This window comes from Algivirga pacifica, assembly GCF_039543525.1.
Taxonomy (GTDB): domain Bacteria; phylum Bacteroidota; class Bacteroidia; order Cytophagales; family Flammeovirgaceae; genus Algivirga; species Algivirga pacifica.
Genome location: NZ_BAABJX010000020.1, coordinates 173014 through 288356, shown reverse-complemented (window position 1 = coordinate 288356; position 115343 = coordinate 173014). Strand labels below are relative to the sequence as shown.

At 41.0% G+C, this 115343-nt stretch carries 87 protein-coding genes (2 of these 87 only partly in view); 45 read left to right on the top strand and 42 right to left on the bottom strand.

Annotated features, from left to right (window positions below; genetic code table 11):
* A protein-coding gene (locus ABD985_RS06345) for a hypothetical protein (protein ID WP_345370167.1) crosses the window boundary here: on the bottom strand, positions 1-967 show its 5' portion. 698 nt of this gene lie to the left of the window's left edge; 967 of the gene's 1665 nt are visible here — the first part of the coding sequence; the start codon lies at positions 965-967; its stop codon lies beyond the left edge, outside the window.
* Positions 968-1305: 338 nt separating this feature from the next.
* Here ABD985_RS06345 and ABD985_RS06340 point away from each other — a divergent pair, with 338 nt between their 5' ends.
* Positions 1306-4593, top strand: a complete 3288-nt coding sequence (locus ABD985_RS06340; RefSeq protein ID WP_345370165.1) for an amidohydrolase family protein — start codon at positions 1306-1308, stop codon at positions 4591-4593.
* A 74-nt stretch (positions 4594-4667) separates the two neighbouring features.
* Here the strand turns inward: ABD985_RS06340 and ABD985_RS06335 are convergent, their stop codons facing one another.
* The 3 genes from ABD985_RS06335 to cobA all read right to left on the bottom strand — a co-directional run bounded on the left by ABD985_RS06335 (position 4668) and on the right by cobA (position 8600).
* Positions 4668-6059: an alginate export family protein gene (locus ABD985_RS06335; protein ID WP_345370163.1), complete on the bottom strand. Its 1392-nt coding sequence runs from the start codon at positions 6057-6059 to the stop codon at positions 4668-4670.
* 92 nt (positions 6060-6151) lie between these two features.
* On the bottom strand, positions 6152-7516 hold the full coding sequence (locus ABD985_RS06330; RefSeq protein WP_345370162.1) for an MFS transporter: 1365 nt from the start codon (positions 7514-7516) through the stop codon (positions 6152-6154).
* Between the two features lie 310 nt (positions 7517-7826).
* Positions 7827-8600, bottom strand: a complete 774-nt coding sequence (cobA, locus tag ABD985_RS06325) for a uroporphyrinogen-III C-methyltransferase (RefSeq protein ID WP_345370161.1) — start codon at positions 8598-8600, stop codon at positions 7827-7829.
* 115 nt (positions 8601-8715) lie between these two features.
* Between cobA and nirB the strand changes: the two genes are divergently transcribed.
* The 8 genes from nirB (at position 8716) to ABD985_RS06285 (ending at position 22536) form a co-directional block, all read left to right on the top strand.
* A complete protein-coding gene (gene nirB / locus ABD985_RS06320) occupies positions 8716-11208 on the top strand; it encodes a nitrite reductase large subunit NirB (protein ID WP_345370159.1) in 2493 nt (830 codons plus the stop codon).
* A 343-nt stretch (positions 11209-11551) separates the two neighbouring features.
* Positions 11552-11920, top strand: coding sequence for a nitrite reductase small subunit NirD (gene nirD, locus ABD985_RS06315; protein ID WP_345370157.1), 369 nt, complete (start codon positions 11552-11554; stop codon positions 11918-11920).
* A 429-nt stretch (positions 11921-12349) separates the two neighbouring features.
* Positions 12350-14161 carry an ATP-binding protein gene (locus tag ABD985_RS06310; protein ID WP_345370155.1) on the top strand — a complete coding sequence of 604 codons (1812 nt, stop codon included), beginning with the start codon at positions 12350-12352 and terminating at the stop codon, positions 14159-14161.
* A 188-nt stretch (positions 14162-14349) separates the two neighbouring features.
* A complete protein-coding gene (locus ABD985_RS06305) occupies positions 14350-15039 on the top strand; it encodes a response regulator transcription factor (protein WP_345370153.1) in 690 nt (229 codons plus the stop codon).
* A gap of 42 nt (positions 15040-15081) precedes the next feature.
* Positions 15082-16134 carry a hypothetical protein gene (locus tag ABD985_RS06300; RefSeq protein ID WP_345370151.1) on the top strand — a complete coding sequence of 351 codons (1053 nt, stop codon included), beginning with the start codon at positions 15082-15084 and terminating at the stop codon, positions 16132-16134.
* 46 nt (positions 16135-16180) lie between these two features.
* On the top strand, positions 16181-17257 hold the full coding sequence (locus ABD985_RS06295; protein ID WP_345370149.1) for an AAA family ATPase: 1077 nt from the start codon (positions 16181-16183) through the stop codon (positions 17255-17257).
* Between the two features lie 127 nt (positions 17258-17384).
* On the top strand, positions 17385-20894 hold the full coding sequence (locus ABD985_RS06290) for a molybdopterin-dependent oxidoreductase (RefSeq protein WP_345370147.1): 3510 nt from the start codon (positions 17385-17387) through the stop codon (positions 20892-20894).
* A 208-nt stretch (positions 20895-21102) separates the two neighbouring features.
* Positions 21103-22536: a rubredoxin gene (locus ABD985_RS06285; RefSeq protein WP_345370145.1), complete on the top strand. Its 1434-nt coding sequence runs from the start codon at positions 21103-21105 to the stop codon at positions 22534-22536.
* Between the two features lie 33 nt (positions 22537-22569).
* Here the strand turns inward: ABD985_RS06285 and ABD985_RS06280 are convergent, their stop codons facing one another.
* Positions 22570-23040 carry a hypothetical protein gene (locus ABD985_RS06280; protein ID WP_345370143.1) on the bottom strand — a complete coding sequence of 157 codons (471 nt, stop codon included), beginning with the start codon at positions 23038-23040 and terminating at the stop codon, positions 22570-22572.
* A 304-nt stretch (positions 23041-23344) separates the two neighbouring features.
* Here ABD985_RS06280 and ABD985_RS06275 point away from each other — a divergent pair, with 304 nt between their 5' ends.
* The 3 genes from ABD985_RS06275 to ABD985_RS06265 all read left to right on the top strand — a co-directional run bounded on the left by ABD985_RS06275 (position 23345) and on the right by ABD985_RS06265 (position 28076).
* Positions 23345-24547 (top strand): acetyl-CoA C-acetyltransferase, encoded by a 1203-nt coding sequence (locus tag ABD985_RS06275; protein WP_345370141.1) that lies wholly within the window; start codon positions 23345-23347, stop codon positions 24545-24547.
* Between the two features lie 144 nt (positions 24548-24691).
* Positions 24692-26824 (top strand): 3-hydroxyacyl-CoA dehydrogenase NAD-binding domain-containing protein, encoded by a 2133-nt coding sequence (locus tag ABD985_RS06270; RefSeq protein WP_345370138.1) that lies wholly within the window; start codon positions 24692-24694, stop codon positions 26822-26824.
* An 82-nt stretch (positions 26825-26906) separates the two neighbouring features.
* Positions 26907-28076 carry an acyl-CoA dehydrogenase family protein gene (locus tag ABD985_RS06265; RefSeq protein WP_345370136.1) on the top strand — a complete coding sequence of 390 codons (1170 nt, stop codon included), beginning with the start codon at positions 26907-26909 and terminating at the stop codon, positions 28074-28076.
* Between the two features lie 43 nt (positions 28077-28119).
* Here the strand turns inward: ABD985_RS06265 and ABD985_RS06260 are convergent, their stop codons facing one another.
* Complete coding sequence (locus tag ABD985_RS06260; protein ID WP_345370134.1) at positions 28120-29157, bottom strand: TonB family protein; 1038 nt, start codon at positions 29155-29157, stop codon at positions 28120-28122.
* A gap of 133 nt (positions 29158-29290) precedes the next feature.
* On the opposite strand from ABD985_RS06260, the gene ABD985_RS06255 reads away from it, so the two are divergent.
* Positions 29291-30475 (top strand): RDD family protein, encoded by a 1185-nt coding sequence (locus ABD985_RS06255; protein ID WP_345370132.1) that lies wholly within the window; start codon positions 29291-29293, stop codon positions 30473-30475.
* 393 nt (positions 30476-30868) lie between these two features.
* On the opposite strand, the gene ABD985_RS06250 is transcribed toward ABD985_RS06255, so the two are convergent.
* The 5 genes from ABD985_RS06250 to ABD985_RS06230 form a co-directional block, all read right to left on the bottom strand.
* The gene (locus tag ABD985_RS06250) at positions 30869-32269 is read right to left on the bottom strand and encodes a PP2C family protein-serine/threonine phosphatase (RefSeq protein ID WP_345370130.1); all 1401 of its coding nucleotides are present in this window, start codon (positions 32267-32269) and stop codon (positions 30869-30871) included.
* A gap of 35 nt (positions 32270-32304) precedes the next feature.
* Positions 32305-32964, bottom strand: a complete 660-nt coding sequence (locus tag ABD985_RS06245; RefSeq protein WP_345370128.1) for a DUF6436 domain-containing protein — start codon at positions 32962-32964, stop codon at positions 32305-32307.
* A gap of 403 nt (positions 32965-33367) precedes the next feature.
* Positions 33368-33754: a DUF3037 domain-containing protein gene (locus ABD985_RS06240; protein ID WP_345370126.1), complete on the bottom strand. Its 387-nt coding sequence runs from the start codon at positions 33752-33754 to the stop codon at positions 33368-33370.
* Positions 33732-34523, bottom strand: a complete 792-nt coding sequence (locus ABD985_RS06235; protein WP_345370124.1) for a HipA family kinase — start codon at positions 34521-34523, stop codon at positions 33732-33734. Before ABD985_RS06235 ends, ABD985_RS06240 begins: the two co-directional genes overlap by 23 nt.
* A gap of 119 nt (positions 34524-34642) precedes the next feature.
* Positions 34643-35131: a DUF427 domain-containing protein gene (locus ABD985_RS06230; RefSeq protein ID WP_345370122.1), complete on the bottom strand. Its 489-nt coding sequence runs from the start codon at positions 35129-35131 to the stop codon at positions 34643-34645.
* A gap of 180 nt (positions 35132-35311) precedes the next feature.
* Here ABD985_RS06230 and ABD985_RS06225 point away from each other — a divergent pair, with 180 nt between their 5' ends.
* The 7 genes from ABD985_RS06225 to ABD985_RS06195 all read left to right on the top strand — a co-directional run bounded on the left by ABD985_RS06225 (position 35312) and on the right by ABD985_RS06195 (position 45026).
* Entirely contained in the window at positions 35312-35938 is a 627-nt protein-coding gene (locus ABD985_RS06225; protein WP_345370120.1) for a hypothetical protein, read from the top strand.
* Positions 35935-36234, top strand: coding sequence for a winged helix-turn-helix domain-containing protein (locus ABD985_RS06220; RefSeq protein WP_345370118.1), 300 nt, complete (start codon positions 35935-35937; stop codon positions 36232-36234). The genes ABD985_RS06225 and ABD985_RS06220 overlap by 4 nt, the downstream gene beginning before the upstream one ends.
* 212 nt (positions 36235-36446) lie before the next feature.
* Positions 36447-37808 carry a cell envelope integrity protein CreD gene (gene creD, locus ABD985_RS06215; protein ID WP_345370116.1) on the top strand — a complete coding sequence of 454 codons (1362 nt, stop codon included), beginning with the start codon at positions 36447-36449 and terminating at the stop codon, positions 37806-37808.
* Positions 37809-38004: 196 nt separating this feature from the next.
* Positions 38005-40548, top strand: coding sequence for a TonB-dependent receptor (locus ABD985_RS06210; RefSeq protein ID WP_345370114.1), 2544 nt, complete (start codon positions 38005-38007; stop codon positions 40546-40548).
* A 176-nt stretch (positions 40549-40724) separates the two neighbouring features.
* Positions 40725-40928, top strand: a complete 204-nt coding sequence (locus tag ABD985_RS06205) for a hypothetical protein (RefSeq protein ID WP_345370112.1) — start codon at positions 40725-40727, stop codon at positions 40926-40928.
* A gap of 15 nt (positions 40929-40943) precedes the next feature.
* Positions 40944-41384, top strand: coding sequence for a hypothetical protein (locus ABD985_RS06200; protein WP_345370110.1), 441 nt, complete (start codon positions 40944-40946; stop codon positions 41382-41384).
* 1101 nt (positions 41385-42485) lie between these two features.
* Positions 42486-45026 (top strand): TonB-dependent receptor, encoded by a 2541-nt coding sequence (locus tag ABD985_RS06195; RefSeq protein ID WP_345370108.1) that lies wholly within the window; start codon positions 42486-42488, stop codon positions 45024-45026.
* Between the two features lie 132 nt (positions 45027-45158).
* Here ABD985_RS06195 and ABD985_RS06190 read toward each other — a convergent pair whose 3' ends face one another.
* On the bottom strand, positions 45159-45983 hold the full coding sequence (locus ABD985_RS06190) for a universal stress protein (RefSeq protein WP_345370106.1): 825 nt from the start codon (positions 45981-45983) through the stop codon (positions 45159-45161).
* 166 nt (positions 45984-46149) lie between these two features.
* Between ABD985_RS06190 and ABD985_RS06185 the strand changes: the two genes are divergently transcribed.
* On the top strand, positions 46150-48579 hold the full coding sequence (locus tag ABD985_RS06185) for a bifunctional UDP-N-acetylmuramoyl-tripeptide:D-alanyl-D-alanine ligase/alanine racemase (protein WP_345370104.1): 2430 nt from the start codon (positions 46150-46152) through the stop codon (positions 48577-48579).
* Positions 48580-48785: 206 nt separating this feature from the next.
* On the opposite strand, the gene ABD985_RS06180 is transcribed toward ABD985_RS06185, so the two are convergent.
* The 5 genes from ABD985_RS06180 to ABD985_RS06160 form a co-directional block, all read right to left on the bottom strand.
* Complete coding sequence (locus ABD985_RS06180) at positions 48786-49592, bottom strand: alpha/beta hydrolase (protein ID WP_345370102.1); 807 nt, start codon at positions 49590-49592, stop codon at positions 48786-48788.
* Positions 49593-49759: 167 nt separating this feature from the next.
* Positions 49760-52945: a hypothetical protein gene (locus ABD985_RS06175; RefSeq protein WP_345370100.1), complete on the bottom strand. Its 3186-nt coding sequence runs from the start codon at positions 52943-52945 to the stop codon at positions 49760-49762.
* A 286-nt stretch (positions 52946-53231) separates the two neighbouring features.
* Positions 53232-53474, bottom strand: a complete 243-nt coding sequence (locus ABD985_RS06170) for a hypothetical protein (RefSeq protein WP_345370098.1) — start codon at positions 53472-53474, stop codon at positions 53232-53234.
* Between the two features lie 248 nt (positions 53475-53722).
* A complete protein-coding gene (gene polA, locus ABD985_RS06165; protein WP_345370096.1) occupies positions 53723-56536 on the bottom strand; it encodes a DNA polymerase I in 2814 nt (937 codons plus the stop codon).
* A gap of 98 nt (positions 56537-56634) precedes the next feature.
* On the bottom strand, positions 56635-57564 hold the full coding sequence (locus ABD985_RS06160) for a DUF6263 family protein (RefSeq protein WP_345370094.1): 930 nt from the start codon (positions 57562-57564) through the stop codon (positions 56635-56637).
* A 423-nt stretch (positions 57565-57987) separates the two neighbouring features.
* Here ABD985_RS06160 and ABD985_RS06155 point away from each other — a divergent pair, with 423 nt between their 5' ends.
* Positions 57988-58320 (top strand): hypothetical protein, encoded by a 333-nt coding sequence (locus tag ABD985_RS06155; protein ID WP_345370092.1) that lies wholly within the window; start codon positions 57988-57990, stop codon positions 58318-58320.
* Positions 58321-58335: 15 nt separating this feature from the next.
* Here ABD985_RS06155 and ABD985_RS06150 read toward each other — a convergent pair whose 3' ends face one another.
* The gene (locus ABD985_RS06150; protein WP_345370090.1) at positions 58336-58596 is read right to left on the bottom strand and encodes a hypothetical protein; all 261 of its coding nucleotides are present in this window, start codon (positions 58594-58596) and stop codon (positions 58336-58338) included.
* A 23-nt stretch (positions 58597-58619) separates the two neighbouring features.
* Between ABD985_RS06150 and ABD985_RS06145 the strand changes: the two genes are divergently transcribed.
* Complete coding sequence (locus tag ABD985_RS06145; protein ID WP_345370088.1) at positions 58620-59531, top strand: DUF4349 domain-containing protein; 912 nt, start codon at positions 58620-58622, stop codon at positions 59529-59531.
* A 69-nt stretch (positions 59532-59600) separates the two neighbouring features.
* Here ABD985_RS06145 and ABD985_RS06140 read toward each other — a convergent pair whose 3' ends face one another.
* Positions 59601-59792, bottom strand: coding sequence for a cold-shock protein (locus ABD985_RS06140; RefSeq protein ID WP_345370086.1), 192 nt, complete (start codon positions 59790-59792; stop codon positions 59601-59603).
* 212 nt (positions 59793-60004) lie between these two features.
* On the bottom strand, positions 60005-61465 hold the full coding sequence (locus tag ABD985_RS06135; RefSeq protein ID WP_345370084.1) for an aminoacyl-histidine dipeptidase: 1461 nt from the start codon (positions 61463-61465) through the stop codon (positions 60005-60007).
* A gap of 319 nt (positions 61466-61784) precedes the next feature.
* Here ABD985_RS06135 and ABD985_RS06130 point away from each other — a divergent pair, with 319 nt between their 5' ends.
* Entirely contained in the window at positions 61785-63500 is a 1716-nt protein-coding gene (locus ABD985_RS06130) for an ATP-binding protein (protein ID WP_345370082.1), read from the top strand.
* Positions 63501-63625: 125 nt separating this feature from the next.
* Here ABD985_RS06130 and aat read toward each other — a convergent pair whose 3' ends face one another.
* Positions 63626-64345 carry a leucyl/phenylalanyl-tRNA--protein transferase gene (aat, locus tag ABD985_RS06125; RefSeq protein ID WP_345370080.1) on the bottom strand — a complete coding sequence of 240 codons (720 nt, stop codon included), beginning with the start codon at positions 64343-64345 and terminating at the stop codon, positions 63626-63628.
* A 279-nt stretch (positions 64346-64624) separates the two neighbouring features.
* Positions 64625-66520 carry a phosphoglycerate dehydrogenase gene (gene serA, locus ABD985_RS06120; protein ID WP_345370078.1) on the bottom strand — a complete coding sequence of 632 codons (1896 nt, stop codon included), beginning with the start codon at positions 66518-66520 and terminating at the stop codon, positions 64625-64627.
* A 429-nt stretch (positions 66521-66949) separates the two neighbouring features.
* On the opposite strand from serA, the gene ABD985_RS06115 reads away from it, so the two are divergent.
* Positions 66950-67501, top strand: a complete 552-nt coding sequence (locus ABD985_RS06115) for a hypothetical protein (RefSeq protein WP_345370076.1) — start codon at positions 66950-66952, stop codon at positions 67499-67501.
* 22 nt (positions 67502-67523) lie between these two features.
* On the opposite strand, the gene ABD985_RS06110 is transcribed toward ABD985_RS06115, so the two are convergent.
* Positions 67524-67685 carry a hypothetical protein gene (locus ABD985_RS06110; protein ID WP_345370075.1) on the bottom strand — a complete coding sequence of 54 codons (162 nt, stop codon included), beginning with the start codon at positions 67683-67685 and terminating at the stop codon, positions 67524-67526.
* 80 nt (positions 67686-67765) lie between these two features.
* On the opposite strand from ABD985_RS06110, the gene ABD985_RS06105 reads away from it, so the two are divergent.
* Together ABD985_RS06105 and ABD985_RS06100 are read left to right on the top strand one after the other, a co-directional pair.
* Positions 67766-69037, top strand: coding sequence for a sodium:calcium antiporter (locus tag ABD985_RS06105; RefSeq protein WP_345370073.1), 1272 nt, complete (start codon positions 67766-67768; stop codon positions 69035-69037).
* The gene (locus tag ABD985_RS06100) at positions 69028-70311 is read left to right on the top strand and encodes a PP2C family protein-serine/threonine phosphatase (RefSeq protein WP_345370071.1); all 1284 of its coding nucleotides are present in this window, start codon (positions 69028-69030) and stop codon (positions 70309-70311) included. The genes ABD985_RS06105 and ABD985_RS06100 overlap by 10 nt, the downstream gene beginning before the upstream one ends.
* Before the next feature lie 58 nt (positions 70312-70369).
* Here ABD985_RS06100 and ABD985_RS06095 read toward each other — a convergent pair whose 3' ends face one another.
* From ABD985_RS06095 to nadA, 5 genes are all read right to left on the bottom strand, one after another.
* Positions 70370-71776, bottom strand: coding sequence for an RtcB family protein (locus ABD985_RS06095; protein WP_345370069.1), 1407 nt, complete (start codon positions 71774-71776; stop codon positions 70370-70372).
* A gap of 713 nt (positions 71777-72489) precedes the next feature.
* Entirely contained in the window at positions 72490-73521 is a 1032-nt protein-coding gene (locus ABD985_RS06090; protein WP_345370067.1) for a GNAT family N-acyltransferase, read from the bottom strand.
* 79 nt (positions 73522-73600) lie between these two features.
* Complete coding sequence (locus ABD985_RS06085; RefSeq protein WP_345370065.1) at positions 73601-74446, bottom strand: 1-acyl-sn-glycerol-3-phosphate acyltransferase; 846 nt, start codon at positions 74444-74446, stop codon at positions 73601-73603.
* Positions 74447-74563: 117 nt separating this feature from the next.
* Entirely contained in the window at positions 74564-76141 is a 1578-nt protein-coding gene (gene nadB, locus ABD985_RS06080; RefSeq protein WP_345370064.1) for an L-aspartate oxidase, read from the bottom strand.
* Positions 76142-76329: 188 nt separating this feature from the next.
* Positions 76330-77319: a quinolinate synthase NadA gene (gene nadA / locus ABD985_RS06075; protein ID WP_345370062.1), complete on the bottom strand. Its 990-nt coding sequence runs from the start codon at positions 77317-77319 to the stop codon at positions 76330-76332.
* A gap of 111 nt (positions 77320-77430) precedes the next feature.
* Between nadA and ABD985_RS06070 the strand changes: the two genes are divergently transcribed.
* The 5 genes from ABD985_RS06070 (at position 77431) to ABD985_RS06050 (ending at position 84646) form a co-directional block, all read left to right on the top strand.
* Entirely contained in the window at positions 77431-79338 is a 1908-nt protein-coding gene (locus tag ABD985_RS06070) for an AAA domain-containing protein (protein WP_345370060.1), read from the top strand.
* A 270-nt stretch (positions 79339-79608) separates the two neighbouring features.
* Entirely contained in the window at positions 79609-82485 is a 2877-nt protein-coding gene (locus tag ABD985_RS06065; protein ID WP_345370058.1) for an ATP-binding protein, read from the top strand.
* Between the two features lie 42 nt (positions 82486-82527).
* Entirely contained in the window at positions 82528-82950 is a 423-nt protein-coding gene (locus ABD985_RS06060) for a response regulator (protein ID WP_345370056.1), read from the top strand.
* A 13-nt stretch (positions 82951-82963) separates the two neighbouring features.
* A complete protein-coding gene (locus ABD985_RS06055) occupies positions 82964-84082 on the top strand; it encodes an ATP-binding response regulator (protein ID WP_345370054.1) in 1119 nt (372 codons plus the stop codon).
* 15 nt (positions 84083-84097) lie between these two features.
* Positions 84098-84646 (top strand): mechanosensitive ion channel domain-containing protein, encoded by a 549-nt coding sequence (locus ABD985_RS06050; RefSeq protein WP_345370051.1) that lies wholly within the window; start codon positions 84098-84100, stop codon positions 84644-84646.
* 373 nt (positions 84647-85019) lie between these two features.
* Here ABD985_RS06050 and ABD985_RS06045 read toward each other — a convergent pair whose 3' ends face one another.
* The 6 genes from ABD985_RS06045 to ABD985_RS06020 all read right to left on the bottom strand — a co-directional run bounded on the left by ABD985_RS06045 (position 85020) and on the right by ABD985_RS06020 (position 90949).
* Entirely contained in the window at positions 85020-85976 is a 957-nt protein-coding gene (locus tag ABD985_RS06045) for a c-type cytochrome domain-containing protein (protein WP_345370049.1), read from the bottom strand.
* A 557-nt stretch (positions 85977-86533) separates the two neighbouring features.
* Positions 86534-87436, bottom strand: a complete 903-nt coding sequence (locus ABD985_RS06040; RefSeq protein WP_345370048.1) for a hypothetical protein — start codon at positions 87434-87436, stop codon at positions 86534-86536.
* 78 nt (positions 87437-87514) lie between these two features.
* Positions 87515-87796 (bottom strand): hypothetical protein, encoded by a 282-nt coding sequence (locus tag ABD985_RS06035; protein WP_345370046.1) that lies wholly within the window; start codon positions 87794-87796, stop codon positions 87515-87517.
* 689 nt (positions 87797-88485) lie between these two features.
* Entirely contained in the window at positions 88486-89025 is a 540-nt protein-coding gene (locus ABD985_RS06030; RefSeq protein ID WP_345370045.1) for an AP2/ERF family transcription factor, read from the bottom strand.
* Between the two features lie 68 nt (positions 89026-89093).
* The gene (locus ABD985_RS06025) at positions 89094-89468 is read right to left on the bottom strand and encodes a hypothetical protein (RefSeq protein ID WP_345370044.1); all 375 of its coding nucleotides are present in this window, start codon (positions 89466-89468) and stop codon (positions 89094-89096) included.
* A gap of 224 nt (positions 89469-89692) precedes the next feature.
* Positions 89693-90949 carry a M48 family metallopeptidase gene (locus ABD985_RS06020; RefSeq protein WP_345370043.1) on the bottom strand — a complete coding sequence of 419 codons (1257 nt, stop codon included), beginning with the start codon at positions 90947-90949 and terminating at the stop codon, positions 89693-89695.
* 208 nt (positions 90950-91157) lie between these two features.
* On the opposite strand from ABD985_RS06020, the gene ABD985_RS06015 reads away from it, so the two are divergent.
* Positions 91158-91676 carry a hypothetical protein gene (locus tag ABD985_RS06015; RefSeq protein ID WP_345370042.1) on the top strand — a complete coding sequence of 173 codons (519 nt, stop codon included), beginning with the start codon at positions 91158-91160 and terminating at the stop codon, positions 91674-91676.
* A 147-nt stretch (positions 91677-91823) separates the two neighbouring features.
* Here the strand turns inward: ABD985_RS06015 and lpcA are convergent, their stop codons facing one another.
* Positions 91824-92408, bottom strand: coding sequence for a D-sedoheptulose 7-phosphate isomerase (gene lpcA / locus ABD985_RS06010; RefSeq protein WP_345370040.1), 585 nt, complete (start codon positions 92406-92408; stop codon positions 91824-91826).
* Positions 92409-92607: 199 nt separating this feature from the next.
* Between lpcA and radC the strand changes: the two genes are divergently transcribed.
* Positions 92608-93303 carry a RadC family protein gene (gene radC, locus ABD985_RS06005; RefSeq protein ID WP_345370037.1) on the top strand — a complete coding sequence of 232 codons (696 nt, stop codon included), beginning with the start codon at positions 92608-92610 and terminating at the stop codon, positions 93301-93303.
* A 252-nt stretch (positions 93304-93555) separates the two neighbouring features.
* The gene (locus ABD985_RS06000; RefSeq protein ID WP_345370035.1) at positions 93556-94188 is read left to right on the top strand and encodes a DUF1684 domain-containing protein; all 633 of its coding nucleotides are present in this window, start codon (positions 93556-93558) and stop codon (positions 94186-94188) included.
* Positions 94189-94289: 101 nt separating this feature from the next.
* On the opposite strand, the gene ABD985_RS05995 is transcribed toward ABD985_RS06000, so the two are convergent.
* Positions 94290-94625, bottom strand: a complete 336-nt coding sequence (locus ABD985_RS05995; protein ID WP_345370033.1) for a hypothetical protein — start codon at positions 94623-94625, stop codon at positions 94290-94292.
* A 461-nt stretch (positions 94626-95086) separates the two neighbouring features.
* Between ABD985_RS05995 and ABD985_RS05990 the strand changes: the two genes are divergently transcribed.
* The 6 genes from ABD985_RS05990 (at position 95087) to egtD (ending at position 100587) form a co-directional block, all read left to right on the top strand.
* Positions 95087-95440, top strand: a complete 354-nt coding sequence (locus ABD985_RS05990; RefSeq protein WP_345370032.1) for a hypothetical protein — start codon at positions 95087-95089, stop codon at positions 95438-95440.
* 85 nt (positions 95441-95525) lie between these two features.
* Complete coding sequence (locus tag ABD985_RS05985; protein WP_345370031.1) at positions 95526-96011, top strand: Spy/CpxP family protein refolding chaperone; 486 nt, start codon at positions 95526-95528, stop codon at positions 96009-96011.
* Positions 96012-96135: 124 nt separating this feature from the next.
* Positions 96136-97227 carry a sensor histidine kinase gene (locus tag ABD985_RS05980; protein ID WP_345370029.1) on the top strand — a complete coding sequence of 364 codons (1092 nt, stop codon included), beginning with the start codon at positions 96136-96138 and terminating at the stop codon, positions 97225-97227.
* Positions 97217-97933: a LytR/AlgR family response regulator transcription factor gene (locus tag ABD985_RS05975; RefSeq protein ID WP_345370027.1), complete on the top strand. Its 717-nt coding sequence runs from the start codon at positions 97217-97219 to the stop codon at positions 97931-97933. Before ABD985_RS05980 ends, ABD985_RS05975 begins: the two co-directional genes overlap by 11 nt.
* Before the next feature lie 189 nt (positions 97934-98122).
* Positions 98123-99364, top strand: coding sequence for an ergothioneine biosynthesis protein EgtB (gene egtB, locus ABD985_RS05970; protein WP_345370025.1), 1242 nt, complete (start codon positions 98123-98125; stop codon positions 99362-99364).
* Positions 99365-99588: 224 nt separating this feature from the next.
* Entirely contained in the window at positions 99589-100587 is a 999-nt protein-coding gene (gene egtD, locus ABD985_RS05965; protein ID WP_345370024.1) for an L-histidine N(alpha)-methyltransferase, read from the top strand.
* Positions 100588-100647: 60 nt separating this feature from the next.
* On the opposite strand, the gene ABD985_RS05960 is transcribed toward egtD, so the two are convergent.
* The 3 genes from ABD985_RS05960 to ABD985_RS05950 form a co-directional block, all read right to left on the bottom strand.
* Positions 100648-101613 carry a hypothetical protein gene (locus ABD985_RS05960; protein WP_345370022.1) on the bottom strand — a complete coding sequence of 322 codons (966 nt, stop codon included), beginning with the start codon at positions 101611-101613 and terminating at the stop codon, positions 100648-100650.
* 200 nt (positions 101614-101813) lie between these two features.
* The gene (locus ABD985_RS05955) at positions 101814-102692 is read right to left on the bottom strand and encodes a peptidyl-prolyl cis-trans isomerase (protein WP_345370020.1); all 879 of its coding nucleotides are present in this window, start codon (positions 102690-102692) and stop codon (positions 101814-101816) included.
* An 82-nt stretch (positions 102693-102774) separates the two neighbouring features.
* Positions 102775-104652 carry a DUF3604 domain-containing protein gene (locus tag ABD985_RS05950; RefSeq protein WP_345370019.1) on the bottom strand — a complete coding sequence of 626 codons (1878 nt, stop codon included), beginning with the start codon at positions 104650-104652 and terminating at the stop codon, positions 102775-102777.
* A 131-nt stretch (positions 104653-104783) separates the two neighbouring features.
* On the opposite strand from ABD985_RS05950, the gene ABD985_RS05945 reads away from it, so the two are divergent.
* From ABD985_RS05945 to ABD985_RS05935, 3 genes are all read left to right on the top strand, one after another.
* Positions 104784-105347: an HD domain-containing protein gene (locus ABD985_RS05945; protein WP_345370018.1), complete on the top strand. Its 564-nt coding sequence runs from the start codon at positions 104784-104786 to the stop codon at positions 105345-105347.
* Between the two features lie 89 nt (positions 105348-105436).
* Positions 105437-107476 (top strand): M3 family metallopeptidase, encoded by a 2040-nt coding sequence (locus tag ABD985_RS05940; protein WP_345370017.1) that lies wholly within the window; start codon positions 105437-105439, stop codon positions 107474-107476.
* Between the two features lie 122 nt (positions 107477-107598).
* Complete coding sequence (locus ABD985_RS05935; RefSeq protein ID WP_345370015.1) at positions 107599-109239, top strand: S8 family peptidase; 1641 nt, start codon at positions 107599-107601, stop codon at positions 109237-109239.
* A gap of 60 nt (positions 109240-109299) precedes the next feature.
* Here ABD985_RS05935 and ABD985_RS05930 read toward each other — a convergent pair whose 3' ends face one another.
* Together ABD985_RS05930 and ABD985_RS05925 are read right to left on the bottom strand one after the other, a co-directional pair.
* Positions 109300-109698, bottom strand: coding sequence for a nucleoside 2-deoxyribosyltransferase domain-containing protein (locus ABD985_RS05930; RefSeq protein ID WP_345370013.1), 399 nt, complete (start codon positions 109696-109698; stop codon positions 109300-109302).
* A 193-nt stretch (positions 109699-109891) separates the two neighbouring features.
* Positions 109892-110590 (bottom strand): DUF4231 domain-containing protein, encoded by a 699-nt coding sequence (locus tag ABD985_RS05925; RefSeq protein ID WP_345370012.1) that lies wholly within the window; start codon positions 110588-110590, stop codon positions 109892-109894.
* 132 nt (positions 110591-110722) lie between these two features.
* Here ABD985_RS05925 and ABD985_RS05920 point away from each other — a divergent pair, with 132 nt between their 5' ends.
* Entirely contained in the window at positions 110723-114469 is a 3747-nt protein-coding gene (locus ABD985_RS05920) for a TIR domain-containing protein (RefSeq protein WP_345370011.1), read from the top strand.
* A gap of 129 nt (positions 114470-114598) precedes the next feature.
* Here ABD985_RS05920 and ABD985_RS05915 read toward each other — a convergent pair whose 3' ends face one another.
* A protein-coding gene (locus tag ABD985_RS05915) for an alpha-amylase family glycosyl hydrolase (RefSeq protein WP_345370010.1) crosses the window boundary here: on the bottom strand, positions 114599-115343 show its end. It continues 1238 nt past the right edge of the window; the window shows 745 of its 1983 coding nt (coding positions 1239-1983); its start codon lies beyond the right edge, outside the window; it ends in the stop codon at positions 114599-114601.

The following is a 115343-nucleotide window of genomic DNA, read 5'->3' as shown; positions in this document are numbered from 1 at the left end:
GCTTTTGACGACAAAGCAATAAGCGATATTTGATGTGCAGTACCTTGATTGCTTTCCCTTTATCCTTTTGTTTTTTAGCCTCCTTTAATAAGTTGTTAAGCAGTGCCATAAACATAGCTTCTTGCTCATTTTTATCAATCAGGGGAGGGAGTAATGCCAGCATACGTAAAGCATACTCGTTTTGTTGAAAGCGTTCATCCCGCAAAGCTGCAGAACAATAGGTCATTAATTGCTCTTTTAACTCAGAAGAGGCACGTAGTCCTATTTCCTCTAACGTTTCCAGACAGTACTCCATATAATAGTGAAGTTGTCGTTCTGTATCGTCAGTATATTGAAAGACAGTACTTAGCTCTTCCAGGATAATTTGACAAAGTACAAAGGCATCCTCCAGTCTTTGTGTGTCCAGAAGCTTTTCCATCTTGTCATGAAGAGGCTCCAACACAGCAGTGATGTGAGGAATGCATTCTGCTTCTATAGAAGTATATTTTCCTTTAGCATATACGATGGTATTCCATAGTGTACTCCTGATGATAGCATGAGGAAGTTCAGCGATGTTGTTGAAATGAGTCATAAAGCGAGTCCTAAGTATAGGAGACTCCATAAACTCATGAAGCAAGAAGGAATGCAGTGCCTTATCGTCGACTTGTTCCAGTTGTGACTCAAGGAGCTCTTTTGTTGAGAGGCATTCAGTGGGCTTGCTTTGTTCTCGAATAGCAAAAAGAGCCGCGACAGTATGCGTGCAAATAGGAGAGTCCTTTTCACAGGTGCATTTCCAACGTTTTATAAACTCATTATCTTTTAGTTCAATGTTTACTAAGCGATGAGGCGCGTTGAAGTCTTCTACACAAACCTCCCAGGAATGGGGGGTGAGGGCTTCTATAGAGCGTATCGCATTAGAAGTATGGAGTTCCCTGCCTATTTCCAGAAGGTGTTTCTCCAGGTATTGTTCAAATGTACTGATTGTCATGGGATCAAAGTAAAAAGTTGATCGCTAATGTTTGGTTAAAATATATTATGACTGCTGCACAAAAGGGGTTTTAGCCTTTTACACCATTCATTCGGTATGGAATGTCCTAACTATCTGATTGGGTCCGTGATAGTATATTCTTTTTCCGGTAAAGTATATGAGGTTTTCAATATACAGAAAAAACTTGAGGAGGAAATAGGGAGGGGGGAAAAGTCTATAAATAGGGATTATTTCGAGATTTAATTCTATAATAAAGTGAAAATTAGAGAAAAAAAATAATAGGTTCCCATGTGGATGTGTAGTTTTGCTTTATCGTATAATAAAAAATACTATAGCTAATGAGAACTTCACGTATACTACTATTCCTTCTTCTGACAGCCTCTTCGGTGTTTGCGCAGAAGAAAGGAAAGCAAGAAGCAGCGTGGGAGGTGAATCAACCAACACGTCCTACCAAGAAAATTAATTTTACCACTAGCGAAGGAACCTGGATGAATGTGGATGTTAGCCCAGATGGAAAGACCGTGGTCTTTGATCTTCTGGGAGATATCTATGCGATACCTTTTGCGGGGGGAAAGGCTACGTTGCTCAGAGGAGGGCACGCCTTCGAGGTGCAGCCAAGGTTTAGCCCTGATGGAAAGAAGATTGCCTTCACTTCTGATGCCGGAGGAGCAGATAATATTTGGGTGATGAATGCCGATGGTTCCGGTGCAAAGCAAGTGACGAAGGAAACCTTCCGTTTGTTGAATGCACCGGCATGGACGCCTGATGGACAATACATCATTGCTAGAAAACATTTCACTGCGGGACGTTCCTTAGGAGCTGGGGCGATGTGGATGTACCATATTTCTGGAGGTACAGGAACAGAGCTGATAGCCAAGAAAAATGAACAGCAGGATATCAATGAGCCAGCCTTGTCGCCAGATGGTCGTTATCTGTATTATGCAGAGGATATGTATAGTGGAGGATATTTCCAGTATAATAAAGACGTGAATAAGCAGATTTATGCGATCAAGCGTTACGACCGTGAGACCGGTGAGAAGAAGCAGATTGTGGGAGGCCCGGGAGGAGCAAGTACTCCGCAGATTTCTCATGATGGGAAATATCTGTCTTATATCAAGCGTGTAAGGACTGAAACGGTACTATATCTTTATAATCTGGAGACTGGGGAGCAACGTCCATTATACAAAGGATTAAGCAAGGATCAGCAAGAGGCTTGGGCTATTTTTGGGGTGTACCCTAAATATGCCTGGACACCGGACGATAAGCATATCGTACTGTGGAATAAGGGGAAGATTATGAAAGTAGCGGTCGAGAATGGTAAGGCGGAGGAAATTCCATTTAAGGCAGAAGTGAACCAACAGGTTGCAGAAGCCTTACGTTTCAAGCATGAGGTTGCGCCAGATCAATTTGATGTGAAGGTGATTCGCCATGCGATGATTGATAAGAAAGACGAGCATGTGTACTTCAGTGCGCTAGGAGCAATCTGGAAGAAAGAATTACCAAAAGGAAAACCCGTTCGAGTAACCTCACAAGAAGGCCGATTTGAATATGAGCCAGCTTTGTCTCCGGACGGAAATACATTGTTGTTTGTTACTTGGAACGATGTAGAAAAAGGAGCCATTTGGAAGTTGGATCTTACCAATGGGGCAACTCCTGTTAAGTTGACAAAGAAGAAAGGGATCTACAGAATGCCAGCCTTCTCTCCAGATGGCCAATCCATAGTGTTTGTAAAGGAGCATGGGAATGATCAGCAGGGACATGAGTTTACACAGATGCCGGGAATCTATACGATGAAGATAGAGGGGTCTGAAGAAAAACGCTTGGTGGAAGAAGGGGAGTACCCTCAGTATAGTGCGGATGGTCAGCGTATCTATTACCAAACGGGAGGCTATCTTTTTGGAGCATTGAAGAAGAAGCTCAAGAGTGTAGACCTGAATGGACACGACGAGCGTATACACTTTACCTCTAAGTATTCCAATCAGTTTGTGTTGAGCCCGGACAACAAGTGGGTTGCTTTTACAGAGTTGTTTAAGGTATATGTAGCTCCTATGCCAAAGGCAGGGAAGCCAATTGAACTTTCTGCGAATACTAAAGCAGTACCGGTAGCCCAGTTGGCAAGGGATGCAGGGATTAACTTGCATTGGTCTGCCGATAGCAAGCAGGTACATTGGACGCTTGGAGAAGAGTACTTTACGGCGAAATTGCAGGAGCATTTCGCTTTCTTGGAAGGCGCACCAGAGCAATTGGCAAAACCAAAAGCCGAAGGGATTAAGATCGGTCTAAAAGCAGAGGCGGATAAGCCGGAAGGAATTTTGGCATTGAAAGGCGCTAAAGTAATCACAGTAAATGCAGAGGATGAAGTCATCGACAATGCCGTAATTGTGATCAAGGATAACCGTATTCAGGCGATTGGAGCAGAAGGAGAGGTGAAAGTTCCAGAGGGTGCTAAAGTAATGGATGTGACAGGAAAGACGATCATGCCGGGTATTGTAGATGTTCATGCTCACCTTGGTGCATTCCGTTTAGGATTAAACGCACAGCAGAACTGGCCTTATTATGCTAACTTGGCGTATGGGGTGACCACGACGCACGATCCATCAGCAAACTCAGAGATGGTTTTTGCTCAGTCCGAACTAGTGAAAGCAGGAAAGATGGTGGGTCCTCGTATCTTCTCTACAGGAATTATTCTCTATGGGGCAGATGGTGACTTTAAGGCAGTGGTTAATAATCTGGAAGATGCTCGTTCGGCGATTCGTAGAACCAAGGCCTTTGGAGCAATTTCTGTAAAAAGTTATAACCAGCCACGTCGAGAACAACGTCAGCAGATCATTCAGGCGGCTGCAGAAAATGAGATTATGGTAGTACCAGAAGGAGGTTCTTTCTTCTATCATAATATGTCCATGATTCTGGACGGACATACAGGAATCGAGCACAATATTCCTGTTTATCCGGCATACAAAGACGTGCATGAGCTTTGGAAAAACAGTAAGACGGGATATACGCCAACATTGGTCGTGAACTATGGCAGTATGAGTGGTGAATATTATTGGTACCAGCATACGAACGTATGGGAGAAGGAACGATTACTGAAGTATACGCCAAGAGCGATTGTCGATAGCCGCTCTCGCCATAGGGTTATGGTGCCGGAAGAAGAGTATGAGAATGGCCATATCCTTTCCTCTAAACTATGTAAGTCTTTAGCGGATCAGGGAGTGAAAGTTAATCTTGGAGCCCATGGACAGTTACAAGGTTTAGGAGCGCACTGGGAGTTGTGGATGTTGGCACAAGGTGGAATGACTCCAATGGAAACACTAAGAGCCGCGACAATGAATGGTGCTGAGTATTTAGGCCTGGACGGTGATGTAGGGTCTTTGGAGAAAGGAAAGTTGGCTGACTTGGTGATTATGGATAAAAACCCTCTGGAGGATATTTATCATACCGAGACCATCACCCATACCATGATCAACGGTCGTCTGTATAATGCAGAAACTATGAATGAGGTAGGCTTGAGGGAGAAGGAAAGAAATCCATTCTACTGGGAGATGCCGGGGTATAGTGAAGATTTTCCTTGGCATGAACACAGCCAGTCGTTTAGCAGACCGGGTTGTGGTTGTGGAGTACACTAAGTTTAATGAAGAATGAAGAATGAAGAATGAAGAATGAAGAATCTAATTAATATTCTTCATTCTTCATTTTTCATTTAATTAAGAAACTTCGGTGTGAAGTTTAGCATCACCCAGCTCCAGTTCTGAAAGCCTTTGGCTTGCTTGTACGTATTGGTAGTACTGTCAAACTGTCCTTTGACTTGTTGCATGGAAGTTGTGGCAAACATCTGAGAGTAACCAGCTTTTAACGTAAGGGACGGGGCCAATTTTTTTACTAAAACCAAATCGACTTCTGTTCCCAAATATGGGGCAAGACTTTCTGTAGTGCCCGTTGGATCATTTACCGTTGTCGGTGACATAAAAGCATGCAGGTGTGCCAGAAGCTTGGTGCTCTTGTTAATAGAAAACGTTGTTTTTAGATAAGTATCAATTAACCCTCCACTCATTTGGTTTCCTCCTCCATTATGTCCTGATCCTACATAGAAGTAATCCATAAAACCATAGAACTTATGATTGGTACCGTATAGTGGTGCCCACCCTTCGATGGTATTGGCTGTTGATTTATCATCTCCGCTGATATAGTCTACCCCAATAAGTGGTTTTCCCTTTAACTGTGTATGTTGTAGGCTAAGGTGAAGGAAGTACCCGGAATAGGTCATATCTTCCAACTCTGCATTGGTGTCAGATAACGTTTGTTTAGCCGCAGAGTAGTAAATCTGGGAAAGTACTTTTACTGCACCTAGTTTATACTCAGGTGTAATGCCTAAATGAAAGTAGGGGTAAGTATCTCCCGTTTCTGGCTGAATAAAGTCAGCGAGCCCCATTACGGATATGCTTCCTTTGTCCCAGACTTGTTTGCCGTAGGCTAATAATTGTGCTTTAGGTAGTCCCAATCCAAAAGTAGTATAAGGGTTGGCGCCTTGGTAAGCTCCTCCATAGTATTGATTCCCTACATTTTTAGCAGGCTCTGGAGCTGATTGACCGGTCCATCCATTTTGGTTGAAGGACCCCATGATTCTAAATTGTCTTCCTAAGCTATCCTGATACATAAGTTGCACGGCATCAAATGCACGTGCCTGCGCTGCCCAGTCCAGGGTGCCAAAGAAACGATGCCCATCCAAGGCAATCTCTTGTCGACCTACTCTTAAGGTAAATTGTGCGTTAGGCTTATATTCTCCGTACGCTTCATGTATACTAAGTAAATTGTCCGTTTTGTTGATTTGTCCTGTCTCTCCCCAGATACGTACATCCTGTACAGACATCTTGAATCCTATTTTGTCCATACCATAGCCTGCCGTAATACGTGCTCTATGCTCTGTAAAAATAGCGGGCTGTTGTCCTTCCAGAATAGGAGACTTAAAACCATTACGGATTTCTGTACGGGGGCGGTATTGTCCTTCTAAAGTGAATTGGGCTTGTGCGCTGATTCCGAAGCCAGAAAGTAGTAGCGCTAGAAGTAGTTTATAAGGGTAAAGTTTTGCTTGCATGAGGATTATAATTATGAGTGAAGAATGAGGAATGAGGAATGAAGAATATTTATTAATAATTCTTCATTCTTCATTCTTCATTAATAATTAGTTTACGCTGCTTGTTTCTTGCGTAGCTCGGTATTCAGTTCTTCCAGACGTTTTTGTTCTGCCACAGCAGCTTCTTCGTCTTCTTTAGAGAACTTAATACCCAGTCCCAGTAGACCGATGGCCGATACGATAATACCGAAGTATAGGAAGGCATCTTCCAGAGAGGAACCACTTCTCAATAAGAACTGTGCGTAAAGAACGGCCCCTACGTTTCCTCCAGCCCCTACGATTCCGGCAACAGCGCCTAACGCTTTTTTATTGATAAACGGTACGACAGAGTAGGTGGCGCCTTCTGCCATTTGGACGAATAAAGAGAATACAATCATAGTCGCAATTGCAACCCCTAAAACATCCATCTGTGAGAAGATCGTCAATGCGATACCTTCAATGAACATTACAATCACTAGCCATTTCACTCTTCCAGATAGACCACCAGTTTTGGAGAATCGATCACCTAACCATCCTCCCATAGATCGGGCAAACAGGTTCATCAAGCCAAATAAGGCTGCTACCATTCCGGCAGTAGTTTCATTCAAGGCAAACTTCACTTGATAATACGTAGCGGCACGACCGTTCACGAATAGCTCCATACCAAAACAACCGGCATAAATAGCGAACAGAATCCATACACGCTTATCTTTAAGGGCTTCCATAAAAGCACTACTACTGCTTTTCTTTTCTGTTGAATTTTCTTCTTCCGGTAGATCCTCCAGATTTCCCTTTGGCGTATCAGTAGTAAACTTCCAATACAAGAAAGCGACCACAAACATAATGGCTGCAGGAACAAACATGGCAGGTCTCCATTTACTTAGTTCAGACTCAGCAAAGCCAAAAGCAAGCATTCCGGCTGCGATCAATGGCATGACCGCTTGAGTAACTCCTCCACCTAGGTTACCCCATCCTGCAGTGGTAGCATTGGCAATTCCTACAATATTAGGGGCGAACATCACGGAGGTATGGTATTGGGTAATCACAAAAGAAGCACCGATCACACCAATCGCCATTCTAGAGACTAAGTACATTTCCCAAGTGGTAGCGAAAGCAGATCCCATTACCGCAAAGGCACCAAAGATCAATAAGTACACATAGCTTTTTCTTGGTCCAATCTTATCACACAAAAAGCCAATAAATAGACGGGCAAATACTGTCACCCCTACAGAGGCGATAAAGGCGGTGATCTTTTGTGCCTTGCTCAAGTCCAGGTCGGGACCAATAGTAGAGTTCATTAGTGGGGCATGGGCAAACCATCCAAAGAAACATAGAAAGAAAGCCAGCCAGCTCAGATGAAAAGTTCTCATCTGTACAGATTTGAAATCGAACAAGTTGATACTTGTTGCTTTTTCTTGGTTTGAAGTAGAAGTAGACATGATAAATAGTATTTAGTATAAGTTCTTATTCTGTGATACTTAATTGAATAAGTATTTATACTTACGAATGTAAGTAGTGGATAGGAGAGTAGTTATGATAAAAATTTTCTAAAAACCTTTTTTAACGCCATGTCAAAAACTGTCTTTTGTCATGTTTTAATTGTAATTAATTGATTTTAAGTTGTTTGATTGCTGTTTATTTATTTTTCAATACAAGTAAACTAAGTAGTTGTCTTTCTGTATATACGTATTTAAATTCCTTCATCCTTCATCCTTCATCCTTCATCCTTCATCCTTCATCCTTCATCCTTCATCCTTCATCCTTCACTGCTTCATGGTTTATCATTTCATGGATAGCTAGCGGACTGTACTTGACAACCTCTCCCACCAAAATAATCCCAGGGGTGCCAATTTTCTCTTCTTCTACGAGTTGCTCTATATTTTGAAGGGTGCCAATCACTTGTTTCTGGTCATCTCTGCTGGCATTTTGTATAATGGCGATAGGTTCATTTTCTTTTCGATACATCTTAAAGAGCTGCACAATCAAGGAGAGTTTTTGCAATCCCATAAGGATCAGGATAGTGGCAGAGGATTGGGCTGCCAGAGTAAGGTCTGTAGAAAGTGCGCCGGAAGCGGTTGTGCCTGTAATCACCCAAAAGCTGTCGGAAACCCCTCTTCTTGTAATCGGTATACCTATAGAGGCAGGGGCTCCAGTCACGCTACTGATACCCGGTACGATAGAAGAGGTACCACCAATAGTTTTTACTGCTTCGATTTCTTCATGTCCTCGACCAAAAACAAGGGGGTCTCCTCCTTTTAAGCGAACCACATGTTGTCCTTTGAGTAAGTAGTGCTGGATTAAAGCATTGATCTCCTCTTGGGCTTTATAGTGTTGTCCCGCTCTTTTACCGACAAATACCTTTTCAGCTTGAGGGGCATAGTCTAGTAATGCAGGATCTACCAGAGCGTCGTATAATATTGTATCAGCTTGCTGAATGCAGCGTAATCCTCTCACACTAATCAGGTCAATAGCCCCAGGTCCAGCCCCTACCAGTGTCAAGTGTCCTATTTTTTGAGTTGCCATCTTTGTATTTTTTTAAGTAAAAGCCTGTAATGATTTTTTAAATATAAGTATTTATACGTATAATTACGTATTGAATTACTCATTTTTAGCATTGCTGACGAAAATACATACAACTATGAAGCAGGTTATTGTTGTGGGGAATGGGATGGTAGGGTATAAATTCTGCGAGCGTCTTAGAAAACAAATTGGCGAAGAGGAAGTGCAGGTGAAGGTTTTTGGGGAAGAGTTGACGCCCGCTTATGACAGGGTACACCTAAGTGATTACTTTCAAGGAAAGTCTAAGGAAGATTTACAGTTAGCTTCCAGGGATTGGTATGCCGCTCAAGGGATACAGTTGGAGACAGGGGTGATGGTGACACGTATTGAGCGAGACAAAAAACAGGTGGTAACCCATGATGGAAAAATTCATGCCTATGATGTGCTGGTTTTGGCAACGGGTTCCATGGCGTTTGTTCCTCCTATTCCAGGGGTCGATAAAAAAGGGGTATTTGTATACCGTACGCTGGAAGATCTGGATGCGATTCAATCGTATGCTTCTAAATGTAAAAGTGCAGCCGTTATAGGCGGTGGGTTATTAGGTCTGGAAGCAGCAAAGGCGGTGAAGGATATGGGGCTGAAAACACATGTGGTGGAGATGGCTCCTCGATTACTGCCAAGGCAATTGGATGAAAGGGGTGCAGGGATGTTACAAATAACATTGGAAGAGATGGGCCTGGAGTTTCACTTGTCCCAACAAACAGCATCCTTTGTCGGTGGAGAGCAGTTGACAGGATTACAATTTGCTAATGGAGAACAACTCCTGACGGATATGGTAGTCATCTCGGCAGGAATCAAGCCAAGGGATGAGCTGGCAAGAACATGTGGTTTGTCGGTTGGTCCAAGGGGAGGGGTGATCGTAGATGATCATATGCGTACAGAAGACCCTAATATCTATGCAATAGGTGAGGTAGCTTTGCATAAAGGCATGATTTACGGATTGGTGGCCCCAGGGTATGATATGGCTGATTGTGTAGTGAAGCAGTTGGCTGGAGAAGAGGTTAAAGCTTTTACAGGAGCCGATATGTCGACCAAGTTAAAATTGGTAGGAACGGATGTTGGTAGTTTTGGAGATGCTTTATTGGAGTCCTCAAAGGGAAGGTCTATTGTAATCGAAGATCGTTATCAAAAGATTTATAAAAGAGTCAATATCTCCGAGGATGGTAAAAAGTTGTTGGGCGGTATTTTAGTGGGAGATGCTAGCGCTTACAATATGCTGCATCAGATGATGATGAATGGGATGAAACTCCCTCCTCATCCAGAGGACCTGATCATTGAAAGCAAAGGTGGAGAACAAGCTGTAGGGGGAGGGGTAGAAGATCTGCCGGATGCAGCACAGGTTTGTTCTTGTGAGAATGTCACCAAAGGAGATATTTGTACAGCGGTGAAAGAGCAGGGGATAGAGAGTATGGAACAGCTAAAATCTTGCACGCAGGCAGGGACAGGATGTGGTGGTTGTTTGCCAATGGTCAAGGACCTAATGGTCCATACCCACAAACAAATGGGTAAGGAAGTGAAGCAGGTTCTTTGTGAGCATTTTGCCTATAGTCGACAAGAGTTATTCAGCTTGGTGAAAGTCAAAGGAATTAAGACCTATCCAGAACTATTAAAGGAATACGGAAAAGGACACGGATGTGAAATCTGTAAACCAGCCGTAGCATCTATTTTAGCTAGTGCTTGGAATGATTTAATCGTCAAGCAACCGACGATCCAGGATACGAATGACCGTTTCCTGGCGAATATACAAAAAGGCGGCTCCTACTCTGTCGTGCCAAGGGTGCCGGGAGGAGAGATTACCCCTGACAAGCTGATTGTTTTGGGACAGGTTGCCAAGAAATATGACCTATACCTTAAGATCACAGGCGGACAGCGTATTGACATGTTCGGCGCTCATGTAGGGGATCTACCCGATATTTGGGAACAACTGATCAATGCAGGTTTCGAAAGTGGACATGCCTATGGCAAGTCGTTGAGAACGGTGAAGAGTTGCGTAGGGTCGACTTGGTGTCGATATGGTTTGCATGACTCCGTGTCCTTTGCCATAGAGGTAGAGAATCGTTACAAAGGATTAAGGGCACCGCATAAATTAAAAGGGGGCGTTTCTGGATGTATTCGGGAGTGTGCCGAGGCAAGGGGGAAAGATTTTGGAATTATTGCGACGGAGAAAGGTTGGAACCTATATGTTTCAGGTAATGGAGGTTCCAAGCCCCAGCATGCACAGTTGTTGGCGGCTGATATCACCTCAGAGGAATGTATCCGCTACCTCGATCGTTTTTTGATGTTCTATATCAAAACTGCAGAACCGTTGAACCGAACCTCCACTTGGTTAGCGAAATTGGAAGGAGGGTTGGAATACCTAAAATCCGTAGTGGTAGAAGATGTATTGGGGATAGGGGAAGAACTGGAAAAGGAGATGAGCCAGCTGATAGAGGTATACCAATGCGAATGGAAGGCTGTGGTAGAAAACCCTGAGCTAAGAGCGAAGTTCAGGCATTTTGCCAATAGCGACGAAAAAGACCCGATGGTACAATTTGAACCTATGAGGGAGCAAAAGAAACCTGTCAACTGGTAGGGCTGCGGTTGTTTTGAGTATTAATCAGTCATACTGCCAACTGACTTTGTTGAATCGTTGAATTTCAATACTTCGTATTGGGTTGAATCGTTGATTCGAGTTGAATAGTTGACAGAGTATGTCAATAATCATGTAACATATCAACTCAAATCAACGAGCGAAGCTCAATTCAACTCTCCGAAGGAGAAATTCAACGATTCAACAGAGCCAGTTGGTAGTATGACTGATTGATATTTATCCTTAATTATCGCACCTAAAAAACTCAACGCACCGAAGGTCAAACTCAACAACACGAAGTGTTACTCAACAAGCGACGTAAGTCGCCTCAACAATTCAACAAATTATGACATACGATACTTATAATATTCCGAAAAACGAGAAAGTAACCTCCTGGGTATTCGCAGGCAATGCAACGGATTTTACAGAGGAAGGAGGAGAATGTGTACTGATCGAAGGAGAGCAGATTGCTATTTTCAATTTTAGTAGTAGAGGAGAGTGGTATGCTTCCCAGAACATCTGCCCTCATAAGCAGCAGGCAGCCTTGTCTCGGGGAATGATTGGTTCGGAAAAGGGAGAGCCCAAGGTGGCTTGTCCTTTTCATAAAAAGACCTTTTCCCTCTGTACCGGCAAGAACCTTAATGGAGAGGAAGCAGCTATAAAGGTTTACCCCGTAAAGGTAGAAGAGGGGAAAGTTTATATAGGATGGCATTAATTGAAAATAGAAGAAAAAAGAAAGGCTCCTGCAATTTTGCAGGAGCCTTTCTTTTTTCTTCTACCTCCTAGGTTCTGCATATTTTTTATACGTATTTTTACATACGAGATGGTTAAGACTGTAGCTGTCTGCAAAATAATATGTAGTTTACTAATGCTATGTAATGGTTAATTAAGGTTGAATAAATAACCGACATAAATGTTTCCCTCGACTCCGCCTAGGGCTAAAGCCCCAGGCTCTTTAAGAAGTGCCACTTCGTGGCGAGCTATTCTAGCGTATACTGCAAAAAAGATTGAATTGATAACCGCAAAGCGGTATTTCTTAAAGAGCCTGGGGTTTTAACCCTAGGCGAGGGTGGAGATAACTACTGTGTCGGTTAATTATTCAAACCTAATTAACCAATAAAAGATAAACTAAACCTTATTCCCCTTGAAAGGTACTCCACTAGGCATAAAAAAACGATATGATTACCTCAAGTCCTATCATTTTAGAGACTTAGGCAGGTTATATGCAGTTGCGATATTCTTAATCGTATTGGTGCTGATCCTTACGCAATTGCTTATACAGCACCATATAGGCTTGCAACAACAGGATGCGACAGTAGTGAATATTGCTGGTCGGCAACGGATGCTGAGCCAGAAGATTGCCAAGGTAGCTTTGCAGTTACAGCAGGCAAAGGGTGCTGAGATTCGTACTCTGCAGCAAGAATTGACAGCAGCAACTACTTTATGGAAGGAGTCCCATCAAAAATTGTCTTCCGCAGCATATTGGCCTGATAGGGAACAGAATAGTCAAAAAATTAACGAACTATTTGAGCAACTGAAGCCCTATTATCATAAGATGTTAGAAGGATGTGCTCTTTTAGAGGGAGGTGATACAGTATATTGGTCCCAAGGGATAAAAAACATTCTGGTCAACGAAAAAGGGTATCTGGGGGTGATGGATACTATCGTTTTTCAATATAGTCGTGAAGCGAAGGAACGTGTTCAATTATTGAGTCATACGGAATGGATACTACTCACCGTTTCCTTGATTGTGATTGCATTTGAGCTATTCTTTATCTTTAGACCCACGGCCCAGTTAGTGAAGGATACCGTTGTGGAGTTAAAGAACGCTAAGGAGCAAACCGACGATTTACTACAGGAAACGGAGGAGTTATACCAGACCTTGGGGCAGGCCTATCAAGTTCTTTCGGATCGGGAGGAAAAAGAAGCTCCTCTACAGCACGTATTGGCAAAAGTATCCCTGGAGGGAGAAGCCTTCTGGGTAAGTCCTGATTTTAGGGATATGATGCAATGGGAGACTCGAAAACCCCTTAAAATAAAAGAATGGTGGCGAGAAGAGGGGTATGAACAAGCATTTATCGAGCAGGTATGGGGCATTGTGAAGGAAAAAGGAGCATGGCATGGAGAAGTGCGGGTAACTTCCGGAGAAGGAGATTTTGTTTGGCTTGATCTACATTTGGTTAAAGTACCTTACCATGGTATTGAGGCGGTAATGGTCATGGGAGTGGACCTTTCGGACCAAAAAGAAGCAGAGGCGCTTACCAATGAGATCAATATGGAAAAAATAGAGCGGGAGATTGACAAGATGCGCATCCGTTCAGCGCTAATCATGGAAGGACAGGAGGAAGAACGAAAACGGATTTCCAAAGATATTCATGATGGCATAGGGCAATTATTGACAGGCTTGAAATTCAAGTTGGAATCCCTTAGCCTTAAAAATGAAAAGAAAACGGTAGAGCAACTCGGGGAATTGAAAAAACTAGTGCAGCGTATTATTGTTGAAAGCCGGAGAATAGCCTTTCATTTGGCCCCTTCTTCCTTAACCGATTATGGGTTACCTGCAGTGTTGAATAAATTTGCGGCAGAGGTGAGTAGATTATCAGATTATGAAGTCACCTTTATCAACCGATCAGGGTTCTTGGGTCGACTTGATCCTTCTGTTGAAACGAATGTCTATCGTATCGTACAGGAAGCCGTCAATAATGCCATTAAGTATGCCAAAGGCAATCACATTGTGGTTGAGATGGAACATGATAGCCGTTATCTCTTGATCAATGTACAGGATGATGGCGTTGGATTTGACAAAGAAAATATGCCAGAGCACAAGAAGGGCTTGGGGTTACTAAATATGGAGGACCGCACTCGGTTTGTACAGGGAACATTGGTGTTTGATACGGCAATTGGGCAGGGTACAAAGGTTTTGCTGCAGGTTCCTTTAAAAAAGGGCATGGGGTAATATTGTTGAATCGTTGAATTTCAGCAGCAAGCTGCTGAGTTGAATTGAGCTTCGCTCGTTGATTCGAGTTGAACTGCTGATTGATATGTATTAATCCTCATACAACACATCAACTCGAATCAACGAGCGAAGCTCAATTCAACAAATCAACGATTCAACATGAACATAACCATATATAAAGATCACAAATGAACAAAATAAAATTACTATTAGTGGACGATCATGTCATTGTTCGACATGGGATTAAAATGTTATTGGATCAGGAAAGTAACATAGACGTACTGGACGAGGCTTCCGATGGAGAAGAAGCGCTGGAGAAGTACAAGTTATTGCAACCTGACGTCGTAGTGATGGATATTCGTATGCCCAAGATGAATGGGATTGAAGCGACAGAACATTTAATCAAGCAAGATCCCCAAGCAAAGGTGCTCATCCTATCTATGCATGAGGATGAAGAATATATTCTGGAAGCTGTTCGTAAAGGGGCGCTAGGGTATGTTTTGAAAGATGCTGGAAATGAGGAGTTCCTGAAGGCAATCAATACCGTTTATGCTGGGAGTAAGTATTTTAGTGGTGCCGTTTCAGAAGTGTTGGTCAATCAGTTCTTACGACAGCAAGGGAGTCCAGCTCCACAAAAGGCAAAAGGAACGGAAGAGACAGAAGAAGTGGATTTTGCCCTCACCAAAAGGGAAACGGAAATCCTGCGTTATGTGGTGGATGGGATGAGTAGTAAGGATATCGCCCTGAAACTTTCTAAATCTATAAGGACGATTGAAGCGCACCGTTTTAATATTATGAAAAAGCTGGAAGTAAAGTCTGCATTGGAGCTGGTGAAGAAAGTGAATGCACATGCTTCTTTAAAGAAATTGGTTGATTAAAGACAACCAACCATTTATCCCAATAACTTATTTTTTAGATTGATGAAATACCTATTTTTTCTTTTTGGCTGCTTATTATTTTTGCAGACTTTTTTATCTGCACAGAGTAAATACAGAGATGGATATATCATTACCATGGCAAATGATACGATTTATGGAGAACTCCAATACCAGAGTGATATGATGAGTATCTCCTCCTGTATTTTCAAAAATGATACACTTCCTCAAACATCTTATTCTCCGGAGGAATTAAAAGCTTACCGTTTCACAGGAGGAAAGTACTATATCAGTAAATATGTCTATGGACTCGAAAATAGAAGGCAGTTTGTGGAATATTTGGTGGATGGAGAAAAGGATGCTTATTATTTCAGGGATAAAAATGGACACCATTATTTAGTGGGAGATACGGATTCTTTATTGGAACTACGCTACAAGGAGAAGACGGTCATCCAAAATGGTAAGGAGTTTCTGGTGAAGGAAAAGCAGTACCTTACCATGCTGGAGGATTACTTAGGCGATCAAGACATTCTATCCAAGCAAATTAAACGAAGTAATACGTTAAGTAGGAGTCGTTTGATTAAGATGACTAAAAAGTATCATGATTTGTATTGCCCCGAAGGTATCTGTGAAGTTTACGGTAAGCAGAAGTATCCTTTTAGAATGAAAGTAGCGCTTTCCAGGGGAGTAGGGGAGTTTGTGTTAGAAGCGGAAGAGGCAAGAGGAAAAGGAAGTGTTCAACAGCAAGGAGCACTACTATCTTTTTGGCTACCTAAAGCCAACGAAAACTTATATCTACAGGTAGGGGTTTTGCAAAACAACATTACTTTTTATAATGAGGAGGAAGGAGATGCATCTAGTAGATTCTACTTTATTCCATTGAGATTTCAATATGTGTTTTCTGGAAAATTTATTCAGCCACGTATTACGGTAGGTAGTGATATGTTGTTTATGCCGATTTTTCATGCAAGTGTCGGAGCCCAGTTGAACCTTCATAAGCGATGGGCACTAGGAGCGGATGTTTATGGTCAGACAGCACTGTTTAACTTGTCTCAGTATGGAAGTAATTTGACATTATCCTATCGATTTGGGAAGTAAGCTTTCCTTTTTACCTAAAAACTTATAAAAAATAAATAACTACCAAATGTCAGAACTTTTAAAAGCCTTTGATAGCTATAATGATTTTGGAAGAGACGCTTACTTTACCTTAATCTATAAAGAACTCCCGTCATCACTCGTATTTAAGACGCCGTTAATTTCTTCTAGAGAAAATTATCAGAAAGTGATGGATGTGTTAGACCTCTATAATATGGGGTTTGAGTTGGTTTTCAAAAATTGGTCGACGGAAGACTCCAGTAACTCCGATTTTATGCAGGACTATCCTTATGAGTTAATCTTTAAGGGGACATCTGGCAAATGCCTTATTTATATTAATCTTGAAAATGATACATTTTATATTGACTTTCTTTATCACTGTCAGGATGTAGCACTTGAAAAGTGGGTGCTGGATACGAACCATATGCTTAGAAAAAGTTTCGGGCTTAAGAGGGCGCCAACCTTTAAGGTGTTAACAAAGAGACATTCTGATTTTAATACTGAGGAAGTGAGGACAGAACAAGTTGCTTTGGACTTGAAGCAAAATTATAATGATGATTTTTTAGAAGTTCATGAAGAGGTTCAGGCAGCTTTTGAACAGCAGCAATCAGGCTTAATATTATTTTATGGAGAACCCGGCACAGGAAAGACTACCTATATTAAGCACCTGATTACCAATTTTAAAAATCTCAATTTTATTTTTGTTCAGAATGAGTTTGTAAACAACCTGTTAGATCCTGATTTCATCACTTTCTTGCTAAAGCAGCGAAATGCAGTTTTAGTCATTGAAGATGCAGAAAAAGTACTCAAGACCCGAGAACAAGTGAACGAGGACTCTGTGGTTTCTACCATACTGCAATTGACAGATGGGTTATTTAGTGATTACTTGAACATTAAGGTGATTTGTACATTCAATACAAGTTTGTCTTCTATTGATGGAGCATTGCTAAGAAAAGGTAGGATGATCGCTAAGTATGAGTTTAAGGAATTGACGAAGGAAAAAACGAATGAATTACTCTCGGAGTTAGGGTATACTTCTCAGGATACTGAACTGACCTTGTCAAATATCTATGGGGCTACACAAAAAGAATTTAAGAATAAGCCCAAGAGGGGAATCGGATTTTAGAAAATAGTGTTTCTATCTACGGCAACAGTTTCCTTAAATTCAGCACTACTTATTTTTAAAATAAGTATAATTACTTAATTTATTTCGTATATTGGCTGTATCCTTATGACGATGCAATAGTAATACTATGAATAAGAATACAGCTACTTATCAAACAACTTGCTCCTATTGTGGTGTGGGATGCGGAATTGAGATAGAGAAAGACCCCAAAGGAAAACTAAAACTTAAAGGAGAGGAAACTTACCCGGTGAATCGGGGAATGCTTTGCTCCAAAGGAAGAACACTTAACTACGTAGTCGAGGAGCAGCAAGATCGCTTGTTGTATCCCCAAATGCGTTGGAGCCGGAACCATGAGCTACAGCGAGTCGACTGGGATACGGCGATCAAAAGGGGAGCCGCCGTTTTTCGTTCCCTGATTGATCGCTTCGGGCCTGATTCGGTAGGGATGTATGTCTCCGGGCAATGCTTGACAGAGGAGTATTATATTGCTAATAAGCTGACCAAAGGATTCTGGGGGACAAATAATATTGATACCAACTCCCGGCTGTGTATGAGTTCAGCGGTAGCAGGCTATGCCAAAACGGTGGGAGAGGATACTGTGCCGATCGCCTATGAAGATATTGAGCTGGCAGATACTTTTTTTATTACGGGGGCTAACCCTGCCTGGTGCCATCCCATTTTGTTTAGGCGTATTGAGCAACATAAGGAAAACAACCCTGATGTAAAGTTGATTGTGGCCGATCCACGCAAAACACAGACGGCCGCTTTGGCCGATATCTACCTGCCTTTACGACCTGGTACGGATACCGCTTTACATCACGCCCTTGGACGTATTCTAATAGAGGAAGGCTACTTGGATGTGGATTTTATAGAGAAGCATGTACAAGGGTATGAGGCGTATCGGGATCAGGTGATGCAATATACGCTGGAGCAGTATGCGACCACTTGTGATCTAGATCCCATGCTGATTGTAAAGGCTGCCCGTATGATGGGAGAGTCCGAAGGCTTTTTGACGATGTGGACCATGGGGCTCAACCAAAGTGCGCAGGGAACCGATAAAAACCTTTCTTTATTGGCGCTTAACTTGATTACTGGGCAGATTGGTAAACCGGGAGCAGGACCATTTTCCCTAACAGGGCAACCTAATGCTATGGGAGGACGAGAGGTAGGGGGTATGGCCAGTCTGCTGGCGGCACACCGTGATTTGATGAACCCAGATCATCGTCAAGAAGTAGCTGATTTTTGGGGAGTACCGGAGATTTCCCCTAATCCAGGGTATACCGCTACACAGATGTTTGAAGCGTTGGATAGGGGGGATATGAAGGCGATCTGGATTGTCTGTACCAATCCTATGGTGAGCTTGCCGGATACGGCCTTAGTGGAAAGGGCACTGAAAAAAGCACGTTTTGTGATCGTACAGGATATTTCTGGACGTTCAGATACGGTTGCTTTTGCGGACTTAGTACTTCCTGCAGCAGGTTGGCTGGAGAAGGAAGGTACAATGACCAACTCAGAACGTCGAATCAGTTACTTACCTAAAGTGGTAGATGCTCCGGGAGAAGCATTGCCTGACTTGGAAATCTTACTTCGCTTTGCCAAGCAGATGGGCTATCATGGGTTTGATTACCAAAATGCCGAGGAGGTATTCCTGGAATATACCCGCTTAACCAAGGGAACCAATATTGATATTGAGGGATTGACCTATGCCATTCTTCAAGAAAAGCGCTCTGTGCAATGGCCTTTTAATAAAGTAACACAAGAGGGAACCACTCGCTTATTCACAGACCATCAATTTTATACAGCAGATGGAAAAGCTAAACTGCATGTAGGGGCAAATAAGGGACATTCCGATATGCTGACGGAGGATTATCCTTTGGTGTTGACCACAGGACGTATTCGGGATCAGTGGCATACCATGACCCGTACTGGAAAAGTCAATCGTCTGAGTAAGCATATTGATAAACCCTTTCTGGAAATACATCCAGAGGATGCAGCACGAAGAGGAATCAAGGAAGGGAGTATCGTGGTGATACGGAACGATCGTGGAGAGGTACAGGTGAATGCTACATTGTCGGATAAAATCCGAAAGGGAGTAGTGTTTCTGCCGATGCATTGGGGAAAGATTCTTTCCAGTGCCTTTGCCCGTACCAATAACTTGACGAGTAGGAATATCGATCCCGTATCCAAGGAACCAGACTTTAAGTACTCAGCGGTAGAGGTGACCTTATACCAAAAGCCAAAGCAGCGGATAGTGATTATAGGAGCCGGAGCAGCAGCGCACCGCTTCTTGATGACTTACCGAACCTTGAATCAAGAGGATGAGATTTTAGTATTCTCCAAGGAGGAAATACCTTTTTATGATCGAGTGTTGTTGCCTGAATATGTCAATGAGCAATTACTATTTGACGACCTATTGAAGTTCCGAAAGGGAGAGTTTGAGGCCCTGAATGCTTCTATCTATGTAGGGACTAGTATTACGAAAATAGATCGATCCTCCAAGCATATTGTTGATGATCGAGGACAGGAGTATAGCTATGATCACCTGATTATGGCCACCGGGAGTAGTGCATTTTTGCCACCAGATGCGCCAATTCACCTTCCTTGTGTATTTACCATGCGTAGCAAAGCCAATGCCGATGCGCTTAAGTCCTATATCAATCGACAAGGGCATGTGATGATCGTAGGGGGTGGTTTACTAGGATTGGAGTTGGCAGCGGCTTTAAGGGAGATGGACGTAGAGGTGACGATTGTGCAGTTATCTTCTCGCTTAATGGAGCGTCAATTGGATCCTATGGCCAGTAAGTTACTGAGAGAATACGTAGAAGAATTGGGGGTACAGGTGTATACCAACGATCAAGTACACAAGGTAACTTATCAGGAAGAGCATAAACAGGCTGAAGTGCAGCTGAAAAGTGGTAAGCAATTGATTTGTGATGCAGTCGTTTATGCTATAGGTACTCGTCCAAATGTTGCATTAGGCAAGGAAGCAGGGCTATCTACCGGTAGGGGAATGTTGGTCAATGCCTATCTGCAAACCTCAGATCCTCAGGTGTATGCGATTGGTGAGGTAGCCGAGTTTGAGCAAAAGCTGAATGGGACAACAGCCGCGGCAGAAGAAATGGCTGATGTTGTCGCGCGATATATTGCCGGAGATCAATTAAGCTTATACAAAGGGACCGTTTCTATGAATATCCTGAAGTTTTCTACCTTTGATTTATGTTCCTTGGGAATGGTAGAAGTTCCTGCAGAAGCGAAGGGGTATGAGGAAGTAGTACTCTTAGATCAAGCGCAGCGTTATTACAAGAAATGTATCGTCCATAAGGACCGTTTAGTCGGGGCAATATTGATGGGGGACAAGGCAGAGTTTCCTGAGTTTAAAGCGTTGATTAGTGAAGAGATAGAGCTCTCAGAGAAACGCTCGGAATTGCTTAGAGGAAAAGGAGAGCAACGAACGGTAATAGGAAGTTTGGTTTGTTCTTGTGGAAATGTAGGTTCCGGTAATATCGAAGCTGCCATACAGGAAGGATGTACAGACTATAAACAGCTTTGCGAGAAGACAGGAGCCGGATTGGGATGTGGTAGCTGTAAGCCTGAGGTGAAGGATATATTGGATGCTGCCCAAAAAGTCCATCAATAAGTATAATAATAGTACTAAGAAGTTAACCATCACAACATATGTTGAATCGTTGAATTTCACCTTTGGTGAGTTGAATTGAGCTTCGCTCGTTGAATCGAGTTGATTTGTTGATTGAACTCAGTAAACAGTTCAACTCGAATCAACGAATCAACTCACCGAAGGTGGAATTTGAGACGCCGTGTAACGGATTCAACAAAGTAAGAAGACCATGATTGTACAGAAAAAAGATTTAGTCCGAGTCTTCGTCAAGGGAGGAATTATCTCTCCCGGAGACCTCTTAAAAGTCATTACGACAGCCAAAGACTTGGGAACTGATTATATTCACTTTGGATCAAGACAAGATATTTTATTTCCGATCTCCAATAAGAATAGAGGAATGTTGGATGAAACATTTCGATCCATTCAAACCGAATATGAATGTGAGGAAGAAGGCTCTCAAAATATCGTAAGCTCTTATACTGCTTTGGATGTGATGGCCTCTACCCACTGGATGGCACCCCATATCTATCATTATATTCTGGATACCTTTGATTACCAACCTCGGTTGAAAATCAATTTGGTAGATCCCAAGCAGACGATGGTACCTCTATTTACAGGACAGGTCAACTTCATAGCCTCAGAGACGGAGAATTACTGGTATTGTTATGTGCGTACACTAAAAGAACAGGAGGTATTATCAAGAAGTCCATTTTTGATCTATAGTGATGACCTTTGCAAGGTGGCTCGTTACCTGGAGGAAAAAGATTTGCTCCAACAGAATACCGATTGGTCCAATGCATGGAAAAAGCTGCAAGAGCAATTGACGATTAATACGTTTCCGGTACAGAAAGCCTTACGTCTACCGCTAACGCCTTTCCCTTATTATGAGGGGATGAACCGACTGCCCGATGGAAAGTATTGGCTAGGCTTGTATTGGAGAAATAACGCTTATGATATTGATTTCTTAAAAGTATTGTGCCTACTGTGTCAGGATACCAAAATAGGAAAGATCACCATGACTCCATGGAAATCATTTCTGGTGAAGGGAATCGATAGCACGCAAAGAATTATCTGGGAGAAGCTTTTAGGAAAATATGGCTTGAATGTAAGACACTCTTCCCTGGAACTGAACTGGCATATGCCTGTACTGGATCAAGAAGCGTTGGAGCTGAAGAACTATCTGGTTAGGGCGTTGGATCAGCAAGATATCAGTACCTATGGATTGACGTTTACGGTGAAGACACAGCCTATGATCTTGTTTACGACAGTGGTGATTGAGCGAGCATTGAATCATGAGCAATGGCAGCAGGATACATACAATATACTGTATGCCAAAAGGTTTGATCCCAATACCGCTGAGTATCTTTATTATGCCAAAGGGGTGAGAAAAGAAGTATTACCAGCCTTGATGGTAGAGGTGAGTTATATGTACTATGAGCAATTGGAAACACCTTCCTTAATGTCAGGAGAAATAGAACTCCTGGATGATAAAGGACACTCCAATTACCAATGTCCGAGTTGCCTGACGATTTATGACGAGATGTTAGGAGATCTGAGTCAAGGAGTTTCCGCTAATACCCCTTTTGCACTTTTGCCAGAAACCTATGAGTGTGCCGTTTGCGGAACCCAAAAGGAGGCATTTGTAAAAATGTCTTTGGTCTAAGAACCGTTAAGCCATTAAATCTCAAGGATTCAATTACATATATTCTGCTCCAATAATATAATGCTCCACAGGGTAGGCAATTTTTCCATGACAGAAGTGGGAGTTGCCTACTAATGCTTTTTCTCTTGGTCCAAGTTCAAAAAGACTGATCGCATCGGTATGCCAGGGACCGATTTCAAATGGGCTACGTACGAGTACTCTTACAGGGGTATTACTCCGGTTGCTCAAGTACACGCATTGACCACAAGGAAGGTCACTGCAATTTCCCCCTTCTTTGTCGATCGTCAAAGAAATACTAGCCTTGGCCTCAGTACTGGTAGCCTCTCCTCTATAATTGACCAGGCTGCCTTCCCCCGTTAAAACTCTTTGAATAATTTCCTGGTAAGTAATGTCTGTAATAGGCTTGTCAATTTGAGAGTGATGCGTAGTCGTGCTTTCAGAGTTGTTGCACCCTGTAAATAACAATAAAAGTAGTAGCAGAATGGAGTGTATTCGAGTTGTCATAGGTCTTCCGTAAGTAGTCTGAAAAGATAATTCATTAAAATTATCATTTTTTATAGACATCCTCCAAAAGTTAAGAAATACTTCAAGAGGAAATTTTCCTTTCTTAAGAAAAATAATAAATTAATGAAGGAATATGTTAAGGGCAGTGAACAGTGAACAGTGAACAGTGAACAGTGAACAGTGAACAGTGAACAGTGAACAGTGAACAGTGAACAGTGAAATCATCTGCTAGTAACTCTAATACCCACAACCTATTACCTTATACCTATTACCTATTACCTTATATCTTTTACTTTCTACCCTGATGGCTTATATTTATGATGCAGTCCGTACCCCCAGGGGTAAAGGCAAAAAAGATGGTGCTTTGTTTACCCTAAAGGCCTCCCACTTACTATCCCAAACTTTTAAGGCTCTGGAGCGAAATAGTCCTTTGGTTCCTCAATATGTGGAGGATGCAGTAGTGGGTTGTGTTACTCAGGTACGTGAGCAATCGGGTGATATTGCAAAAGTGGGGCTGATGCAGGCAGGATATCCTGATTCGGTAGCAGGTGCAACGGTAGCTCGCTTTTGTGGTTCTGGCTTGGAGGCTGTCAATATAGCTGCGGCTTATATTATGGCAGGGCAAATGGACTTGATGATTGCAGGAGGGGTAGAGTCTATGTCCAGAGTTCCTTTAGGAACAGATGGGTCATCTTTATTATATGATCCTGAAATGATTATGGGACACCATATTATCCCACAGGGAATATCAGCGGACCTTATTGCTACAAAGTATGGATATAGTCGTTCGGAACTGGATCAATATGCCTTTAACTCACAGCAAAGGGCGACTTTGGCGTGGGAACAAAATCGTTTTCAACCTTCTGTGTTACCCGTGGAGGATATCAACGGAGAGGTTTTACTGGAAAAGGATGAAATAGTACGTCCTTCTACTACGTTGGAGGGCTTGGCAGCACTGAAGCCTTCTTTTGAGAAAATGGGGAGTTTGGCGGGATTTGATGCTATGGCCATTCAGCGTTACCCTGAACTAGAGAAAGTGACTCATGTGCATCATGCAGGAAACTCTTCCGGGATTGTAGATGGTGCCGCTGTCCTATTATTAGGAAATCGATCGATTGGAGAAGTATTAGGAATGCAACCTAGAGCAAGAATACGCTCTACTGCAATCGTCGGAACGGAGCCTACTATCATGTTGACAGGGCCTGTCCCGGCAACCCAAAAAGCTTTGAAAAAGGCAGGGATGGAAATAGGCGATATAGACCTATTTGAAGTGAATGAAGCCTTTGCTGTTGTACCTTATTACTTTATGGACCAGCTCAATGTAACTCCCGAAAAAGTTAATGTGAATGGAGGAGCTATTGCGATGGGACACCCTCTTGGAGCGACAGGAGCACTCTTGGTCGGAACCTTATTGGATGAACTGGAACGTCGGCAGTTGTCTACCGGCCTGGTAACACTTTGCATTGGTGGAGGTATGGGGATCGCGACAGTGATAGAACGATGTTAAGGTTTATCGGTTATTGCTTATCGTTTAGGGTTAAAATAACTTTCTTAACCGATAACCGATAACCGATAACCGATAACCGATAACCGATAACCGATAACCGATAACCGATAAGTTATGTAAACCTACTATACTCAAACATAAACTATGATCACATCTCAACTAGATTCTCAAGGAATATTAACCCTAACACTTAACGATGTTAAAGCTCCTGTCAATACCTTAGGGGAGCAAATGCTGGTGCACTTTAAGACTGCCTTGACACAAGTCACAGAGGAGACTTGTAAAGGAGTTATCATTACTTCTTCCAAAAAAGATTTCCTAGTAGGGGCAGATATTAAAGCTGCTTTAGCAAATCGTTCTCTTTTTTTAGAATTGGTCAAGGAGTTTAAGCAATTATACCGACAATTGGAGACTTGTGGTAAACCAGTGGTGGCTGCAATCAATGGAACCGTTCTGGGAGGAGGCTATGAGCTTTGCCTTGCTTGTCATCATAGAATTGCTTTAAAAAATAAAAATATAAAGATCGGTCTACCAGAAGTAGGGTTAGGGTTGTTGCCAGGGGCTGGAGGAACCTTGCGGTTACCCAGATTAATTGGTATTGAAAAGGCAATGACTCCTCTTTTGACAGGAACGAATTACAGTCCTCAAGAAGCACTGGAGTTAGGCTTAGTAGATGAACTGGTCGAGGATCTCGATACATTGTTAGCAAAGGCAAAATCTTGGATAGCGGAACATGAGGGAGTTGAACAGCCTTGGGATCAAAAAGGGTATACCCTTCCGGGAGGGACTGTTGATCGCCCAGAAATAGGAATGACCTTGCTCGGAACCTCAGGAAATATACTGAAAAAGACTTATGGGAATTATATTTCCCCCAAGGCGATCTTGAATGCTGTCTATGAGGGAGTGCAGTTACCTTTTGATCAGGCATCTCTTGTAGAAGACCGATACTTTAAGCAATGTGTTTTGTCAGATGCCGCTAGAAATATGATGCGTACATTCTTTGTGAGTCGTCAGAAGATTAAAGCAAGGAGGGAGGGCGTTGACCACTCTATCCAATGTATTGGTATTATTGGAGCGGGATTAATGGGGAGTGGTATTGCTTATGCTGCGGCAAGTAAAGGTATTCGTGTATTGCTCAAGGATATATCCTTGGAAAAAGCCCATCAAGGGAAAAGTTATACGGAAAGAATATTGAAAAAGAGGATAGTAAAGGGAGAAAGTACTGCTAGTGAGGTGGAAGGTATACTAGAGAATATTCAGACGGTTAGTACTTATGAAGATTTTAAAGCCTGTGATTTAGTGATTGAAGCAGTAGTGGAAGAGCGATCAGTGAAGGGACAGGTGATACAGGAAGTGCAGCAATACCTTAGGAAAGATGCACTTCTAGCTTCCAATACGTCAACATTGCCTATCGCAGGCCTATCAACAAATTCTCTTCAACCCAAAAATTTCATTGGGTTACATTTTTTCTCTCCCGTGGAAAAAATGACTTTGGTGGAGATCATCAAGGCAAAGGAAACGTCATTGGAGTGCGTTCATCGATGTATAGACTTTGTGAAATCATTGGGGAAATTACCGATTGTTGTCAGAGACAATAGAGGCTTCTATACGAGTAGAGTATTCTCTACCTACATAACAGAGGGGTTATATTGTATTCTGGAGGGAGTACGTCCTGCTTTGTTGGAGAATGCTGGAGAAATCTCAGGAATGCCTATGGGGCCACTTGAAATAGCTGATGCAGTAGGCCTGGACTTGGTATGCCATATTCATCAGCAAGTACATCAGGATACAGGAGAAGAGTATAGTGAAGTCTATGATGTTGTCCGTTTGTTGGTAGAGGATCTTGATCGTACAGGTAAAAAAGCAGGAAAGGGATTTTATGAATATCCTGAGGAAGGAGAAAAGTATTTATGGAAAGAGATGGAAACCTATTTTCCAGCAATCATTCAACAACCGTCAGTGGAAGCGCTTAAAGAGCGTCTATTGATTATCCAGGCTTTGGAAACGGTAAGGTGTTTAGAAGAAGGTATCATTAAAAATATAGAAGATGCGGATGTTGGGTCAGTGTTAGGTTGGGGATTCCCAGCGTATACAGGGGGTGTTATTTCCTATATTGATACCATGGGGGTTGCTACTTTTGTCCGAAAATGTCAGGAGTTGCAAGAGGTATATGGAGAGCGATTTAAGCCTACCATAGGCCTGAAAGAAATGGCCGTTCATCAGGTTACGTTTTATCCACAACTGGCAGAGGAAGAAGTCTCTTTTAATGAAGAATGAAGAATGAAGAATGAAGAATGAAGAATGAAGAATGAAGAATGAAGAATTATTAATTAAAAATTGAAAATTAATAATTAAAAAAATGCTACTACCTAATAAACCATTATCCGATGAGCATCGCTTCTTTCTTGAATCGATCAGGGAATTTTATCAAACAGAGATTGTACCCCACCATGAAGAGTGGGAGCAGCAGGGAATGATCTCCAGGGAGGCTTGGACGAAGGCGGGGGAACTAGGCTTTCTATGCCTGACCGTGCCTGAGGAATACGGAGGGGCAGGCGTTGATTTTTCCTTTAGCCAGATCATGATTGAGGAGCAGCACCGACAAGGGTGTTCTGGGCCGGGCTTTTACTTGCATTCTGATATTGTTGCTCCTTACTTGGTGCATCAAGGGTCGGATTATTTGAAATATCATTTCTTGCCCAAAATGGCTACAGGAGAATGTATTACTGCTATAGGGATGACAGAGCCTGGGGCTGGAAGTGACCTGCAGGCGATTCGTACCACGGCCATTCGGGATGGAGATGAATATATCATCAATGGATCTAAAACCTTTATTACTAATGGGTATATGTGTGATGCAGTTCTATTGGCTGTCAAAACAGATCCCAACAACGAGAATCGTTCGGCAGGAACCAGTTTGATTATGGTAGAAGCCGATAGGGAAGGATTTACCAAGAATTACCCATTCAAGAAAATAGGCATGAAAGCACAGGATACCTGTGAGATGTTTTTTGATGATGTAAGGGTGCCCGTCAAAAATCTGCTAGGGGAAGAAGGTAAAGGATTTCTCTATATGATGCAGGAGCTGCCCAGGGAGCGTTTATTAGTGGCCATCAATGCAATTGCTGTAGCCGAAGAGGCGCTAAAAAGGACGATACAATATGTACAGGAACGACAAGCTTTCGGGAAGCAAGTTGCGCAATTTCAAAATACCCGCTTCAAGATTGCAGAGATGACGGCCGAGGTACAGATGGGAAGGTTATTGGTAGATCGTTGCTGTGAGTTATTGTCTAACGATCAACTGGATGCAGAGACAGCCGCTATGGCCAAGTTTGCTACAACTGATATACAGTGTAAGGTAGTCGATGAATGTCTGCAGCTACACGGAGGATATGGGTATATGTGGGAGTTCTGGATCGCAAAGGCCTATGCCGATAGTCGGGTGCAAAAGATCTATGCCGGAACCAATGAGATCATGAAAGAGATTGTAGCCAAAAAGGTGATTAAAGAAAATCAGGTGGTCTATTAAACATATGTATCCCCTTGTCTTATAGCAAGGGGATATGGGTCATCTAATTCATCATTTCAAATTTGAACGGAACGATATAAGTATGCTCAAAAGGTTGTCCCTTGAATAAGGGAAGGTCTATTTTTGATTTTTTTATACCTTTTTGAAAAGCTTTTAGAGCTGCTTGGTCAAAGGACTCTAGTTGTGATCTATAGATTTTCAGGTTTGAAACTTTGCCATTCTCATGGAGGGTGAATTTTAACCAAGCTTTTCCTCCTATTCCGGCCACTCTAGCATCCGTAGGATATTGTACTTTACGATAAATAGGCTTATAAAATTTAAGAGCAGTTTCTTGGTCTTGAGTCAAGGGAGAAGACAAGATTTTTTTGTATTCAAACGTATTGCCTAAAGAGTCTGTGCTATACCCTTCTTTCAAGACGCCTTTTTCGTAAACTTCTCGATACATTGATTGCTGATTCTTGAAGGTGCCTTTCCATTCCCCTTCACGAAGCCGATTAACAATTTTACCAGAGTCTAGTAAAATACCATTTTCATATTGAATGAAAACTCCTTGCCCATTTTTAACCAACGTGTTGCCGAGGCTATCCTGGAAATTTTCAACTGGAGTATAGCCTAATTCTCTTTTTCTTTCGACATCATGAATGTACTGAGCCTTTACCATTCCATTGGCGTACCATTCGGTGTGTAAGCCAACTTTCTCATCCTCAACGTAATGACCACTTTTTTCTTTTTTACCATTTGGATAAAAGCTTGTAAAGGGACCGTTTTTTTCTTGCTTTTTGAAAATTAGAGCTCGCATCATGGGATTATCGCCATGTAATAGAAAAAATTCAGCTTTTTCATTTTGTAGTGACTTAAGCTGTACCTGTCCAATTTGATAGAGCGTCCCGTCCTTTCTATAATCTTTTATGTTAAAAGTGGAGTCGTTTATAGAGGCTTTTTCTAGAAAACGTACGTAAACCACTTCAGACTCTGTAAAAGTAGGGATAAAGTCTTCGTTAAGGGTAAGTCGATAAGGCTGGTTTTGCCCAAAAGATGAAAAGGAAAGAGTAATAAAAAGAAGAATAAAAAAAGAACGCATCTTCAAAAAGTTTTTATGATCAGTTAAATTAAGTAAGCTCTAAATGTAATTAGAGCGGGAAATTATTGTATTAATTAACGGCAATGAAATTTTTCTGCTAAATTAATGACTCACTTTTTAAAAATTATACTTCATGGAAGCTTTACAGGAAACAAAACCTCATCGATTGGAACGACTTGGAGGGGCATTCATTGATCATATTGTTTTTACGTTTATTATAGGGTTGATGGTTAGCCCTTTTATGATTTATCATATCATTGGACAAATAGGGCAAGAGCCTCAGAGTTTGACGGATGTGCTACCTCCATTTCATATATATGTGCTTTTTGTGATGGCAATAGGCTTGTATATGAGTAAAGATATGGTAGAAGGACGAGGGCCAGGAAAGCGAGCCATCAATATGCAGGTGGTGGATGTTCGATCGGGGTTAACGGCTTCTCCTTTTCAATTGGTGGTAAGAAATGCTTTTCTACCGTTATGGCCTATAGAGGTAATGGCAATTCTTATCTTAGGTGAGCGACGATTAGGAGATTATATCGCAGGAACACAAGTGGTATATTACCGTGAAAGCGGCGTGTACACCTTCAATTTTGGAAAAAGTTTAATGGCTTATCTGCTAGCAGTAGCATTGATTGGTATTCCAGTCAAAGGTATAAGCATTATGTTGGAAGGGTTCATGATTGCAGCAGAGGAGCAATGGCAACGTCAGCAACAAGAGAATCAGGAAGAGGAAATGGCGATGTATGAGAATGATTTTACTGAAGAGGGAATACCTTCTGATCGATTGATACATCCAGAGTATGCGAAACTTTCATTAGCAGATACAAAATATTATATGCCGGACTTGAGTGCCGGAACGTTTAGTCTAATGGACTCTTTTAGTATAAATAAATTCTTAGAAAAGTACCCTTCATCGATTTCTGTGGAGCATGACAAGCCTGTTCAGTTTCAGTCTGCAGATGGTAAACAGTTGATCACTCTTCAATTGGATCCTACATCTTCATATGCTCGATGGTCTAGGATCAGAGTAGAGAAACAAGAAGAAATTAATGAGAAGGGCGTCAGACTGGATAAAGAGAGCTTCGATACGGGCAGAAATATCCATTTGGGAATGACGATGGCTCGTTTTCGAATTATACAGGGCGAACCTGATTTTATTGACCGCAAGAATGAAGATGGAACGAAAGTGACCTTTCAATATATCATTGCCGACTATAATAAGGCATTCAATGCCCGTTATGACAACAGTCCAAAATTTGTTGGTAAGTATACCTTCAATAAAGGGTTTTTAGAGAGTTATGAAATAGGGTTTGAGTAATCAAGGGATATATCTTGAAATACAAAACATGAATCATCCCATATCAATATTTAAGGGGTGATTAATGCTTTTTTATTTAAAAACGGCCTTGAAGAATTGCCGTTAAAATTTTTAATCGTAAAAGCGTTAAGAAAATTCCACTGTTTGAGCGTAGCGAGTTGAATACGCCATGTAATGGTTTTAGCTTTTCCGATTAAAAATTAGGCAAATTCTTCAAAGCCTTGATTTTTTTGCTTCGTTTTTTCATCAAGGAAAAAATGAAGAAGCTTATAAAGAGCTTGTGAGGTAGCTGTAAAGTGATGAGTTCTCAGAAAACTAAGTCATTTGTTAATATGGGATGACTCATTTTTGTTATTTTGTGAAATAAGACTTGAGCAGATTAAATGCTAAGTATTAATTATACATACGGTCTTCCTCCATCATCTCTTCCATAGCGTATTTAGACAAGATGTCATTAGCCGAAAAGCCCATCACAAGGATATCGTCGATTTGCGGTTTGCTTCCTTTCCAATCAAAAAAAGCTTGTTCAAATCGTTGTAACTTTTCTTTAGGAGTGTGCATGTTTTCGGATAACTCTTGTATCAGGGATTTTAGTCGTTTCTTTCCAAACTTTTTATTATCAGGGCCTCCAAACTGATCTTGATAACCATCAGAGAACATATAGTAAGTATCGTCCTCCTTCAAAGAGATTTCTTGTTCTTCAAATTGGTAAGAGGAATCATATCTCCAATAGCCTATAGGTTTTTTATCGCCCTTGACTTCCAGTACCTGCTCTTTATTGGCAATCACCAAAGGACTTTTAGCGCCAGCAAAATGGAGCTTTTTGAGGGCTGCATCGACAACACATAAAGAGATCGTCATGCCATCCATATTACCAGATTCTCTTTGTTTGAGGACTTTTTGTATGCTATGATCCAATGCTGTTAAGATCTTGGCGGGCTCCATGATTTTTCGAACACTCACGATCTCATGTAGTTTCTCTGTCGCAAGGATACTCATAAATGCTCCGGGTACCCCATGTCCTGTACAATCAATAGCAGCTAAAAAATATTTATTGTCCTGATAGGTATGCCAGTAGGTATCCCCACTTACCACATCTTTTGGTTTATAAAAGATCATGGTGGATGGAAGGATTTCCCTGATCTTGTTTAACTCCGGGAGCATCAACTGCTGTATTCTTTTCGCATAGTTGATACTTTCATCTAGTTTCATCTTATTCTTTTTTGCCTTATCGTAAAGCGAACGAATTTGTTCTTTTTGGGCTTCATCAATCTCTGTCCTTTTTGAGAAGGAATATGCCCAATAGCCAGAAACAAATACAGAAGTAGCAGCCAGTAAAATGTGAAAAGTGAACGTCTGCAGATCCATATAATCTAGCTGCGTAAAGTAAATGTCAGGCTTGCCGCTAAATTGTGCATAGGCAAATAACCCATGGTGCAAAGCAATGGTAATAATAAAAGGAACCTGAAGTTTCCAGTTCTGGAAACTAATTAGAAAGGCAGAGTAGATAAATGCAAAGAAGTGCATTTCAAAGAGGCCGTGCATCTGATAAATATATTGGGCTACAAAAATAGCCAGTATCACAGAGGCAACATACTGATATAGGGTTGATTTTGGTAATAGTAGATGTGTCAGAAAGAAGGCCGAGAGATTAAGAGCACCGACTCCTGCAGCTATCATCCAAGTGTCATAAAAGTTGGCTATAAATAACCCAAAGACAAAGCTACCAAGGAGTAAGCCTTTCAGTGCCTTATCTGCTTTTTGTTTGACGGATTGGTATTGTTCGTTTTTCATAATCTGTAATGCGTATCGTAGTAGGTTTTATATCATTAGTGGTTGTTATCTGATAGAATACTATATAAATCAGCAAGAGGATTGCGGTACTGTGTACTATCGTAAATGGATAGTGAGCATCCATAGGCTTGAACGGCACTCCAACCAAAGAAAGGAGGGGGAGAACCTGCTAAGTATTGCTCTGTTGCCAATAGGGCATAGTTGCTCCCTTTTTGGGTGCAATACCTGGCCTTGTTAAAGTTTCCCTTATAGTATAGGTGTTGCTGTTCATCCACGATGATGGCCTGAGGTGTTGCATATACGCCACAAGCTACCGCGATATGGGCATCAGGAGTGTCAGAGATCAGTTCAATTCCCTTGGGAAAATCAGCTGCTATGGATTCTATGGACTTACCATGCTCAACGACCACTACAAAATGAAGAGAATCCTTGTATTGCTGATATAATTGTCGAAAGCTTTTTAAATTAAACTGGGAGCATGGACATTCATCATTGAAGTAATGAATGAACATGGGTGTGGGATGCCCATCCAAAGGGGTATTTTGGAAGTCTAGTGACTTGCCTACTTCTGCTTCTTGAAATCCTTCAGGAATGGGTGTAGGTTGTGTAAATTGGTACTCCTGTTTCCAAAATAGGTACATGACCAAAAGGATATGAACCATTAGGAGCAGTAGCACGGAGGTTTTCTTTAGCATAGACTGGCTGGAGAGTCTGTTTCAGTAAAAAATATTAGTCGTAAAAAGGTCTCATTTTTTTATCTCCTATACCTATAACTTAGTTTCTTATATAATGTTTTGAAATATTCTAGATTGTTGAAGGATAAAGGATAAAGGATAAAGGATAAAGGATAAAGGATAAAGGATAAAGGATAAGGGATAAAGGATAAAGGATAAAGGATAAAGGATAAGGGATAAAGGATAAAGGATAAAGGAATAGAAGCTTCTAAAGAGTAATTATTAATCCTTCTTCCTTCCTCCTTTATCCTTAAACCATTTGAAAGTGGCACTCAGTGATAAGTTTACTCAGCAATCAATCCACTACGTCAATATCTTATTGTTGAGCACTTACGAACGATAAGCGATAAACAAAAAAATAGCATCAAGATAGAACGTATTCTTCAAGAAGCTTATCTACTTCAGCTTCAGGATCTTCACAAAAACCTGTGTGGGTAGGGGAAGATTGTATAATGGTACTTCTGGTAGCCGCTAACCATCGGAAACGGTTAGGCATATCCAACTGTGCGATAACGCCTCCATCTTTTCGACCGTGACAGACTTTTTCCCATCCTTCCAGGTAATCTTTCAGTAACTGACAGTCTGTATGCTTTGAGAAAGCATTGAGCCGTTGCTCATCGATATGGTATCTGATACCGATATACCGTTTAAATTTACAATAGAGAATGACTCCGATATTGACAAACTCCTCTCGCTCTACACTAGGGACAAAGCGAATGACGGCATACTCATATAATTCCTTTCCTTGCATCAATCGCTTCTTTAGTTAGTAAATCAAGATTAGATAATTTGGTTTGCAGTACCGTCGCATACACTTTCCTTTTTTCCTCCGGAGTAGTGTCGTCACCTTCCTGTATCAGGAAGTCATCTGGTACAACGGATACAATCTGTTCGATGACCTCTGGAGTGATTATTGTTTTGATCGCTGAGGCTGCTTCTTCCAGTTTACTGGCTCTATCCAGCATCACATGTTCCTTTACTTTTGGGAAAGTACGTTTGGCATGATCCTCCCAGCTTTTCCAGGCATGGTGGAAGTAAAGACTTGCGCCATGGTCAATCAACCAAAGTTCTTTTTTCCAGTTCAGCATATTGGTATTGCGATGGGTACGGTCCACATTACTGATCATACTATCCAATAGAACCACCTTAGAAGCAGACAACTCATCAGCAATAGAAACTAAAGGGTCATAGGTGATTGCTCCGGAAAGATAATGCAACCCCAAGTTCAAGCCATCACTAAATTTCAATAGGTCTTGTATCTCTTCATCAGCCTCTAGTCGGCTTAAGGTACCATCCAGTTGCATAAAGACCAGTTCAGGGACTTGCAGCCCTATAGCCCTGGCCAGTTCTCCGCCTATCAGTTCGGCAACTAATGCTTTTTTGCCTTGTCCAGCACCACGAAACTTGATGACATACTTAAAGTCATCGTCTGCCTCTACAAGACCAGGTAATGAACCACCTTCTCTCAGTGGTTGTATATATCGAACGACATTCACCGTTCGAATTTCTGGTTTACTCATATTGTATCAATTAATGTGAAGGTGTGTCTACAAAAAGACAGCGGCAACAAATATACGGTGGGTAGTGATAAATCTTATTCTTCATTAATAATTCTTCATTCTTCATTAAAAATAACCACCTACCATCCCCAAGTGCCTGCTCCCCCCTTAAAAGGCCCTACAATATTCTTGGTAATCCATCCTCCGTAAAAGTCACCTTCTTGTGCTTGAACCACTTCATCATTCACCGTGCATTTGTCCATTAAGGAAGGGTATATCGCAATATAGTTGCGAATACAGCCAAAACGCTCATGGGGAGTAGGGTAGTACCAGGCTGCATTTTCTACTCTTACGTTTCCCACCTGAATATGGTAGTACCGTGCCTCTCCTTTGAACTCGCAAAAAGAACTCTTGTTGGAAGGAATCAGAACTCCTTCGATAAAGTCTTCTTGAGGAATATAGTATACCGGTGGGTGACTAGTTTCCAAGACTCTGTATGTACTGTTGCTACTAGCGATTTCCTTTCCTCCGAAAAATACTTTGATGTGTTTCATCGTAGCTTCAGCGATAGGAGGACGAGGGTAATCCCAAACGGATTCCTGTCCTGCTTTTATAGGGTGTCGTTTCATAGTATAAAGAATTTTGTTTTCGGGCGTAACTGCTTGTCAAGGAAAAAAGTTTTCAGACTTCAGCGATGTACTATGGTTTATAATTTCTGTTAAATAATACACTTTGAATTGCAAAGTGCTTTTTAATTAATAGATTTATGGAGTAAAGAATGATGTTCTAATAATCCACAAACAATAATCATGAAAACAAAATCTGAAGCTTTGGAGGAGATTGCAGAGATCAGAAGCCTGATGGAACAGTCGACTCGCTTTCTTTCTTTAAGTGGCCTTTCTGGAATCTTGTCCGGTAGTTATGCTTTGGTGGCAGCCTTATATGTTTATTTGATGTACTATACGGAGCAGTCCGGAAGCTGGATGCGGTATGTCTCTATGGAGGGGCCCAAGAAGACACCTTTATTATTGACGGGGATAACGACCTTGGTATTGGCTTTGACGACGATGCTAGGATTATCGTACCGTAATGCTAACAAGAAAGGCATTCAGTTTTGGTCTGCTAGCAGTCAACGTATGCTACAGAGCTTGAGTGTACCATTGTTGACAGGAGGGTTATTTTGCTTGATCTTACTGTATCGAGGAGATGGAATTCTGGTTGCACCAGCTACCCTGATATTTTATGGATTGGCTTTGGTGAATGCCAGTAAACATACGGTGAAGGATGTTCATTCTCTAGGAATGATACAAATTGCTTTGGGACTAATGGCGACCTTTTTTGCAGGACATGGATTACTTTTCTGGTCGCTAGGCTTCGGAGTAATGCATATTATTTACGGAACAGTCATGTATTTGAAATATGAGAGAGCACAGTGAAAGTATCAATAGAAAATATCAATAAGGCATTTGAGAGCCGAATTCGACTGGGCATGATGTCGGTACTAATGGCGAATGAGGAGGTAGATTTCAAGGAACTGAAACGGTTGTTACAGTTGACAGATGGGAATCTGGCCAGCCATGCCAAGGCATTGGAAAAGGAAGGCTTCATAGAAGTAGAGAAAAAATTCATAGGCCGGAAGCCGAATACAACGTATAGGGCCACGGAACTTGGTAAAGAAGAATTTGCCAAGCATTTGGAAGCCCTGGAGCAGTTGATCAAAGGCAATCGGTAGGGGTGACCCCAATGCTGTCAATTTAAGCTGAAAGTAAAAAGGTAGACACTGGTCGTAGGGTCCTCCCTACGACCTGAAGCGGGTTTGCACTACGCTGTCTACATCCACTATTTCTTTAAGTTGACGGCATTAACCCTTGTGGTGCCTTAATACTTATAACTACTCCAACATCAGATGAACAAAAACATTCAATTAATAACCCCTCAAAAAACATGAACGAACAAGAATCAAACAAAAACCTCTCACTACTGGACCGCTTTAATCACTGGACAGAAACGTCCATAATGGTCCGTATTTTTACTGTAGGAATTATCATTCTGCTTTTATTAATACCTGTTTCCATGGTCGAAAACCTAATATGGGAACGGCAACAACGACAGAAAGAAGCTTCCTCTGAAATCAGTGGCAAATGGGGATATGCCCAGACCATTAGTGGCTTAGTGCTTACTGTGCCTTATAAAGTATACAAAACCGTTTACAATAAGGAAAGGGAAGAGTATGAACGATTGGAGGAAAAGAAATATGCTTACTTCTTACCCGATGATTTGGCTATTGACGGGGTAGTATCTCCAGAGATGCGTTATCGTGGGATCTTTCAGGTGATCGTTTACAATGCGGTGTTATCGGTGAAGGGAAAGTTTCTTCAACCCGACTTTCGTCTATTGAAAATTGATGAGAAAGATGTTCTATGGGAAGACGCCAGTATTAATCTCGGTGTTTCAGATTTGAGAGGATTACAAGAGGAGGTTACGTTAAAATGGAACAAGAACTCCTATGCGATGAACCCTGGTACAACAGCAGAACGCGTATTGGAGAGAGGGATCAATACCCCTGTATTATTGAGCAAGGAGGGAGAGCAATATACCTTTGATATCAGCTTAAACTTTAACGGAAGTAGTCGATTGCTATTTACCCCATTGGGAAAAGTTTCCAATGTACATATCGCTTCCTCATGGAAAGACCCAAGCTATACGGGAGCATTTTTACCGGATCATCGAGAGATTACGGAAGATGGATTTACAGCTGACTGGAAGGTCCTTCATTTGAATAGACCCTATCCTCAACAGTTTACAGGCAGGGTAGAAGGAATTGATGAGTCCACTTTCGGTGTCAATCTGATTCGACCAAATGATGAGTATCAGAAAAGTATGCGTACGGCTAAGTATGCAGTGATGTTTATTGCCTTGACGTTTTTGGTATTCTTCTTTAGTCAGACCCTAAACAAGGTGCGTATTCATCCTATTCAATATATTATGGTAGGGTTGGCGCTTTGTACTTTTTATGTGTTACTGATTGCCCTATCGGAGCATATTCCATTTTACCTGAGTTATACGGCAGCCAGTACAGCGATTATTGTCATGATTACATTATATGCCCATACGATATTCAAAGGAACAAGGATTACGTTGATGTTAGGTGGAATTATGACGGCCCTATATGGTTTTATCTATATTATTATACAGCAAGAAGATTATGCCTTGCTGATCGGTAGTATTGGATTGTTCACCATTTTGGGAGGAACGATGTACCTGTCCAGAAAGATTGATTGGCATAATCTTGAAAGTAAAAAGTAATGGTGTCTATTATAGACACCATTACCTCATCTGTTTTATATATAACAGATTGATGCATTTTTATATTATTTATCTATAAAATAGCCCTTAACATAGTGCATTGGTAAGTTTGCACCCGCTATTGAAAAAAAACGAAGAAAAGCACTCCTGTCGAGTGCTCAGATATACTAACAGCAGACTTGCAACAATCAACCAGATGAAAAAGTACTTATACTTACTAACCATATCATTATTAGCCACTCTACAGGCAGTGGCGCAAAATTCTATTCAAGTTTCAGGTACGATCACCACTAAAGACCAGGAAGTGCTTCCTGGTGTTAGTGTTGTGATTAAGGGTACTTCCAAAGGAACCACGACAGACTTCAACGGTCAATTTTCATTGAACATGGAAGAAGCTGCGACTATTCAGGTTCGTTATGTAGGGTACACTACACAAGAAATTCAGGTAAATGCATCCCAGCAACTGAACATTGTTTTGGAAGAAGAGGATGTATTTATGGAGGATATTGTCGTGATCGGTAGCCGTAATGCCAATCGTACTTCTGTAGAGACCGCAGTGCCGGTAGACGTGGTACCAATGGATCAGGTCACCAACTCCGTAGGACAGGTAGATGTAAACCAGTTACTACAGTTTGCGGTACCTTCATTTAACTCTAACAAGAACTCAGGTACAGATGCTTCAGATCACGTAGAGAGTGCATCCCTTAGAGGATTGGGACCAGACCAGGTATTGGTACTGATCAATGGTAAGAGAAGACACACTTCTTCTTTGTTGAGCTTGTACGGTACACGTGAGCGAGGAAAAGTAGGTACGGACTTGGCTTCTATTCCTACAGCAGCCATTGAACGTATTGAGGTATTGAGAGACGGAGCTTCCGCACAGTATGGTTCTGATGCGATTGCCGGAGTAATCAATATCGTATTGAAAGAACAGACGGATCAGGTATTGGTGAATGTAGCCTCAGGGATTCATCAGGAAGGTGACGGAGAAAATGTTACAGTGAATACCAACTTCGGAGCAAAGATTGGAGACGAAGGTTTTGTAAACGTAACGGCTGAATTAAGTCAAAGGGGAGCAACCAACCGTGCTCCAGACTATGAAGAAATGCGTATCATTGGACAGTCAGAACGCTTGAATGCGGCATTGTTCGTGAACTCAGAAATTCCAGTAATAAACAACACAGTATTCTATGCCTTTGGTGGCGTAAACTATCGTATCGGTGGATCAGATGCTTGGGGAAGATCAGCAGATGATGACCGTAACATCCCTGAAATCTATCCCAACGGTTTCGTTCCTAGAATCGAGTCAGATATCCTTGACTTCTCTACCGCAGTAGGCTTGAAAGGTGAGTGGAAAGGCTGGGACTGGGATTTAAGTAACACCTTTGGCTATAACCGTATGGCTTTTGATGTGACCAATACCCTAAACACTTCTTTGGGTGCCGCATCACCAACGGCGTTTTATGCAGGAGGATTTTCTTTCGGTCAAAATACCGTAAATGCAGGCATCAGCAAGTTCTACGACAAAGCGTTGGAAGGCATGAACGTAGCCGCTGGCTTGGAGTACAGAATGGACCAGTATACCATCTTTGCAGGAGATGAAGGTTCTTGGAAAACCTATGATACAAACTTTGCAGGGGGTGCACAGGGCTACCCTGGATTTGCACCACACAACGAGGTGAATGCAACCAGAAACAGCTTTGCAGCTTATGCTGACGTAGAGTTGGACATCACTAAAAAGTGGATGATCGGAGCAGCGATCAGGGGAGAATATTTCAATGACTTTGGAAGCACCGTAAACGGTAAGTTCTCTACACGTTACAAATTGTCAGATGCTGTGGCAGTAAGAGGTTCGATCTCAACAGGATTCAGAGCACCTTCATTGCAACAAGCATACTTCAATACGGCTTATACGGAGTTCGTAGCAGGAGAAGCAACAGATGTCGTATTGACTTCTAATGACAGTGAGGTAGCAAAAGCATTGGGTATCCCAACCCTGAAGCAAGAGACGTCAAACAACTACTCATTAGGGTTGACAGTAACTCCGATTGAAAACCTTAGCATTACGGTAGATGGTTATCTGGTGGATATTGAAGACCGAGTAGTGATGACAGGTTACTTCTTTAGCCGTGATGATGAAGGAAACGTAGAGCCAGGTTATGGTCAGATCCTGGAAGATATGAACGTAAGTGGTGCCGCATTCTTTACGAACGCGATTGACACCCGTACAAAGGGTATTGACTTGGTGGCTACTTATAAGTTAGACTTAGGTGCTGGAAACCTAAACCTGACATTGGGTGGAAACTACAACCAAACAAAAGTAGTTGGCGATATCAAGACCACAGAACTGCTGGAAGGGAAAGAAGATATTTACTTTGGAGAAAGAGAGCGTTTGTACCTGGAAGGTTCTGCGCCTAGATTGAAAGGAAACTTTGGCCTGAACTACATGGTAGGCAAATGGTCATTCATGAACAGATACAATTACTTTGGAGAAGTAATCATGGGTACGTGGACAGGCGATGGCTTGTACCAGAACTATGCCCCTAAAACCACTACGGACTTGACAGTAGGGTATCAGATCTCCGAAGCCATCAAGTTAAGCGTAGGAGGATCGAATATCTTCAACGTATACCCAGACAAGCAAGATCCAAATGAGACGGACTCAGGAGGATACTGGGAAGGAGTACAAATGGGTTATAATGGAGCTTATTACTTTGGAAGACTTTCTATTGTGCTATAAGACATGGTATATATAATGGGTTGGAAAGGTCACGGCTGTTTAGTCGTGGCCTTTTTTTATGGAAGCCTCCTGTACGGCCGCGCCATTGGCGCGGCCGTACAGGAAAAGCTTGCTTTACATACTGGTCTTAGGTTCTCTATGATCAATATTTCGTTGAGTTTATAGTAGTAAGGTAGATGTTAGGATTTGTATTTATAGAAGAAAACCATAGTACTTTACTACCATCCTTCGTAATTTACGATACAGTTATTGATGGTGCAGTCAATCTATTTGGTCAAATTTTAGGTCTGAAAGGAAAAAGTAAAATTAGTGAAACAATAATTATGAATATAGTAGGGGATGTTGGAGAAATTGGTAAGGCAGCCCTTTCTGATAAGTAAAAAAGATATGAACAAATGATGATAAGTAATAAAGATCGTAGATTTATTTTAGGTGTATTTGCAATATTGGTTAGTATTTATTTAACAAGCTTTATAAAAACACATTATTACAGAAGCTTACCACAACGCTTTGTTATTGGAGAAACTTTAGGAAGAAAAAATAGTAAAGGTTGTGATGTTATGATATATGAGTATCATATTGATAATAAAAGATACGAATCTAGACACAATTGTAATGAATGTTACCAACCTAAAGCAGGAGTAGCTATTATTGTTATGATACCAGAAGGTTATAATGATGTTAGTAGGATTGTTCCATTTGAGTTTTCAAAACAACCAAATAATCGCAAGACAAAGAGTCCAATCAAAGGTTGGGGCGAACAAGAGTTAAAAACATTATTTCCTGGCATAGAATTATTTTGTAAGGAAGTATATTATTTTCAAACATACTCTTAAATTCTCCCCGTTCGCACACAGTATATATAAATAAACAATCAATGGAAGGTTAGCTATATTTGCTAGGCTTCTATTTTTTATATAAAGCATGTTGGTGTAAGGAATACTGTTCTCCCCGCCCCTTTCAATCTAATATCAAATCCCATTTATGGACGCCATGTAATGGGATTAACAATTCTAGCGGCGGGTGCGGACTGCAGGTCTTTCAACCCATCGTCTGCGTAAGAATAGTAGTTATTGAAAGGTGAATAATGAATATCAAAAATTGGGATGATGATTGTTTTTATTGATTTGTAGACGCACCCGACGGGGGTGCGTTCACTTACCGTGCCTCACGAACCATACGGTTCATTTTTTATAATCACGATTGAAAATATGATTCGATTATTTCCAATAAACCGATAGATCAGTGCACACCTAGAGAAGATCACCCTCGTCGAGTGATCCTACAAAACTTCCCTCCATCCCCGCCTGGGGTTTATTAAGTTTGAATATTTATCCGTCATATTCCGTATAGTGACGGATTAAAATCCGCCCCTATGTGATGCCACCCTTTCAGGGTTTTAATAAATAACCCCGAAGGGGTGACATCACATAGAGGTGGGTTTCAACCCATCTCTTCGTATAAGAAGTGTGTCGGTTATTTATTCAACCTTAATTAACCCTAGGCGGAGATGGAGATAACTATTGTGTCGGTTAATTATTCAAACTTGATCACCCCATCACCAATCTTTTTTTTCCACTCATACCATCCGAGCGTGGACGCTCGGCAAAAGCGCTTTTAGGTCTTAGGGAGGACCCTAAGACCAGTGTCTGTGGGCAGTACTGTAAAGTCTCAACAGAGCGAAGCTCTACTCAACGGGCGCAGCCCACTCAACCAGCCGCGCAAGCGGCCTCAACAATGGTTATGGACTTCCATATTCATATAATCTCACTAAATGTTAAATATTTAACATCTTAGTTAATAAATAGTATTTTTTCTCTAAAAAATGGGACACCTCAAAGCAGTCTTATACTTTTGCACCCGTGTTCAGAGAAAAGGGCTCACCCAAAGGGTAATGAAGCGCTACTGAACCCACTAAACTAGCAATCACAATCAGCATGAAAAAATATACAACTCTATTACTTGTCTCCCTGATGGCGGCGCTTCAGGGATGGGGACAGGACGTTCTGAAAGTAACAGGAACGGTGATGACAAAAGAGCAGGAAGCACTTCCTGGCGTAAGCGTATTGATCAAAGGAACTACGATCGGTACCACTACCGATTACAACGGGCAATTTTCTTTACAACTGAAACAAGCAGGGGTACTAGAGGTACGCTACGTAGGGTTTGCCACACAAGCAATGAATATCAATGCTTCTCAAAATATCACGATTACTTTAGAGGAAGAAGATGTGTTTATGGATGACATTGTGGTGATTGGTAGCCGTAATGCCAACCGTTCTTCTGTGGAGACCGCAGTACCTGTAGACGTGATTCCAATGGATCAGGTAACCAACAGTGTAGGGCAGGTAGATGTAAACCAGTTGTTGCAATATGCCGTACCTTCTTTTAACTCCAACAGAAACTCAGGAAGTGATGCGACAGACCATGTAGAAACGGCTTCTTTGAGAGGTTTGGGACCTGATCAGGTATTGGTATTGATCAATGGAAAGAGAAGACACACTTCTTCTTTGTTGAACCTTTATGGAACAAGAGAGAAAGGGAAAGTAGGAACTGACCTTGCCGCGATTCCTGTGGCAGCGATTGAAAGAATTGAAGTATTGAGAGATGGCGCTTCTGCACAGTATGGTTCAGATGCCATTGCAGGTGTGATTAACATCGTACTGAAGAAACAAACAGAAGATGTCTTGGTCAATGTAGCGACGGGTATCCACCAGGAAGGTGACGGTGAGCAATTGAATGTAAGCACTAACTTCGGAGCCAAGATCGGTGAGGAAGGATTTGTGAATATTGCTGCTGAGGTGAACAAAAGAGGAATGACCAACCGTGCGCCGGAAGGAGAGATGAGAACGATCGGTAACTCAGACCTATTGAATACAGCCGTATTCTTTAACTCAGAGATTCCAGTGGTCGATAACACCGTGTTTTATGCTTTTGGTGGACTGAACTATAGAAAAGGAAAATCAGGTGCTTGGGGAAGAGCAGCTGATGATGACAGAAATGTACCAGAGCTTTATCCAAATGGTTTTGTACCGTTTATTCATTCCAATATTCTTGACTTCTCTACAGGAGTAGGGATGAAAGGAGAGTGGAAAGATTGGGAATGGGATTTGAGTCACGTGATTGGATACAATGAAATGGCCTTTGATGTGTCTAATACCTTGAACACTTCTTTGGGGGCGGATTCTCCTACAGAATTCTATGCGGGTGGTCATGCTTTTGGACAACAAACCACCAATGCTGGAATCAGTAAGTTTTTCCCTGAGGTGATGGAAGGAATGAACATTGCTTTTGGATCAGAATATAGAACGGATAAGTATACCATCTTTGCAGGAGAAGAGGCAGCGTGGAAGTCGTACGTGCCGGGTGTTTCTGCCGGGGCACAAGGATTCCCGGGATTCTCTCCATCCAATGAAGTAAATACGACGAGAAGCAGTGTAGCGGGATATGCTGATCTAGAGTTGGACATCACCAAGAAATGGATGATTGGTACAGCGATCAGAGGAGAGCATTATAGCGATTTCGGAACGACGGTTAACGGAAAGATAGCTACTAGATATGCCTTTACGGATAACTTCTCTATGAGAGGTTCCGTATCTACAGGATTTAGAGCGCCATCTTTACATCAGGCCTACTTTAACTCTACTTACACAGAGTATGTACAAGGAGAAGCAAAGGATGTGATCCTAACGCCGAACAATAGTGAAGTAGCAAAAGCATTGGGTATTCCGGAGCTAAAACAAGAGACTTCTATGAACTACTCCTTGGGATTGACTTACTCTCCAATTCATAACCTTACTTTTACAGTGGATGGTTACCTGATTGATATTGAGGACAGAATTGTGATGACAGGGTACTTCTTTAGCAGAGATGATGAAGGAAACTTACAGCCTGGTTACGGACAGATTCTGGAAGACCTGAACGTTAGTGGAGCAGCATTCTTTACCAATGCAATTGATACCAGAACAAAGGGTATTGATATGGTCGCCAACTACCAAACAACCTTGGGTATGGGGAACCTGAATATTATGTTAGGCGCTAACTTCAACGAAACAAAAGTGGTAGGAGATGTAAAGACCTCTGATGTATTGGCAGGACAAGAAGCGATCTACTTTGGTGAGAGAGAGAAATACTTCCTGGAAGGTTCTGCACCAAAATGGAAAGGAAACTTAGGTTTGAACTATACGGTAGGAAAATGGTCTTTCATGAATAGATACAATTACTTTGGAGATGTCGTGATGGGCACTTGGTCAGGCGATGGACTAGTACAGAATTATGGCTCAAAAGTAACCACAGATGTTACCGTAGGATACCAACTGTCTCCAAAAGCGAAGATCTCTATAGGAGGATCTAATATCTTCAATGTATATCCAGATAAACAAGATCCAAATGAGACGGACTCAGGAGGATACTGGGAAGGAGTACAGATGGGGTATAATGGCGCCTACTACTTCGGTAGATTGTCATTTACGCTATAGGGCATTGAAAGTAAGAATATAAAAAGATCCGCAGTCTGTAAAGGCTGCGGATCTTTTTAGTCTGGAGTCTGGAGTTTGGAGTGGTGAGTTTACTTATTCTGTCATTCTCCAAACTCCAGACTCCAAACTCCATTATGCATGTAGCGGAAAGATATACGTTGGCTTGTCGACATGGTTCAGCAAATCCATGCTAGGACAGTCCTCCAAGAGACGCTGCAGCTTGTCTTTTCCTTCTGTACCAATCGCGATAATATCAATAAAGTTTTTATCCAAAAACTTCATAACCCCTTGTTCTACCGATTCTGCCTCCACAGAGTGGGTATGATAATCGAAAATATTATGTTTCTGTAAGGATACTTCTGCTGAGAGTAGGGCGTCACTTTCTCCTTCTCCTCCTTTTAAGTTGACATTGAGTAGGTGTACTGTAGAGCTAAACAACTTTTGTGCATGTTGTATTTCTCTTAGGTACTGCTCTCCCTTGAAGTCGCTGACAAAGAGAACATTCTTGAATGTCAAGTGATTGTTGTCATTACGTACGACCAAGACAGGGACTGGTGATTTGACAGAGATTTCTTCGGTCAGTGAGTTGGAGAAAATGCCTTTTAATTTGCTCTGTGTAGATACTTTGGCCCCCATGACAACCAAGTCAATAGTATATTCATGAATAATATTGAGAATGGTTTTGACAAAATCAGACGTGTTGATATGCAACGTTTCCTGATACAGGTCATGGTTTTCCTTAAATTGTGAAAGGAGCTCTTCTTTTTCTTTGACTTCTTTGTTCTTATGCACACTCACATATAGGTTTTCACTTTTGGTAAGCGTAGCCAGTGAGGGTACCTTGTTCATAGCAAGGATGATGATTTTGGTATTCATCTTTTCACATAGTTGCTCTGCGGTGGTTAGGGCTATGGTGGATAATTCTGTGAAGTCAACAGGCACTAGTATGCTTCTCATGGTTGTTATTTGATTAAAATGTCTGTTTTACCGTTTGCAAGTAGCTAGAATTTTTAGAGCATAGTATTGATGAAAGTCATCAAACTGGGATGATTATTGGAAAAATTACCTTTAGTACGATTTTTTATGGACATTTACGTAATCATCAACCTCTAACCACAACGCTATGATCAACTTTCAGCAACCTTTCTGGCAGAAGACCTATTTATTGACGGATAGCCGTTCATTAATTTCTGCAGCAGAGACGTTATTCTTTGCTTTAAGGGGAATGCAACATCACGGGCATCAATTTATAGAAGAATTGTACCAGAAAGGGGTGAGAAGTTTTGTGGTAGAACCTCAATTTGACACGAAAATATTTCCGGAAGCCACTTTTTATGCGACAGCATCACCACTGACCGTTTTACAGGAATTGGTAGCATTCCATCGTAAGCAATTTGATATTCCTGTGATCGGTATCACGGGAAGTAACGGAAAGACCATTATCAAGGAATGGCTTTATACGTTGCTGTCAGGAGATCGGTTTGTGGTGAAGACGCCTAAAAGTTATAACTCCCAGATAGGAGTGCCCATTTCTGTATGGCAACTGAGTAAGCAACATGAGATAGGATTGTTTGAGGCAGGCATTTCCAAAGGAGGAGAGATGGAGCGATTGGAGGAGATTATTCGTCCCACAATAGGTATCTTGACCAATATTGGTTCGGCACACGATGAGGGGTTTCGTGACCGCAGACACAAGCTGCAGGAGAAATTGAAATTGTTCCGAAGAGCGGATACCTTGGTATATTGCATCGATCAGGAAGGTATGCATGAGCAGGTGCAACGGCAGCTTCCTGTACATCGTTTTACCTGGAGTTTGGAAGGAGAGGGAGATGTTAATTATGTTCTGAGTAAAGAGGGAATGCATACTTTGGTGGAAGTCTCTTTTCGTCATATTCATAAGGTGTTGCAGTTGCCTTTTACCGATGGAGCGTCCTTGGAAAACGCATTGCATTGTATTGCGATGATGCTATTGTTGGAGTATACGCCAGATCAGATCGAAGAGCGTTTAACCATGCTGAAAGGAGTGGATATGCGTTTAGGATTGAAAGAGGGGAAAATGGGGTGTATGCTGATCGATGATACCTACAATAATGATCTGGCGGGCTTATCCGTTGGGTTAGATTATTTACAGCAGCACTCCGGTAAGCTGAAGCGTACGGTGGTGTTGTCTGACATATTACAATCAGGTAAAGACGGAGCCCAGTTGTATAGGGAAGTGGCAGAGCTGATAAAAGGAAAGAAAGTAGAACGATTGGTGATGGTTGGTGATGCACTTTCGGACAAGCATGAGTTATTTAAAGAACTGGACTTACAGCTATTTTCTTCTACAGAAAGCTTATTGGAACATATTCGTCAAGGCTTACTTACATTTACCAGAGAAATCATCCTTATAAAAGGAGCACGTCCGTTTCGATTTGAAAGAGTCGTACAGTTGCTACAGCGAAAAGCCCACGGTACCCGTCTGGAAGTAAGTATGGAAGCGTTAGTCCATAATTTTAATTTCTATCGTAGTATGCTGAACCCAGATACCAAGGTGATGGTCATGGTCAAAGCCTTGGCTTATGGTAGTAGTAGACATGAAGTAGGAAGTTTGCTGGAATATCACTTGGTAGATTATTTGGGCGTGGCCTACGTGGACGAAGGGGTAGACTTAAGGGAGCATGGCGTAAAGGTACCGATTATGGTGCTCAACCCTGCCTCCGATGCTTTTGACCAGGTATATGATTATCATCTGGAGCCAGAAATCTATAGTTTGTCACTATTGAGACAAATGATTGAATGGTGGGAGCAATCCGATCGAAAGGCTTCTGAATTGATGCGTATACAGCTAAATTTTGATACTGGCATGCATCGTTTGGGTTTTATGGAGGAGGAGTTGAATACCGTATTAGAAACGCTGAAACAGCACTCATGGATTAAAGTAACAGGAGTATTTACGCACTTGGCTGGAGCCGATGAATCTATTCATAATGAATACTCTGCCACACAAATCCACACCTTCCAGCGTATGGCAAAACAATTAGAGGAAGGTTTAGGGTATACGGTGATTAAGCATTGCTTGAACTCAGCCGGGATTAGCCGTTTTCCTGAGGCACAAATGGATATGGTGCGCCTTGGGATTGGACTGTATGGCGTAGACCCAACCAATCGTTATCAAGGAATACTTCATCCGATCAGTACCCTGAAAACGATTATCTCTCAGGTAAAGGAGCTACCCCAAGGAAAAACGGTGGGGTATAGCCGCAAAGGAGAATTGAAGCAAAATTCCAGAATAGCCACCATCAGTATTGGATATGCAGACGGTTTTGACCGTCGATTTAGCAATGGTGTAGGGAAGGTGATGGTCAGAGGAAAGATGGTCCCCGTAGTCGGGAATGTTTGTATGGATATGACCATGATTGATATTACGGGTACGGATGCCCGAGAAGGGGACGAAGTAATCATCTTTGGAGAATCTCTTACCATAGAAAGCCTGGCTTCTTCTATTGGGACCATTCCTTATGAAATTCTTACGAATATTAATGAACGGGTAAAAAGGGTATTCTACATGTAATACCGTTGAATCGTTGAATCGTTGAATTTCACCTCTGGTGAGTTGATTCGAGTTGATATGTTGTATGAATACACTATCAATCAACAGTTCAACTCGAATCAAGACGCCATGTAATGGAGCGAAGCTCAATTCAACGATTCAACGATTCAACAAAGCTGTTGGGTAGTGTGAAGGATAAATATTCAAACTTAATTAGCGTCCTTTAGTTACTGCTGAAAATAACGATCAAAGAATCTCAAATGATACACCACCGATTCTCTCCAATAATCCCAGGAGTGCTTTCCTGGACGTTCCATATAAATATGTGGAATTTGAGCTTCTAACATTTTTTGATGAAGTGCTCTATTTACTTCAATAAAGAAGTCATCAACACCACAATCAATAAAGAGAGCGATATTCTTATTTTTGAAATCCTGATAGCGGCCAATAATGGTGTGTTCTTTCCATTGCTGAGGCTTTTCATTGTAATCTCCCAGTAGTTTTTTCAGCTCAAAGTTTCCGGTAAATTGGGTGAAGTCTACCCCTCCACTCATACTTGCAGCAGCCCCAAATAGTTCTGGATGTTTTCCAGAAAGGTATAAGGCTCCATGCCCTCCCATACTGAGTCCGCTAATTGCTCGGTATTTTCTCTGTTGAAGCGTGCGGTAGTGGGCATCAATCCACGGGATTACTTCCTCAACCATATAGCTTTCATATTGAAATTCTTGGATCTCTGGGCTATCCAGGTACCAACTATTTCCTGCATCTGTACTGATGAGGATAATTTCTAGTTCATCGGCTAGTTGCTGTAGTTCAGGAATTTTTCTAGGGAAGTTGGTATGATCGCCTGTGTATCCATGAAGTAGGTAAACGGAAGGAAAAGAGTCTTGACTACTTTGGTAAGAGGAGGGAAGGATTAAGGTCGCATAGGTCGTCTTCTTTAATCGTTTGCTGGGAATCTCAACACGAAGCGTATCAGCAGCATAAGCATTGGTAATCCATAGAATAAGAAAAAATGCAAAGAGTGTTTTCATGTAAGTTTGTTTAGAGGTGATTCACTACTGTTTGCTGTAAAGTGCAAAAAGCTGTGAGTTTCCCCACAGCTTTTTTGTTTGCATCAGTTTATTAAATTGCTCTTGTGGTCTCGTTGTATTCGAGATTTGAAGATGACATTTCCGTAGATAAAGGTATTCAGTATATTTTATACCTGCTCTTCCAAATGATTGATTCTGAACATGGCTTTGGCATAGTATGCACCCAAAGGATACTTTTTGATATATTCTTTGTAGGCCTCTACCGTATCTTTGTCTGCTGCGTTCTTCCAATCTTGCTCTTCCTGACTTAGAGAAGCTTCTTTCAGTTCTTTGATACACTGTTTAGCTTCAGACCAATATTTTTTGATTTTGGTCAGGTTCAGGTAATTGAAGTAAGCACCCATTGTATGAGTTTCCTGTGCCTCTTGCCACAGTATTTCTTCTTCCCTTGCTAAGATATCGTCAGCATCTTCCTCGTCTTGTATTTGAGGTTGTTCCTGTTCTACGACAGTAGTTGGTAGCTCCTCGATTACTGCTTTTGTATCAGCTACTTCAGTATTTTCAATTTTTTCTTCAATCGTATCGTCTTCCTTATCAAACTCTTGAGCATCTAAAGAAGCTTTTTGATTTAATTGGTTGATACGGTGATAAGCATCACTTAAGTAGGTATTCTCCTCCGTATTGTTTAGATAGTCTTTGTACCCTTCAATACTATCTAAGGTAGTAGCTTTTGCCCAAAGCTCTTCTTCTGTTACTTTATCTTCTGTGGCAGTAGCTTCTACAGCGGATTCATTATCTTGACCTACAATGACTTCTTCCACTTCTGCTGGAGTAGCCACTTCTTCTTTAGCCGAAGAATCCTCTTCTTTTGTTGCTTCCACCATCTCTTCCTTTACTTCTTCAACACTTGTAGTGGCGATGGTTACAACGTTGCTTTTTTCTTGTTTAGACGCATCACCAGAAAGCTTATTAATCATATAGTAAGCATCAGCTAAATGCAGTGATTCTTTGGTATGATTAATATAGTCCATATAAGCTGATACTGAAGACAGTTGCTCTGCTCTTTCCCATAGTTGCTCTTCTGCAAGGTGTTCTAGCTCAATATCCTCTAGAGATGTAGGGACTGTAGGGATACTAACTTCTTCAATACGAGAACTATTTTCTTCAGCTACAGGTGCAGCAGGAGTGTTTTCTTCTTCCTCTACCGTTGCTTCTGCTTCTACTTCCGTCTCTACCTTTTCGTCTGTCGTTTCAGTCTCTTCTGTATATGCTGTAGGTTGTTCAGTTTCAGGAGCGGTAACGATCTCTTCTTCTGTTGCTGTGATCTCTTCAACTTCCTCTACCTGAACCTCTTCTTTTTGCTCTAGGTGGCCGTTGGTACCGTTTCCATTACCGTTTCCGTTGGAATGTGTACTGTGAGGTACATCTACATCCAAAGACTCTTCTTTGTCAAGGAATGCGGTATCCTCAGAAGTACCTTGATGTTCATTTTGAACGTTCTCCTGTATTTGCCAGATAATATCTTCAATAGGCTCTGTGCGCAGTTTCTTTAGAAGATCAACATTTAGTCCTTCTACATATTCTTCTTCTGTAGACTCTGTTTCCTCAACGGCGACAGTTGTAGGTTCCGTTTCTTCTACAGCTACTGTTGTCGTTTCCTCTTCCTCTGCAAGAGTTTCTTCTGATGCCGTAGTTTCTACTACGTCTTCTTGTACTGTATTCTCCTCTACAATCTCTGTCTCATCAGTACTTTCAACAGTTGTCGGTAATTCCTCAGTAGTAACGACAGCCTGCACCTCTTTTTTAAGTTCTTCGATACGTTCTTGTGCTTTTTCTCGGTGTACACCTTCCGCAAAGAAGTTAAGGTAGAACTCATACCCTTCTATTGCATTCCAGAAAGATGCATTTTGCCAGAAAGATTCCTCCAGGGCTGTACGCTCTTCTGTACGAATCTCTTGTCTAATGGCTTCTACATCAATTTCAGGAGTAACTTCTTTAGGAGCTTGTGCTTGTAGCTCCTCGGCCACTTCTGCACGGATCTCGTCTCGAAGTGTCGCGGACAGTTCTTGTTTTTGTCTTACCAGACGTTCACACTCCTCTTTTCTTCTTTGTACCACGTGGTCAAAGTGTAGTGAAAGGGAGTCCATATAGAAGGCTAGTGCCGTTTCGTAGTCGTTTTGGAAGTAAGCACTATCTCCTTGATCTCTCAGGGATACAAAGCGCATCTCCTGAAGACTGTGCTCTAATCTATTTGCAAATAACTCATTTTGCTTATCCAGTTTTTTGAGTTGCTCATAAAGATTTTTAGCATTCTCAAAATCCTCGTTGTTGAAGTAAATATCTGCTTGGGAAGACAAGGCCTGAATCATACCCTCACGTACAATCTCAAGATCAAAAAGCTTGCTAGCTTCTACATAGGTCGTGTAAGACTCCTGATAGGCTTTTTGTTCGAATGCTTCCTGTGCTTGTTGGATAAGCCCGATGAAAGACTTTTTCTGTACACAAATTTCTTCTTCTGGGAATAGAATGTGAGCTTGCTCAATAATCGGAAGCGCTTTTTCGTATTCACCAGCTTCGAATAGGGCGTCCCCTTGCTCTTTCAATCTCTTAAACTCGATAAACTTCAAGTTATAGGCAAAGTGAAAGGCATCAGTATTTACTGCGCTTAGAATGACCGCTGTATTTCCATCTGCTTGTTGTACCAGGGCAGTGGAAAGGCTGTCATGTATATCTTTAAGGGTAAGTGTTTCTGCTTGCTTATGGATACCGTTGTTCAGGATACTGATAAATTCTTTTGTCAGTAGGCCTCCTTCAAGGTTTTCGTCTACAGGAGTAGAAAGGAATAGTTTAGCGCTCATATCCTTTCTGTACTCTTCAAAGATATTCTTTAAAAGATCGTTGAACAGCAATCCTGATTCTACCTGAATTTTCTTGTAGTTGGCATCGATCATGAAAAGGATGCGCTTGGCCTCAGTTTCTTTCAGGATATTGAGGATTTCCTCTAAAGCAATACCATTGACATGGGCTTTGTCCTGTGTGGAGTTGGTGGTCGCAAAGAATAGCTTTCCTTTACGCACAATAACATAACCAGAATAGTATACTATTAAGGTGTCTTTCGCTTCCTCTGCGGCGATCGCGATTTCCTCCTTGATTTGAGTACTACTATCCTCATTGATCAATGTGGTAACGTCCTCGGCACTTAGCCCGATGATCTCCTCTTGCTGAAAAGTTTTCGCCAAATCCGTAAAATCCCCTTCCAAGGCTACTCTATCCAGTAACTCGGGGTCTTTTGGAAACTTTCCTACGCCAATTAATATGGCCTTCGTCTTAGATACGTCCAATGACAATGACATGGTTGAAAAAGGTATATGTTATAAACTGAAGCAAATCAAACGTAAAAATGGTCCGATATCGTTAAATGTAGTCTTTTGAATGAATGTAATATCATTCTATTCTATCGGGACCTACTATTGGTATTCTCAATAGTAATATTACAAACAAAGCATGGAAAAAGCATAATTTTTCCACATTTCTATTGTTTTTTCTTTATAGTTATAGAATTTTCAGGCTCTATAGTACTGTAACGGAGGAGTGTAAGTATTATTCTGTTAATGCGTTAAAAATCTCGGAAGAAGATTGTTATTCTTCTTCCGAGTCTTCTTGATCCTCTTCTTCTATATCTTCTAGCAGTAAATTCCAGTCTGCCAGGAAGTCATCGGAATAAGGACTGCTTTTATCTTCTTCACTTAAGGCTGACTTAGCCTCTTCCAGTCGTGCAGGATCAATCTCTTCGACCTCTTCTACTGGATTGTCTTCGGCAGCTAACGCATCCCAGTCAACATTTCCGGCCTCGTCTGAGGATTGTTTTTTCTTCTCGCTCATCATTAAGAATTATTGTAGTTGATTTTGTACTCTTTTGTTGAGGCGGCTTGCGCCGCTGGTTGAGAAGCCCTTCAGGCTGTTGAGTTTCACCTTTGGTGAGTTGAGACTCGCTAGAATTCGCTAAGTCGAACATTGATTTAACACTTTACCGGAGGTAAAGCGTCATAGAGTTTTTCTCAACTCACCGAAGGTGAAGCTCAACAGAGCGAAGCTCTACTCAACCAGTCGCGTAAGCGGCCTCAACATTATTAGTGTGCTTCCAGCCAATTGTGGCCTTCTCCTACCTCTACTTTCAGTGGTACACTGCCCTCAAAGGCGTCCTCCATCATTCGTTGTACTTCTTGACGCATAAGGTCACGTTCCTCAGGATGTACATCGAATACCAATTCATCATGTACCTGCATAATCATTTTCGATTGCAGCTTTTCCTTTTGCATCCATGCTTGTATGTCTACCATTGCCTTTTTGATAATATCAGCGGCAGATCCTTGTATAGGAGCATTGATGGCATTTCTTTCTGCCATTCCCCTTACGGTGAAGTTACGGGAGTTGATATCTCTCAGATGTCTTCTTCTTCCCATTACTGTTTCTACATATTCTGTATCCCTGGCCTTATTGATGGCTTTGTCCATATATCCTTTGATAGAGGTAAACTCTTCAAAGTAGGTATCGATCAGTTCACCGGCCTCTTTTCTAGGAATATTTAATTGCTGGGAAAGACCAAAGGCCGAGACCCCATAAATAATCCCAAAGTTGGCCGTCTTGGCTTTTCGTCTCATATCGCTATCTACCTCTTCTTCTTTGATCTTAAAGATCTTGGCTGCAGTAGCAGTATGAATATCTCTTCCTTCCTTGAAAGCCTCAATCATATGTTGATCTTCACTGAAGGCTGCCATAATACGCAACTCTACCTGAGAGTAATCGGCCGCCATAATCACATTACCTTCTTCTCTAGGAACAAAAGCTTTACGGATTTCCTTCCCTCTTTCGGTACGAATAGGAATATTCTGTAGGTTAGGGTCTGTACTGCTTAATCGTCCTGTAGCGGTGACCGCTTGGTTGTAAGAGGTATGCACTAAGCCATCCTTCTCCGAAATCATTTTAGGAAGCGCATCGACATAGGTCGATTTAAGTTTTTGCAATTGTCTAAACTCCAGGATATTGGCAACGATTTTGTGATCTTTAGCCAGGTTGGTCAGGATTTCCTCTCCTGTGGCATATTGTCCTGACTTTGTCTTTTTCGGCTTATCGACCAACTTCAGGTCATCAAACAATACAGCTCCCAACTGCTTTGGAGAAGCTACATTGAATTCTTTTCCAGCTTCCTCATAAATCGATTTTTCCAGTTGAGCAATTTCAACTTCCAGCTCTCCGGAAATAGAGGAAAGTGCTTGTGTATCGATTTTTACACCATTCAATTCTATCTCAGCCAATACACTAACCAATGGCATTTCAATATCCTTGAACAAGGCATTAAGTGCTTTTTCTTCCTCTAGTTTAGGCGATAAAACCTCTTTAAGTTGAAGGGTGATATCGGCATCTTCAGCGGCATACTCACAAGCTTCTCCTACTGGCACATCTCTCATGCTTTTCTGATTTTTCCCTTTTTTACCAATAAGCGTTTCTATGGAAACAGGTTGGTAATTGAGGTAGTTTTCAGCAAGGTAATCCATTCCGTGACGTTGCTCAGGGTGTAATAGATAGTGAGCAATCATCGTATCGAACAGAGGCCCATTGATCTTGATGCCATAACGACTCATGACCATCATATCATACTTGAGGTTTTGGGCGATCTTTCCTATGCGATCGTTTTCAAATACTTCCTTAAACTCTGATACAATGGCGATGGCCTCCTCCTGATTCTCCGGAATAGGAATGTAATAAGCCTCATGCGCTCTGTATGAAAAAGAAATTCCTACCAACTCCGCCTCAACAGCGGATAGGGAAGACGTTTCTGTATCAAAACAGAACTCATCCTGTAATGCCAAGAAGTGAATGAGTTCTTTACGCAGTTCAGGGGTATCAATAAGATGATACTGATGTGGTGTATTATGAATATTGGTGATTTCCGGCGTAGCGATGATCTCCTCCTCTTTACTTTCTTCTTCCTTGGCAGGCGCTGAGGTATTCCCAAATAGGCTCATCTGTCCTGAAGTAGCGCCTTTTTTGGTGGCGGTAGTGCTGCCGTCATCTCCAAAGACTCTTTTGGCTAAGGTACGGAACTCCAGTTCTTCAAAAATTTCTCTTAAGGCCTCCTCATTGTAGCCTGTGTAGTGAAGTGCCTGCTCGTCAAAGGTTACCGGCACATCAATTTTGATGGTGGCGAGTTGCTTAGACAGCAAGGCTTGCTCTTTGTTGTCCTCCACCTTTTCCTTTTGCTTTCCTTTCAGTTCATGGCTATGTTCCAGCAAGCCTTCTACAGAGCCATATTGCTTAAGAAGTTTGGTAGCTGTTTTTGGACCAATACCTGGAATTCCAGGGATATTATCCACAGCATCACCCACCAGCCCCAGGTAGTCAATGACCTGATCGACATTCTCAATGTCGAATTTCTCTAACACCTCAGGAATACCTAGTACATCAATGCCATTACCTCTGCTGGCTGGTTTGTATAGGTATACGTGTTCTTCCACAAGCTGGGCATAATCCTTATCTGGAGTCATCATAAAGACTTCAAATCCTTTACGTGCCGCTTGCTTGGCCAATGTTCCAATGACGTCATCTGCCTCATACCCATTCATCTCAAAAGTAGGAATATTGAAAGCCTTCACAAGGTTCTTGACAATAGGAATGGCGATACTGATATCCTCAGGGGTTTCTTGTCTGTTTGCCTTGTACTCAGCATAGGCTTCGTGACGGAAAGTCGGTGCACTGGTATCAAAGGCAACGGCAATATGGGACGGTTTTTCCTTCTTTAGGATTTCCATCAGGGAGTTGGTAAATCCCATTGGAGCACTTGTATTGACCCCCTTGGAGTTTACTCTAGGGTTTTTGATCAAGGCAAAGTGGGCACGGAAAATCAGTGCCATACCGTCCAGAAGGAAAAGTTTCTTAGATGACATGTTATCGTTAATATGTTGAATGGTTGATTTCAGAAAGAAAATTTGACCTCAAAGGTAATTAATTTGTTTTAGAACTGTGGACAAGAAAGAAGGCTGTTTCATTGTTCCCGCTTTATCTTTTTGATAGTGAAGGAGGTAGTAGCTTTGACTTCCATTGGGATTTCGTCTGTATGACTGGCAGAATGCATCACCATGGAAAAGTTTTGTTGCTGGGTAACCTGTTTTGGCCATCCACTGGTACGATCAGTGATGATACGTGTAAAGGCATTGCCTTTTGGAGATTGGTAGTGAATACCTTTTTGTCTTGACTCGGGGGTGTCGTTAAAAGTAGTTTTTCCCTCATAAACCAAGTGATCGTAATTGGTGTTTGTCAAGGTCCATACTGTTTCGTTGTCCAATGTAAATTGCCCGAAGCGCTGATTGAATTCTTGCCATTGCTCTCCTTGGGCTACTGCATGTAAAGGGTAGATCAATAAGCCTTTCTGAAAACTGTCGGTAATGCTGTTGGTACTGAAGGCTTCTTCCATTAGTTGTCTTACTTCATGCTGACTAAGGAAGTCATTTCCGGTGGCTTTTGTTATAGCATGATCAATAAGCGTAGATAGCCCATTGATCTCCGAGCAATATCCTCTACGTGATAAATAAAGGTAAAAGGTCTTTCCAATAAGGGCGTTTAATGTTTTATCCATATCAGAAGGCCTGCTGGATTGGTCAGACTTGCTGCTCATTTGCATACGTCCCATGGGAGTGGTAATGTTCATGGAGATAAACTGAAAGGTGACAGCGATTTTGGCTCGCTTATGGTCGTAGTCAAGCACCTCCAATAAATATTCCCCTTCTAAATGGTGTTGGATCTTTTGATCCTTGTTCATGACTTTTTGTGTGATACTGCTTTCGGTAATCTGACGAAATTCCCATTGGTCACCGATCTTAAATTGGTACTCAAAGAAAGGTGGAACCGTCCCATTCGGAAAAGCATATGCGATTGTTGCCAAAAGCAAGAGTAAAGTAAGTGAAAGTCTTCTCATGGTTTTGCCGTTTTTTAAGCCAAGATAATTATTGAAGGTCCTGCGGTAGGTGTGACATTGCTTGTCTCGTGACAGGATACCCTCTTAGAGCTTGTTTGGAATACTGATTTAGATAGAGAAAATTTCTATAACCTGCTCAAATCAATTCAGATTTGAGGAGAATAGTGGTTCTATTTACCGAGAATATGAGTTGATTTGAGTAGCGATTATAGGAATTTTCTATCTGAAGACGTATTCCAAACAAGCTCTTATTGTATTTAACGTCTTATTTGCCTTTAGGGCGGAATAATACAATATATTTTCCATAATTATTTAATTTTGCACCAAGAGCTTATTTGATTCAGTACTCCCAATAAGTTCTGAAAAGGCGGGAAGGTGATTTTTTGATCTCGCTTCATTTTTGGTGAAGAGAAAATAAATAATATGATTATCGAACAAACGACTAAAGAGACGGTACAGATCTATCGTCAAGAGGTGAAAATGGGATTGTCAATTTCTAAGTCAGACGACCGTTATTTACACATTCGTTATGAGGATGACCCTGCAGCTTTGCACCATCGTTTTTTTGCTTTATCGCAATTGCAAGAGTTGGATGCTAAGGTAGAGCAGGGAACAGGATACCTGACATTACACTTTCCTGAGAAAGTCCTAACGATTATCTATGAGGGTATAGGAGATAAGCCTAGCAATATCCCTTATATGAAGTTTAAGAATGAAATTAACGATTTGGTGATTCAGCAAACACAGACATTCTAGGGGCGACCCTTGTGGTCACCCGATACAAGGAGAAAAAGTAAAAAGTAATAGGTAAAAGGTAAAAAGGAGTTTAATTTTCTCCTTTCTCCTTTCTCCTTTCTCCTTTCTCCTTTCTCCTTTCTCCTTTCTCCTTTCTCCTTTCTCCTTTCTCCTTTCTCCTTTCTCCTTTCTCCTTTCTCCTTTCTCCTTTCTCCTTTCTCCATAAGAAAATCTCAATAATCTTTTGTCTATTCTCAGGTTGGCACTGTCTTTATATAAAATTAAGAACGTAGACATGCGTTTGATGATAGTAAAAGATTATGATGATAACTTATTGGAGAAAGAAAATATCTGTGGTACTCCTAATGCGGGTGTTATTTTTGATGATGCTGGCTTATATGCTTTCAGGCTGTGGAGATCGGGAGGGAATGCGTTTTGGAGAAAAGTCAGCACACAAAGTAGGCTCAGGTATGAGGATGAGCGAGGATGTAGCCTATGAGGCTCCTTCTTCGGCCGCATTGATGCAGACAGAAAGTAGTATTAACCCATCCAAATCTTCAGCAGATTATGCGAAGAAGTTAGTGAAAACAGCTTATCTGGAGTATAAGGTAGGGGAACTGGATGTTGAAAAACAGCGGCTAGACTCTCTTTTACGGGAAGTAAAAGGTTATGTAGCTAATGAGACAGAGCGTAAGGAATACCAGCGATATACTATGCGTATGACGCTTAAAGTACCTTCCCGAAGCTTTGAGGAATTTATTGCACGATTGGAAAAGGGAGCAGGGCGTTTTGATCAAAAGACGATCAACACCGAAGACATTAGTATGCAGTACTATGACCTGGATGCACGATTGAAAACCAAGAAAGCATTGGAGACGCGTTACCTGGAGATTTTAAGAAAGGCGAAGAGTGTAGAAGATATCTTAAAAGTAGAGCAAAACCTTTCCATGGTAAGGGAGGAGATTGAAGCAGCACAAAGTAGGTTGCAATTAATGGATCATCAGGTAGGGTACAGTAAGATAGAGGTACTCCTATATAAGCCGATTGCCTTGGTGGAGCAACAGCCAGAGCGAAAGTCATTTGGAGAACGTCTTAAGGCTGCGATGAGTGAAGGGTGGTATGTATTTCAAGGGTTCCTGTTATTTGTATTGGGCGGATGGGCATTTTGGTTAGTTGCTATTCCAGTGATTTACGTATTAAGATTGTGGTGGAAAAAGCGTAAAAAGAAATAATAAAAAGGTTGTTGACCTCAGTCAACAACCCCTTTCTTTGTGCACTTACTAATATATATACAAATATAATTAGACTCTCTCTACACTAATTGCATTCAAACCTTTTCTACCTTCTTTAAGTTCGAATTTTACTGTGTCACCCTCTTGAACGTTGTCCACTAGGCCTGTCACGTGTACGAAATACTCCTCTTTTGTTTCAGAGTCGATGATGAATCCAAATCCCTTAGATTCATTGAAGAATTTTACTGTTCCTGTTTTCATAATAAACTTGTTGAATACGGCAATTTGAAAAGGTATTCAAAGCGCTATATCCGGTAATAGAAATAAATAATATGCCTGCAATGTAGAGGGAATACTTGTATATTCCTATTATTCAGAGAAAAAATAACGTTTATTTTTTTTCTTTAACATATACCCCTCCTCTTGCAAACTGACCTTTGATTTTGTTTAGTTTTTTGTTGAAAATCAACTACTTACTTTTTAGGAATTCTTTTCAGTGTTTCCAGTAGGTATCCCCAGAAGCGGTCTACAGTTTCAATTTCACACATCTCATCAGGAGAGTGGGCATTCTTGATGGTAGGTCCAAAGGAAATCATATCCATCTCAGGATAATGCTGTCCGATAATACCACATTCTAGTCCTGCATGTACCGCATTAACGATAGCGTCTTTCTTAAAGAATTCTTTGTGTAGTTCTTGCATTACCGTAAGAATCTCTGAGTTAGGATTAGGAGTCCATCCTGGGTATGAGCCAGAGTGTTCTACGGTAGCACCAATCAGATGGTAGCCGCTTTCAATTTGGTTGGCCACATCCAGTTTTGCAGTATCCACAGAACTACGTGTCAGGGACTGTGACTCGAATGTACCTTCTTTAACGATAATACGCGCTAGTGAAGTTGAGGTCTCTACGAGTCCTTCAATATCAGCACTCATGCGAGTTACGCCATTTGGGCAAGCGTAGATTGCCGCCAATAGTTTCTCTTGAGCATCAGCAGTCATTACTTTGGCAGGCAGGCTCGTTTCCTCTACCAGAATTTCCATAGAAGGTTCCGTAGTGGATAGTTCATCTTTGATGATAGCACCTAGCGCATTGACGTGTTGTATGAATGCCTCTTTTTTGTCTTGGGAAACGACTACGGTAGCAAAAGATTCTCTAGGGATAGCATTACGCAAGCTTCCTCCGTCAATACTTTGAACTTGCAGTCCAAAAGTCTTGTAAGTGCCCCAAAGAAGGCGGTTCATTAACTTATTCGCATTACCTCTTCCCAAGTGGATATCACAACCAGAGTGTCCCCCTTTAAGGCCTCTTAGTGTTATATGGAGTCCGACTTGTGCATCCGTAGTGCTTTCTTCCGTATAGCTCCAGTTGACGTTGGTATCAATACCCCCGGCACAACCAATACAAAGCTCTCCTTCATCTTCCGTATCCATATTTAGTAGGATACTTCCAGTCAGTATATTAGGGTCCAGTTCCGCTGCACCAGTCATTCCAGTCTCTTCGTCAATGGTAAATAAGGCCTCTACCGGTCCGTGCTCAATGTCTTTGGAACGAAGTACTGCCATGGCGGCCGCTGCGCCTATACCGTTGTCAGCTCCTAGAGTGGTCCCCTTAGCTTTGACCCATCCATTGTCAATATAAGACTCAATACCTTGAGTATCGAAGTCAAAGGATACGGCAGCATTTTTCACGCAAACCATATCTACGTGTGCTTGTAACACGACAGTTTTACGGTCTTCCATACCCGGAGTGGCAGGCTTGCGGATGATGACGTTACCAATGGCATCCTGAACAGTTTCCAGCCCCAGGTTTTTGCCAAAGTCCAATAGGAATGCAATAACGCGTTCTTCTTTTTTGGAGGGACGAGGAATGGAATTCAGTTCCTCAAAGGAGGTCCATAGGACGGATGGTGATAGTGATGCTACTTCAGTGTTCATATGATTTGTGGTTATAATGAATGATTCATGCTGATCAAAAGATCAGTTTACCCTTCTATCTTACGTACCTTTCTTTGTGAAAGGTGATTATGACAAAGGTATAAATTAATTGGATTACCGTTTATGTTCAATAAAACTATAGAGATAATTATGTATGCCCCCTTTCTCCATGGGGATTATTTTTTCAATAAGATAAAATAGGCACATATGCGGTATAATGGTAGGGAAGGGAAATACATTGTAACTGTTAACTTATATTATCATTTACGAAAAAGTACTTTAGCCTAAAAGTATTTTTCAATACAGACTTTATGAACCTATGACTCATTTGGATTTACAAATCAAAGCGGAAGAAGGAACAATGATTCAGGCGATTGAAACGGTAGAAGCGAGTATTCGGGAAAACTTCGATCAATTGGATAACTTGTTACAGGAAGAGAAGTCCATTACGTTATTGGCGGAGCAATTGGGATGTTCGCCCATAGAGGCGGTGTACTTTTCTGCCATTTTTACCCTAAACTTTCATCATGAGGAGGTGTACATGAAAGACCTAGCCGAGTTCTTCGACTGTGATACTATACGACTGGCAGGGCACCTCAAAGTACTTGATAAACTAATAGAGAGACGATTGGTGAGGAAATATCAAGGAGGACATATGATCCGCCGCTATAAAACGCAAAGGGGGAGTGATCGTATCAGTGGGGTAGGGTATTATATTACCCGGGATATCTTGGATAAAGTACTTAATGATAAACTGGAACGTACGAAGGAAAGTCAGAAACAATTGTCATTGATTGCTTTCTTAGAAAAAGTAGAGGAGTTGATGGAAGAAAGGGAGGAGGAGGAAATCTGTTATGCGGAGATGCGTAGAGAGGTTATGCATCTATTGACAGAGAATAAAGAGTTACATATCTGTAAGCAGCTAAATAGTCTGCACTTGGACGATATGGAAATCTTTTTGGTTCTTTACTTATGTTTTGAAACCGTTAGTGGACATGCAGAGATCGATATTGAGCGTATGGCTTCCCATATCTTTGAAGACCTGAACCATCGTTTTCTTTTTAAGAAGATTTTGTTGAAAGGTACGGCTAAGGTATATGAAATGGAGCTGATCAAGTTAGAAGATGGAGTGTTTCGAAATGATCGTGAGGTGATGCTGACAGACAAAGGGGTAGAGCTTTTCTTTGGGGAAGATGCAGAAATGGTGAAGGTGGAGTCTATTAAGAAAAGCCTGAATAACTTGATTAAGCCACAGGACATCAAGGTACAGGAGATTATTTATAATCAGCGAGAACATAAACAGTTGTCCAAGTTACAGTCTTTTCTGGAAGAAGAGCGGCTGAGACAGATACAGCAACGACTGGAGGAGCATCAAATGCAAAAAGGTTTTTCTGTGTTACTATATGGAGAGCCAGGGACAGGAAAAACGGCTACAGTTTATGACTTAGCCTTGAAAACAGGTCGACCTTTATATAAGGTAGATGCCAGCGATTTCAAGAGTATGTGGCATGGAGAGTCAGAGAAAAAATTGAAGAAAGTATTTAGTAACTATCGAGACTTTATTAAGCATTGTGAGGTACAGCCTATTATCTTTTTAAATGAGGCAGATGGTATTCTTAGTCGTAGAATCGATGTGAATCATGCGATTGATCAAACCTCTAATGCCTTGCAGAATATCTTATTGCAAGAATTGGAAGACCTGGATGGGATCTTGATTGCGACCACTAATTTGGCAGATAATTTAGATACTGCTTTTGAAAGACGTTTTCTCTATAAAGTGAAATTTGACCTTCCCACTGAAGAGGTGAGGACAGCCATTTGGAAAGCTAAAATAAAAGGGCTTTCGGAGGATGCTGTCACTACCTTGGGAAGGGAATATCCTTTTACAGGTGGTCAAATTGATAATGTGGCTCGCAAGTATATTATGAATAGTATTTTAGAAGGAGAAATGCCGACCCTGAAAGAGTTGAAAGAATACTGTGAGTATGAGCGCCTGCATAAGGAAACAAAGAGACAAGTAGGATTTGCAAGATAGCTGTAGCACAAGATAACTCAACGAGCGAAGCTCAACTCAACAGCACGCAGTGCTCTCAACCTGCGGCGTAAGCCGCCTCAACGAAATAACCAGCATGGCCGCTGCTCCCTTTTTTGGGAGGGCGGCTATTGCTTTTTGTCAAAGAAATCTGTGCGGAAAAATTCATTCCAATCTTCTTTGATAAACTCTGTATGGTAATTTTCTTCAATGGTTTTAAGGAAGTCTGCCCGTGGAATCATCTCAGCACCAAGGCTTTCCAGGTGAGGGGTGTGTACTTGACAGTCAATAAGCTCAAACCCCTTTTCTTCCAGGTTTTTGGCTAACATGATAAAGCCTACCTTGGAGGCATTGCTGGCCTTCGCAAACATAGACTCACCAAAAAAACATTTCCCCATATATCCCCCATAAAGTCCTCCAACAAGCTCTTCATCTTGCCATACCTCTACGGAGTGTACAAAGCCTCTTCGGTGAAGTTCCATATAAGAAGCTTTAAGCTCTTCAGAAATCCAGGTTTCTCCCTGTTGGTCTTCTCGGTATATTTTCTGGCAATTGTCTATTACTCCTTCAAAGTTTTGATCAAAAGTGACCGTAAATTGTCCCTTTCTAAGAACCTGTCGCATGCTCTTGGAAATTTTGATTTTGGCAGGGAAAATGACACATCTTGGATTGGGAGACCACCACAAAGGCTCATCCCCAGGGTGAAACCAAGGGAAAATACCTCCGGCATAAGCCTGTATTAAACGATCAGGAGAAAGGTCTCCTCCCACGGCAATAATCCCTGGTTCTTCGGCCAGGTAGGCAGGTGGAAAGCTAAGTTCGTCGTCTTCTAACCTAAAAATTGGCATATATTGATGGTTTGGTAAGTTATTTTAAGAAACACAAATAAGTAAATAAAGAGTTTCTAAAAGAAAAAACCTCTGAAGGGTTGGTTTCAGAGGTTTTACTTTTTTGAGTAGTGCTCATTATGCTTGTTGAATCGTTGAACTTCTCCTTCGGAGAGTTGAATTGAGCTTCGCTCGTTGAATTGAGTTGAATTGTTTATTGAGCTATTTCACTCGACTAACAGTTCAACTCAAATCAACGAATCAACAAGCAGCGAAAGCTGCCTCAACGATTCAACAATATTAATACAATACTCTAAACTTGATTGTATCGTCAATCGCTTTCAGCTCCTCAATTACTTCACGACCGTAAGCTTTGTCAATGTCTGTGATCACGTAACCAATCTTTTCGTTGGTTTTCAGGTATTGTCCTACAATGTTGATATTGTGGTTAGCCAATACGTTGTTGATCTTGGCCAGGATACCTGAAACGTTTTTGTGAATGTGCAACAGACGGTGTGCATTTTCCAATTGTGGCAACTGTAGGTTCGGGAAGTTGACACTATTGAATGTGCTACCTGTATTGACATACTCGATCATCTTGGAAGGTACGAAATCGGCAATATTTACTTGTGCTTCTTCGGTACTACCTCCAATATGAGGGGTAAGGATCAGGTTTCTGTTTTCTGTTTCGTTTAGAGCAGAGTCAAACTTCTCCTTGTTGTTCTTTGGTTCCACTGGGAATACGTCAACAGCAGCCCCACGTAGTTTACCGTTATCCAACACTTCTTTAAGGGCATCGATGTCTACTACTGGACCTCTGGCCAGGTTTACAAAAATAGCGCCTTCTTTCATCCAGCTAAACTCCTGTGCTCCGAAGGTATTGTTATTTTCAGGACGTCCGTCAATATGAAGGGTTACGATATCAGATAACTCCAATAGTTCTTGGAGTGAGCTTACTTTCGTTGCATTACCTAGTGCTAGTTTTTCTACGATATCATAGTAGAATACATTCATTCCCATCATTTCCGCAATGATAGAAACTTGTGCACCGATATTGCCATATCCTACAATACCCAGGTTTTTCCCTCTTACTTCCTGAGCGTTCGCAGCAGATTTGCTCCATTGCCCTTTGTCCATCTCACGCATACGTTGCGGGATGTTTCTCATTAACAGGATAATTTCACCAATGGCCAATTCCACAACACTTCTGGTGTTGCTGTAAGGTGCATTGAAAACGGCCACCCCTTTCTCTTGACAAGCCTCCAGGTCGATTTGGTTAGTACCAATACAGAACGCACCTACCAACATCAAACGGTTAGCATTTTCTAATACCTTGCGTGTCAATTGTGTCTTGGAGCGAATACCCAGGATGTGTACATCCTTGATTTTCTCGGCTAATTCCTCTTCATCTAAGGCGCCTTTTAGAAGTTCTACATTATAGCCTTCTTTTTCAAGCTTGGCTTTGGCATCTGCGTGAATGTTCTCCAACAGAAGTACCTTGATTCTGTTTTTAGGGTATGATGTTGCCATAGGAAGATTGTGTGTAAATAAAATTTCCTCAAAGTTAGGGGCAATATGGTCGGCATTTTCTGTAACGATACTACGTTCGATGTTCTCTGTAAAAGCGTAGAACTTGCTCGCCAATCCAGCTTTTCTGATCTCAAAATCCGTGTAGCCGTCACCAATTACATAGACGTCTCCATCCAGTTTTAACTGCTTCATCAACTTCACTTTACCTTCGTGCTCAGATAAAGGATTTTGGGCGTCAAAACCTGAGATGCGACCTTGGTCGTCATACTCAAACGTGTTGGCGTACACATTCTCTGGCTTGATACCATACTCCGTAACAATAGGCTCAATGAAATCCTTGAATCCACTAGAAATAATCAGTAGATCACTGGAGTAATCCTTGAAGAACTGCTTATTTCTCTTAACAGATTCCGAGACCTGATTTCTCAGTCTCTTGATCAGTTCATTGACGTGCCCTTTGTCGGCATTGAGTAGGTCCACTCTCGATTGTAGTGCCTCTCGGAAGGATAGACGGCCTTCCATGGCGTCATCGGTAATTGATTTGATCTTATGGGCCACTTCATCTTTGTTGTTCTGGCCTTCATAAGCGATTTCACATAGAATGTCTAGAGCTTCGACTTTCGTAAAAGTGCTGTCAAAATCTATGACAAAGTATTTTTTGCTCATAGTGTAAGGGATGTTAGTAATTTATTAACGCTAGGCTTACAAATATTGCAATAAAATATTGGTTTCTTAATAGTTCATCTAAAAAAAACACCAATCTCCCTATCTTCAGGGATGTTATGTTTCTAGGATAGGAGGATATACTCTGTTTTTCATGAAGTGAGTACGTTCATTACACTGTTGAGTTAGAGTTTTGTTTTTGTCGGATCGGAGAATTAAAGAATGAAGAATGAAGAATGAAGAATGAAGAAGGAAGGGCGTCCCTTGTGCTCGCCCCGACGATAGGTATAAAGTAAAAGGTATAAAGTAAAAGGTTGAAAAAGAGTGGTCCATAAGAGATAAGACATTTAACTTTCTCCTTTCTCCTTTCTCCTTTCTCCTTTCCCCATACCAAGGACGATCATTTTTTGTAATGATAAACGAAATAACAGCATGAAAGTAAACCTTAATAATAACCCCATGGCGGTAAGAACCTCTTTATTGTCAGAAGAAGCTTTGCAGCAACGATTGGATGCCGTGAATTTCCTTGATATTCCAGAGGTGTTTGAGCCCCAGCATATTGGAGTAGCGTGGGGGTGTTTGAAAATGAAAGTAGAAACCCGTAAGGACCTCTTATTTTTTTTAGCTGCCACAAATTACCTAAATGCCTGGGTAAAGCAGGAGGGGCAGAAAGAGTATAAGTCGCTCATTTACAAACAGCTTAAACGTCGGGTGAGTCAGGTGTTTACATCACTAATTTGCCATCCTTTGAATAAGGTTCGTCTGTATTATGAGGAAGGAAAGATGAACTGTGCTTATATAGAAGTGGAGGGGTGGTTATTTAGCTTTCATCGTATTCCGGTGAATAGTAGGATTTTGTGTTATGCGAAATCTGAAAAGAACCAAAAGCTTCTTTGGAAAGGGAAACGTTTGCAACCTATTGCCGCTACCTTACTGGAATGGAACATCAGAAGAGAAAAGATCCCTTTGCACCTAGCGGTTTAAATATTGAGTTAGGAGTTAGGAGTTAGGAGTTAGGAGTCGTTAGCTTTAACTTTTTTTTCAAGACAAACTCCAAACTCCAAACTCCAAACTCCAAACTCCAAACTCCAAACTCCAAACTCCAAACTCCAAACTCCAAACTCCAAACTCCAAACTCCAAACTCCAAACTCCAAACTCCAAACTCATAAAACTGAATAATTGCTTATCTTTGATTTATCAAATATTATATGAATCAATTTATACAGCTAAAATAAGACAATTCGATAATGGGAAGAGCAAACTGGGGCATAGCGCTGGGCTGGCTAACTTTTTTAATGACCATACCTACGGTCATAGGTTTTATGACGGGCTATCATACATTGCTATGGAATGCATGGATTCCGGTATGGTTGCAGGCAAGCTTATTGATATTGGTCGCTTGCTTAGTGATATGGAAGTCATCTGATGGGTTTGAGGTAGCTTCAGATTATCTGGGAGGTAGGATGAACCTGGAGGGAGGTGTAAAAGGAGCAACCATTAATGCTATAGGCAGCTCGTTGCCTGAATTGTTTACGACTTTTTTCTTTTTGGTCGTCTTACAGGATACTGCAGGGTTCGCCGCAGGGATTGGTACCACAGCCGGAAGTGCGGTGTTTAATGCGATGATTATACCTGCTTCTGTGATATTGGCAGTGTATTTCACATTAAATAAAAGAGTAAAAGTAAACCCTCGGGTAATTCTTAGAGATGGACTCTATCTGATTTTTGTGGAGGTGGTATTGATCTTTTGCTTGGAAAGTTCTTTGTTGAGGTGGCAGCACGGTGTGCTATTGATGGGGCTTTACCTTATCTATCTAGCGACCTTGAAGTTTGTGAAAGTTACTGATGAGGAAGAAGAAGAGGAAGATGATGACTGGCAGCCTACAGAGCAAGCGATGTTAAAGGCTTTTTTTACCTTGGATTTACAACACTTGCTGTTGAAAGAGAAATCACTGAATGGAAGCAGGGCTGCAAGGTTGTTGATCCTGTCGGTGATTGTGATGGGAGTGGCTTGTCATATGTTAGCAGAAGCATGTACACTTTTAGGTAAAGGATTGGGAATGCCTCCTTTTATTGTGGCGATTATTTTTGCTTCTGCAGCGACCAGTGTTCCTGATACGGTGTTGTCGATTAAAGATGCCCGTAAAGGGAACTATGATGATGCGGTAGCTAATGCCTTGGGAAGTAACATCTTTGATATCTGTTTTGCTCTGGGACTTCCATTGGCTATTTATACCCTGTTTAATGGCCCGATTGATATGGCTGTGTCTACGGAGGAAGGGTTTATTAGCCAGTTCCGTATTCTGTTATTGATCTTAACGGTCATCGCTTTTGCAATCTATCTTATTGGACGATATATGGGGATGCTGAAAGCCGTTTTATTGTTGTTACTGTATGTTGTTTTCTTGATTTACACGATAGACTATACCCTTTCTTTGGGATGGATGACCTGGCTGGAAGGTTTACTTGCTCAAGCTAGTAGTTTTGTTGCTGAACTGAATCCACTATCATGGATATAGTAAGTGTTAATGAACACAAGAGCAAATTGAATCAACAATCATCCATTAATGGCATTTCAGGCATGGAGCAATTGCGACAGGAATTAGCAAAAAGAGAAAAAGAAATTGAGACTACACTCACTTTGATGAAGGAGTTGAGTAGTCAGGCTTCTGAGGAGGAATTGTATGACTTTTATTTAAAGGCCATCAAGGCAGATAAGACCTTGAAGTCTTTTGCCTTGTTGGTGCGGAACAACACGGAATGGGATGTAAGAACCTCCTTTCAGGCAGATCAGTCGGCATTGTATCAGAATATTGCCAGCTTGCCGGATCACCATACCTTACAGTTGAATGATTTAGCGGACTTGTTTGATGGGGAAGGGGAGTTACAACAAGTTTTAGTATTGGAGCGAGAACAAGCCGAGGCCCTGCTTTTATTTAAAACCAATGAGCACATTGCTGACCGTAAGATAGATACAAACTTTTTGAGTATGCTAACTTACGTATTGCTTACTTCTATTGAACACCGTTACTATCAGGGACTTGAGCTAAAAGAGAGTGTTAGAAGTCGGGAGATCAAACAAGGCAAGAAAATACAGGAGTTACTACTGCCTAAATCATTGAAAACAAAAGGGGAGGTGACTTTTGAAGCAACTTACCTTCCTTTGCATGCCTTGGGTGGTGACTATTATGATTTTACCCAAATTGGTGACTCCTATTATTTTTGTATAGCTGATGTATCGGGAAATGGCGTTGCTGCAGCCATGATTATGGCCAATATACAGGCGTGTTTCCGACTGAACTTGAGAATAGGAGTACCTTTGGAGGAACTGGTAGACGCGCTTAATGATATTATTTATAAGAATGCAGGAGGGGAAGTGCTGGTTTCAGCTTTTTTTGGTAGGTATCAAGCCTCGAATCATCGACTTTATTACGTGAATGCGGGACATAATGCACCCTTCTTATTAAAACAAGGGGAAGAGCAGATTCAGGAGTTGCATGAAGGGACGACGATCCTAGGTGTCTTTGAAACGCTTCCGATTATGGAAAAAGGTGTCTTGGAAGGCTTACATGACTTCACGCTATTAGCCTATACCGATGGGTATATGGGGTATCGAGATCATCACGGAATAGCCCTTAATGAATTTGCTTTGGGAGAATTTTTTAAGAAGAATAGGAACTTACAGCCCAAGAAGCTGCATGAAGAGCTAAGGGGATTAATTAGTCGATTCACCCCAGAGAATGAAGCGGAGACGGATGATATTACGTTTATTAGCTTGCATCATGAGAAATGATTTCATAATCATTCGCCTTTCGTACGGCCGCGCCATTGGCGCGGCCGTACGATTTTAATTATTTATCCATGCGAACAACCTTAGGCTGAAAAGTACCTACAATATCCACCAAGCTATCCTGAAAACTCATGATTTCTTCGATATCCTTGTAAGCACCCGGAGCCTCATCGGTCCCTCCTCCAATAAGTGAGACTTGTTGGGCAGAAAGCTCCTTTTTGATACTGCTTTTGGTGAAGGTTTCCCTCGCATTTTTTCGAGACATCTTGCGGCCGGCTCCATGGGAGGCACTTTGAAGGCTTTCTTCATTTCCTTTTCCGGCAACGATATACCCTGCTGCAGTCATTGATCCAGGGATGATTCCTAGTACTCCTTTACCCGCAGGAGTGGCTCCTTTTCGGTGCACAATCAATTCTTCTCCGTTGGCTTGCTGCTCTTTCCATGCAAAATTATGATGGTTCTCTACTTTGGCAAGAGCCTTGAGGCCAAGTGCTTTGGACAGATGGTAATGAATCTGGTCATGGCAGGCTTTGGCATAGTCCCCAGCCAGGTTCATGGATAGCCAATAAGCTTGTCCTGCTTCAGACTGTAAGTCTAGCCAAGCAAGATGTCGTACTTGTGATGGGAGTGGAGTCGTCTCCATCGCCAACTTGGTGTAATATTGAGCAATAGTAGCCCCTAGACCTCTTGAGCCTGAGTGTGACAGTAATCCCATATATTCTCCTTCAGGAACACCGATAAGCTTTCCGTCAGTTACTTTTACTTGTCCAAATTCTACGAAATGATTGCCAGACCCTGAGGAGCCTAGCTGTTCGGCAGCTTTATCTCTTAATTTCCACAACATGGAATCTTGTCTGAAGCGGTCGTCTTCTAAAATAGGATGTTCTTGTGTAATATCTAACGCTTCGCCCATGCCGAAAGCTGTATGGTTTTTCAGGGCTTGTTGGAGTTGGTATTGGTAACGCTGCATATAGTTGGAAGGAACATTGTAAAGCGTCAGACACATTCTACAACCAATGTCGACTCCCACTCCATAGGGAATAATACTGTTTTGTGTTGCCAATACCCCTCCAATAGGAAGGCCGTAGCCTTGGTGCGCATCCGGCATCAGGGCACCGCGCTCCGCAATAGGTAAACGCATAGCGAGCTGCATCTGTTGGTATGCATTGCTACTGATATGCTTTCTGCCAAAGATATTGAAGGCTCCCTCTTCTTGCTTTCGTAAGACAATTTCTTTCTCTTCAAGAGAAGGTGTTTCTTCTATAAAGTGCTTGGCTAAGGATTGCCATATAGGGTCCTCTAAATATTTCTCTGGGGTGTTTTTGATATGTTTTAATAAGGTGATTTGCTCCTCTGTACTAGCGTGCTTTAGGTGTTTCTTCACTAAGGTTAAAGCGAAACTAATGGTCTGGTTGGAGCTATAATTAATTTTCCGAAGGTCTTTTCCTTTCAGTTTTGAATGGCCCATAATAAAGGGAATAGTCACTTTTGTTCATGATGTTGAATTGAGCTTCGCTCGTTCATGATGTTTAGTTGAGTTTATTGTTTTTTTGAAAGCTTCGCTTTCTATTTGATATGAAGGTGACTTAATCACCTCTACAAAGCATAGTTATTGAGCGAAGCTCAATTAAAACAACTAAAAACAATAAACTCAACTAAACATCATGAACGAGCGAAGCTCAATTCAACATCATGAACAAAAGCTTGATTAATACTAAATAAAATAAAGGATAAGTGGGTTTCTTGGATATGCAGAAAAGGGCGAACAAAAAGTTCACCGATTAAGAAACCTGAAAGAGTGGAATGTGAGGCAAATTATGCCGCACAAGTATAGTAACAATTCAACATGGCGACCTCCTTTTTTAATGATTAATGAAGGATAAAAATGATCGATTAAAAAATCTTCATTAAAATTAATAAAAATTGGTTAGGGAACCATTTTTATGATGAAAAAAAGATAAGGCCATGCCAATGGTCTAAATATTAAGTTTTTTGATAGAAATAAAGGTATTACTTCCAAACGGATAAAGGAGGAAGGAAGAAGGATAAAAGAATAGAAGCCTATGGGTAATAATCCTTCATCCTTCTTCCTTAAACCCCTTAAAAGTGGCACTTAACTATAAATTTACTTGGAGTTCAGTCCACTTGTGGCACGGCCTTACAGTGGTGTGATCCTATAGATTATCCTGCATAGGGTTCTACAAATTTTTCTTTGATCACAGGGTAAATATCCTCGTACTTGATCGCAATTCCCATCTCGGTGGTATTGCCAAATTCATTGTGTCTAAAGGCACCAAAGTAAAGCATCTTGCGAAGGTCAACCATACGATTATAAACCGCCATGATTCTTACCATATTCAACTTATACTCTCCTCTAAGAATGAAGAACAACCCCTTGAGAATATCTCGGTCCAAAAGTTTCTTGTGGTCTTCTGTTAGTACGCCTTCTTTTACTCTGTCTTCTGGGAATACATAGCAGTCCTTGGAAGGAGCAAAGTATTCATTAGCTACCGCCAAGAAGAACTCATCAGCTTTGGTCTGCTCATAAAGGTTGTATAGCGTCACTTTGCCAAAGTAGCCTTTAGAGTCTGGGTACTGTGCAAAGATGTATCCTAACCCATGTAGTACGTAGTCAATAGAGTAACGCTTATCCTTATTCTGGAAGTAAGGGTTGATAAAAGAGCGCCCTAGCTCGATCCATTGTTCTGTCTTCCAGTTTTCGGAGAAGTGGAAGTGATCTCCCATAGGACCATGCTCATAAGTACCTTTATTGTGGATGATATAGCGGTATCCTCCAATAATAGCACCTTTGATATCCGTATACTCAGGGTCTAGAATAACCAATTGCTCGGTTTCCTTATTAAAATCAAAATCGTCATAATCATTGGAACCAACGCCACCACCTTCATTTCTGAAGGCCCATTCTCTCATCACCGTAAGCATTTTCATGATTTCTGGTGCATCCTCCCACTTTAATAGGCAGATGATAAAGCTGGTATCTACGATCTGACAGTTTTGAGATTTACTTGCTTCTTTAAGCGCAGCCACTTCTGCAGCAAAAGCCTCAGGGTCAATGAACCCTTCTAGTTCTTGCTCAATTTGCTCTTCCGTTAAGAACGGAAATACTGGCATAGGGTTATATATATTCTTGTCAGGGTCCAAGTAGTTCTCTTTCTTGGAGTCCAATTGTTCAGCTACTAATATCTTTTTCACTTCATAAATGGTTTAACGTGACGATAAAAAATACTCAATAGGACAGAAGAAAAGCATTAGCTCTTTGGAGGAGTATATGCTACTGTTCTACGGTTGCTAGAAAGTCTGTTGATTGGAAGTCTGGAGAGTATAGAAACTCTTGCATCTTGTGCGCTTGGTTTCTAAGTTTCTCCTGAGAGTCTCCTTTTTCAACAATTGCATGAATATCAATAGGCTTAGAAAGGGTAAGGTTTATTTTCCCCTTGGCCGTTAAAAGTTCTTTTAGCTGAAATAAATTCTCTAAGGGAACATTTTTAAGTTTTTCGTAGCGCTCTCGAATCTTAGAGACTTTGTAGAAGAGCGGGCTGTTGGTACCGTCGATGTGCATCAAGACAATGGGACTATTGTACCTTTTGGCGTAGCTCAAGAATGAGGTTCGCCATTTTCGATCTCTAAGCTCTCCTTTTTCATTGTATCGGGAGTTTTTTCCTGCGGCAAAAAAGACTACTGCCTTTCCTTGCTGATAGGCTTCGTCAATTTGATTTTGATCTACTTTTTTGCGTCCTAAAGTATCTACAGGAATCACGAGATCTTTTAAAGGTTCTAAGCAGATCAAACGATTAGCTAAGATAACAATGTCTTTTCTTACTTTGGAAAGCGCAACAACAGTAGCAATGATGTCTGCTCCTCCAGGGTGATTGGCAACAATCGTTACAGGGCCTGTCTTCGGTAGGTTTTCACCATTATGTAGAACAGGTTCGACACCCACATCTTGGCTGATAGCCTCGATTAGTACGCTGTTTTTTTTCCCTCGATGTTTGTGTAGTAATTTATTGGCGTGCCCTATGTACATTAAAGGAGCACTGTTAAGGAAGAAATCTCCTAGTTTAATTTTCCACTCTGGCCAATGAGGCAACAGTAAACGGATAGATATTTCCTTTTTCATAGTAAATATGGTAAAATCTAAAGGGAACAAAAATGTGTATTTTTTAATAATTCTCCGATTAATACAATGCATTTTTAGAAAATAACAATCCTTTTGGAGAAAATATTAAACATATATTCACATTTCGTGGTCAATAGAGTAATGTAGCCCAATACTTTCTTTACGTTCCTGTGCGGCACGAATGATTAAGTAAGTGATCGTAATCATATTGCGTAGCTCTAGAAGAGGAACAGAAACAGTGGTTTTTTTATACAGTTCTTCAGTCTCTGCGTGAATAAGGGCAGTTCTTTTAAAGGCCCTTTTAAGTCGCTCATTGGAGCGGACAATTCCCACATAGTTACTCATCACGGACTTGAGATCTGCTCTACTTTGGGAGATTAAGACCATTTCTTCCGCTACGGTAGTTCCTTCTTTATTCCATTCAGGAATCTCTTCCTGGAAGTTGGTTTGAGGAACAAGCTCAAGTGCCGTTTCATAGGCGTTATGGGCATATACAACGGCTTCCAGTAAGGAGTTAGAAGCTAAGCGATTGGCGCCATGAAGTCCTGTATAGCTAGACTCTCCACAAGACAAAAGGTTATGTATACTCGTTTGTGCTTTTTGATCTACGACAATACCACCACATAAGTAATGGGCGGCAGGAGCGACTGGGATATAGTCTTTACTAATATCAATGCCTAATTGTAAACAATGGGCAAAGATAGAAGGGAAGTGCCCCAATAGCTCATCTTTGGAAATATGGGTAGCATCTAGCCACACATGCTCTCGTCCACTTTTCTTCATCTCGGCATCAATCGCTCTGGCGACAATATCTCTCGGAGCTAAGGACCCCCGGCTATCATAGTCCGGCATAAAATCTTTCTTATCAAAATTTCTAAGAATAGCTCCAGCACCACGAAGTGCTTCTGTGATCAGAAAGGCTCTGTCGCCATCAGAGGAGTGATAGAGGGCTGTAGGATGAAACTGAATAAACTCCATATCCTTGACCAGTCCTTTAGCCCGATAAGTCATAGCAATGCCATCGCCAGTAGCAATAGAAGGGTTTGTTGTGGTACGGTAGGCTTGTCCAATTCCTCCTGTAGCGAGTAGCGTTACTTTAGCTAGAATGGTTTCAACCTCTTCTGTTTGCTCGTTCAGGGCATATACCCCATAGCATTGTATATCATTTCTTCTGCGGGTAACATCTTCTCCCAAGTGGTGTTGGGTAATGAGGTCTACGGCAAAGTAATGGTCATGAAGTTGTACATTCTCGTAACTCTTGATGCGCTCCAGTAAGGCACGTTGTATCTCTTTTCCCGTTACATCCTTGTGATGAAGGATACGATGGTCAGAATGTCCTCCTTCACGGGCAAGTTTATATTCTCCACTTTCATGGCGATCAAACTGAGTGCCCCACTCAATAAGTTCCTGTATACGCTCAGGGCCATTTTCTACGACTAATCGAACAACCTCTTCGTCATTCAAGAAAGAACCGGCATCCAAGGTGTCCTGCACATGATTTTCATAAGAGTCCGAATGTTTGGTTACTGCAGCAATTCCTCCTTGTGCGTATTGCGTATTGCTTTCATCAGGATCCGACTTGGTCAAAATGCAGATGGAAGGCTTATGCTTCTCTTTTGAGAAATGTTCGGCAAGCTTTAAAGCGTAGCTTAAACCTGCAATTCCGGAACCGATAACCAAATAGTCTATGCGCATCGTTAGTGGTATATTAAGTGAAGTGTATGGCGTTTAGTCGGGAAAAACATATAACGTGTTTCCGTTCAATACTGTCGTAGTTTACACGGAGTAAAAAGTAGAATCCTTACAGTAAAAAAAGGCCGCACCATTGGCATTGATGACCATGTTGCGACCTGTCTTTATTTTGTGTTAGAAAGTATCCCTTCTTAAGAAAGCTCGAACATGCGTTGAATGGACCCGATGGCTTTCAGTCGAATATCTTCAGGGACTTCTACCGCAGGGTATTCATATTTCAGGCAGTTGTATACTTTCTGTAGTGTATTCATCTTCATGAAGTGACATTCGCTACAAGCACAAGTGTTGTCTTCATTGGCTGGAGCAGGAATCAAGGTTTTGTGTGGCACAGCTTGCTGCATCTTGTGCAAGATACCAGCTTCTGTCGCTACGATGTATTCCTCATTGTCATCTTCCTGAACGTATTTCAGTAGCCCTGCCGTAGAACCGATATAAGAGGCGGTTTTCAGTACAGGCATCTCCGACTCAGGATGGGCGATAATTTTTGCTTTAGGATGTTGTTTGTGTAGCTCAATCAGCTTGTCTACCGCAAATGCTTCGTGTACGACACAAGCACCGTCCCAAAGAAGCATGTCCCTTCCTGTTTCTTTCATAATATATTTCCCCAGGTTTTTATCTGGAGCAAAGATGATCTTCTCATCTTTTGGCAAGCTGTTTACAATCTTCAGCGCATTGGTAGAAGTGACGGTAATGTCCGTATAGGCTTTTACTTCTGCCGATGAATTGATGTAGGTGATCACCGTATGGTCTGGGTGTGCTTCTACAAACTCCTTGAACTTGTCTGCAGGTGCAGACTCAGCCAAAGAACATCCTGCTTTAAAGTCAGGAAGAATAACCTTTTTGTTCGGGTTGATTATCTTAGCAGTTTCAGCCATGAAATGAACGCCCGCAAACAGGATAATGTCAGCGTCTACTTCAGCGGCTTTTTGAGAAAGTGCAAGGCTGTCTCCTACAAAGTCAGCAAGGTCCTGTATTTCTGGAATCTGATAATAGTGAGCCAGAAAAACAGCATTCTTTTCTTTTTTTAGACGTGTGATTTCCGCCTTGAGGTCAATCTCCCCTACAGGAGTATCTACATATCCTAATTGGTCTGCAGCTCCTTTAATTTCATCTGTTAGCATAACCCTTTATCTATAATTGAGTTTGTATGTCTTTCAAGAATATGTGCAAATTTATAAAAAATTGAATTTTCGGACTTAATTTTCATTAATAGATTTCTGTTATTTTGCCAAATGGACGAACTAAAACACTTACTGGAGCTAATTCACCTCGAAAAAGAGGAGGATTTGAAGCAATATGAGAAGGAGATCTTGAATACTCCCCTGCACATTCGTAAGCAGAAGGGGACCTGTTGGCATCCTGTAGAAGTGGCAGGGGCTCAAATTGAAGCTGGAGAACAATATCATATTTCGTTAAAGCGCCTGACTCATATGGATACCCCCCATGTTTTTCAGACAGGAGGTAGTGTCACGTTCTTTGCCGGAGGGGATGATGATAGAAAGGATAAGCAACTGAGAGGGGTGGTGGTTGCTGTAGATAAGTCGGAAATGAAAATTGCTGTAGGGGCAGATGAGTTACCTGATTGGCTATATGAAGAAGAAGTAGGGGTAGATATGCTTTTTGATGATGTAACCTATAGGGAGATGAGGCATGCCATCGAACAGCTGATGCAGTTGGAAGAAGGGAGGACGCAAGTGTTAAGGGATATCCTTTTAGGAGTAAGGAAAGCTTCATTTACCCCCGTAACCATCGTATCCAAACCCGAATTGTTAAATGATAAGCAGATAGTGGCTTTGGAGAACATTCTTTCTGCAGAAGACATTGCAGTGGTTCATGGCCCTCCCGGAACGGGAAAGACCACTACGTTGGTGCAATCTGTTAAGATTACCCTGGAGCAAGAGAAGCAAGTGCTGGTGACTGCACCAAGCAATACGGCCGTAGATCTTCTGACAGAGAAGTTAGCAGAGAAGGGAGTAAAGGTATTGCGTTTGGGAAATCCTGCCCGTGTCAATTCCGTAGCCTTGGATTATACGTTGGAGGAACAACTGAAGGGACATATGGATTATAAGTTCCTTAAAAAATTAAGGAAACAGGCCGATGAGATGAGACGGGAAGCATTAAAGCATAAACGTAACTTTGGACGAGAGGAAAGAGAACAAAGGAAGCAGCTCCTTCGGGAAGCAAAGGATATACTGAAGGATGCCCAACGTGTAGAATACTATATGATTGAAAGCCTGATTGAGCAGGCGCAGGTGATCACGGCTACCTTAGTGGGAAGTGTCAGTAAGTATATCCGTAAAAGACGTTTTTCTACGGTATTTATTGATGAAGTGGCGCAGGCGCTGGAGCCAGCAACCTGGATTCCCATCCTTAAGGCAGATCGTGTGGTCTTTGCTGGGGACCATTGTCAGTTACCTCCTACCGTAAAATCCTTCCTTGCTGAGAAAAAAGGACTGGGGATATCCCTATTTGAAAAAGTAGTGAAGCGTCATCCCGGGGCTGTGGTAATGTTAGAAGAGCAGTACCGTATGAACCAGCAAATCATGGAATTCTCTAATCAGGAGTTTTATAAGGGGGAGTTAAAAGCGCATGCTACGGTGGCTTCTCAGGTATTGAACAAAGAAGGTAGTAAACTGTTAAGTACAGCAGTGACCTTTGTTGATACCGTAGGAGGGGGGTATGATGATAAACGACACCCTGATAGCTTGAGCTTTTACAATGAGGAAGAAGCGACACTTTTGGTACAGACCCTCGAACAAATGCTTACCGAGTTGCCAGAAGGTGAAACGAAGCCTAGTATTGGCCTAATCTCTCCCTATAGAGCGCAGGTAAGTTTGTTAAAGGAATTGGTTTTGGGCTCAAAAGTGTTGGAAGAGTGGAGGGAGTATATACAAGTACACTCCGTGGATGGTTTCCAAGGACAAGAAAAGGATATTATAGCCATCAGTATGGTACGATCCAACGCTGAAGGGAAACTAGGCTTCCTGAATGATACCCGTCGTATGAATGTAGCTATGACCAGGGCGAGGAAGAAGCTATTGATGATTGGAGATAGTGCGACGCTTTCTTCTCACTCTTTTTATCAGGACTTGATGGAATATGTGCAGGAAATAGAGGCGTATCAAAGTATTTGGGAATAATGTGGTACTGCTTATCGTTTCAATTAAGTTTGAGTATTTATCCGTCATACCGCTAGTTCGCTCTGTTGAGTGGCACTGCGTGCCGTTGAGTAGAGCTCCGCTCTGTTGAGATATGCTTTGCACGTTGAGATTTTGCAGTACTGCTCTTTCTCAAAAGTCCGAAGGGCTACTCAACCAGCGGCGTAACCGACGCCATGTAATGGACTCAACTGTCAGTTATTTATTCAACCTTAATATAAACGATAACCGATAACCGATAACCGAGGAGTTATGCAAAATAAGATTGGACAACGAAATATTGCTCCTACAGGAGAATGGGTACAACCTCATTGTATGATCGTAGTATTTCGAGAGGAGGATTATACTATAGAAGCGATTAGTGAGAATGTCCCTAAGTTTTTTTACCATTCATCGGATGAACTGATAGGCTATCATCTTTCTGTTTTATTGGATGAACAGCGGATGATTTATGTACGAGAATTATTGCATTCTGTAACCATGAATCAAGTGTCGCCTATGAATATCAATATTCACCGAGAAGGGAAAGACTACCTTTTTTATTTACAGGTGAATAAGTATCAGGATCAGGTGGTACTGGAGTTTGAGTTGCAGCCAGTCAAGCAGTGGGATGCTAAAATGAACCCTTATGTGCTCTTGAATCGGGCCGTTGGGCGTATGCAGTCTGCAAGTTCTTTGGGAGAACTGCAGCAAGTCGTGGTAGAGGAGTTGGTGAGGTTAACACAGTTTGATCAGGTTGTTTTACTGCAAAAAGATACGGAGGATAGTGCTCAGGTAATCGCAGAGGTGAATAATGGGAAGTTAGAACCCTTGTTGGGGAAAAAGATTACTCACTGTATAGATAAGGATCGCAAGTTTTTCTTCTCGGGAGATTTACAGTCGGGTATGGTTGCGGTTCTCGCAGAGGAAGGGACTGATGTTGAGGGGGTGTTACAGCATACTGTTGGAATAGCTATTGGTTGTCCAGAATACCAGCAATCGGTGCAAAAGGCAGGGTTAACGTCTGTCATGGCGATTCCTTTATTGCAAAATGGAGTGCTTTGGGGAGAGCTGATAGGACTAGGAAAACAGCGGAAGTATCTTTCTTATGAACAGCGAAAAGTGAGTGAGTTGATTACACAGGTTTTCGATTCTCAACGATTGCTTAAGGAACAGGAAAGAGTACAAGAAAAGGCACAGGCAAAAAGTGCCTTATTGAATCGTTTATTGGAGTCTATTAGTAGTAAGACGTCTTTTCTGGAGGCAGTAAAGGAGCAGCCTTCTCCTTTTTTATCATTGGCGGAGGCTACTGGAGCTGTCATTTGTTTGAGTGGAGAAGAGTATACCTTTGGAAAGGTACCTCCGGTAGAGCAGCTTCGATGGTTAAAAGAGTGGTTAAAAGGAGCGTTTCAGGATGCTTTTTTTATTACGGATAATATTGCCTCTTTATTCTCAGGGTTAGATCAAAAAGACTTTAGTGGACTATTTGCTGCCTCTTTAGGTGAACAGAGGGGAATGATTATATGGTTTAGGCCAGAAAAACAGCAGGTGTATACACGTCGTCCTTCTTTATTGTCCATTGAGGAGAGCAAAGAGGTTTCTCAAGGTTATTCGCTTCCTTGGGATAGTATTACCATACAGTATCTTAAGGAATTACACAAGATTATTGGAGAGTCCATGTTCCGTTATCTACAGGAACAGGAGGAGCAAAATGCTCGCTTCCGCCACATGCTTCGGAATGCCTCGGACATTATTACCATTTATGAAGAGGACTTGAGTATTCGTTATATTAGTGATTCAGCGCATCATATTTTAGGTTTTGATATACAGCAACTACAATGTTGTTGGAAGGATTTAATTCATCCGGAAGATCTTCCTGTATTGGAAAATACTGTGGAACGAGTAAAAAGGATGGAGAATGCCAAGGAAGTGTTGGTATTCAGGATGATGCATATTAACGGAAATTATCTATTCATCGAAAGTGTGTTCCAGAACTTGTTGAATGAACCCAACATACAAGGAATACTTTCCAATAGTCGTGACATTACGCATCACGTACATGCCCAAAAGCGATTGCAGAAGTTTGAGGTAGCCATTGAAAGTAGTAGTAATGGAGTACTGATTATTGATAATAATGAAGAAGCAAGGTATCCCGTCTCTTATGCCAATCCAAGGTATGCAGAACTGCTGGGTATACCTTTAGAGGATACACTAGGTAGGCCATGTCAGCTGTTTGAACTAGAGGGAGATAACCAAGCACAGGTCAATAAGTTGAGAAGGGCCTTGGAGCATACCGATAGGGCAGAGGTCAGCATGAGACTGTATAGAGGGGAGAAGCCTTTTTGGATGACGGTACAGATTTATCCTGTAGAAGATGAGAAAAAAGAGGTCAGTAATTATATCGTCTTGTTGATTGATACGACCTACCAGAAGAAAGCCGAGCAGAAGTTAAAGGAGTTTGCTGACAAGGTTTATAAGAGTAATGAGGAATTGCAAACTTTTGCATATGTAGCCTCTCATGATTTGCAAGAGCCGCTGCGTACCATATCGGGCTTTAGTGAGTTGTTGAGTACGGTATATAAAGAGCAGTTAGATGAGGAAGCGCAAGAGTACCTTTTTTATATCATGCAAGGAACGCAACGTATGAAGTCCTTGATACAAGATTTACTGCAATTTTCCAGAGTGTCTACGGCCAATAATGAAACAAGGCAGGTGGACCTGAATAAGGTGGTGCAAGAGGTAGTCAAAAGCTTACAGCTGCAGATTGAAGAGACAGGAGCAGTATTAACGATAGGAAAGTTACCGGTAGTGGAAGTCAATGAAACATTGATGGCCCAGGTCTTTCAAAATCTTATCAGCAATGCGCTAAAATATAGGAAGGAAGATACAGTACCTCAGGTCAATATAGGGTGTACATTGACTGATAAAGGAGAGGAGTTTTTTGTGGAGGACAATGGTATCGGTATTCCATCTCAGTATCATGATCGTATCTTTGTGTTATTCCAGCGTTTGCATACCCTAGATACCTATCAGGGAACAGGAATAGGACTGGCCATTTGCAAGAAGGTGGTAGAGCTGTATGGAGGAAGAATAGGCGTCTCTTCTGAGGAAGGAAAAGGAAGTAGGTTTTATTTTAGCCTAAACAATTAAGAGGAGTTGGTAGTTTTGAATCTTTTAATTTGAAAAAAAGAGATGGAACGCAAAATCAATATTTTTTTGGTGGAGGATCATTATCCGGATATCGTGATGATGAAAAAGGCGTTTGAACGAAATGACTTGCAAGTGAGTATGTCTATGGCCAGGGATGGAGAGGAGGCTATAGCCTACTTGAAACGTTCAGAAACAGAACAAACGGTCATCATGCCGGATCTGATTATTTTGGATATTAACTTGCCCAAACGGTCGGGGTATGAAGTATTGCAGGAGGTGAAAAACTCAGCAAGGTTGTCACTTATTCCCGTATTGATACTCACTTCCTCTAAGGCCGAAGAGGATATTCGTAAGTCTTATCAGATGCAAGCGAATACGTATATGATGAAGCCAGAAAGTTTGAAGGAGTACGATGCGATTGTACAGGGAATTAAGTCTTTTTGGTTGAAAGTAGTGAATGATTGATTCAGTGCATGCTATGGAAGTATTATATATAGAAGATAATCTGGCAGATGTAAAGTTGTTAGAGCATAGATTGAAAAGAAGTGGATTGAGCCATCTCCGCTTACAACATGCCACGACCATTAAACAGGCCTCTGAAATGATAAAGCAGCAAGGGATAGAACTGATTTTGCTGGATTTATCCTTACCTGACGCCAGAGGGCTGGAAGGGTTGACTTATTTGAAAAATCAGGTAGACTTACCTATTGTCGTTTTGACGGGTAATATTGACCGTACCGTGGGAGTAGAGGCTATCCGGAATGGCGCTCAGGATTACCTGGTAAAAGGAGAATATTCTGAAGAGATGTTAGATAAGGTCTGCAGCTATGCAGTTGAACGTTTCTCTATTCATAAGGCATTAAAAAATACTTTGGTACAGTTGGAAGAGGAGAAAAGGAAGGTGGAGGTCAAAAGCAGGCAAATTAATGCCATGACTAGTTTACTGGTCAATGATCTCAAAAATCCGGTCAATGCCATTACTAACTTAGCCAATCTGTTGTTGGATACGAAGCTTACAGAAGAGCAAGAGCGTTATATACAACAGATTGACCGTTCCTCTTCTTCGATGTTGGATCACTTGCTGTCGATGATTGAAACGACGGAGTTTAATAAGGGAAAGGTGAATGTGGATTTGGTAGAAGATAATCCTATTTATACCGTGAATGCAGTGATTGATGGATTCTTGTTGGACGCCTTCCAACAGAATGTCATCATTGATGTAAAGTATGGAAAGGAACAACCATTGGCATTGTTTGACAAAAAAGTATTACAGCAGTTATTGAATGCCTTGGTGAAGTTTTTCTTGAATCATGTACAACATGCCGGTCGATTACAGTTTGACGCAGAGGAAACTGAAGGGTTGTTTAAAATTATTGTACAAAGCAAAGGAATTTTTATAGAGAATGATGAGTTATTAGACTTTTTAGGTGAGTATCTTTCGGACGAACAAATGCAAGAGGCTGATCAAAAGATGGTGGAAGGCTATCAATTCCAGCGTGCCAGAGAGCAGCTTAGATCAATTGGCGGTAGTTTGCAGGCAAAAGCAGTGAAACCTGGCCTGTTTGCATTTGAAATTTATTTACCATTGAGTGTCTAGTTTATTGTAGTTAATATGGAAATGGAACCATTGTTTGCAGGTTTGGAGCAGTCAACCCTTTATCAGCTATTCATCACGTTATTTCTGATTTTATTGGGGTTGTCTTTTAGGAAGTTGAATAATAAAGTGATTGCACATTATGCAGAGCGCAATCAGTATATGCCCAACCGGGTGTTTTATATCCGAAAAGTTTCGGGGATTATCCTACTGATTATTTTTGCAACGGCCATTGCTATTGTCTGGGATCTATCTTTGAGAGGGCTGTCACTTTACTTCGTTTCTTTCTTTACGGTGGCAGGGGTTGCTTTATTTGCTTCTTGGTCGATGATTAGCAATATCACGGCTTCTTTGATTTTGTTCTTTAATTATCCTTTTAAAATAGGAGAGGTGATTCGTATTCAGGATGGAGATAACTCCATCGAAGGAGAAGTTACTGACATTAACCTATTTAATATTAGAATATTAACGGTAGAAGGAGGGGAGGTCTCTTACCCTAATAACTTGGCACTACAAAAGCCAATTATTAATAAAAGTAAGGTGAAAGATCTAGCAGCAGGACAGTAAGTTACTGTTTTCTAAGTGGATTATTTGAAAAGTATAGTAGGGACATGTTACTGCTGTGTCCGGCCAGTTCATTTTCAGCAGTTATACGAAAGATAATACAAACCTGCGCTACCGCAGGTTTTTTTATGTGGTTTCAAATTGTACTAAAAAAGGAAAAAACTGTTTTCATCTGCGATATGTCATAGAATATCGATTTACGGTATCCTATATTTGTAACAGATCGTTGAAAGACATCTTATTAAAATTCTTCAATCAGCTGGCAAGTGTGTGTTCAAATCTATGCGATTTGATGTTATTTTGTAAGGCGAATTTACCACCAATTCAATTATTTGGAAAAAATCCTGCTCTCGGCAGGATTTTTTTTGTTTACTCCTTACTGGGCTCTAACCCAAGCAGTAATTTTGCTGACTTGACAATCGCTTAAGGGAGAGCCAGAGGGAGGCATTGGGCTATATCCTTCTGTTTTGGTAATGGCTCCAATTAATAAACCTTCAGCTCCTTTGGAAGTGTTTTGTGCGACACTGAGTACTTTCTCTTCTGTAGAAAGGTCAATGCCACCTCTTTGGGTATTTTCAGAGTGACATGACAAGCAGTTGCTTTGGAGGATTGGCTTGATATCCAGGTCGTAAGAAAGTGAAGTGGTGTCGCAGTCAGGTGCCGTAACTACAGGAGTTTGCTTTTTTATCCATATACTGAGTTGTGTGATGTCACAGTCACTAAAAGGAGACGACTCTTCAGGGGGCATCTTTAAAAATCCTTTTACTCCAGTAATAGCTCCAAGTAAGAGCCCAGGATCGCCTTTGGATTGATCCAAGGCTACTTCTATTACTTTTTCTTCTGTGCTTAGATCAATTCCTGCGGAAGGGTTAGAGGTATTGTGACAGCTCACACAACCATTGAGCATAGGTTGAATGTGTGTGCTATACGTAATGTTTATAGTATCACATGCGATCTCTTGGATAGGCTCTAAAGTGGATACCCAGGTGCTTATTTTTTCGATATCACACTCTGAAAGCATGCTGTTGTCATCAGGGGGCATTTTTGAGAATCCCGGTAAACCCTGAATCGCTCCAAGAAGTCGGCTAGTATTTTCTTTGCTGAAATCCAATGCAACAGCAGCAACAGCCTCTTCGGAATCTAATACAATACCTCCTTGAGGATTGCTTTGGTTGTGACAACTTACACAGCTAGAGAGAATAGGCCTGATATCTCCATCAAAGACGAGATTCTCCGTGTTACAGCGATCAAAAAGCTCCTCTTGATTATTGGATTGACAGGCACTTAGAAACAGTATGCTCAATAGAGTAGCAGCAATAAAAAGTGTTTTCATATGTCAGTAAAGTATAGATGTTGATATATGCCTTATACAACTGCTTATGCTATGGTTTGTTTTTCTTTCTCTCAATTTGCTTGAATCGAGTTGATTTGTTCATTAGAGTGAGTTAATTTTCAATGATCAATTTTCAATTTTTAATTAAAATGAATCACCCAAAAAGACTGCTGAACTAGTCCTAGCGTATATTAATTATTGAAAATTAATCATTGATCATTAGAGTTTATCACGGTTAATTGTTTATAAGCAGGGAAAAGTAGTGAACTGGTTCAAGAGTTCAAATTCCGAACGAGGTACGAGTACGGAATTGCTCTTGGACCAAGCGGTTTACTATCTCAGTCAAGTCTAATGCGTACTGCGCTAGTCCAAGAGCGTATTGATAGTCGTCCCTCCTATCAATACTGAACTCTTGAACTAGGAGCATATTTTCTACCCATACGAAACTAACCGTGATAAAGTCTATTGAAAATTAAATTCTACTACACCCGTATTATACTCACAAAGCATCAATTTCACTGCTCACTGCTCACTGCTCACTGCTCACTGCTCACTGCTCACTGCTCCATAGCATGCAGGGAATCATTCAAGGTAGCCATTTTTTCATAATACGCCGTGAGTGTTTTTTGTAGAATGACATCTTTTGCATTATGATCTTGGATCTCCTTTTCAAATAGCTCTAGGTCCTTTTTTAAGGAGGGCTTTTTTCGATAGCTTAACTCCTTATAAATAACAGGAAACTGCTGTTCCATATATAGGTTGACAGCATCTTGTGTCTCTTTTTTTAGTAAGCTGTCCATTTCCAAAGACATGACAATATTTTCTTCCTCGATATATCCTTTTAGCTCGTGGATTACCTTTTGATGGTAATAAGCATTGATTTGTGTCTTCAAGGCTTCTTGATCATAGGTCATATTGTGGACGTAAGCTTGTATGTCCTCTGTAAACAGACTTAGCAGAAAACCGGCGATAAAGGAAAGTACTGGCGCGATTAAGCTAATTTTCTTGAAGAATGCTTCTTGCTTTTCTTTTTCTTGTTTATGGTATAACTCTTGATAACCACCATTTTCTATGAAGCTTTCACTTTGCTTGGTGGGTAAGAATTTACCATTCTTGATAAAGTGACCTTCTTTTTCTTTGGTTTGGGATGATAGATAGTCTTGTTCCTCTGTAATAAGAAAATCTCTGACCATGGGCTGTAAGTATCGCTTACGAAAGAGTTCCTGAGTGGTATCGACCTGTAATCCATGACCATCTTGTGAGGTTAAGAAATTAAGTAGCTCCTGATTAATTCCCATATAACGATCATTGATCAACGACCCATGTTCTCTTTCGCCAATCAGTAGAATACTAGAAGGAAATGTAGCAGATTGGGTTTGCAGCAACTTTTTGTGGTGGTCATTGATGATATACTTAAGAATAGCATCTCTGATAATTGCATCTTTTTTATGGATAGGCATAAGGAGGTTGGTTTTTGGGTATAAATAAAAACCCCCAATCATTGCTGAAAGGGGGCTGTTTTACTGCTAATGTAAAAATTACTCAGCAGCTTTTTCTTCAGTAGTTTCTTCAACTGCTTCAGCAGCTTCCTCAGTAGCCTCAACAGCTTCCTCAGCAACAGCTTCAACCTCAGTAGCAACTTCCTCTGCAGCTACAGCAGTAGAGTCAGCAACTTCTTCTACTACTTCTTCAGTAGCTTCTGCAGCAGTAGCAACAGTAGCAGCAGCTTCTTCTTTTGCAGTTTCAGTAGTTTGAGCTTTTTCACAAGAAGCGATACCCAACATTAATGCAGCGCTTAAAGACAAATAAATAGTACGCATAATATGATGTTTGTTTTGGCATACCTCTAACCAGCAGGAAAAGGTATACGATTGTAAAAAAAAAAGAAAAAATAAAATATAAGTGGTCGTATCAATCAATTGATACCAACTATTTTCAGTTAAAATAAATGCGTCTTTTTGTGTTATTCTGAGTGTGAAAATACAATAAATTTTCTGTATAAAAACAATATCAGAATAAAAGTTCGCAATTTATTTATATTTAATCTATTAAATAAAGGTTTTAACTCTCAATAAAGAATCATCCGCATAGATGTTCAATAACTGTGCCTAAAATGATTTTTGTATCACTTTAAGATGAAAAATTATTGAGAATAGCAGTTTCACTCTGTTATAATGAGGAAGGTTAGGACGGTTGCCTACGCCAGTAGAGGTTGTTCATCATATTTAGTGGCAATTGCTCCGCTATTGCGTTCATAATGTTTAGTTAATCTTGTGATTTACCTCAATGGAGGTTCCAGACAAATGCTGAACATTATGAACGAGGGAAGCTCCAATGTTGTCAACTTAAGGAAATAGTGTATATAGAAAGCGTAGTGCAAACTCGCTTCAGGTCGTAGGGAGGACCCTACGACCAGTTTCTACCTTTTTTACTTTCAGCTTAAATTGACAGCATTGAGCGAAGCTCTACGTCATGTAGCGGTATGAACAAAAGTGTTCCGGGCAAGTTCTTAGCTTTTGCGGATTTTATTCAGACTCTTGGTTTTGCCAAATAATTCTTCTGACTTTTTATTGTATGCTAAAGCGGCTTCTTCAGGAGTAGGGAAGCTCCCTAAAGGAATAGGCTTTCTATCTTTATAGATGACCGCTCGGAATTTGTTACGCTCTTTGAATACTCCTTTGTATCCTGTTTTATTGTGCGTCACCTTGGAGTTTCTTTTTATGTCAGCACGATTACTCCACTCCAGATTCTTGAGACGACAATCCAGCTTGTTTCCATTTTTCATCTTGACTAAGTCGCCTTTTCTATTTTCAGTCGCCTCCAGAAATTTCTCCGCGATGAACTTATGCAGGTAGATGGTTTCTGTTTTATATTTTCCATCATTCTGTTTCCATGATTTTTGAAAGACAGCTCTACCAGAGGAGTGTTCTCTAAGGTTGTGCAGGAAATTGATACTTTGTAAGTAGGGATTGGATTTTAGGTGTTCGTAAATATTTCCATCCATTACGACTTCATTGGGAGAGTTTTTAAGTTGTACTTTGACTAGCATAGGGATGACGATTAAAATGAGTATCGTGGTTAAAAAAATGAGGGCAGCAAGTAATGTATGAAGAGCCGCTATTTTAGGTCTTGTTTATCTTTTAGTTGCTTTTCCTTCTCTTTGTTGATGCGTTTAGCTTCTTCATGTTTCTCTTTCCCTTCTTTCCAACACTCTAAAGAGATTTCAACAACTTCTTTCTTTTTCTTTAGTGTGATGTTCTCAAACTTTCCTTGTTTTTTGACCCCTGCTTTATTCTTGGTTTGTGTAGAGGCTTTGGAGTAGCCTAATTCTTTTAGCTTTTCTGAGATCTTCAGGAAAAGAGCCCCTATTTTCTGATCTTCGGTTTCTCGAATCAATTGATTGCGATAGTTCATCAGGTTACCTAAAATAAGGCTATAGTCTTTGGTGCCCAGTTGACGTAAATCTCCTGGGTAATTTTTTCTTCTTCTCATCTTGATAGAGGAAAGGGTTGCGTTAAAAAAATAGATTTTAATGTATTATGAACGTCTTCTGTGAATACACAATAAAATAATATAATATGTCGCTAAAATTCAATTTAGTAATATGTAATCCATGAAAATTACCTACTGTGTGTGTAAAAATTCATAAAGCATATAAAAAAAAGAGGCATTTGAAATTAGATTCAAATGCCTCTTCTTATTTTTTTATGCAAGGATTAAACTCCTTTTTCGATGGTTTGCTGTACATTTTCCATGGCTTCCATACGTTTTAGTAATGGAGGATGAGAGTAGTGGAAAAATACATAAGCAGGATGAGGAGTAAGGTTGCTTAGGGAGTCTACTGTCAGCTTTTTAAGGGCAGCAATTAAGTCGATCCCACTAGAAGTACGAGTGGCATATTCATCCGCTTCGTACTCATTTTTTCTAGAGAAGACATACATCAACAGATTGGTAAGAATCGACAGTGGGCTATAAAGTAAGCTAAAGGCTAGCAACCCAAGGTGAAACTTGTGTTCACGTCCTCCCAGGGCAATAGACAAAGCTTCCATGTCAATCACCAAACTGAGGAGGTATAATGTGATCAGCATATTAATCCCTGTAATGAAGATGTTCTGAAGCGTATGTTTTTTCTTGTAGTGGCCAACTTCGTGTGCCAATACTGCGACAATTTCTTCTTTTGATAGTTTTTCGATCAGAGTGTCGTAAAGAACGATGTTCTTACTGCTTCCCAAGCCACTAAAGTAGGCATTGGCTTTGGTAGAACGTTTGGAGCCATCTACAACCATGATATTCTTAAGTGGAAAGTCTACTCCAGCAGCATAGGTTTCAATAGCTGATCGTAACTCACCATCTTCCAAAGGAGTTAGCTTATTGAACAAAGGAACAATAAGGTTGGTGTAGAACATGGTCATCAATAAGGCAAAGCCCATGAAAATTGCCCATCCATAGGCCCAGAAGTACGCTGGGTTGGTTTGATAAAACCAAATAAATGCACTTAGTAAAGCTCCTCCTACTAACGCACCCAATATCCAACCTTTGATTTTATCTCCAAGGTAGGTACCAATGGTCATCTTGTTAAAACCAAATTTCTCTTCAATAACGAAAACATTATAAAGTTCGAACGGGATACTGATCACATCACTGAGTAAAGTGATTACACCAAAAAACAATAAAGCTTGTAGGGTGATATCTGTTGTAATTCCAGAAATGATTTGATCGACCCATCCATAGCCTCCAAAAAGAAGCATTCCCATTGTAAACAGGTATCCTACCAGGCTACTCCAAAGACCAAACCTAGTCTTGACAGCAGCATATGCTTGTGATTTTTCGTATTTATCTTCTTCGTAAATGCCCTTCAGTTTCTCAGGAAGGGGCTGCTTCATGTGTCGCCCATTCAGGTGCGATAAAATACGCTCCAATAAAAATTCCGCAGTGACAATAGCGATAATAGCGTACAATAATATTTGTTCCATATATGATTTTTGATAGTTAATGACTGATGTTCTACAAATATACCGCTCTTATGGAGTACATAAAAGTGAACCCTAAAATTCCCCTCAGGATATCCAAAAAGGCCTTTGTGAGCAACCTATGTTAGAAGTCATTCACAAATGGAAACTTATTGGATTATGAAGGGGTTTTGAAGATAACGAATAAATAGTTATCCAAAAACAATTTACTATGAGGTACTTGAGTTTGCTAACGGCTTTTCTACTCTTACACTTTTCAGCATATACCCAAGTGAAAGAGTCTTATCCAAGAAGTGATGTGGTGGAGCAATTAATACAAGAAATCCAAACACCACAGACGTTTGCTTATCCCTTACCTCCAACAGAGGATTGGGCTGTTTCAGATACATTAAATGATTTTCAGTTTTCCTCAGCAGCTTATTCTGTAAGAGGGATAGCAACAGCTGAAGTATCCTCAGAAGTATCCATGATTGAAATGTCAGAGGAATTAAAGCCTTATTATGAACAGGCTAATGAGGTAGGAGAACAGGTCGAAGAGATTAAAAATGAAAAGTATATTACCCCTTACACTACGGTGACGCCAAATTTTGAGTTTCGTAAAGAGTACGAGGTGATCGGTAAATATTCCACCTATTATTCTGATGGGAATTTTATCTACATCAATGGGACCAACCGTATTTATAGTGATAAGGAAGTGCCCCCTTTCCGAATGGCAACGATCACTTTCTAGTGATTTTACCACTATATAAACTTTCTTTCAACAGTTTGATTCTGGCAGTAGGAGACCTTGTTCTTCTGCTGCTTTTTTGTTGAATCGTTAAACAAATCAACTCATCATGTAATAATGAAATTCAACGATTCAACAATTCAACAGCCATTAGCCCTTAAAGACTTGTTGCTCAATGAGGCCAATCAATATATGGATCACTTTGATGTGTATCTCTTGAATACGATCAGCAAAACCAAAGTGAGGTACACGGATCTCTATATCGGCCAGTTGTCCTAGTTTTCCTCCATCTTTTCCGGTGAGTACAACTGTTTTCATACCTTTTTTTGCGGCAGCTTGTACCGCATGAATGACATTGGCTGAATTACCACTAGTACTGATGCCCAGTAAGACATCTCCAGAGAAACCCACTCCTTCTACATATCGGGAAAAGATATAATCAAAACCATAGTCATTGCCCACACAAGACATATGGCTGGGATCCGCAATAGCAATAGCTGCCAGGGAGGGACGTTCCTCACGATAGCGGCCGGTTAGCTCTTCTGCAAAATGCATGGCATCGCAATGAGAACCTCCATTACCACAAGAGAGAATCTTTCCGTTATTTAATAGTGCCTGACTCATCAATAGTGCAGCACTTTCGATACGTTGTAGGTTCTCCGAGTCTTCTAAGAATGCTTTTAATACCCTTTGGGCTTCCTCTAATTCTCCTTGAATGAATGCTTGATAATTCATAATCTTCAACCGCTTCAGTTTCTAGGGACCTTTTTTATAGTCTCTCAAGTATGGTTTAAATCAAGTGGCAAGATAAAAAATCATTTGTTGATAATGTTTATGATGCCGAAAATGTTTGCTGTATACTATTATTAACGCCAAGTCCAAATGGTTGCCTTTTGACGAAATATTTTGGCTTACAACTAATAACGTAAAAGCCATGACGGAAAAACAAAATTCTTTAAAGAGATCAGGTTCAAAAGAACAACCCAGAGAGAAACTTTTAAGAACCGGGTTAAAAGCAATGACTGATGCAGAACTATTGGCTATTATTCTTGGAGCAGGTAGTAAAGGAGTGTCTGTTTTACAGTTAGGAGAACAGCTTATGGAATCGGCGGGGGGAGATCTTCATAATTTGGCGCGTATGACCACAGAAGAAATGAGTAGTTTACATGGTGTGGGCACAGTAAAGGCTTTAGTGGTTCGCAGTGCCTTAGAGCTTGGAAGAAGAAATCGTACATTACCTAAACAGAATAATCGTATTAAAATAGAAAACTCTCAGGTGGTCTATGAGTTAATGGCGCCTCAACTACTTTATTTACAGCATGAGGAGTTTTGGATTATTTTGTTGAATCGGTCCAACGAAGTATTACATCAGGTACAGTTGAGTATAGGAGGTGTTGCCGGAACCATAGCTGATCCCAAGTTGATTTTTAAGTATGCCTTAGATCGTCTGGCTTCTTCCATTATTTTGGTACACAATCATCCTTCTGGGAATGTTCAACCTAGTGCTGCCGATAAAATGTTAACTCAAAAAGTAAAGCAAGCAGGGGCTTTTTTAGATATTAATGTATTGGATCACCTTATTCTTGGGGAAGGGCGTTATTATAGTTTTGCGGATGAGGGGAGTCTTTAATTGTTTATTGCTTATCGTTTAAAAAAATGTTTATCGATTATTGCTTATCGTTTAGGAGTAAAATAATTTTCTTAACCGATAACCGATAACCGATAACCGATAACCGATAACCGATAACCGATAACCGATAACCGATAACCGATAACCGATAACCGATAACCGATAACCGATAACCGATAACCGATAACCGATAACCGTTTTAATTATCAGAAGGGGTTATTATCTTGCGGAATAAACAAACAAGCAGATGCTATGAAAAAAATAATACTAGGATTGATAGCAGTAATAGGGGTGGCTATCGCAATATATACTGCAACAGAAAGGACTGATATTCCTGTGAATGAAAACTACGAAAAGGAAATACAAGCTCATCGCAAAGATCTTGATGAGGATTTTAGAGGAGAGGGATCTCCATTAAGAGAAGAGGAGAGGAATACTTTTGAGGGTTTATCCTATTTCCCTATTAATCCTGATTTTAAGGTAAAGGCCGAGTTGGAATGGGTACCTTATCAGCAACGTTTGGATATTCCTACTACACAAGGGAAAATGAGAACTTATCTAAAGCGTGCTATTGCGCATATAGAACTGATGGGAGGCCATTACCATTTAAGTTTGCTTCAAGATGAATTCCCTCCAAAGGGAATGGAAAATACTTATACGTTGGCTTTTACAGATAAAACCTCAGGCCATACCACTTACGGAGGTGGACGTTACCTAAATGTGGAAGTAAGTGGAGGACAAAGAGAAGTGGTGATTGATTTTAATAAAGCTTATAATCCTTACTGCGCTTATAATCCTGATTACGATTGTGTAATCCCTTTGAAGGACAACCATATTGGAGTAGCAGTGAAGGCTGGAGAAAAAGCTTATGAAGGTAAAAAGTAAGGGCGACCCTTGTGGTCGTCCTCCTCTTGTGGTCGACTTTTCTTTTCTCCCAACAAAATCAAAAACGGGTGCGATATGTAGTATATCGCACCCGTTTTTGATTAACACCCATATTCATTCATAAATGCTTTGATACGCTCTTCCTCATGGGTAATACTAAACTCCAGGTAAGCAGTTTGGGTGAAGAGATCTTTCACATTTTGCTTTTGAGAGAGTTGTGCTAACAATCGTTGGCATTCCTCTTTCATCTCTAGAAGTTTACGATTGATGCCTTTGTAGTTGTGTTGGAAGTCAACGGATAGGCAGAAGTTGATTTCTTGAAATAGGCTCCTCTGAAGCGTGATTAATTTGTGTTGTAAGCTGTTCAATTTAAAGAACGCCTCGTCAGTAGAGGATGGGGAGTTTTTGACTGCAAATTGTTGAATGGACGTTGTCATTGATTTATAGGAAAACGTGAAAATATAGTTCCGCAATCGGTTGTGAAGGCAAATGTAGGGGCTAATGTGACACAATGCAAAATACTCCTAAATAAAAAAGTAGAAACTGATGAAATAGTACAGTTCTTTATGGGTAATGTAATATCCAAAAGCTGCGAAAACACATGTAAGGTTTTTGGGTAGTGAGCAGTGAACAGTGATCAATTTCCAATGAGCAATGAATAGTGAGGAGTAAACAGCGAGCAGTGAGGGATAAGCAGTAAATAACTGAAAATTGAAAATTAACATCGCTGTGCTGTCAACTCTACATCTAAAGTATCAAGTTTCACTGTGAACCTTGTCGGGATGATGTTAGAGATTGTCGATGAAACCCTCAGGTTAGTCTATTCCATTTATTAATAAAAAGGGAATACTACATCTTTGAACCATCAACTAATCAAAAAAACAAAAACACAAGATATATGAAGAAGCTATTAATATTCGCAATCATGATCGTAGGAGTCAATTTCTCTGTACAGGCACAAAGAGGAAACGGGCCTTCTCCACAAGAACGTCTAGATGAGATGATTACGAAAATGGATGCTCGTCTTGATCTGGATGATGTACAAGAGGAAGAGATTCGATCATTGCATAAAGGGTTTTATCAGGAAATGAGAGCGGCCAGACAAAGTGGTACGATGGATCGTGAAGCAATGAGGGCAAAACGTCAGGAAAATGAAAAGAAGATTCTGGCAGTATTGACGGAAGAGCAACAAGAATTATATGAACAGTATAAGGATGAGTGGCAGCCTGCAAGAAAAGGTAGAAGACGCTAACCATTACTTAAGGACTAAGTTTGAATAAATTAATCAACGAGGAATGAAAAGGGAACTTTCATTCGTCTATTAAAGAAATAACGCTATGAAAACAACAGGAAAAGTACTATTGATGAGTATACTTGCAGTGATGTTGAGCATGCCGGTATGGGCTCAAAGAAGAGGGGGCATGGAAGGTAACGAACATCACCGTAGAGAAGGTCAGGGATACCCTGAAATGGGAATGATGCATCGCCTAGATAAATTGCCGGATATCACAGAGGCCCAAAAAGAATCGATCAAGGAGATTGTAATGAAGGCTCAAAAAGAGGCACTACCCTTGAAAAATCAAATGGGAGAACAAAAGGCAAGATTGCAAACGCTTTCTACTGAGGATAAAGCCGACATGAAAGCGATCAATAAGACGATTGATAAGCTAGCAGATCTCAAGGCTCAAACGATGAAGATTCGTGCTGCTGCGAGACAGGATATTCGTCAGGTACTTAACGATGAGCAGCGACTTATTTTTGATACCCATATGCAACACAGAAATGGAAAGCATGGACACAGAAAAGGTCCGAGAGGCAAGTAAGTAAGGGCGACCCTTGTGGTCGCCCCAACAAAAGATAAAAGGTAAAAGGTAAGAGGTAGAAGGTGAAATAGGATTAATTTTCTCCTTCCTCCTTTATTAGGTAACTCCTCCAAAAATATTGATTATGCTGGATACAACGACAACAAACGAACAAGGTAAGGGGCAAGGATTAGTGGTCATGATGCATATAGGTATTTGGCTACTAGTGTTTATAGCTCCTTTATCATTGATGGGTAATCAGGAAGAGTTACTCTTTAATAAACGTTTGCTGATGCGTTATGTACCTTTTTTATTCTTTCCTGTAGCATTTTATGTGAACTACTACCTATTGGTTCCTCAACTTCTATTCAAAAAGAAGACAGGCTATTATATTCTATCGGCCATCTTATTGATTATAGTACTGATGGTGCTACAGCATCTTTTGACACGTTACGTGCTCTTTCATGAGGGGCCTCCTCATATGGGAAGGCGTAATTTGTCGGCTTATTTATCGAAACGCTTTTGGAGGGTGGAGTCGATATCCCGTGCAATGATATCTCTAGCGACTATGATTGGGCTAAGTACGGCGATTAGGGTTTCTTACCGTTGGTTGAGAGATGCCCACAAAGGGGAGCAGTTGAAAAAAGAGAAAGCAATGGCGGAATTATCTCTGCTCAAACATCAAGTTAATCCCCATTTTTTTTTCAATACCCTCAATAATATTTATGCATTGATTGAGCTGCGTCCACAGGATGCGCAACAAGCGGTGCACCGTTTGTCACAAATGATGCGTTATGTTTTATATGAATCGGAGGAGCGCTTGGTGCCCTTGAATAAAGAGCTTCATTTTCTTGAACAATATATAGAATTAATGAAAATGAGAGTATCCAAGGGAGTGGAAATAGAAGCAGAATGGCCGGATAAAGTAGAGGATAGGGTAAAAGTGCCTCCACTATTATTAGTTACTTTCGTAGAGAATGCATTTAAGCACGGAGTGAGTTATCAACACCCTTCCTGGATCAGGATAAAATGTACCTTGGTAGGAAAAAAACTATTTTTTGAGATAAGGAATAGTAATGTGAAAGCATCAAACCAACCTAAGGTGCATGAAGGAATAGGGTTAAAGAATATCAAAAAACGTTTAGATCTTCTTTACGAAGCTACTTATGAGTTAGAGATGAAGCAGAATGAACATGAATTTCAGGTTAAGTTAATTTTGGATGCATATGAAAGTTAGATGTATTGCTGTCGATGATGAACCTTTGGCGTTGGAGTTATTGAGTAGTTATATTCAAAAAACACCTTTTTTGGAGTTAATGGGCGCCTATGATTCTTCCCTAAAAGCCATGGAGCATGTCCAAAGGGAAGAGGTAGATTTATTGTTCCTTGATATCCATATGCCTGACCTATCCGGCTTGGAGTTTTCCAGAACATTGAATAAGGAAAGGGTGATCTTTACTACCGCCTATCAGGAGCATGCCTTGGAAGGTTACAAAGTAAATGCAATCGATTATTTACTAAAACCTTTCACTTACCAGGAATTTCTTGTTGCAGCCCAGAAAGCCTTGAAACTTTTTGAGTTGATAAAAGGACGAGAGGAGGAGAAAGAAAATGTTTCCGTTCAACAAGACTATCTTTTTGTAAAGTCAGAATATAAGCTCAGAAAAGTACTCTTAAATGATATTCTATATATCGAAGGTCTGAAGGATTATATTAAAATCCTTACCAAAGAGGAGATGATTCTCTGCTTGAGTAGCCTAAAAGGAATCGAACAGAAATTGCCGGAAGATCGCTTTATGAGGGTACATCGATCCTATATTGTTGCATTGGAAAAAATTGAGATGATTGAGAGGAGTCGGGTGGTGTTTGGAGATACATATATTCCGATTAGTGAGCAGTATAAAGAGAAATTTAATAAATACTTAAACAGTAGAATGTTGTAAAAAATTTGGATTTATCCATTTAAGCCATAATTTGATATTGTTTTTAGGGGTGGGTATTTTTGTGTAACGTTAGTCAATACGTCATTGACATCGTAGGAAAATCTTTTGGTCTTTTTGAAGAAGACTTATTTTTTCTAAGCCATTATTATCACTCCCCAATAACCCTCAAAATGAAACTACCTTCAAATTATGACGCACTTGTATGAGCACTATCAGATGGTCCGTTCACAAACAGAGCGTATATGCGCTCCTTTAAAAGTGGAAGACTATGTGGTACAACCCATTGTGGATGTGAGCCCTCCCAAGTGGCACCTGGGCCATACCACTTGGTTTTTTGAAAACTTTATTTTAGCGGCACATTACCCGGGGTATCAGCTTTATAATCCTTCCTTTAATTTCTGTTTCAATAGCTACTATGAAAGTCAAGGTCCCCGTGTACAACGTGCATTGAGAGGGAACTTAACCCGCCCTCAAATAGAAGAGGTATATGCCTATCGTCAATATGTAGATCAATATATGCAACGTTTTTTTGAGCAAGGGTTATTGACAGAGGCGCTTACCTATGTGTTGCAAATAGGAATTAATCATGAACAGCAGCACCAAGAATTACTATTGACAGACTTAAAATATATTCTAGGAAATAATCCCCTGTTTCCGGCCTATATAGAAGGAAAGTCCTTGCCTGAGGCATCACCTGCCAAGCCAGCAAATTGGTTAGCAATAACAGAAGGAGTCTATGAAGTAGGTCATGAAGGAGAAGAATTTTGTTATGATAATGAACAAGGAAGACATAAGGTCTTTTTGCATGCCTTTCAGGTACAAGATCGCTTAGTAACCAATGCAGAGTACATGGCTTTTATGGAAGATGGAGGGTATGAGCAGTTTCAGTGGTGGAAAGCGGAAGGACTGGATTGGGTGCGTAATACAGGAGCTCAAGCCCCTTTGTATTGGTTTCATGAACAAGGAGAGTGGTGGCAATACACCCTTTATGGATTGCAAAAGGTTAACCCAGACTTGCCAGTAACTCATATTAATTATTATGAGGCAGATGCTTTTGCCAGATGGAAAGGCTTACGTTTACCTACAGAGTTTGAGTGGGAGGTTGCCTGTCGTCAATACGCAGAAACTCCCTCTCCGGAATCCAACTTACAAGAAAAGCAAAATTTCATGCCCATAGGAGAGCAGCAAGGTATGCAGTTCTGGGGAGATGCCTGGGAGTGGACGGATAGTGCTTATTTGCCTTACCCTTTTTATAGTCCACCGGAAGGTGCATTGGGAGAGTATAACGGTAAGTTTATGATCAACCAAATGGTTCTCAGAGGCGGATCTTGCGCTACTCCTGACAGTCATATCCGAAGCACTTACCGCAACTTCTTTCATGCCGATAAGCAATGGCAATTTACCGGTATACGTTTGGCTCAAACCTTATAGGGAGTGGTTTATCGGTTATCGCTTATCGTTTAAAAAAAATATTGAAAAAATACCTTTAGGGTATTGTCTGTTACTTAGGGGAAAAATAATTTTCTTAACCGATAACCGATAACCGATAACCGATAACCGATAACCGATAACCGATAACCGATAACCGATAACCGATAACCGATAACCGATAACCGATAACCGATAATTAAAAATTAATAATCCATCCCAAGAATATGAACACAGTGACAAAAAATCATTCCTCATCAACGACTAAGAATACCCCAACCTATGATACCGCTATGGCCGAGGAAGTATTGAAAGGGCTACAAGCAACACAAAAATACTTGCCTTCTAAATATTTTTATGATGGTATAGGAGACGAGCTGTTTCAGAAAATCATGGCTATGGAGGAGTATTACCTCACAGATTGTGAAATGCAGGTTTTTCGTGAGCAGGCGACAGAAATCTTCAAAATGCTATTTGGTGATGATCAGCATGCTTTTGATGTCGTAGAGTTTGGAGCAGGGGATGGAACCAAGACAAGGGTACTTTTAAAATATTTTCTGGAAAAGCAATTAGACTTTTCCTATTTGCCGATAGATATCTCTGAAAATGTATTGGAGCAATTATCCCTTAGCCTAAAGAAAGAGTTGCCGGCATTGGATGTACAACCCATGGCTATGGATTACTTTAAGGCATTGGAGCAGTTACAAAGTAAGTCTAAGAAGAAGGTGGTATTTTTCTTGGGTTCTAATATTGGGAATTTGACGAGGGAAGATACGGTTAAGTTTCTTCAGCAACTTAGCCAGAAATTGAATAAGGGGGATATGTTATTGATGGGCATGGACCTGAAAAAATCTCCTGCAACGATTCTACAAGCCTATGACGATCAAAAGGGAATTACCCGCGATTTCAATATGAACTTGCTGGAACGGTTGAATAAAGAGTTAGGAGCAGATTTTCAGGTGGAAAATTTTCAGCATTTTCCTTCCTATAATCCACTCACAGGAGAGACCAAGAGTTTTTTGGTAAGTAAAATAAAGCAGTCGGTACACTTTTCTCTTCTAGGGAAAACGGTTCATTTTGAAGCCTGGGAGGCAATTTATACGGAATTATCTAAGAAGTATGATTTAAAAGAAATACAGCAAATTGCTCAAGAAACAGGCTTTGAGGTAAAGCAGCATTTCTTTGATGACCGACAGTATTATGTAGATACCCTTTGGGTGGTATAAGTATTGTATTGGAATACAGATAATATAGACCCTCGCCTCAGGCGGGGGTAATGCTCCTTGTCAAACTAGAATATTTAACGTCCACTTTTCCGTCGCATCACAACCGATACGTTCCTTAAATGTACAAAGCCCTTCATCAGGGATGCCGTGCTCCGAAGATGGGCCTATATCTAAAATAGTAATCTTGTCCTGATAGTACTCAAAGAGTTGATAGGATAAGTAGTTCATGGTGTAAAGGTGACGGTATTCCTTTAGGTCTCCCCAGTAAATTACCTGGGCTATTTGAGAGGTGACTTGGAAAATAATAGCGGCAGCTATAGGAATACTTTCATAATAAACCAGAAAACAGTCCATAGGAATAACTTCGCTACTATTGCATAAGGCTTCCCAGCTTAGACGTAAAGGGTAGTCGTTCTGTTTTCTGTTTTCCTGAATGATTTGATAGGCCTGATAGCAATCCTGTTGGGATATGCACTTATAAAAAGAGAGATTCGGATTCCTTACCCCCTTCAAGATATTTTTCCGCACTCCTTTAGCAACTTTCTTTAAGTAATGCTGGAAGGAGTTCAAAGAAAAGGAATGATTGATATCGGTATAAGTGATTTGAAAACCATTGTAGGTCAATGCTTCTTTGATCATGCTACTATGCGAAGTACTGTAAATAGAGGGAGGTAAGGTGATGTTGATAATAGAAATAGACTGAGATTTTGCAAACAGTCTAAGTGCCTGTATACAGTCTTGAAGTAATGATGTTGATGGAACCTTCAAAAAGGTAAACCCTCCAAAGGGGGCTGAATACGGAGATAGTAGAGCGTCCTTTTTCTTTCCCATAATAATACCTCCCACCACCTTGCTGTCAGCATCCTCAAAAACAAGATAAATTACTTCCTCTGCCAGGTGTTGATGTCGTTGGTGGAATGCGGTGCTATTATAAGCGTGTGCAGCTTTTGGAAGCAATTTGTGATAGACATCCTTGCTGACGGCATGACATTGGATCATTTTGGAACAAGCTCTAATACTCAACATAAACGACAAATTTATACAGTAATGTGGACTATCGTAATATTTGATTAAGAAAGTCTACGCATACTATCGTAGTTAAGATGGAAACTGTCGCATAATGGATGTCTATCGTTTATTATTGGTAAGCGATAACCAATAACCAATAACCAATACCCCGTATATTATTCCATAGACAGTAACAGGGTTAACCTCAAACACTATACTTATTGAGCGGTATGTTGAAGTGATATATCTCCTAACAACTCTTGGTATTGGTCGGAGGTAATAATAATGTCATAATTTTCCTTAAACTTTTCATAAATCATCTTTCTTCCCATCTTTTCTGTATCATACACATAATCTCGCTCTAATTGATTTCTTATATCGTGAAAGTCAGGAAGTGTTGCAGGTGTTTTCTCCTTGATATAAATAAGATGGTAGCCTAAGCCCGATTGTATAGGACCAAACCATTGTCCTAGAGGGGCATCGGATAGTGAAGTGACTATAGCACCTCCCATGGTTTTATTGATTTGTATGGTATCAGCAGCTACGAACTCTTTTGGAATAAACAGGGGATCTCCTGTGTGAACAAGGTGATCCTCTTGCTTAGAGGTTTTATGTTGTTGTAAGAGTTTGTTGGCTACTTCCTCAGGGTTGCTGTGGTGATCATAGGTAAATGGAACCTGTAGGAAGGAGTAGGTAGGTGGTCTCTGATACTGTTCCTCATTTTCACGAAGATAAGCTTTTAACCGTTCATCTGTTGGTGGATCAGCCAGTGTGGAGAATGTATTGGATAAAAATCTCATTTTTTGGGACAACCTACGTTTGATTACCTCATCGTCATGATCAAGGTTCATGTTAAGAGCTTCCCTGTAATAGACTTCTTGCTCGACATATTCTTCTATGAGTTTTTGAAGCTCCTTTTGTGAAGGAGGTCGCTTCCATTGTAATTCCCAAATGCCCGATAGATGAGCAAGTTGAGCATCATCGATGATGATTTTTCGATGTTTGTCTGTTTCATTGGCACTCCATGAGTAGATGCAAAAAATGATAACACCTGATAGAAGAAAATGAATGAGGGGTTCTTGGATAATGCGTTTCATCGTAAACAGAAAGTAGTCAATAAAGTGAATGATAGATCCTCGTAGAGAGACGCCCTGTATGGGCGTCTCAGAAAGCTGATAATTACTTCGATGTAGGAGTATACCAGATAGGGCTACTCCACCCTCTTTCTTGAATGCTTGTAGGTAGATCTTTTCGAGGTTCAATACCTAGTTTTTTGGCATCGTAAGTACTCCAGCGAGGGGTAGGGATTTCCAGTACTCTTACATAGTAGAATGCATGTAAATTCGCATCAAATTCTGGATCAGTCCAAAGGGCTTTTAGTTCGGTGTCACCAATATCATTCGTATAAGTAGCTTTAGAGGCATCGACAGTATTGCCAACAGCAGGGGCATTTCCTGAGGCATCAACCGTTCGCCCATCTGAAAGGGCGATATTGTAAATCTTTTCTTGTGTTTTACCGGATTGATCTACCCACCCTTTGATAATTTGTATACGATCCAGGTTAGCGCCATTAGCTTCCTTGATGGCGTGTACCGCAAAAATGGGAGACTTATTAGAAGCAGCAGCCGATAAATCCCCTCCCATAGGAACGCCCTTTTCATAGGCCATTTTGACCCAATTATTATCCTCCATCAGTTCTTTTGAGTACTCAAAACTCCCAAAAAATCGTACTTTTAGTCGGGTGCCTGAGGTAGCAAAAGTTTCCTTTCTCATCATGGCTTCAAAAAGGGCTTCTCGTGTATTGGACTCGGCCCAAATACCTGCCAAGCCACCAGAACTGAACTCACGGATTTGCTGATTCAGAGGATCTGGACTACCAGGGATACCATTGAGACGGTGCTTAGGATCGTTTTCCATTCCAAATTTGCCGGTATAGTTATCTTCTTCTATAGAGGAGGCTGAGTTATGGGTGTCAGAGTCACCAATTACGCCATATTTAAAAGGGTTTCCTGCTCCCTTTTTTTCCAACTTAAGTCCATCTTTATAGGCTTCTCTCAAATAGCTTCCTTTTCGGTTTTTAGGACGTTCGGTGATTGCTGACAAGGTATAGTCCCAAATCTCAAAACCCGCAAATTCATCATTTGGACTAAGGTCAGGGTGTGCTTCTGAGGTTCCTTTGATCTGGGTAATTTCGTAGAGTGGTTCATTCCTCATTCTACTTTCGCTGTAGGCTTTCGTGATGGGTTGGTCATCGGAATCGACCATCTCAAACATCATTCCGTCACTGGCGTTACCATTGTGTGGGACAGCCAGTAAGGTAGCCCCATTTTTACGGGCATTTTCCATATACTTCCATAAGTCTTCTGGCTTGGGAGAGTCAAATACAGAATAGGGGAGTTGTGGGATATTCTCATTATTAGCAAATAAGACGACACGGTGAAGATTACGGTTGTTGGGAGCGGAAGTCCATTCAAAGGCAGAGAAAGTGGTGAACTTTCCGGGCTCATTATGTTTGTCTCCAATTTTAATAATCTCTTGCCATAAAGACTGGGCAAGTTCAGTGTCATTGAGCTCATCTTGAGGGATACCTTTGTTCATTTCATCCAATACCTCGGCAAACGCTTGGGTGGCTTCAGCTTGATCGTCTGAAGTAATCCGTTTCGCAATAGGAAGTTTACTGAAAGGACTATTTGGGTCTTCCATCTTTTTGAATACCCCCATATATTCTGCATGCTCAGAGACGGCATACCAATCCAAAGGGACTTTGATTTTTAGGGGAGTGCCGTCACCACCACCAGGGATTGCTTCACCTTTGGCCCATCGGTAAGCATCATCAGGTTCGGTAACTGACCCATTGGTGAAGCCGTCAAACGACCAACTGGTATGGATATGAAGGTTACCAAAGTAAGCCTCCTTTAAAGGATTTTTGGGAACTTCAACAGATTTCTTGGATTGATCTTTTTGGGTGTTCTTTTGATCTGTATTCTCATTGGAGCAGGCTGAAAGTAAGAAAGAAGCCCCAAGGGTAAGAAGAATGGTAGTTAAGAGGTGTCTCATTGGAGGGTTTTGTGGTTTATGAGTTCAATAGGGTTATTATTTAATATTGTTTAAAATAAATACTTTATAAAAGAATACAGCATTTTTTTCTGCTGAATAGAAATTTTGAATCGTTTTTTATCAAAAAGTCAATGAATCAATTACAAGACCTTTACCAAAAAGCAATCCGTTTTGCTGGAGAAAAACATGCTAACCAACAAGTTCCAGGGACTACGGCCAATTACCTTTTACATTTATCGAATGTAGCCATGGAAGTGATGGTGGCCTATCAACACGACCCTGTGTTTGATGTGCAATATGCAGTGCAGTTAGCCCTACTGCACGATACATTAGAAGATACCGATTGTGACTTGGATGAATTGTCTGAGATGTTTGGAGAAGCGATTGCTGAAGGTGTCGCTGCTTTAACCAAGGATGATCGTATTGAAGAGAAAGAAGAGAAGATGAAAGACTCTCTCCAAAGAATTCTGCAATTGACTAAAGAAGTGGGTATCGTAAAACTGGCTGATAGAATTACTAACCTACAGCCACCTCCATCCCATTGGAGTACGGAGAAATGTAGTCGTTACAAGCAAGAAGCCAAATTGATCCTCAATCGGTTAGGACATTGTAATGTTTACTTGTCTGAGCGACTGCAAAAGAAGTTGGCCGTTTATCCTGTAACAAGGAATGGAAAAATGCATACCCAAGACTAATCACCTTCTATGAGTTTCAGGTTCGTAAATAAACAATATTTGCTTATGTTAGTATTTATAACCATTAATGAGAAGGAATTAAAGAAAATATGAATCCACTATTATCAACATTTAATACACCATTTGGAACGGCTCCTTTTGACAAAATTAAGGAGGAGCATTACTTGCCCGCAGTAAAAGAAGCCATCAAGATGGCGAAAGAAGAGGTAGAGGTATTGAAGAAGAATGCTGATCAGCCGTCTTTTGAAAATACGATTGAGGCACTGGAAAAGACAGGGAGAGTTTTGGATCGTGTGACCACTATCTTCTTTAATCTTAATTCGGCAGAAACCAATGAAGAAATTCAACGTTTAGCTAAGGAAATTTCTCCACTGCTGAGTGAGCATAGCAACGATATTCTTTTTGATGAAGAGTTATTCAAGAGAGTAGAAACGGTATATGCAAACAAGGATACGCTGACCTTGACGAAGGAACAAGCCACTTTGTTGGATAAAACCTATAAGGCTTTTGCAAGAAATGGAGCGGCATTAGGAGAGGAAGATAAGAAGCGCCTGAGAGAAATCAGTAAGCGTCTGTCAGAGTTATCGTTGACCTTTGGAGAGAACGTATTGGCAGAGACCAATAAATATGAGATGGTGCTGGAAAAGGAAGAACAGCTGGCTGGACTTCCTGAGTATGCTGTTGAGGCAGCGGCCATGACTGCAAAGGAGAAAGGCTATGAGGGGAAATGGGTCATTACATTGGAGTATCCTAGCTATATTCCATTTATGACCTATGCGGATGATAACACTTTGAGAGAAGAGTTGTTTAGAGCTTTCGGTAGTAAGGCATTCAAGGGAGATGAACTGGATAACCAGGCGATTATTCAGGAAATCGTTGAGCTAAGAGCAGAGAAGGCAAGGTTGCTAGGGTATGAAACGTATGCCAATTATATTCTGGAGGAACGTATGGCCAATAGTCCGGAAAAAGTAAAAGACTTTTTGAAGGATTTACTGGAAAAAGGAAAACCGGCAGCAGTTAAGGAAGTAGCAGAAGTGACCGAATTAAAACGCCTTTCAGGAGAGCCTGCCGATATGCAACGTTGGGACTGGGCATATTACTCAGAAAAGCTTAAGAAGGCACGCTATAATATTGATGATGAAAAACTAAAACCTTACTTCAAGTTAGAGAACGTACTGGAAGGAGTGTTTACGGTAGCTAATAAGTTGTTTGGAATATCTTTTGAAGAAAGAAAGGATATCCCATTATATCACCCTGATGTAACGACTTATGAAGTAAAAGATGAAGAAGGACAACACGTCGCCATTTTCTATGCAGATTTCTTCCCTAGAGCGGGGAAAAGGGATGGTGCATGGATGACTTCTTACAAGCCGCAATACAAAGAGGCAGGGACAGACGAGCGTCCGCATGTATCTATTGTTTGTAATTTCTCCAAGCCAACAGCATCCAAGCCATCATTGTTGACCTTTAATGAGGTAACTACCCTATTCCATGAGTTTGGACATGCCTTGCATGGTATATTGGCTAATGGAACGTATGCATCCCTTTCAGGAACGAGTGTGTACTGGGACTTTGTAGAGTTGCCGTCTCAGATTTTGGAGAACTGGGCTTATGAAAAAGAGTGTTTGGACCTGTTTGCCAAACATTATGAGACAGGGGAAGTGATTCCAATGGAATACGTTCAGAAAATTAAGGAAGCGAGTACTTTCCTGGAAGGGTATCAAACGGTAAGACAAATTAGCTTTGGTTTACTGGATATGGCGTATCATGCTTCTCCAACTGGAAAAGTAGCAGAAGTAGCAGCCTTTGAGGAAGCCGCTTTTGGTCCGACGAACTTATTGCCATCCGTGGAAGGGACGATTATGAGCTGTGCTTTTAGTCATATTTTCCAGGGAGGATATGCTTCTGGGTACTACAGCTATAAGTGGGCTGAGGTATTGGATGCTGATGCGTTTGAGGTATTCAAGAAAGAAGGAATATTCAATAGAGAGACTGGAGAGCGATTCAAGGAAAATATCCTTTCCAAAGGAGGAAGTGAACATCCAATGGAGTTGTACAAGCGCTTTAAGGGAGGAGAGCCAACGGTCGATGCACTGTTGAAGAGAGCAGGATTGTTAGTGAAAAATTAATAACAACTGTACGGGTGCGATTCATCGCACCCATCGTTTATGGAACATTCCAACAAGGATAATCCTTATACAAATACAATAATTTTTTAAATAAATATAAGCTTCAATTAATCATTATTCGAATGAATATAAAGCAAATAATATTACCAGCATTTCTCGCTGCTGCAATGGGAGTGTCTCAGACTGCTTTAGCACAAGGAGAGGAAGATCCATTAAGAGGTGCTAAACCCAATTGGTACAATTTGGATAAAACACAAGATGGTGTTTACGGGATAGGAGCTGAAAGAGCCTATCAGGAAATCCTTAAAGGAAGACAAGGAAAGAAAGTAGTAGTTGCCGTAATTGATAGTGGTATTGATATCGGTCATGAGGACTTGAAAAATGTAATTTGGGTCAACAAGGATGAGATCGAAGGTAACGGCAAAGATGATGACAACAATGGATATGTAGATGATATGCATGGTTGGAACTTTATCGGAGGACCTAATGGCGAGCACGTGAGTGGGGAGACGTTGGAGTTGACCCGTGAGTACGTGAAATTGAAGCAGAAGTACGCTGGCAAGGAAGAGAAAGAGATCAGCAAAAAAGATCGAAAAGAGTATCAGTACTTCAAGGAAATTGAGGAGAAGTATCAGGAAGGAGTAACAGAAGCACAGCAGAACTATGGTGCAATTTCACAGATGGTGGAAATGTATGAGCGTTCGGATAAACTGATGCAGGCTTACTTTGGAATGGAAGAAGTGACGATGGATAGTCTACAGACAGTAGCTTCTGCGGATAACAGAGTGATGGGCATGGCTCAGTTTCTAATGAGTATGAAGATGAACGGCTACAAGTTGAAAGACTTGGAGGATTATCAGGAATATCTGCAAAATCAGTTGGAGTTCAATTATAATACAGAATTGAATACCAGAGAGATTGTAGGAGATGATTACAATGATTTCTCACAGCGTTTTTACGGTAATAATGACGTCTATGGCCCTAGTGCAGATCATGGTACACACGTAGCGGGTATTATCGGCGCACAGCGAGACAATTCCTTGGGAATGAAAGGGGTTGCAGATAATGTAGAAATCATGGTGGTTAGAGCAGTGCCTGATGGCGATGAGAGAGATAAAGACGTAGCAAACGCTATTCGTTACGCAGTGGATAATGGCGCACAGATTATCAATATGAGCTTTGGAAAGGCTTACTCACCAGAAAAGAAAATCGTAGATGATGCGGTAAAATATGCGATGAGTAAAGGAGTCTTGTTGGTACATGCAGCTGGTAATGATAACAAGAACACCGACAAGGAAACGAACTTCCCATTGGATAAATACGACAAAGGGGGGTATGCCAAAAGCTGGATTGAGGTAGGAGCCTTGAACTGGGAAGATGGCAAGAAAATGCCTGCGGACTTCTCTAATTATGCAAAGAAGAATGTAGACTTGTTTGCCCCAGGGGTGGATATCTATTCTACCGTACCAGAATCAAAGTACAAAGCCTTGAATGGTACAAGTATGGCTTCTCCTGTTGTTGCGGGTGCAGCAGCAGTATTGATGTCATATTATCCTGAAATGACAGCGGCAGAGGTGAAAAAGGTTTTGATGAGAACGGTAACACCAATGAAGAAAGAAGCAGTTTACTTGCCAGGTTACAAAGGGAAATTGGCACAGGGAGAAACAGCTGAAGAGGTGAAGTTTGGTGATCTATCCGTTTCAGGAGGTATCCTAAATCTCTATGAAGCAGTGAAGTACGCAGAAGGGAAATACGGAAAGTAAATGATAGAGTTTATGAGTTATGAGTTTAAATTTTAAACTCATAACTCATAAATTTATAACTCATACGTTAACTTCTTGGTTGAGAAAGCTTGCCGCCTCCTCCATATTAGAAAATACTTTGGCGCCATTTTTTTTGACCATGGCGATAATTTTTTTCAGTGATTTCACTTGGTGCTCTGAGAACCATTGATTTCCGTCGTTATTAAGAGGAATAAAGAGGGTTTTTTCAGGGCGTTTATTGGAATCATCTACTAGCTCAGCAATAGAATAAAACCCTTCTGCTTTAGGGGTAATGACATAAAGGCAATAATCACAATTTTCTCGCTCAAACAGTTCTCGTTGGTAAGCCGCCTCGTCCCAGTCATCGACTACAGGGTTGAAGTAATCAATTTTGAGCATTGGAATAAATAAATCCCTCCACACAGAGCCGTTTACGGTACCTCCTAAAAAAACTTTCATATTTGTATGGTTTAATTCCTCTAAAAAATAGAGTCGAAAAATAAGTGAAGGAGCGGGCAAGGAAAGTTACTCGCTCCCTTTTATGATGCAGTTGGCTTTTTTCACTGCAACAGCCTGTTACCTTTATAACGAAAAATATGCCGATTGCTGTGCCATCTGTACTTTATATTTTTATGGTAAGTGGTAAGCGCTATTATCGATTCTTTTTCCCTTGTTGCTGATTTTTAGTAAAGTCTCCTTCCATCTGCCATTGCTGGGAGTAGTTTTGCTGTCTCTTCTGGCTATTATTATTTCCTTGCTGTTGAGAAAGATGCCATTTCTTGGTTTCCGAGCTTAAGATATGCTCAATTTTTTCCACAAAACGAGGGAAAGCATCCTTCTCGTCATAAGGCTCTGTCTTGGTAATGTACAGGTACTTTTCACGTTGTAACTCTTCAGAGTTGTAGCGATATTCTTTCCATAATTTGTGATAAGTACCGAGCTCCTGCAGTTTGTTAAGAATAACAACTGCAACACCTCCCAAGGTGGCAAAAAGTTGTAACCATTTATCCAGGTACCATGTAGCGGGAACAAAAGAAGGGACTGCAGCACTAAATGTAATCAGAATAGGGACAGTGGCCGCCAGGTACGATTCAGCCTTTTTCATCCGTTGGTAGTTTTTCTTATTTTCCGAGCTTTTACGGTCGTACCATGATATCTGAGAGTCTACTCTCTCCTGTATATAAAGGGTATCCTTCATAATTTCAGCATCTCTGGGAACAGGATCGTAATTATGGGCAACGCCTTCATAATTCAATTGCTCGTTCTCATCTATATGTGTTTCAGCAGTGATGCTGATGGATGGCTTTTTGTTTTCATCCTTTCTCTCAATAGCAGTCTCTTGTTCTTGCATTGTTTGGAATGCGCTTTTAATTGGAAATATGTTTTTAGGAGGTTTAAATATAAAAAATCCTTACAAAAATATTATAATAAGTATATTTATTCCGTCCTAAATAACAAGTACTCCAAAAATCACTAAATCTCCATGCAAGAGCTAAAAACTACTGGATATAAAGTTTTTGATTTTTTTATTTCTTATAGTCGTTCAGAGAGTTTACTACAGGCGGCAACCTTGCATCAGCAACTGCAGCTTGCAGACCATAGCGTTTGGTTTGATAAGGTAAGTATGCTGCATGCTGAGGACTATGAGCTGCAAATACAAAGTGGAATTCATGCTGCGCATGTGGTCGTGTTTTTGATCACACCTTCCTCTATTCGTTCAAGTCATTGTATCAAAGAATATATTCTAGCCCTGAAGGCGGGTAAATGTATCGTTCCGGTATTACAGGTAGCCCCTGATATAGAAGATTTTGAATACATCCAACAACACTATAGTTCTTTTTTGGAAAAAGAGGATGTGGAAAAGGCTGTAGCGCATATCAAAAAAACAGATTGGATTTATGGAAGACAGGCAGTTATAGACTTATCTATTTACAATGATTGGAAGGAGTCCTATGAGAACTCTTGGAAGAAGCATGCAGATAGTACTTACCTAAAAGCATGGAGTGTAGATATACCCATGGAGACCAAAGATGGATATCAGGAGGTAGTCCGTAAGTTGTTATCCTTAAGAAGCAAGCATGCTGGTTGGTTACTTCCTCATACCACATTGTTGCTTAAGGCCAATATATGGGAACAAGGGTATAAGAATAGGGGGCTTTTACTCATAGGTGAGGAACGGGAAGAAATGCTGGATTGGGTAGAGAAGCTATTGGAGAAAAAAGACAATCGTGTAGTAGAGGAAACTCCCCTTCAAGCGGCATTCTTGATGGAGAGCCGTAAAAATGGAGAGAACCTTTGGACCGATGTGTTTATTGGTTATGCCAATAACGAAGTTCGAAAGATGAGGGACTTACAACAGCAACTACATTTACACCTCAAAAGTACTTGGGTTGATATTGATGATATTGAGAAAGGAAAGGATTATCGACAAGAAATACGAAGAGGAATAGAAAGTGCCGATTACTTCTTAATGATGTTATCGCCTTCTTCTATGAAGTCTCCTTACTGTTTAGAAGAGTTGGAGTATGCTCGTTCACTAGGGAAGAGAATAGTACCTTTATTGGTACAGGAAGTAGAGAAAGTCTCCACCCTTGGTTTTTCAGAACGTACTTGTTTAAAGCAATCGGATAAACGCTACTTTGAGAAGCTATTGAGAGTATTGCAGTTGGATCAAAATTACCTGACCCAGCACAAGCAGTATTTATGTCATGCCTTGCGTTGGGAAAGAGCAGATCATAATCCTTCTATGTTACTGAGGGGGTATCAGCTGAAGCAAGCATTAAATTGGTATAGAGGAGGAGAACAGTATAAGGAGAACCCTCCGATTGACTTGCAAAAGCGTTTCATAGAGGCAGGAGAGCAGCAAAAGGCCTATTTGGATACGGAGGTATTTTTGTCTTATTCCAGAAAAGATGCTGACTTTGCTCGTATGTTGAATGTCAGCTTGCAGGAAAGTGGTAAAAATACTTGGTTCGATCAGGAAAATATTCCAGCAGGATCACAAAATTTTTGGGAAGAGATTCAAAGGGGAATAGACTCAGCGAATAACTTCTTGTTTATTCTTTCTCCAGATGCGCTCAGTTCACCCTATTGTGAGGACGAGGTAGCTTATGCGATGGAACAGGGAAAAAGAATACTCACCGTGCGTTATAAAGCATTGGGAGATACCCCTTTGCCAGAGGCACTACAGCATATTCAATGGGTAGATTTTTTGGAGACCAAAGATTTTGCGACAGCCTTAGGAGAGCTGAGTAGGGCATTGGAAGTGGATCGTCATCATGTGGAATCCCATAGTAAGTGGCAGCAAAAAGCACTTTACTGGAAAAGTCAGGAGTATAACAAGGATATGCTGCTCTCTCATACGGAGCTGATTTTGATGCAGGAATGGTTGGAGGAAACAGAAGAGGAGAAATATGAACCTTTGCCGACTGCTTTACAGTTGGAGCTTTTTCAGGCATCGGAGGAGTTATTATTAGCCAAAACTCGAAAGGAAAAGAGAGACCGCCATATCTTGATGGGATTATTGGGCGCTGCCAGCATTTCTTTTCTTGCGGCAGGAGCAGGTTTTATTTATGCCCGTAAGCAATATGAGTTTGCCGAACAGGAGAGGCAGTTAGCCATACAGGCACAGCAACAAGCTAATACAGAAAAAGAAAAAGCATTAGAGGCTTATCGAATCGCTGAAGAGGCGAAACAGCAGGCACTACAGGCAGCCGTGCAAACAAGAAAATTATTTGATCAGGCAGAGTATCAAAAGCAAAGGGCAGAGGAGCAAGCGAAACAAGCATATTGGGCTAAGGAAAAAGCTTTGGCTTCTCAACGTAAAACGGCTCAAGCCATGCAAGCACTGATGCTGGAACGTGAGAAAGCAGAACAGGCTAATGAAGACGCGTCTAAGGCTAGAGAAGAAGCAGAATTGGCTAGTCGAAATGCAATGGTTCGTCAGTTGTTATACCTTTATAAAGTGGCGTTATTAGAGGAGAATGATATTACCAGAGCAGTGAGAATGGTAGAGGCAGCTTATTTTATCAATAAGGATAATGAAGAAGTACAGCAGGCCTTTCAATCTTTTCAGCCTTATATTCTGGGGCATAATGTATTTAGAAATAATACCTTGACGCTCCCTAAACGTATTGCGACACTTTCCATTAACCACTCGGGAGATAAGACGTTGGCACTGCATGCGGACGGAACAGCTACGCTTGTCCACTTAGAGCGCAAAGAACAACAGTCTTTTCTGATGGAGGGCGCTAGTATACAGGCAGTTCAATGGCTGCAGGAAGACCAAATAGCCGTGAGTATCTTAGAAGAGGAGCAAAAGAAGGTGAAAGTGTTGGCTGATGATGGAAGGTTATTGCAAGTCTTTGAAGAGCAATTTCCTTTAGCGAAAGTAGGAGAAAATTGGTTTTTAACTGATCCTCAATCAGGATTTGTATGCTATGGGCCATCGGGAGATAAGAAGTATTTAACGCATGGAGGGGAAGCGGTAGGAATAGAAGTAACTGAGGAAGGAAATGTAAGAACGATTACCACCAAGGGAACCAAGGAATGGACTGCAGGGGGAGAATTGATTCGATTTATCCCAATTAATGATTTTCGTAGCCTGGTCAATGATAAAACAGACTTATTGGATCTGTTGTCAGATGATCAGGAAGAAAGGAGAGGGACGAAGTCTGTTTTAGAGGTGAATCAAGAATTGAATACCTTGTTAAAGTCATTATTTGGCTCCAAGAGAATAGAACAAATGCAGTTCTCCAGTAATAGACAATCGGTGGTGCTTAAAGTAGGGGAGCATATACTGTATCAACAAAAAGGAAAAGTGGCACAAAGGGTGGAGCTTCCAGTAGATAGCCAATTTAGTCTTTCGGAAGATGGACGTTTATTGTATGCCTGGAAAGGAAGCAAAATGGAACAGTATGATTTGCAAAGGGGGGTGTTGAGCTTGGCGGTTACGGCCGATTCTACCTTTCAGGAAGCAGATTCTATGGCACATGTGGAGTGCACAGTAGAAGGAAAGCAAGTGATTGACACACATCAAGAGGTTCAAAGAAGTTATCCTCTGAATTATAAGCCAATAGAGGCGAGTATTTATGCAGATAATATTCTAAAAGTAAAACGTAGTCCATTGGAAAGTTATTACTATCCAATCTCTCCTAAGGCTGTCATGGAACTGTTAGAGCAAAATACAGCTATTGAGCCAGTATCTATTGTTGAACCGTTGAATCGTTGAATTTCACCTTTGGTGACCATTACATGGCGTGTGATTCGAGTTGATCTGTTGGTTGATATATACTCATACAACAGATCAACTCGAATCAACGAGCGAAGCTCAATTCAACGAATCAACGATTCAACAGCTTTATCCTATTCTCATAACGATGGCTTCCCCAGGCTCTAGTCTGGAAGAGAACCAACTATTCACAAAGGTATATTGCTTACCAGACATATAGTCATAGAAGCTATTGTGATGTGTTCCGTCTACTTCCAGATAAAACTCTTCGGAGTGGGTGAAGTTAGTGTTGGCAACCACTAGAATACGTTCTGCCTTATGTTTAGGATCAATACGTTCAAAGGCCAGGATATGTCCAAATCCTCCGTGAGGATCAAGTAAACGAATACTTTCAGCCCGGTTATTGGCTATAAAATGTCCATCTATAGAAGGAAGCTCTTTATCCAATAGGTTACGAGTCATATTGACATGCTTAATAAAGGGAAGTAGGTGTTCACCTGTATTCCACTTTAAGGCACTTTTGTAAAATAAAGGCAAACGTTGTTTGCTGAAAAAATCCGTTTCAGCAGGGGTGAAGTTTAGTCCCGTGTTGATGGGCCAATTTTCTCCCAGTTCAAAGCCTTGATGTATAAACGGTATAGTATGGGGTAAGAAGCTACAAACCACATAGCTACACTTGGCATGTGGAAGACCTCCTCTCTGTACAGCTCTTGGCGTATTATGAGTTTCAGGGGTACCATAAAAGGGCAAAGCCAAAGGACGAGTACATTCTTTAGCAATATATTGTAGACCCCCTTCTTTACCGCTGTCTCTCCATACATGCCCCAAAGCAGCATTGAACCCTGCCTCCTTACTAGAAGTAGTGAGGTGGAAG

Coding starts and splice junctions, on each gene's coding strand:
- ABD985_RS06170 (WP_345370098.1), bottom strand. CDS start 53,474: ATGAGCGAGAAGAAAAAACAATCCTCAGACGAGGCCGGAAATGTTGAC.
- ABD985_RS06245 (WP_345370128.1), bottom strand. CDS start 32,964: ATGCTAAAGAAAACCTCCGTGCTACTGCTCCTAATGGTTCATATCCTT.
- ABD985_RS05955 (WP_345370020.1), bottom strand. CDS start 102,692: ATGAAACGCATTATCCAAGAACCCCTCATTCATTTTCTTCTATCAGGT.
- cobA (WP_345370161.1), bottom strand. CDS start 8,600: ATGGCAACTCAAAAAATAGGACACTTGACACTGGTAGGGGCTGGACCT.
- ABD985_RS06300 (WP_345370151.1), top strand. CDS start 15,082: ATGAAATACCTATTTTTTCTTTTTGGCTGCTTATTATTTTTGCAGACT.
- ABD985_RS06270 (WP_345370138.1), top strand. CDS start 24,692: ATGATCACATCTCAACTAGATTCTCAAGGAATATTAACCCTAACACTT.
- ABD985_RS06045 (WP_345370049.1), bottom strand. CDS start 85,976: ATGAAAACACTTTTTATTGCTGCTACTCTATTGAGCATACTGTTTCTA.
- radC (WP_345370037.1), top strand. CDS start 92,608: ATGACGGAAAAACAAAATTCTTTAAAGAGATCAGGTTCAAAAGAACAA.
- ABD985_RS06160 (WP_345370094.1), bottom strand. CDS start 57,564: ATGAGAAGACTTTCACTTACTTTACTCTTGCTTTTGGCAACAATCGCA.
- ABD985_RS06335 (WP_345370163.1), bottom strand. CDS start 6,059: ATGCAAGCAAAACTTTACCCTTATAAACTACTTCTAGCGCTACTACTT.
- egtB (WP_345370025.1), top strand. CDS start 98,123: ATGACGCACTTGTATGAGCACTATCAGATGGTCCGTTCACAAACAGAG.
- ABD985_RS05945 (WP_345370018.1), top strand. CDS start 104,784: ATGAATCAATTACAAGACCTTTACCAAAAAGCAATCCGTTTTGCTGGA.
- aat (WP_345370080.1), bottom strand. CDS start 64,345: ATGCCAATTTTTAGGTTAGAAGACGACGAACTTAGCTTTCCACCTGCC.
- ABD985_RS05995 (WP_345370033.1), bottom strand. CDS start 94,625: ATGACAACGTCCATTCAACAATTTGCAGTCAAAAACTCCCCATCCTCT.
- nadA (WP_345370062.1), bottom strand. CDS start 77,319: ATGCTAACAGATGAAATTAAAGGAGCTGCAGACCAATTAGGATATGTA.
- ABD985_RS06060 (WP_345370056.1), top strand. CDS start 82,528: ATGGAACGCAAAATCAATATTTTTTTGGTGGAGGATCATTATCCGGAT.
- polA (WP_345370096.1), bottom strand. CDS start 56,536: ATGTCATCTAAGAAACTTTTCCTTCTGGACGGTATGGCACTGATTTTC.
- ABD985_RS06230 (WP_345370122.1), bottom strand. CDS start 35,131: ATGAAACGACACCCTATAAAAGCAGGACAGGAATCCGTTTGGGATTAC.
- ABD985_RS06085 (WP_345370065.1), bottom strand. CDS start 74,446: ATGAAAAAGGAAATATCTATCCGTTTACTGTTGCCTCATTGGCCAGAG.
- ABD985_RS06020 (WP_345370043.1), bottom strand. CDS start 90,949: ATGGAACAAATATTATTGTACGCTATTATCGCTATTGTCACTGCGGAA.
- ABD985_RS05950 (WP_345370019.1), bottom strand. CDS start 104,652: ATGAGACACCTCTTAACTACCATTCTTCTTACCCTTGGGGCTTCTTTC.
- ABD985_RS05985 (WP_345370031.1), top strand. CDS start 95,526: ATGAAAACAACAGGAAAAGTACTATTGATGAGTATACTTGCAGTGATG.
- ABD985_RS06135 (WP_345370084.1), bottom strand. CDS start 61,465: ATGAACACTGAAGTAGCATCACTATCACCATCCGTCCTATGGACCTCC.
- ABD985_RS06195 (WP_345370108.1), top strand. CDS start 42,486: ATGAAAAAATATACAACTCTATTACTTGTCTCCCTGATGGCGGCGCTT.
- ABD985_RS06095 (WP_345370069.1), bottom strand. CDS start 71,776: ATGGGCCATTCAAAACTGAAAGGAAAAGACCTTCGGAAAATTAATTAT.
- nirD (WP_345370157.1), top strand. CDS start 11,552: ATGACATACGATACTTATAATATTCCGAAAAACGAGAAAGTAACCTCC.
- ABD985_RS06295 (WP_345370149.1), top strand. CDS start 16,181: ATGTCAGAACTTTTAAAAGCCTTTGATAGCTATAATGATTTTGGAAGA.
- egtD (WP_345370024.1), top strand. CDS start 99,589: ATGAACACAGTGACAAAAAATCATTCCTCATCAACGACTAAGAATACC.
- ABD985_RS05935 (WP_345370015.1), top strand. CDS start 107,599: ATGAATATAAAGCAAATAATATTACCAGCATTTCTCGCTGCTGCAATG.
- ABD985_RS05940 (WP_345370017.1), top strand. CDS start 105,437: ATGAATCCACTATTATCAACATTTAATACACCATTTGGAACGGCTCCT.
- ABD985_RS06105 (WP_345370073.1), top strand. CDS start 67,766: ATGGGAAGAGCAAACTGGGGCATAGCGCTGGGCTGGCTAACTTTTTTA.
- serA (WP_345370078.1), bottom strand. CDS start 66,520: ATGAGCAAAAAATACTTTGTCATAGATTTTGACAGCACTTTTACGAAA.
- ABD985_RS06100 (WP_345370071.1), top strand. CDS start 69,028: ATGGATATAGTAAGTGTTAATGAACACAAGAGCAAATTGAATCAACAA.
- ABD985_RS06070 (WP_345370060.1), top strand. CDS start 77,431: ATGGACGAACTAAAACACTTACTGGAGCTAATTCACCTCGAAAAAGAG.
- ABD985_RS05920 (WP_345370011.1), top strand. CDS start 110,723: ATGCAAGAGCTAAAAACTACTGGATATAAAGTTTTTGATTTTTTTATT.
- ABD985_RS05990 (WP_345370032.1), top strand. CDS start 95,087: ATGAAGAAGCTATTAATATTCGCAATCATGATCGTAGGAGTCAATTTC.
- ABD985_RS06040 (WP_345370048.1), bottom strand. CDS start 87,436: ATGCCTATCCATAAAAAAGATGCAATTATCAGAGATGCTATTCTTAAG.
- ABD985_RS06025 (WP_345370044.1), bottom strand. CDS start 89,468: ATGAGAAGAAGAAAAAATTACCCAGGAGATTTACGTCAACTGGGCACC.
- ABD985_RS06285 (WP_345370145.1), top strand. CDS start 21,103: ATGATTGTACAGAAAAAAGATTTAGTCCGAGTCTTCGTCAAGGGAGGA.
- lpcA (WP_345370040.1), bottom strand. CDS start 92,408: ATGAATTATCAAGCATTCATTCAAGGAGAATTAGAGGAAGCCCAAAGG.
- ABD985_RS05975 (WP_345370027.1), top strand. CDS start 97,217: ATGAAAGTTAGATGTATTGCTGTCGATGATGAACCTTTGGCGTTGGAG.
- nirB (WP_345370159.1), top strand. CDS start 8,716: ATGAAGCAGGTTATTGTTGTGGGGAATGGGATGGTAGGGTATAAATTC.
- ABD985_RS06260 (WP_345370134.1), bottom strand. CDS start 29,157: ATGCGTTCTTTTTTTATTCTTCTTTTTATTACTCTTTCCTTTTCATCT.
- ABD985_RS06330 (WP_345370162.1), bottom strand. CDS start 7,516: ATGTCTACTTCTACTTCAAACCAAGAAAAAGCAACAAGTATCAACTTG.
- ABD985_RS06030 (WP_345370045.1), bottom strand. CDS start 89,025: ATGCTAGTCAAAGTACAACTTAAAAACTCTCCCAATGAAGTCGTAATG.
- ABD985_RS06265 (WP_345370136.1), top strand. CDS start 26,907: ATGCTACTACCTAATAAACCATTATCCGATGAGCATCGCTTCTTTCTT.
- ABD985_RS06205 (WP_345370112.1), top strand. CDS start 40,725: ATGTTAGGATTTGTATTTATAGAAGAAAACCATAGTACTTTACTACCA.
- ABD985_RS06140 (WP_345370086.1), bottom strand. CDS start 59,792: ATGAAAACAGGAACAGTAAAATTCTTCAATGAATCTAAGGGATTTGGA.
- ABD985_RS05980 (WP_345370029.1), top strand. CDS start 96,136: ATGCTGGATACAACGACAACAAACGAACAAGGTAAGGGGCAAGGATTA.
- ABD985_RS06210 (WP_345370114.1), top strand. CDS start 38,005: ATGAAAAAGTACTTATACTTACTAACCATATCATTATTAGCCACTCTA.
- ABD985_RS06145 (WP_345370088.1), top strand. CDS start 58,620: ATGATGATAACTTATTGGAGAAAGAAAATATCTGTGGTACTCCTAATG.
- ABD985_RS05960 (WP_345370022.1), bottom strand. CDS start 101,613: ATGTTGAGTATTAGAGCTTGTTCCAAAATGATCCAATGTCATGCCGTC.
- ABD985_RS06305 (WP_345370153.1), top strand. CDS start 14,350: ATGAACAAAATAAAATTACTATTAGTGGACGATCATGTCATTGTTCGA.
- ABD985_RS06290 (WP_345370147.1), top strand. CDS start 17,385: ATGAATAAGAATACAGCTACTTATCAAACAACTTGCTCCTATTGTGGT.
- ABD985_RS06180 (WP_345370102.1), bottom strand. CDS start 49,592: ATGAAAACACTCTTTGCATTTTTTCTTATTCTATGGATTACCAATGCT.
- ABD985_RS06275 (WP_345370141.1), top strand. CDS start 23,345: ATGGCTTATATTTATGATGCAGTCCGTACCCCCAGGGGTAAAGGCAAA.
- ABD985_RS06200 (WP_345370110.1), top strand. CDS start 40,944: ATGATGATAAGTAATAAAGATCGTAGATTTATTTTAGGTGTATTTGCA.
- ABD985_RS06250 (WP_345370130.1), bottom strand. CDS start 32,269: ATGAAAAACGAACAATACCAATCCGTCAAACAAAAAGCAGATAAGGCA.
- creD (WP_345370116.1), top strand. CDS start 36,447: ATGAACGAACAAGAATCAAACAAAAACCTCTCACTACTGGACCGCTTT.
- ABD985_RS06110 (WP_345370075.1), bottom strand. CDS start 67,685: ATGAGTTTGGAGTTTGGAGTTTGGAGTTTGGAGTTTGGAGTTTGGAGT.
- ABD985_RS05930 (WP_345370013.1), bottom strand. CDS start 109,698: ATGAAAGTTTTTTTAGGAGGTACCGTAAACGGCTCTGTGTGGAGGGAT.
- ABD985_RS06150 (WP_345370090.1), bottom strand. CDS start 58,596: ATGTCTACGTTCTTAATTTTATATAAAGACAGTGCCAACCTGAGAATA.
- ABD985_RS05925 (WP_345370012.1), bottom strand. CDS start 110,590: ATGCAAGAACAAGAGACTGCTATTGAGAGAAAGGATGAAAACAAAAAG.
- ABD985_RS06130 (WP_345370082.1), top strand. CDS start 61,785: ATGACTCATTTGGATTTACAAATCAAAGCGGAAGAAGGAACAATGATT.
- ABD985_RS06340 (WP_345370165.1), top strand. CDS start 1,306: ATGAGAACTTCACGTATACTACTATTCCTTCTTCTGACAGCCTCTTCG.
- ABD985_RS06155 (WP_345370092.1), top strand. CDS start 57,988: ATGATTATCGAACAAACGACTAAAGAGACGGTACAGATCTATCGTCAA.
- ABD985_RS06055 (WP_345370054.1), top strand. CDS start 82,964: ATGGAAGTATTATATATAGAAGATAATCTGGCAGATGTAAAGTTGTTA.
- ABD985_RS06015 (WP_345370042.1), top strand. CDS start 91,158: ATGAGGTACTTGAGTTTGCTAACGGCTTTTCTACTCTTACACTTTTCA.
- ABD985_RS06255 (WP_345370132.1), top strand. CDS start 29,291: ATGGAAGCTTTACAGGAAACAAAACCTCATCGATTGGAACGACTTGGA.
- ABD985_RS06050 (WP_345370051.1), top strand. CDS start 84,098: ATGGAAATGGAACCATTGTTTGCAGGTTTGGAGCAGTCAACCCTTTAT.
- ABD985_RS06225 (WP_345370120.1), top strand. CDS start 35,312: ATGAAAACAAAATCTGAAGCTTTGGAGGAGATTGCAGAGATCAGAAGC.
- ABD985_RS06115 (WP_345370076.1), top strand. CDS start 66,950: ATGAAAGTAAACCTTAATAATAACCCCATGGCGGTAAGAACCTCTTTA.
- ABD985_RS06235 (WP_345370124.1), bottom strand. CDS start 34,523: ATGAGTAAACCAGAAATTCGAACGGTGAATGTCGTTCGATATATACAA.
- ABD985_RS06185 (WP_345370104.1), top strand. CDS start 46,150: ATGATCAACTTTCAGCAACCTTTCTGGCAGAAGACCTATTTATTGACG.
- ABD985_RS06065 (WP_345370058.1), top strand. CDS start 79,609: ATGCAAAATAAGATTGGACAACGAAATATTGCTCCTACAGGAGAATGG.
- ABD985_RS06000 (WP_345370035.1), top strand. CDS start 93,556: ATGAAAAAAATAATACTAGGATTGATAGCAGTAATAGGGGTGGCTATC.
- ABD985_RS06240 (WP_345370126.1), bottom strand. CDS start 33,754: ATGCAAGGAAAGGAATTATATGAGTATGCCGTCATTCGCTTTGTCCCT.
- nadB (WP_345370064.1), bottom strand. CDS start 76,141: ATGCGCATAGACTATTTGGTTATCGGTTCCGGAATTGCAGGTTTAAGC.
- ABD985_RS06190 (WP_345370106.1), bottom strand. CDS start 45,983: ATGAGAAGCATACTAGTGCCTGTTGACTTCACAGAATTATCCACCATA.
- ABD985_RS06035 (WP_345370046.1), bottom strand. CDS start 87,796: ATGCGTACTATTTATTTGTCTTTAAGCGCTGCATTAATGTTGGGTATC.
- ABD985_RS06175 (WP_345370100.1), bottom strand. CDS start 52,945: ATGTCATTGTCATTGGACGTATCTAAGACGAAGGCCATATTAATTGGC.
- ABD985_RS06280 (WP_345370143.1), bottom strand. CDS start 23,040: ATGACAACTCGAATACACTCCATTCTGCTACTACTTTTATTGTTATTT.